The 114,032-nt window shown below is 56.6% G+C and carries 103 protein-coding genes, 1 pseudogene and 1 riboswitch (2 of these 105 only partly in view); of the genes and pseudogenes, 70 read left to right on the top strand and 34 right to left on the bottom strand.

Annotated elements, in window-relative coordinates; all coding sequences use genetic code 11:
* From rplE to rplQ, 15 genes are all read left to right on the top strand, one after another.
* Positions 1 to 427: the 3' portion of a 50S ribosomal protein L5 gene (gene rplE / locus ACTZWX_RS15335; RefSeq protein WP_058090001.1), read on the top strand. Its footprint begins 113 nt before the window's first position; the window shows 427 of its 540 coding nt (coding positions 114-540); its start codon lies off the left edge, out of view; its stop codon occupies positions 425 to 427.
* A 12-nt stretch (positions 428 to 439) separates the two neighbouring features.
* Complete coding sequence (gene rpsN, locus ACTZWX_RS15330) at positions 440 to 745, top strand: 30S ribosomal protein S14 (protein WP_058090002.1); 306 nt, start codon at positions 440 to 442, stop codon at positions 743 to 745.
* Positions 746 to 833: 88 nt separating this feature from the next.
* Positions 834 to 1,226: a 30S ribosomal protein S8 gene (gene rpsH, locus ACTZWX_RS15325; RefSeq protein ID WP_058090003.1), complete on the top strand. Its 393-nt coding sequence runs from the start codon at positions 834 to 836 to the stop codon at positions 1,224 to 1,226.
* A gap of 9 nt (positions 1,227 to 1,235) precedes the next feature.
* Positions 1,236 to 1,769, top strand: a complete 534-nt coding sequence (gene rplF, locus ACTZWX_RS15320) for a 50S ribosomal protein L6 (RefSeq protein WP_058090004.1) — start codon at positions 1,236 to 1,238, stop codon at positions 1,767 to 1,769.
* Positions 1,770 to 1,778: 9 nt separating this feature from the next.
* On the top strand, positions 1,779 to 2,126 hold the full coding sequence (gene rplR, locus ACTZWX_RS15315; protein ID WP_011784258.1) for a 50S ribosomal protein L18: 348 nt from the start codon (positions 1,779 to 1,781) through the stop codon (positions 2,124 to 2,126).
* 12 nt (positions 2,127 to 2,138) lie between these two features.
* A complete protein-coding gene (rpsE, locus tag ACTZWX_RS15310) occupies positions 2,139 to 2,639 on the top strand; it encodes a 30S ribosomal protein S5 (RefSeq protein WP_444714674.1) in 501 nt (166 codons plus the stop codon).
* A gap of 4 nt (positions 2,640 to 2,643) precedes the next feature.
* A complete protein-coding gene (gene rpmD / locus ACTZWX_RS15305) occupies positions 2,644 to 2,832 on the top strand; it encodes a 50S ribosomal protein L30 (RefSeq protein WP_007153997.1) in 189 nt (62 codons plus the stop codon).
* A gap of 1 nt (position 2,833) precedes the next feature.
* Positions 2,834 to 3,268 carry a 50S ribosomal protein L15 gene (rplO, locus tag ACTZWX_RS15300; protein ID WP_022989795.1) on the top strand — a complete coding sequence of 145 codons (435 nt, stop codon included), beginning with the start codon at positions 2,834 to 2,836 and terminating at the stop codon, positions 3,266 to 3,268.
* A gap of 17 nt (positions 3,269 to 3,285) precedes the next feature.
* Positions 3,286 to 4,608, top strand: coding sequence for a preprotein translocase subunit SecY (gene secY, locus ACTZWX_RS15295; RefSeq protein WP_058090006.1), 1,323 nt, complete (start codon positions 3,286 to 3,288; stop codon positions 4,606 to 4,608).
* Between the two features lie 33 nt (positions 4,609 to 4,641).
* Entirely contained in the window at positions 4,642 to 4,755 is a 114-nt protein-coding gene (gene rpmJ / locus ACTZWX_RS15290) for a 50S ribosomal protein L36 (RefSeq protein WP_004580765.1), read from the top strand.
* Positions 4,756 to 4,896: 141 nt separating this feature from the next.
* Positions 4,897 to 5,253: a 30S ribosomal protein S13 gene (rpsM, locus tag ACTZWX_RS15285; protein WP_029655315.1), complete on the top strand. Its 357-nt coding sequence runs from the start codon at positions 4,897 to 4,899 to the stop codon at positions 5,251 to 5,253.
* A 13-nt stretch (positions 5,254 to 5,266) separates the two neighbouring features.
* The gene (gene rpsK, locus ACTZWX_RS15280; RefSeq protein WP_007153992.1) at positions 5,267 to 5,656 is read left to right on the top strand and encodes a 30S ribosomal protein S11; all 390 of its coding nucleotides are present in this window, start codon (positions 5,267 to 5,269) and stop codon (positions 5,654 to 5,656) included.
* A gap of 18 nt (positions 5,657 to 5,674) precedes the next feature.
* Positions 5,675 to 6,295, top strand: coding sequence for a 30S ribosomal protein S4 (rpsD, locus tag ACTZWX_RS15275; RefSeq protein WP_058090007.1), 621 nt, complete (start codon positions 5,675 to 5,677; stop codon positions 6,293 to 6,295).
* Between the two features lie 35 nt (positions 6,296 to 6,330).
* Entirely contained in the window at positions 6,331 to 7,335 is a 1,005-nt protein-coding gene (locus ACTZWX_RS15270; protein WP_008174911.1) for a DNA-directed RNA polymerase subunit alpha, read from the top strand.
* A gap of 33 nt (positions 7,336 to 7,368) precedes the next feature.
* Entirely contained in the window at positions 7,369 to 7,767 is a 399-nt protein-coding gene (rplQ, locus tag ACTZWX_RS15265) for a 50S ribosomal protein L17 (RefSeq protein WP_058090008.1), read from the top strand.
* A 64-nt stretch (positions 7,768 to 7,831) separates the two neighbouring features.
* Here rplQ and uvrA read toward each other — a convergent pair whose 3' ends face one another.
* The gene (uvrA, locus tag ACTZWX_RS15260; protein ID WP_444714673.1) at positions 7,832 to 10,651 is read right to left on the bottom strand and encodes an excinuclease ABC subunit UvrA; all 2,820 of its coding nucleotides are present in this window, start codon (positions 10,649 to 10,651) and stop codon (positions 7,832 to 7,834) included.
* A gap of 180 nt (positions 10,652 to 10,831) precedes the next feature.
* Between uvrA and ACTZWX_RS15255 the strand changes: the two genes are divergently transcribed.
* The 20 genes and pseudogenes from ACTZWX_RS15255 (at position 10,832) to ACTZWX_RS15160 (ending at position 29,546) form a co-directional block, all read left to right on the top strand.
* A complete protein-coding gene (locus tag ACTZWX_RS15255) occupies positions 10,832 to 12,202 on the top strand; it encodes an MFS transporter (protein WP_444714672.1) in 1,371 nt (456 codons plus the stop codon).
* A gap of 56 nt (positions 12,203 to 12,258) precedes the next feature.
* Entirely contained in the window at positions 12,259 to 12,798 is a 540-nt protein-coding gene (gene ssb / locus ACTZWX_RS15250) for a single-stranded DNA-binding protein (RefSeq protein WP_374816049.1), read from the top strand.
* A 212-nt stretch (positions 12,799 to 13,010) separates the two neighbouring features.
* Complete coding sequence (locus tag ACTZWX_RS15245) at positions 13,011 to 13,934, top strand: biogenesis protein MshI (protein ID WP_444714671.1); 924 nt, start codon at positions 13,011 to 13,013, stop codon at positions 13,932 to 13,934.
* Entirely contained in the window at positions 13,931 to 14,551 is a 621-nt protein-coding gene (locus tag ACTZWX_RS15240; protein WP_444714670.1) for a PilN domain-containing protein, read from the top strand. The genes ACTZWX_RS15245 and ACTZWX_RS15240 overlap by 4 nt, the downstream gene beginning before the upstream one ends.
* On the top strand, positions 14,548 to 15,225 hold the full coding sequence (gspM, locus tag ACTZWX_RS15235; protein ID WP_444714669.1) for a type II secretion system protein GspM: 678 nt from the start codon (positions 14,548 to 14,550) through the stop codon (positions 15,223 to 15,225). The genes ACTZWX_RS15240 and gspM overlap by 4 nt, the downstream gene beginning before the upstream one ends.
* A gap of 1 nt (position 15,226) precedes the next feature.
* Entirely contained in the window at positions 15,227 to 15,556 is a 330-nt protein-coding gene (locus ACTZWX_RS15230; protein ID WP_444714668.1) for a hypothetical protein, read from the top strand.
* Positions 15,553 to 17,238, top strand: coding sequence for a pilus (MSHA type) biogenesis protein MshL (gene mshL, locus ACTZWX_RS15225; protein WP_444714667.1), 1,686 nt, complete (start codon positions 15,553 to 15,555; stop codon positions 17,236 to 17,238). The genes ACTZWX_RS15230 and mshL overlap by 4 nt, the downstream gene beginning before the upstream one ends.
* The gene (locus ACTZWX_RS15220) at positions 17,238 to 18,077 is read left to right on the top strand and encodes an ExeA family protein (protein WP_444714666.1); all 840 of its coding nucleotides are present in this window, start codon (positions 17,238 to 17,240) and stop codon (positions 18,075 to 18,077) included. Before mshL ends, ACTZWX_RS15220 begins: the two co-directional genes overlap by 1 nt.
* A complete protein-coding gene (locus tag ACTZWX_RS15215) occupies positions 18,074 to 19,180 on the top strand; it encodes a tetratricopeptide repeat protein (RefSeq protein ID WP_444714665.1) in 1,107 nt (368 codons plus the stop codon). The genes ACTZWX_RS15220 and ACTZWX_RS15215 overlap by 4 nt, the downstream gene beginning before the upstream one ends.
* Positions 19,177 to 20,943: a GspE/PulE family protein gene (locus ACTZWX_RS15210; protein ID WP_444714664.1), complete on the top strand. Its 1,767-nt coding sequence runs from the start codon at positions 19,177 to 19,179 to the stop codon at positions 20,941 to 20,943. Before ACTZWX_RS15215 ends, ACTZWX_RS15210 begins: the two co-directional genes overlap by 4 nt.
* Positions 20,943 to 22,172 (top strand): type II secretion system F family protein, encoded by a 1,230-nt coding sequence (locus ACTZWX_RS15205; protein ID WP_444714663.1) that lies wholly within the window; start codon positions 20,943 to 20,945, stop codon positions 22,170 to 22,172. Before ACTZWX_RS15210 ends, ACTZWX_RS15205 begins: the two co-directional genes overlap by 1 nt.
* The gene (locus tag ACTZWX_RS15200) at positions 22,172 to 22,753 is read left to right on the top strand and encodes a hypothetical protein (RefSeq protein ID WP_444714662.1); all 582 of its coding nucleotides are present in this window, start codon (positions 22,172 to 22,174) and stop codon (positions 22,751 to 22,753) included. The genes ACTZWX_RS15205 and ACTZWX_RS15200 overlap by 1 nt, the downstream gene beginning before the upstream one ends.
* Positions 22,754 to 22,790: 37 nt before the next feature.
* Entirely contained in the window at positions 22,791 to 23,312 is a 522-nt protein-coding gene (locus ACTZWX_RS15195) for a prepilin-type N-terminal cleavage/methylation domain-containing protein (protein WP_444714661.1), read from the top strand.
* 38 nt (positions 23,313 to 23,350) lie between these two features.
* Positions 23,351 to 23,839, top strand: a complete 489-nt coding sequence (locus ACTZWX_RS15190; RefSeq protein WP_444714660.1) for a type II secretion system protein — start codon at positions 23,351 to 23,353, stop codon at positions 23,837 to 23,839.
* 72 nt (positions 23,840 to 23,911) lie between these two features.
* Positions 23,912 to 24,340, top strand: coding sequence for a type II secretion system protein (locus tag ACTZWX_RS15185; RefSeq protein WP_444714659.1), 429 nt, complete (start codon positions 23,912 to 23,914; stop codon positions 24,338 to 24,340).
* Positions 24,337 to 24,855, top strand: coding sequence for a type IV pilus modification PilV family protein (locus ACTZWX_RS15180; RefSeq protein WP_444714658.1), 519 nt, complete (start codon positions 24,337 to 24,339; stop codon positions 24,853 to 24,855). Before ACTZWX_RS15185 ends, ACTZWX_RS15180 begins: the two co-directional genes overlap by 4 nt.
* Positions 24,855 to 25,640: a type II secretion system protein gene (locus tag ACTZWX_RS15175; protein ID WP_444714657.1), complete on the top strand. Its 786-nt coding sequence runs from the start codon at positions 24,855 to 24,857 to the stop codon at positions 25,638 to 25,640. Before ACTZWX_RS15180 ends, ACTZWX_RS15175 begins: the two co-directional genes overlap by 1 nt.
* Positions 25,630 to 26,025: a hypothetical protein gene (locus ACTZWX_RS15170; protein ID WP_444714656.1), complete on the top strand. Its 396-nt coding sequence runs from the start codon at positions 25,630 to 25,632 to the stop codon at positions 26,023 to 26,025. The genes ACTZWX_RS15175 and ACTZWX_RS15170 overlap by 11 nt, the downstream gene beginning before the upstream one ends.
* A gap of 32 nt (positions 26,026 to 26,057) precedes the next feature.
* Positions 26,058 to 26,696: pseudogene (locus ACTZWX_RS15165) on the top strand (glycine-rich domain-containing protein); the annotation flags it as partial.
* Between the two features lie 186 nt (positions 26,697 to 26,882).
* Positions 26,883 to 29,546 (top strand): DUF6701 domain-containing protein, encoded by a 2,664-nt coding sequence (locus tag ACTZWX_RS15160; protein ID WP_444714686.1) that lies wholly within the window; start codon positions 26,883 to 26,885, stop codon positions 29,544 to 29,546.
* 23 nt (positions 29,547 to 29,569) lie between these two features.
* Here ACTZWX_RS15160 and ntrC read toward each other — a convergent pair whose 3' ends face one another.
* The 4 genes from ntrC to glnA form a co-directional block, all read right to left on the bottom strand.
* Positions 29,570 to 31,003 (bottom strand): nitrogen regulation protein NR(I), encoded by a 1,434-nt coding sequence (gene ntrC / locus ACTZWX_RS15155; protein WP_444714655.1) that lies wholly within the window; start codon positions 31,001 to 31,003, stop codon positions 29,570 to 29,572.
* Positions 31,003 to 32,100 carry a nitrogen regulation protein NR(II) gene (gene glnL / locus ACTZWX_RS15150; protein WP_444714654.1) on the bottom strand — a complete coding sequence of 366 codons (1,098 nt, stop codon included), beginning with the start codon at positions 32,098 to 32,100 and terminating at the stop codon, positions 31,003 to 31,005. The genes ntrC and glnL overlap by 1 nt, the downstream gene beginning before the upstream one ends.
* Before the next feature lie 240 nt (positions 32,101 to 32,340).
* A complete protein-coding gene (locus ACTZWX_RS15145; protein WP_444714653.1) occupies positions 32,341 to 32,865 on the bottom strand; it encodes a DUF4124 domain-containing protein in 525 nt (174 codons plus the stop codon).
* 198 nt (positions 32,866 to 33,063) lie between these two features.
* Positions 33,064 to 34,467: a glutamate--ammonia ligase gene (glnA, locus tag ACTZWX_RS15140; RefSeq protein ID WP_444714652.1), complete on the bottom strand. Its 1,404-nt coding sequence runs from the start codon at positions 34,465 to 34,467 to the stop codon at positions 33,064 to 33,066.
* Between the two features lie 391 nt (positions 34,468 to 34,858).
* Between glnA and typA the strand changes: the two genes are divergently transcribed.
* From typA to ACTZWX_RS15115, 5 genes are all read left to right on the top strand, one after another.
* Positions 34,859 to 36,670, top strand: coding sequence for a translational GTPase TypA (typA, locus tag ACTZWX_RS15135; protein ID WP_072678372.1), 1,812 nt, complete (start codon positions 34,859 to 34,861; stop codon positions 36,668 to 36,670).
* 192 nt (positions 36,671 to 36,862) lie between these two features.
* Positions 36,863 to 37,825: a prolyl aminopeptidase gene (pip, locus tag ACTZWX_RS15130; RefSeq protein ID WP_444714651.1), complete on the top strand. Its 963-nt coding sequence runs from the start codon at positions 36,863 to 36,865 to the stop codon at positions 37,823 to 37,825.
* 106 nt (positions 37,826 to 37,931) lie between these two features.
* Positions 37,932 to 38,387: a D-aminoacyl-tRNA deacylase gene (gene dtd / locus ACTZWX_RS15125; RefSeq protein WP_444714650.1), complete on the top strand. Its 456-nt coding sequence runs from the start codon at positions 37,932 to 37,934 to the stop codon at positions 38,385 to 38,387.
* A 492-nt stretch (positions 38,388 to 38,879) separates the two neighbouring features.
* Positions 38,880 to 39,845 carry a porin gene (locus ACTZWX_RS15120; protein ID WP_444714649.1) on the top strand — a complete coding sequence of 322 codons (966 nt, stop codon included), beginning with the start codon at positions 38,880 to 38,882 and terminating at the stop codon, positions 39,843 to 39,845.
* 92 nt (positions 39,846 to 39,937) lie between these two features.
* Positions 39,938 to 40,801, top strand: coding sequence for a CYTH domain-containing protein (locus tag ACTZWX_RS15115; protein WP_444714648.1), 864 nt, complete (start codon positions 39,938 to 39,940; stop codon positions 40,799 to 40,801).
* On the opposite strand, the gene mgtE is transcribed toward ACTZWX_RS15115, so the two are convergent.
* Positions 40,794 to 42,149, bottom strand: a complete 1,356-nt coding sequence (mgtE, locus tag ACTZWX_RS15110) for a magnesium transporter (protein ID WP_444714647.1) — start codon at positions 42,147 to 42,149, stop codon at positions 40,794 to 40,796. The genes ACTZWX_RS15115 and mgtE overlap by 8 nt on opposite strands.
* A gap of 8 nt (positions 42,150 to 42,157) precedes the next feature.
* The gene (locus ACTZWX_RS15105) at positions 42,158 to 43,327 is read right to left on the bottom strand and encodes a potassium channel family protein (protein WP_444714646.1); all 1,170 of its coding nucleotides are present in this window, start codon (positions 43,325 to 43,327) and stop codon (positions 42,158 to 42,160) included.
* An 80-nt stretch (positions 43,328 to 43,407) separates the two neighbouring features.
* Here ACTZWX_RS15105 and glnE point away from each other — a divergent pair, with 80 nt between their 5' ends.
* From glnE to ACTZWX_RS15090, 3 genes are all read left to right on the top strand, one after another.
* On the top strand, positions 43,408 to 46,314 hold the full coding sequence (glnE, locus tag ACTZWX_RS15100) for a bifunctional [glutamate--ammonia ligase]-adenylyl-L-tyrosine phosphorylase/[glutamate--ammonia-ligase] adenylyltransferase (protein WP_444714645.1): 2,907 nt from the start codon (positions 43,408 to 43,410) through the stop codon (positions 46,312 to 46,314).
* Positions 46,315 to 46,391: 77 nt separating this feature from the next.
* Complete coding sequence (locus ACTZWX_RS15095) at positions 46,392 to 47,315, top strand: branched-chain amino acid transaminase (RefSeq protein ID WP_072678366.1); 924 nt, start codon at positions 46,392 to 46,394, stop codon at positions 47,313 to 47,315.
* Between the two features lie 121 nt (positions 47,316 to 47,436).
* Positions 47,437 to 48,138, top strand: a complete 702-nt coding sequence (locus tag ACTZWX_RS15090) for a 3-deoxy-D-manno-octulosonic acid kinase (protein WP_444714644.1) — start codon at positions 47,437 to 47,439, stop codon at positions 48,136 to 48,138.
* On the opposite strand, the gene ACTZWX_RS15085 is transcribed toward ACTZWX_RS15090, so the two are convergent.
* From ACTZWX_RS15085 to ACTZWX_RS15040, 10 genes are read right to left on the bottom strand one after another with little or no spacing between them, the layout of a single operon-like run.
* Positions 48,128 to 49,234 (bottom strand): glycosyltransferase family 4 protein, encoded by a 1,107-nt coding sequence (locus ACTZWX_RS15085; protein WP_444714643.1) that lies wholly within the window; start codon positions 49,232 to 49,234, stop codon positions 48,128 to 48,130. The genes ACTZWX_RS15090 and ACTZWX_RS15085 overlap by 11 nt on opposite strands.
* Positions 49,231 to 50,478: an O-antigen ligase family protein gene (locus tag ACTZWX_RS15080; protein WP_444714642.1), complete on the bottom strand. Its 1,248-nt coding sequence runs from the start codon at positions 50,476 to 50,478 to the stop codon at positions 49,231 to 49,233. The genes ACTZWX_RS15085 and ACTZWX_RS15080 overlap by 4 nt, the downstream gene beginning before the upstream one ends.
* The gene (locus ACTZWX_RS15075) at positions 50,475 to 51,482 is read right to left on the bottom strand and encodes a WavE lipopolysaccharide synthesis family protein (RefSeq protein ID WP_444714641.1); all 1,008 of its coding nucleotides are present in this window, start codon (positions 51,480 to 51,482) and stop codon (positions 50,475 to 50,477) included. Before ACTZWX_RS15075 ends, ACTZWX_RS15080 begins: the two co-directional genes overlap by 4 nt.
* Positions 51,479 to 52,219 carry a glycosyltransferase family 2 protein gene (locus tag ACTZWX_RS15070; RefSeq protein WP_444714640.1) on the bottom strand — a complete coding sequence of 247 codons (741 nt, stop codon included), beginning with the start codon at positions 52,217 to 52,219 and terminating at the stop codon, positions 51,479 to 51,481. Before ACTZWX_RS15070 ends, ACTZWX_RS15075 begins: the two co-directional genes overlap by 4 nt.
* Positions 52,216 to 53,823, bottom strand: coding sequence for a capsular biosynthesis protein (locus tag ACTZWX_RS15065; RefSeq protein WP_444714639.1), 1,608 nt, complete (start codon positions 53,821 to 53,823; stop codon positions 52,216 to 52,218). Before ACTZWX_RS15065 ends, ACTZWX_RS15070 begins: the two co-directional genes overlap by 4 nt.
* Entirely contained in the window at positions 53,823 to 54,197 is a 375-nt protein-coding gene (locus ACTZWX_RS15060) for a capsular biosynthesis protein (RefSeq protein WP_444714638.1), read from the bottom strand. The genes ACTZWX_RS15065 and ACTZWX_RS15060 overlap by 1 nt, the downstream gene beginning before the upstream one ends.
* Positions 54,198 to 54,218: 21 nt before the next feature.
* The gene (gmhB, locus tag ACTZWX_RS15055; protein ID WP_444714637.1) at positions 54,219 to 54,785 is read right to left on the bottom strand and encodes a D-glycero-beta-D-manno-heptose 1,7-bisphosphate 7-phosphatase; all 567 of its coding nucleotides are present in this window, start codon (positions 54,783 to 54,785) and stop codon (positions 54,219 to 54,221) included.
* Positions 54,782 to 55,825, bottom strand: a complete 1,044-nt coding sequence (locus tag ACTZWX_RS15050; protein WP_444714636.1) for a glycosyltransferase family 9 protein — start codon at positions 55,823 to 55,825, stop codon at positions 54,782 to 54,784. Before ACTZWX_RS15050 ends, gmhB begins: the two co-directional genes overlap by 4 nt.
* Position 55,826: 1 nt before the next feature.
* Positions 55,827 to 57,275 (bottom strand): bifunctional D-glycero-beta-D-manno-heptose-7-phosphate kinase/D-glycero-beta-D-manno-heptose 1-phosphate adenylyltransferase HldE, encoded by a 1,449-nt coding sequence (gene hldE / locus ACTZWX_RS15045; RefSeq protein WP_444714685.1) that lies wholly within the window; start codon positions 57,273 to 57,275, stop codon positions 55,827 to 55,829.
* Positions 57,272 to 57,856, bottom strand: coding sequence for a D-sedoheptulose-7-phosphate isomerase (locus tag ACTZWX_RS15040; protein WP_444714635.1), 585 nt, complete (start codon positions 57,854 to 57,856; stop codon positions 57,272 to 57,274). The genes hldE and ACTZWX_RS15040 overlap by 4 nt, the downstream gene beginning before the upstream one ends.
* 264 nt (positions 57,857 to 58,120) lie before the next feature.
* Here ACTZWX_RS15040 and rfaD point away from each other — a divergent pair, with 264 nt between their 5' ends.
* From rfaD to ACTZWX_RS15025, 3 genes are read left to right on the top strand one after another with little or no spacing between them, the layout of a single operon-like run.
* Positions 58,121 to 59,062 (top strand): ADP-glyceromanno-heptose 6-epimerase, encoded by a 942-nt coding sequence (rfaD, locus tag ACTZWX_RS15035; protein WP_444714634.1) that lies wholly within the window; start codon positions 58,121 to 58,123, stop codon positions 59,060 to 59,062.
* Positions 59,059 to 60,066 carry a lipopolysaccharide heptosyltransferase II gene (gene waaF / locus ACTZWX_RS15030; protein WP_444714633.1) on the top strand — a complete coding sequence of 336 codons (1,008 nt, stop codon included), beginning with the start codon at positions 59,059 to 59,061 and terminating at the stop codon, positions 60,064 to 60,066. The genes rfaD and waaF overlap by 4 nt, the downstream gene beginning before the upstream one ends.
* Positions 60,063 to 60,812, top strand: coding sequence for a glycosyltransferase family 2 protein (locus tag ACTZWX_RS15025; protein WP_444714632.1), 750 nt, complete (start codon positions 60,063 to 60,065; stop codon positions 60,810 to 60,812). Before waaF ends, ACTZWX_RS15025 begins: the two co-directional genes overlap by 4 nt.
* Here ACTZWX_RS15025 and ACTZWX_RS15020 read toward each other — a convergent pair.
* A complete protein-coding gene (locus ACTZWX_RS15020) occupies positions 60,796 to 61,827 on the bottom strand; it encodes a glycosyltransferase family 4 protein (protein WP_444714631.1) in 1,032 nt (343 codons plus the stop codon). The genes ACTZWX_RS15025 and ACTZWX_RS15020 overlap by 17 nt on opposite strands.
* Before the next feature lie 133 nt (positions 61,828 to 61,960).
* On the opposite strand from ACTZWX_RS15020, the gene ACTZWX_RS15015 reads away from it, so the two are divergent.
* On the top strand, positions 61,961 to 63,001 hold the full coding sequence (locus ACTZWX_RS15015) for a glycosyltransferase family 4 protein (RefSeq protein WP_444714630.1): 1,041 nt from the start codon (positions 61,961 to 61,963) through the stop codon (positions 62,999 to 63,001).
* A gap of 11 nt (positions 63,002 to 63,012) precedes the next feature.
* Here the strand turns inward: ACTZWX_RS15015 and ACTZWX_RS15010 are convergent, their stop codons facing one another.
* Both ACTZWX_RS15010 and ACTZWX_RS15005 read right to left on the bottom strand, forming a co-directional pair.
* A complete protein-coding gene (locus tag ACTZWX_RS15010; RefSeq protein ID WP_444714629.1) occupies positions 63,013 to 63,921 on the bottom strand; it encodes a lysophospholipid acyltransferase family protein in 909 nt (302 codons plus the stop codon).
* Entirely contained in the window at positions 63,918 to 65,336 is a 1,419-nt protein-coding gene (locus tag ACTZWX_RS15005; RefSeq protein WP_444714628.1) for a mannose-1-phosphate guanylyltransferase/mannose-6-phosphate isomerase, read from the bottom strand. Before ACTZWX_RS15005 ends, ACTZWX_RS15010 begins: the two co-directional genes overlap by 4 nt.
* 122 nt (positions 65,337 to 65,458) lie before the next feature.
* Here ACTZWX_RS15005 and ACTZWX_RS15000 point away from each other — a divergent pair, with 122 nt between their 5' ends.
* Positions 65,459 to 66,259 (top strand): glycosyltransferase family 2 protein, encoded by an 801-nt coding sequence (locus tag ACTZWX_RS15000; RefSeq protein WP_444714627.1) that lies wholly within the window; start codon positions 65,459 to 65,461, stop codon positions 66,257 to 66,259.
* Positions 66,260 to 66,266: 7 nt separating this feature from the next.
* Here the strand turns inward: ACTZWX_RS15000 and ACTZWX_RS14995 are convergent, their stop codons facing one another.
* Genes ACTZWX_RS14995 through lpxL form a run of 4 tightly spaced genes read right to left on the bottom strand, consistent with a single transcriptional unit; the run spans position 66,267 to position 70,302 of the window.
* Positions 66,267 to 67,283: a glycosyltransferase gene (locus tag ACTZWX_RS14995; RefSeq protein WP_444714626.1), complete on the bottom strand. Its 1,017-nt coding sequence runs from the start codon at positions 67,281 to 67,283 to the stop codon at positions 66,267 to 66,269.
* Positions 67,280 to 68,389, bottom strand: coding sequence for a glycosyltransferase family 4 protein (locus ACTZWX_RS14990; protein ID WP_444714625.1), 1,110 nt, complete (start codon positions 68,387 to 68,389; stop codon positions 67,280 to 67,282). The genes ACTZWX_RS14995 and ACTZWX_RS14990 overlap by 4 nt, the downstream gene beginning before the upstream one ends.
* Entirely contained in the window at positions 68,386 to 69,342 is a 957-nt protein-coding gene (locus tag ACTZWX_RS14985) for a mitochondrial fission ELM1 family protein (protein WP_444714624.1), read from the bottom strand. The genes ACTZWX_RS14990 and ACTZWX_RS14985 overlap by 4 nt, the downstream gene beginning before the upstream one ends.
* A gap of 3 nt (positions 69,343 to 69,345) precedes the next feature.
* Entirely contained in the window at positions 69,346 to 70,302 is a 957-nt protein-coding gene (gene lpxL / locus ACTZWX_RS14980; RefSeq protein WP_444714623.1) for an LpxL/LpxP family Kdo(2)-lipid IV(A) lauroyl/palmitoleoyl acyltransferase, read from the bottom strand.
* Positions 70,303 to 70,404: 102 nt separating this feature from the next.
* Between lpxL and waaA the strand changes: the two genes are divergently transcribed.
* Entirely contained in the window at positions 70,405 to 71,658 is a 1,254-nt protein-coding gene (gene waaA / locus ACTZWX_RS14975; protein WP_444714622.1) for a lipid IV(A) 3-deoxy-D-manno-octulosonic acid transferase, read from the top strand.
* Between the two features lie 43 nt (positions 71,659 to 71,701).
* Here the strand turns inward: waaA and ACTZWX_RS14970 are convergent, their stop codons facing one another.
* Positions 71,702 to 73,066, bottom strand: a complete 1,365-nt coding sequence (locus tag ACTZWX_RS14970; protein ID WP_444714621.1) for a TolC family outer membrane protein — start codon at positions 73,064 to 73,066, stop codon at positions 71,702 to 71,704.
* A 138-nt stretch (positions 73,067 to 73,204) separates the two neighbouring features.
* A riboswitch (TPP riboswitch) is annotated at positions 73,205 to 73,315 on the top strand.
* A gap of 83 nt (positions 73,316 to 73,398) precedes the next feature.
* Here ACTZWX_RS14970 and thiC point away from each other — a divergent pair.
* The 4 genes from thiC to cpdA all read left to right on the top strand — a co-directional run bounded on the left by thiC (position 73,399) and on the right by cpdA (position 77,666).
* On the top strand, positions 73,399 to 75,276 hold the full coding sequence (gene thiC, locus ACTZWX_RS14965; RefSeq protein ID WP_058090062.1) for a phosphomethylpyrimidine synthase ThiC: 1,878 nt from the start codon (positions 73,399 to 73,401) through the stop codon (positions 75,274 to 75,276).
* 266 nt (positions 75,277 to 75,542) lie between these two features.
* Positions 75,543 to 76,163, top strand: coding sequence for an NUDIX domain-containing protein (locus ACTZWX_RS14960; RefSeq protein WP_444714620.1), 621 nt, complete (start codon positions 75,543 to 75,545; stop codon positions 76,161 to 76,163).
* Entirely contained in the window at positions 76,160 to 76,645 is a 486-nt protein-coding gene (locus ACTZWX_RS14955) for a DUF1249 domain-containing protein (protein WP_444714619.1), read from the top strand. Before ACTZWX_RS14960 ends, ACTZWX_RS14955 begins: the two co-directional genes overlap by 4 nt.
* Before the next feature lie 214 nt (positions 76,646 to 76,859).
* Positions 76,860 to 77,666 (top strand): 3',5'-cyclic-AMP phosphodiesterase, encoded by an 807-nt coding sequence (gene cpdA / locus ACTZWX_RS14950; protein WP_444714618.1) that lies wholly within the window; start codon positions 76,860 to 76,862, stop codon positions 77,664 to 77,666.
* An 83-nt stretch (positions 77,667 to 77,749) separates the two neighbouring features.
* On the opposite strand, the gene metE is transcribed toward cpdA, so the two are convergent.
* Entirely contained in the window at positions 77,750 to 80,020 is a 2,271-nt protein-coding gene (metE, locus tag ACTZWX_RS14945) for a 5-methyltetrahydropteroyltriglutamate--homocysteine S-methyltransferase (protein WP_444714617.1), read from the bottom strand.
* A gap of 114 nt (positions 80,021 to 80,134) precedes the next feature.
* Here metE and ACTZWX_RS14940 point away from each other — a divergent pair, with 114 nt between their 5' ends.
* The 3 genes from ACTZWX_RS14940 to ACTZWX_RS14930 all read left to right on the top strand — a co-directional run bounded on the left by ACTZWX_RS14940 (position 80,135) and on the right by ACTZWX_RS14930 (position 82,849).
* Positions 80,135 to 81,025, top strand: a complete 891-nt coding sequence (locus ACTZWX_RS14940; protein WP_444714616.1) for a LysR family transcriptional regulator — start codon at positions 80,135 to 80,137, stop codon at positions 81,023 to 81,025.
* Positions 81,026 to 81,073: 48 nt separating this feature from the next.
* The gene (gcvH, locus tag ACTZWX_RS14935; RefSeq protein WP_444714615.1) at positions 81,074 to 81,466 is read left to right on the top strand and encodes a glycine cleavage system protein GcvH; all 393 of its coding nucleotides are present in this window, start codon (positions 81,074 to 81,076) and stop codon (positions 81,464 to 81,466) included.
* 186 nt (positions 81,467 to 81,652) lie between these two features.
* The gene (locus ACTZWX_RS14930) at positions 81,653 to 82,849 is read left to right on the top strand and encodes a class I SAM-dependent rRNA methyltransferase (RefSeq protein WP_444714614.1); all 1,197 of its coding nucleotides are present in this window, start codon (positions 81,653 to 81,655) and stop codon (positions 82,847 to 82,849) included.
* 220 nt (positions 82,850 to 83,069) lie between these two features.
* Here ACTZWX_RS14930 and ACTZWX_RS14925 read toward each other — a convergent pair whose 3' ends face one another.
* Positions 83,070 to 83,726 carry a histidinol-phosphatase gene (locus ACTZWX_RS14925; RefSeq protein ID WP_444714613.1) on the bottom strand — a complete coding sequence of 219 codons (657 nt, stop codon included), beginning with the start codon at positions 83,724 to 83,726 and terminating at the stop codon, positions 83,070 to 83,072.
* Positions 83,727 to 83,896: 170 nt separating this feature from the next.
* Here ACTZWX_RS14925 and ACTZWX_RS14920 point away from each other — a divergent pair, with 170 nt between their 5' ends.
* The 3 genes from ACTZWX_RS14920 (at position 83,897) to ACTZWX_RS14910 (ending at position 88,078) form a co-directional block, all read left to right on the top strand.
* Positions 83,897 to 84,427: an RNA pyrophosphohydrolase gene (locus tag ACTZWX_RS14920; RefSeq protein WP_061332397.1), complete on the top strand. Its 531-nt coding sequence runs from the start codon at positions 83,897 to 83,899 to the stop codon at positions 84,425 to 84,427.
* Between the two features lie 12 nt (positions 84,428 to 84,439).
* The gene (gene ptsP / locus ACTZWX_RS14915) at positions 84,440 to 86,746 is read left to right on the top strand and encodes a phosphoenolpyruvate--protein phosphotransferase (RefSeq protein ID WP_444714612.1); all 2,307 of its coding nucleotides are present in this window, start codon (positions 84,440 to 84,442) and stop codon (positions 86,744 to 86,746) included.
* A 90-nt stretch (positions 86,747 to 86,836) separates the two neighbouring features.
* Positions 86,837 to 88,078, top strand: a complete 1,242-nt coding sequence (locus tag ACTZWX_RS14910; RefSeq protein WP_444714611.1) for a patatin-like phospholipase family protein — start codon at positions 86,837 to 86,839, stop codon at positions 88,076 to 88,078.
* A gap of 73 nt (positions 88,079 to 88,151) precedes the next feature.
* Here ACTZWX_RS14910 and hslU read toward each other — a convergent pair whose 3' ends face one another.
* From hslU to ACTZWX_RS14880, 6 genes are all read right to left on the bottom strand, one after another.
* Positions 88,152 to 89,483, bottom strand: a complete 1,332-nt coding sequence (gene hslU / locus ACTZWX_RS14905) for an HslU--HslV peptidase ATPase subunit (RefSeq protein ID WP_072678338.1) — start codon at positions 89,481 to 89,483, stop codon at positions 88,152 to 88,154.
* 11 nt (positions 89,484 to 89,494) lie between these two features.
* A complete protein-coding gene (gene hslV, locus ACTZWX_RS14900; protein ID WP_058090075.1) occupies positions 89,495 to 90,025 on the bottom strand; it encodes an ATP-dependent protease subunit HslV in 531 nt (176 codons plus the stop codon).
* Between the two features lie 121 nt (positions 90,026 to 90,146).
* Complete coding sequence (locus ACTZWX_RS14895) at positions 90,147 to 90,794, bottom strand: SPOR domain-containing protein (RefSeq protein WP_444714610.1); 648 nt, start codon at positions 90,792 to 90,794, stop codon at positions 90,147 to 90,149.
* 7 nt (positions 90,795 to 90,801) lie between these two features.
* Positions 90,802 to 92,487 (bottom strand): arginine--tRNA ligase, encoded by a 1,686-nt coding sequence (gene argS / locus ACTZWX_RS14890; RefSeq protein WP_444714609.1) that lies wholly within the window; start codon positions 92,485 to 92,487, stop codon positions 90,802 to 90,804.
* A 131-nt stretch (positions 92,488 to 92,618) separates the two neighbouring features.
* A complete protein-coding gene (locus ACTZWX_RS14885) occupies positions 92,619 to 94,667 on the bottom strand; it encodes an Ig-like domain-containing protein (protein WP_444714608.1) in 2,049 nt (682 codons plus the stop codon).
* A 104-nt stretch (positions 94,668 to 94,771) separates the two neighbouring features.
* On the bottom strand, positions 94,772 to 96,937 hold the full coding sequence (locus tag ACTZWX_RS14880) for a primosomal protein N' (RefSeq protein ID WP_444714607.1): 2,166 nt from the start codon (positions 96,935 to 96,937) through the stop codon (positions 94,772 to 94,774).
* Between the two features lie 233 nt (positions 96,938 to 97,170).
* Between ACTZWX_RS14880 and rpmE the strand changes: the two genes are divergently transcribed.
* Together rpmE and ACTZWX_RS14870 are read left to right on the top strand one after the other, a co-directional pair.
* Positions 97,171 to 97,392, top strand: a complete 222-nt coding sequence (gene rpmE / locus ACTZWX_RS14875; RefSeq protein ID WP_444714606.1) for a 50S ribosomal protein L31 — start codon at positions 97,171 to 97,173, stop codon at positions 97,390 to 97,392.
* Between the two features lie 216 nt (positions 97,393 to 97,608).
* The gene (locus ACTZWX_RS14870; RefSeq protein ID WP_444714605.1) at positions 97,609 to 98,874 is read left to right on the top strand and encodes a malic enzyme-like NAD(P)-binding protein; all 1,266 of its coding nucleotides are present in this window, start codon (positions 97,609 to 97,611) and stop codon (positions 98,872 to 98,874) included.
* 93 nt (positions 98,875 to 98,967) lie between these two features.
* Here the strand turns inward: ACTZWX_RS14870 and ACTZWX_RS14865 are convergent, their stop codons facing one another.
* Positions 98,968 to 101,496 carry a penicillin-binding protein 1A gene (locus ACTZWX_RS14865; RefSeq protein ID WP_444714604.1) on the bottom strand — a complete coding sequence of 843 codons (2,529 nt, stop codon included), beginning with the start codon at positions 101,494 to 101,496 and terminating at the stop codon, positions 98,968 to 98,970.
* A 238-nt stretch (positions 101,497 to 101,734) separates the two neighbouring features.
* Here ACTZWX_RS14865 and ACTZWX_RS14860 point away from each other — a divergent pair, with 238 nt between their 5' ends.
* The 9 genes from ACTZWX_RS14860 to gltB all read left to right on the top strand — a co-directional run.
* The gene (locus ACTZWX_RS14860) at positions 101,735 to 102,799 is read left to right on the top strand and encodes a pilus assembly protein PilM (protein ID WP_444714603.1); all 1,065 of its coding nucleotides are present in this window, start codon (positions 101,735 to 101,737) and stop codon (positions 102,797 to 102,799) included.
* Complete coding sequence (locus ACTZWX_RS14855; RefSeq protein ID WP_072678329.1) at positions 102,799 to 103,362, top strand: PilN domain-containing protein; 564 nt, start codon at positions 102,799 to 102,801, stop codon at positions 103,360 to 103,362. The genes ACTZWX_RS14860 and ACTZWX_RS14855 overlap by 1 nt, the downstream gene beginning before the upstream one ends.
* Positions 103,362 to 103,973, top strand: a complete 612-nt coding sequence (locus ACTZWX_RS14850) for a type IV pilus inner membrane component PilO (protein WP_072678328.1) — start codon at positions 103,362 to 103,364, stop codon at positions 103,971 to 103,973. Before ACTZWX_RS14855 ends, ACTZWX_RS14850 begins: the two co-directional genes overlap by 1 nt.
* A gap of 2 nt (positions 103,974 to 103,975) precedes the next feature.
* Complete coding sequence (locus ACTZWX_RS14845; RefSeq protein WP_444714602.1) at positions 103,976 to 104,518, top strand: pilus assembly protein PilP; 543 nt, start codon at positions 103,976 to 103,978, stop codon at positions 104,516 to 104,518.
* 69 nt (positions 104,519 to 104,587) lie between these two features.
* The gene (gene pilQ, locus ACTZWX_RS14840) at positions 104,588 to 106,651 is read left to right on the top strand and encodes a type IV pilus secretin PilQ (RefSeq protein ID WP_444714601.1); all 2,064 of its coding nucleotides are present in this window, start codon (positions 104,588 to 104,590) and stop codon (positions 106,649 to 106,651) included.
* 123 nt (positions 106,652 to 106,774) lie between these two features.
* Positions 106,775 to 107,359, top strand: a complete 585-nt coding sequence (gene aroK / locus ACTZWX_RS14835; RefSeq protein WP_138438137.1) for a shikimate kinase AroK — start codon at positions 106,775 to 106,777, stop codon at positions 107,357 to 107,359.
* Complete coding sequence (aroB, locus tag ACTZWX_RS14830; RefSeq protein ID WP_152437319.1) at positions 107,334 to 108,422, top strand: 3-dehydroquinate synthase; 1,089 nt, start codon at positions 107,334 to 107,336, stop codon at positions 108,420 to 108,422. The genes aroK and aroB overlap by 26 nt, the downstream gene beginning before the upstream one ends.
* A gap of 43 nt (positions 108,423 to 108,465) precedes the next feature.
* Positions 108,466 to 109,869: an AAA family ATPase gene (locus ACTZWX_RS14825; RefSeq protein WP_444714600.1), complete on the top strand. Its 1,404-nt coding sequence runs from the start codon at positions 108,466 to 108,468 to the stop codon at positions 109,867 to 109,869.
* Positions 109,870 to 110,047: 178 nt separating this feature from the next.
* Positions 110,048 to 114,032 carry the 5' portion of a glutamate synthase large subunit gene (gene gltB / locus ACTZWX_RS14820; protein ID WP_444714599.1) on the top strand. It continues 464 nt past the right edge of the window, so only the first 3,985 of its 4,449 coding nucleotides appear in the window; its start codon is at positions 110,048 to 110,050; the stop codon falls past the right edge of the window.

Raw genomic sequence — 114,032 nt, 5'->3', positions numbered from 1 at the left:
GGGTGTTGGCGAAGCGGTTGGTGACAAAAAGCTGATTGAAAACGCTGTGGCGGATCTTGAACGCCTGGCGGGTCAAAAAGCGGTTGTTACCAAGGCACGCAAATCCGTAGCGGGTTTCAAAATCCGTGAAGGTTGGCCGATTGGCTGTAAGGTGACCCTGCGCGGTGAGCGTATGTGGGATTTCTTTGATCGCCTGGTGCACATTGCGGTTCCCCGCATTCGTGATTTCCGCGGTCTGAACCCGAAATCCTTCGACGGTCGCGGTAACTACAGCATGGGTGTTCGTGAGCAGATCATCTTCCCTGAGATCGAGTACGACAAAGTCGACAAGATCCGCGGACTGGATATCACCATCACCACCACTGCCGGTACCGACGACGAAGGTCGCGAACTGTTGAAAGCCTTTGGCTTTCCGTTCAAGAAATAAGGAACGAGTGACATGGCGAAGGTTTCAATGAAAAACCGTGAGCTCAAGCGCGAAAAGACTGTGGCTAAATTCGCAGCCAAGCGCGCCGAGCTCAAGGCGATTATCAAAAACCCGAATACCAGCGAAGAAGATCGTTGGAACGCGCAAATGAAGCTGCAGCAGCTGCCTCGTGATGCGAGTCCCTCACGTCTTCGGAATCGTTGCCAGGTGACTGGTCGTCCCCACGGCGTTCTGCGCAAGTTCGAACTGTCACGGATCAAACTCCGTGAGTACGGCATGCGCGGTGACGTTCCGGGCCTGACCAAGGCAAGCTGGTAAGATAGGCCGCCTGACTTCGGTCAGGTGCCTGTTGGTAAGCGGTGCGGCACGCCGCTGCACAACTAAAAAGATCAGGAGCCTCATACTAATGAGTATGCAAGACACGCTTGCGGATATGTTTACCCGTATCCGTAATGCCCAGATGGCATCGAAAGCTGATGTGACGATGCCGTCTTCAAAAATGAAGGTCTCCGTGGCCCAGGTCCTTAAGGATGAAGGCTACGTAGCAGATTTTTCTGTTTCAGCTGACGCGAAGCCCGAGCTGACCATCACTCTGAAATACTTCGGCGGCAAGCCGGTTATCGAAGAGATCAAGCGGGTCAGCCGTCCGAGTCTGCGCCAGTACAAAGGCGCTGGGGAACTGCCGAAGGTTTCCGGCGGTCTGGGAGTCGCGATTGTCTCAACGTCCAAGGGCGTTATGACAGACCGCGCCGCACGTGCTGCAGGCGTGGGTGGCGAAGTCATCTGCACCGTATTCTAGGAGATACACATGTCCAGGGTTGCCAATAATCCTGTCGTGCTGCCTTCCGGTGTTGAGGTTAAGCTGAACGGACAGGAAATTAATGTGAAGGGCTCCAAGGGAGCTCTCCAATTCACCATTCACCAAGCGGTTGAAGTGAAGCAGGAAGAGGGTTCTCTTCGCTTTGCGGCCCGCGATGGTGCGAAACAGTCCCGCGCTCTTGCTGGTACTACTCGTGCGCTGGTTAACAACATGGTTACCGGCGTATCCACAGGCTGGGAGCGTAAGCTGCAGCTGACGGGCGTAGGTTATCGTGCGCAGGCGCAAGGTAAGAAGCTCAATCTGACACTGGGTTTTTCTCACCCGGTTGAGTACGAGCTGCCCGAGGGTGTTACCGCTGAAACTCCGTCCAATACGGAAGTTGTGATTCGCGGTATCGACAAGCAACAGGTTGGCCAGGTCGCTGCTGAAATCCGCGCGTTCCGTCCGCCCGAGCCTTATAAGGGCAAGGGTGTTCGTTATGCGGATGAGCAGGTCAGACGCAAAGAAGCCAAGAAGAAATAAGGCGGGACTATGAGCGCGAATAACGAAAGATTGCGTCGCGCACGCAAAGTGCGCATGAAGATCCGTGAGCTGGGTACCGACCGTCTGTGCGTTCACCGCACGCCGCGTCATATGTACGCCCAGGTTACGACTGCAGATGGCAGCAAAGTGCTGGCCACTGCCTCCACGTTGGATAAGGAACTGCGCCAGGGTGCAACCGGTAACGTGGACGCTGCCAAGAAGGTCGGTCAGCTGATTGCTGAGCGTGCCAAGGCGGCAGGCATTGAGAAGGTCGCTTTTGACCGCTCAGGTTACCGTTATCACGGTCGTGTACAGGCTCTGGCCGACGCAGCCCGTGAAGCTGGCTTGCAATTCTAAGAGGTGGAGAAGATGAGCGTTAACGAACAGAAGGCGCCTGAGCTCCAGGAAAAGCTGGTTCAGGTCAATCGCGTCGCCAAGGTAGTTAAAGGCGGCCGTATTTTTGCCTTCACCGCACTGACTGTAGTGGGTGATGGCAAAGGACGCGTTGGTTTCGGTCGTGGTAAGGCTCGGGAAGTCCCGGTTGCCATCCAGAAGGCGATGGAAGCTGCTCGCAAGAACATGGTAGACGTGGCCCTTGACGGCACCACCCTGCAGTACGCAGTTCGTGCCCAGCACGGTGGCTCCAAGGTGTTCATGCAGCCTGCATCCGAAGGTACCGGTATTATCGCCGGTGGTGCGATGCGTGCGGTACTGGAAGTGGCCGGCGTACAGAACGTACTGTCCAAGTGCTACGGCTCTACCAACCCGGTGAACGTAGTACGTTCTACCATCAAGGGTCTGCAGGCCATGAAGGCGCCTGAAGATATTGCAGCCAAGCGCGGTAAATCCGTCGAAGATATTCTGGGTTGAAGTCATGGCGAACGCGAAAACGATCAAAGTAACTCTGACCCGCAGCCCGATCGGCTGTCAGCCCAAGCACAAGCTGTGTGTGAAAGGCCTGGGTCTTCGTAAAATCGGTCATACCGTTGAAGTGGAAGATACACCTTCTATTCGCGGCATGATCAACCGGGTTAACTACCTGGTGCAGGTTGAGGAGAACTAAGATGCGTCTGAACGAACTTGCTCCGGAACCTGGTTCACGTCCTTCCGCCAAGCGTGTTGGTCGTGGTATCGGTAGCGGTCTGGGTAAAACTGGTGGTCGCGGTCATAAAGGTCTGAAATCTCGTTCCGGTGGCTCTGTAGCGCCTGGTTTCGAGGGTGGTCAGCAGCCTTTGGCTCGTCGTCTGCCCAAGTTTGGTTTCACTTCCCGCCAGCAGCGCTATGTTGCCGAAATTCGCCTGAACGAACTGGCGAAGGTTGAAGGCGACGTGGTCGATCTGGCTGCACTGAAGAAGGCTGACATCATTCGCGAAGAAATTCGCGAAGCCAAGGTTATGCTGTCCGGTGAGCTGGATCGCGCGGTAACCGTTAAAGGGCTACGTGTCACCAAAGGCGCACGCGAGGCAATCATTGCCGCGGGTGGGAAAGTCGAAGACTAAGACGAGTCGAGGACTAAATGGCCAAGACAGCATCATTGCCTGCGGGCGCCGGAAAAGGATTTGCAGAGCTGCGTTCGCGGCTCTGGTTCGTGTTTCTGGCATTGTTGGTGTACCGGATCGGTGCCCACATCCCGGTACCAGGCATCAACCCGGACCGGTTGGCGGCACTGTTTGACCAGAATCAGGGAACTATCCTGAGTCTGTTCAACATGTTTTCCGGTGGTGCGCTTGAGCGCATGAGTATCTTCGCACTCGGTATCATGCCGTATATTTCGGCTTCTATTATCATGCAGCTCATGACTGCGGTTAGTCCGCAGCTTGAGCAGCTGAAGAAAGAAGGCGAGGCAGGTCGTCGTAAGATCAGCCAGTATACGCGGTATGGTACGGTTGTCCTGGCCCTGGTTCAGGGCTTTGGTATTTCTGTAGGGTTGGCCTCACAGGGCGTCACCTTCAACGACAGCTTCAGCTTCCATTTTGTGGCGGTGGTGTCTTTCGTTTGTGGTGCCGTGTTCATGATGTGGCTCGGTGAGCAAATCACTGAGCGTGGCGTTGGTAACGGTATATCACTGCTGATTTTTGCAGGGATTGTAGCCGGCTTGCCTGGCGCCATCGGGCAGACTCTGGAGCAGGCCCGTAACGGTGAAATGAGCCTGTTGGTAGTGCTCGGTATCGGCGTGCTGGCGATCGCAGTGGTTGGCTTCGTGGTGTTCATGGAGCGGGGCCAGCGGCGGTTGACCATCAATTACGCAAAACGGCAGCAGGGCCGCCGGGTATTCGCCCAGCAGTCCAGTCATTTGCCGCTGAAGGTCAATATGGCCGGTGTTATTCCGCCGATCTTTGCCTCTTCGATCCTGTTGTTCCCGGCCTCGTTGGGCCAGTGGTTCGGTCAGGGCGAGGGCATGGAATGGTTGAGTGACATCTCCCAGGCATTGGCTCCGAGCCAGCCGTTGTATATCATCCTGTTCGCAGCAGCAGTGGTTTTCTTCTGCTTCTTCTACACAGCGCTGATGTACAACCCGAAGGAAGTTGCGGATAACCTCAAGCGCTCCGGCGCGTTCATCCCGGGCATTCGCCCAGGAGAGCAGACTGCCAAGTACATCGATGGTGTACTGACTCGTCTGACGTTGTTCGGGGCTATGTATATTGCAGCAGTGTCCTTGTTCCCTCAGTTCCTGATGGTGGCAGGTAATGTACCTTTCTATCTTGGTGGTACCTCACTGCTGATTGTTGTAGTCGTGGTGATGGATTTCATGGCTCAGGTTCAGTCGCACCTGATGTCGCATCAGTATGAATCGCTGATGAAGAAGTCCAATCTCAAGGGCTATGGTCGGAACGGCTGATACAGCCGTTCCCCTTGAAAACTGGAGTCGACAATGAAAGTACGCGCTTCGGTAAAGAAAATTTGCCGTAACTGCAAAGTAATTCGTCGCAATGGCTCAGTTCGAGTCATCTGCACGGAGCCTCGTCACAAGCAGCGCCAGGGCTGATTTCCAAGAAATCGCTCTGACATTGTAAAAGGGGTTCGGAATAGTAGCGCTTGACTCGCGAGCGGGTCAGGCGCTATTATTTCGCGCCCTTTTTGTGGCGGAAAATTCACACAGCAAAGCTTTGAACGCGGAGTAATTTGGATGGCACGTATAGCCGGTGTCAATATACCCGATCACAAACATGCTGTTATCTCGCTCACCTACATCTTTGGTGTTGGCAAGACAACAGCCCAGAAGCTTTGCGATGCAACCGGCGTTAAGCCGGACGTCAAGGTCAAAGACCTGAGCGACGAGCAGCTTGAAGCACTTCGTACCGAAGTGGGCAAGTTCACCGTCGAAGGCGATCTGCGTCGTGAAGTACAGATGAACATCAAGCGTTTGAAGGATCTCGGTTGCTTCCGTGGTCTGCGTCATCGTCATGGCCTTCCGGTCCGTGGCCAGCGCACCAAGACCAACGCCCGCACCCGTAAAGGTCCTCGCAAACCTATTCGTAAGTAACAGGTAGGCAAACATGGCAAAGCCAGGTACACGTACCCGTAAAAAGGTGAAAAAGACGGTTGTTGATGGCGTCGCGCACATTCACGCGTCCTTCAATAACACCATCGTGACCATTTCGGACCGTCAGGGCAACGTCCTGTCCTGGGCCACCTCAGGTGGTTCCGGTTTCCGCGGCTCACGTAAGAGTACACCTTTTGCTGCGCAGGTAGCAGCTGAAAGAGCCGGTAATGCGGCTGCTGAATACGGCCTTAAAAACCTGGACGTAGAGGTTAAGGGTCCTGGGCCCGGACGTGAATCTGCAGTTCGCGCGCTTAATGCGTGTGGCTACAAGATCACCAACATCACTGATGTGACGCCGATTCCCCATAACGGCTGTCGTCCGCCCAAGAAGCGCCGCGTCTAACACAGGAGACAGTGAAATATGGCTCGTTATATAGGCCCGAAGTGCAAGCTGTCTCGTCGTGAAGGGACAGATCTTTTTCTGAAGAGCGGCGTACGCGCGCTCGATTCGAAGTGCAACATCGAGACTCCGCCGGGTATGCACGGCGCGCGTCGCGGTCGTCTGTCCGAGTACGGCGTACAGCTTCGTGAAAAACAGAAAGTTCGTCGTATCTACGGCGTACTTGAGAAGCAATTCCGCAACTACTACAAAGAGGCCGCTCGTCTGAAGGGAGCAACCGGTGAAAACCTGCTGCAACTTCTGGAAGGTCGTCTGGATAACGTTGTGTATCGCATGGGCTTTGGTTCTACCCGTGCAGAAGCCCGTCAGCTCGTCTCTCACAAGGCGATCCTGGTGAACGATAAGCCGGTCAACGTACCGTCCTATCAAGTCAAGCCGGGCGACGTTGTGAGTGTGCGTGAGAAAGCCAAAAACCAGCTGCGCGTTAAAGGTGCACTGGATCTGGCTGGTAGCCGCGCACCGGTAAGCTGGGTAGAGGTTGACGCCAACAAGATGTCCGGCGTTTACAAGTCAGTACCTGAGCGTACTGAACTGCCGGCCGACATCAACGAGAACCTCATCGTCGAGCTTTACTCCAAGTAAAGCCCAGTTAGCAACGATAGCAGATAGGGGCGTCTATGCAGCGTTCAGTACATGAGTTATTGACACCTCGTACCATTGACGTGAAAGAATCCAGCGCCACGCGCGCCAAGGTGACACTGGAGCCGCTTGAGCGCGGTTTCGGTCATACCTTGGGTAGCGCACTGCGTCGCATTCTCTTGTCTTCGATGCCGGGCTGCGCCGTGACTGAAGCACAGATCGACGGTGTCCTGCACGAGTACAGCGCCATTGAGGGTGTCCAGGAGGACGTCATCGAGATTCTTCTGAATCTCAAGGGCGTCGCCGTAAAGATGAACGGCCGTGACGATGCTGAGCTGACGCTCAGCAAGAAGGGCCCGGGTGTAGTGACCGCCGGCGATATCAAGCTGGACCACGATGTGGAAATCGCTAACCCCGAGCACGTGATCTGTCACCTGAGCGAGAACGGCGAAGTCAACATGCGCTTGCGTGTTGCCCGCGGTCGCGGCTATGAGCCGGCTGACCAGCGTGGTCTGGACGAGGATGAAACTCGTGCCATCGGACGTTTGCAGCTTGATGCTACGTTCAGCCCGGTTCGCCGAGTGGCGTATGCCGTCGAAAGCGCACGGGTTGAGCAGCGTACAGATCTCGACAAGCTTGTTATCGATCTGGAGACAAATGGCACCATCGATCCGGAAGAAGCGATTCGCCGGGCGGCCACGATTCTCCAGCAGCAGCTGGCTGTGTTTGTAGATTTCGATCATGAGAAAGAGCCAGAGCGTGTTGAAGAAGAGGAAGAAATCGATCCGATTCTGCTGCGCCCGGTTGATGATCTGGAATTGACTGTGCGTTCAGCTAACTGCTTGAAGGCAGAAAACATTTACTATATCGGCGATCTTATCCAGCGCACCGAAGTGGAGCTGCTGAAGACGCCTAACCTTGGCAAAAAGTCGCTGACCGAGATCAAGGACGTTCTTGCGTCCCGTGGTTTGTCTCTGGGCATGCGTCTTGATAACTGGCCGCCGGCAAGCCTTCGTGGTGATGACCGGGTTCTGGGCGGTTGATCGCCGATTAGTTTAAGGTAAGGAATCAGAGCAATGCGTCATCGTAAGAGTGGTCGTAAGTTCAGCAGGACCAGTGCGCATCGCAAGGCCATGTTCCGTAACATGACTGCGTCACTGGTTGAACATGAGCTGATCAAGACAACGCTGCCGAAAGCCAAAGAGCTTCGTCGTGTAGCCGAGCCGTTGATCACGCTCGCAAAGAATGATTCGGTTGCAAATCGTCGTCTGGCGTTCTCACGCCTGCGTAGCGATGCTGCGGTAGCCAAGCTGTTCAATGAGCTGGGTCCCCGTTACAGCGAGCGTCCGGGTGGTTACCTTCGTATTCTGAAGTGCGGTTTCCGTGCTGGCGACAATGCCCCTATGGCATTCGTTGAGCTGGTCGGCCGTCCTCTGGACATCGAAGCTGAAGAAGTGGACGAAGGCGAAGAGTAAAATCTTCGCTCTAGTTACAAAAAACCGGGTTCCGAAAGGTTCCCGGTTTTTTTGTGGCTAAAACCTACTTGAGCATAGGCTTCAGATAACGCCCCGTATGGGATGCCGGATTGTCCGCTACTTCCTCCGGCGTTCCCTGGGCAATAATCTGCCCTCCGCCAGAGCCACCCTCTGGTCCCAGGTCGACAATCCAGTCGGCCGTTTTGATCACGTCCAGGTTGTGCTCGATGACCACGATGGTGTTGCCGTGATCCCTCAGGCGTTCAAGGACGTTCAACAGTTGCTGGATGTCGTAGAAGTGCAAGCCGGTGGTGGGCTCGTCGAGAATGTACAGGGTTTTGCCGGTGTCGCGCTTGGACAGTTCCTTGGCCAGTTTTACCCGCTGGGCTTCGCCGCCCGACAGGGTGACCGCACTCTGTCCAAGACGGATGTAGGACAGGCCCACGTCCATGAGGGTTTGCAGTTTTCTGGCGATAAAGGGGACGGCGTCGAAGAACTCTCGCCCTTCCTCTACGGTCATCTCCAGCACTTCGTTGATGTTCTTGCCCTTGTAGCGGACTTCCAGGGTTTCCCGGTTGTAGCGTTTGCCTTTGCAGATGTCGCAGGGCACGTAGACGTCCGGCAGGAAGTGCATTTCCACTTTGATTACGCCGTCGCCCTGGCAGGCTTCACAGCGCCCGCCTTTGACGTTGAAGGAGAATCGGCCGGGCTTGTAGCCGCGGGACCGGGCTTCCTGGGTGCCGGCGAAGAGCTCACGGATGGGGGTGAACAGGCCGGTGTATGTCGCCGGATTCGACCGGGGGGTGCGCCCGATCGGACTTTGATCAATGTCGATGACCTTATCGAGGTGATCCAGGCCCTTCAGGTTTTTATAGGGGGCATGGTTCAGGCTGGTGGCCTTGTTCAGTTTGGCGGCAGACACCGGGTACAGGGTGCTGTTGATCAGGGTGGATTTGCCGGAGCCGGAGACCCCAGTTACGCACGTCATGACGCCCAGTGGCAGCGTAAGGGTGACGTCCTGAAGGTTGTTGCCCGTGGCGCCCGATAACACCAGGTGTTTGCCGTTACCCTTGTTGCGGGCGGGTGGTACGGCAATTTCTTTCTCGCCGCTGAGGTATTGGCCCGTCATCGACGCCGGGTTGGCGATAATCTCTTCAGGGGTGCCGCGGGCAACGATTTCACCACCGTGTACGCCGGCACCGGGCCCAATATCAATGACATAATCGGCAGCACGGATGGCGTCTTCGTCGTGCTCAACCACAATTACGGTATTGCCGAGGTCGCGCAGGTGGGTGAGGGTGGCCAGCAGGCGGTCGTTGTCCCGCTGGTGCAGGCCGATGGATGGTTCGTCCAGGATATACATGACGCCCACCAGCCCGGCGCCAATCTGGCTTGCCAGGCGAATCCGCTGTGCCTCACCACCAGAGAGAGTGTCTGCGCTGCGTTCCAGCGTCAGGTACTCAAGGCCGACATTGACCAGGAACTGTAAGCGTTCCCGCACTTCTTTCAGGATTTTTTCGGCGATTTCACCTTTTCGGCCTGGCAGTGTCAGTTCACTGAAGTAACGGTGAGCGTCGCCTACCGGCAGGTGAGTGATTTCCGGTAGTGTCCGTTCCTCGATAAAGACATTGCGCGCGCCGCGGCGAAGCCGGGTGCCACCGCAGTCTTTGCACGGCTGGGTGCTCAGGTTGCGGGCCAGTTCCTCGCGCATGCTTTGGGAGTCTGTCTCCCGGTAGCGGCGTTCCAGGTTCGGGATGATGCCCTCAAAGGGGTGGGCTCTCTCCATGATCTGGCCACGGGAGTTGACGTACCGGAAGCTAATGTATTCATTGCCAGAACCATACAGCAGTGCTCGCTGAAACGGTTCTGGCAAGTCTTCCCACGGCGTTTCCAGGTCGATGTCGTAATGTTCGGCCACGCTGGTCAGCATCTGGAAATAATAGACCGCGCGCCGGTCCCATCCCTTGATCGCGCCGGAGGCCAGTGTGGCTTCCGGATTCTGGATAACTTTTTCGGCATCAAAGAACTGGCGCACTCCCAGACCGTCACAGGTGGGGCATGCGCCGGCCGGGTTGTTGAAGGAGAAGAGCTTGGGTTCGAGTTCGCTCAGTGAATATCCGCATTGGGTACAGGCATAGCGTGCCGAGAAGGTCTGTTCTTCGCCGTCTCCGGTCATTGGGGCGACCAGCGCGATGCCATCGGCCAACTCAAGGGCGGTTTCGAAACTTTCCGCCAATCGCTGTTCCAGGCCCTCTTTGACCTTGAAGCGGTCTACCACGACATCAATCTGGTGTTTGCGTTTCTTGTCCAGTGCCGGAACATCACCGATGTCATAAACCGTGCCGTCGACCCTAAGGCGGATGAAGCCCTGGCTGCGCATGGTATCAATCACCTGGAGGTGCTCGCCTTTTCGGTCCCTGATCACCGGCGCCAGGATCATCAGTTTGCTGCCCTCAGGCATCGCCAGGACTTGATCGACCATCTGGCTGACGGTCTGGGCCTCCAGCGGCTGACCGTGGTCCGGGCAGCGGGGTTCGCCGGACCGGGCAAAAAGCAGTCGCAGGTAGTCGTAGATTTCAGTGATGGTGCCAACGGTTGAGCGGGGGTTATGGGATGTGGACTTCTGTTCAATGGAAATGGCGGGTGACAGGCCTTCGATGTGGTCAACATCGGGCTTTTCCATCATCGACAGGAATTGCCGCGCATAGGTGGACAAAGACTCTACATACCGGCGCTGCCCCTCGGCGTAGAGGGTGTCGAAGGCCAGTGAGGATTTTCCTGAACCTGACAGCCCGGTGATGACAATGAGTTTGTCTCTTGGCATATCCAGGTCGATGTTCTTCAGGTTGTGCGTGCGTGCGCCTTTGATCTGGATATGGTCCATAACACCTCGCTTGAGTAAAACCACCATTATATCGTTTTCGGTAGCCCCCGGCGAAACTGGTGTTGTGCCGCCTGGGGTATGCGGTCTTGGGTAGTCCCTCACCCGGGGCGCATCTGGTACAATGCGCCGCTCGCAGCGAGTAGCTGCCTTCCCAATTTGTTCAATCCGGCACAGGTAAGCATGAACGCGCTTGAAAAACGCTCTGTAACGGCTTTGGCCTCGGTGTACGCAATGCGTATGCTTGGCCTGTTCATGGTCATGCCGGTGTTCGTTTTGCTCGGTAGTGATCTGCAGGGCGCAACGCCTGCGCTCATTGGTTTGGCGATTGGGGCCTATGGTTTGAGTCAGGCCCTGTTGCAGATTCCGTTCGGCTTGCTCTCTGACCGGGTTGGCCGCAAGCGGATGATCTATATCGGGCTGGTGCTGTTCGCCGTTGGAAGCCTGCTGGCAGCGTCCACGGATTCCATATACGTTGTGATTGCCGGACGGATTCTTCAAGGGGCAGGCGCGATCGCCAGCGTGTTGATGGCCCTGTTAAGCGATTTGACCCGCGAGGAAGAGCGAACCAAGGCAATGGCTATGGTGGGCATTTCCATTGGTCTGTCGTTCTCGGTATCACTGGTGGTTGGGCCCCTGCTGGGCTCGCTCTGGGGATTGTCCGGCATTTTCTATGCAACGGCAGCCATGGCCATGGTGGCCTTGTTCATCGTAGCCAGAGTGGTGCCAACACCCCATGCCCACAGAGTCAGCGCGGATACCCATCCCGCGAGGGAGATGGTCGGGCGGGTGCTGCGGGACGGTCGCCTGCTGCGGCTGGACTTCGGTATCTTCATCCTCCATTTTGCCCTGACGGCGCTGTTTCTGGTGTTTCCCACCATGCTTCAGGACCAGTTGGGGCTGGCCAGTGCTTCCCATTGGTGGTTCTACCTGACGGTGATGGTGACATCCTTCTTCGCCATGGTGCCGTTTATCATCATTGGTGAGAAAAAGCGGGTGATGAAACCGGTGCTTTGCGGTGCCATCGCCCTGCTTTCGCTGGCAACGGCCGCATTGACCGGTGTGGAGCAGAGTCTCTGGCTGGCCTGGGGCGTACTGTTCTTCTTCTTTATGGCGTTTAACCTTCTGGAAGCGAGCCTGCCCTCATTGATCAGCAAAGAAGCTCCGGCCGCCAGCAAGGGGACCGCGATGGGAGTTTACTCGACGTCGCAGTTTTTTGGTGCGTTTCTCGGCGGTGCCCTGGGCGGTTACTTGCTACAATCGGCCGGCCTGGAAGGCGTTCTCTGGTTAATGGCCGGTGGTTTGGCTACCTGGTTTCTGGTAGCGCTGACGATGCCGGCACCGAATTACACCACGAGCTTTGTGGTTGAGTTGGAGCAGGTGCTGCCTGCCGGTTTTGATGAGATTGATGAGACATTGCGCCGCCTGCCCGGTGTGCAGGACGTGGTGATTGTGGAAGATGCGGCAACCGCTTACTTAAAAGTGGACCGTCAGCATTTTCATGAAGATCAGCTTGCGCACTTTGAATTTGTGCGGCAGGGTAAAGGTTCTTAAACAAAGGATGCGTGCATGGACCGCACGCGTTCCGGAAAATCGATCAGGAGCAGATGATGGCACGAGGCATTAACAAGGTAATTCTCATTGGTAATCTGGGCCAGGACCCGGATACCCGCTATACCCCGAATGGCAACGCGGTTGTGAATCTCAACCTGGCTACCGATGAAAGTTACAAGGATCGCCAGACTGGCCAGATGGTACCGAGAACCGAATGGCACCGGGTTGTGCTGTTCGGCAAGGTGGCGGAAGTGGCCGGCCAGTACCTGCGTAAAGGTTCCAAGGTGTATATCGAGGGTCGCCTGCAAACCCGCAAGTGGCAGAATAAAGAAGGACAGGACGTATACACCACCGAGATTGTGGTAGACATCAACGGCCAGATGCAGATGCTCGACAGCCGCGGTGGCGAAGGTGGCATGAACCAGGGCGCTCCCCAGGGCCGTCCGCAGCAGCAACCCCAATCTCAGTATAATGCTCCGCCCCAGCAGCAGGGTGGTCAGGCGCAGCAGCCGTCCGGAGGGTATAACCCACAAGGGCAGCAGGGCGGTGGCATGCCGGAACCGATTGATGATTTTGATGACGACATTCCCTTCTGAATGTGATCCAGCTCATCGACAATCAAAAAGCCCGTGCTTTGCGCGGGTTTTTTTGTTAACGAGTTGCAAAATCTCCGTGAAATCAGTCGGTGAAACGTAGAGTTACGTTCACTTTCTAAACTATCATGTAAGCTTGTGTTAAAAGTGCTGATAATTTAAACACCTTGTGCACGCCGGCCGGCAGCAGAGCTGTGGTCACGACCTGGGAATCCATGATCCTGAATCTTGTTACGACGCTACAAAAACTGATCCGCCGCAAGCCTTCGGGACAGCTTGTCTGTCTTGAGGTGCGCCCGGATGGCATTGCCTGGGCCAGAGCCGCTGCTACGCCCGGGCAGTCGCTGGGCTTTGTTGAGTGTGTTCCTTCACAACGGCAGGAAACACTCAGCAAGCTGGTGGACGACCAGGGCTGGGCTGGTGTTCCTGCGGTTCTGGTTCTGCCCATTGATCAATATCAGGTGTTTCAGGTTGAGCGTCCGGAGGGTGTTGAGGACAGTGAGCTGGCCGATGCGCTCAAATGGAAGCTCAAGGACTTTCTCGATTTCAGCCCGGCCGACGCCGTGTCGGATGTGTTTGCATTTCCGGAAGACGCGTCCCGTGGGCGTGGCCCGTTGGTGAACGTTGTTGCAGCCCGGAAATCACTGGTTCGCGAGCTGATTGGTCTGGTAGCGGATGCAGGCCTTGAGCTGGATCGAATCGATATTGCCGAGCTGGCCATGCGGAATCTGGCGGCCCGGCTGGATCAATCGAATAGAGGTGTGGCGCTGGTTCATCTTCGTGATCGCTATGGCCAGATGGTCATATGCCAGGGCGATACCCTGTATCTCTCCCGCCGTCTTGAGCTTTCTTATGATGATCTGCGGGACGCCTCCAGTCAGGAGAATGCTGTGCAATCCCTGGCGCTGGAGATGCAGCGTTCCATGGACTATTTCGAGAGCCAGCTCGGCCAGGTGCCACCGTCAACCATCCAACTGGTGGCCCAGGATTCGGTATTGCCGTTGAACTCCATGCTCTCATCGTACATGGCGGCCGGTATTGAGGTGCCTGAGTGGAGCCAGTTTGGCTTGTCTGACGCGCTTGATAGCCGATGCCTGCCCGCCTGGAGTGCGGCGCTTGGCCAAGGGGATCAGGCATGATCAGGCAACAGGTGAACCTGTATACCCAGGAACTTCGCCCAACAAGTCAGCGGCTGCATGCCGGTACGGCCGGAGCCTTGGTTGGGATCGTATTGGTGATACTCGTGGCCGTCATGGCTTTTGGCCGCTGGCACAATCAGACACTGGAGCAACAGATAGAGCGGCTGGAACAGCAGAACCGGAATCTGGAAACGGCGGTTGCCACCATGGCCAACCAGGTGCAGGCGAGGCAACCAGACCCTGAGCTCGAAGCCTCGCTGGCGCGGATTACTGAGACAATTGCTCGCAGGCAGCGTCTGCTCGAACGGGTGGAAGGCCTGGCAACCCACAACCACGGTGGTTTTTCCGGGCGGCTTTCGGCCCTGGCGCGCCAGGTTCCAGAGGACCTCTGGCTGACAGCCGTGCGCTTGCAATCGCTTCCCTCGGCCATGCGTCTCGAGGGCAGAACCCGGGCGGCAGAACTGGTGCCCAGCTACCTTGCGCGCCTGGGTGACGAGCCGGCGTTTGTTGGTGAAACCTTTGGCGATTTCCGGTTGCAGCGGCCAGACGACGAAGCCAATCATCAGTGGGTGGAATTTCGTGTTGCAACACAACCGGGGGAGGCGTCGGGGCGATGAGTAGATTGACAGACTCCCTGGCCACCACTGCGCAATGGTACAACGACCGCCCGGTCCGTGAGCGGGTCTTGATTGTCGTGACTGCCTGTGTGCTCACGCTTGTCCTGGCCTGGGAGTTGTTGATGACCCCAGTGGAAACCCGGCAGCAGCAACTCAACAACCGTGTGCAGGCACTAACGGCTACGCAGAACAGTTTGCTTAGCCAGCAGGAAACCCTCAACAGCCAGTTGGCCGGTGACCCTTCGGAGGCGTTGCGCCAGCGACTGGCTTCTCGACAAAGCCGCCTGGAGCGGCTGGATCAGGAAATTACCGAGACTACCGGGCAGCTGATCGCACCGAGGGACATGGTCACGCTGTTGCGGGACATGCTCTCAGCTCAACAGGGCTTGCAGTTGGAATCCATGACATTGCGCACGCCAACACCGGTTTATGACGGTGCCCAGCCGGAGGCGGGTAATCTACAAGCCGCGGAACCCCTGCTCTATGCCCACGATGTGGAGCTGACCGTCCGAGGTGGTTATCTGGATGTGCTGGCGTACCTGCAGCGGCTGGAAGCCATGGATGAGCGCCTGGGGTGGATGCAGTTGGACTATCAGACCGGTGCCTGGCCCAAAGGTGAGGCCACCATTCGGGTGCGCACCCTGAGCCTTGATGCCGCCTGGCTGGGAGTTTGAAATGACACATCCGTTGTTCCGATATCTGATGATCATGCTGGCGGCGCTGAGTTCGTCTCAGGCCTATGCCTTACAGGATCCGACCCGGCCTCCCGGCGCTGAATCACAACCGGCCGTGGTGTCGCCCGCCCGGAACATTCAGCTGGGTTCAATCCTGCTGGGCAAGGAACGGCGGATTGCGGTGATTGACGGTGTGGCCCTGCAAGAAGGCGACAGCCACGACAACATACGCGTGCGCCGTATCTTTAAAGACCGGGTGGAAGTGACCGATCGAGGCCTGCCCAGAACCCTGTATCCGGAACCGCTCCCGCAGGTGCGGAGAACGCCATGACAGACAGTCGGACCATGATGACAACACTCAGACCTCTCGCAGCCGCCATGCTCTCATTGGCATTGGTTGCCTGTGCCAACAACCCTTTGATGCGCACTTCTGCAGCAACCTCAACAGACGTTGCCGATAAGATTGACCAGGCGCTGGCTGAGGCAGAGCCGCAAACCCCTGGCTCGGGCGCCGCCTCCGGTGAATCTGATCAGGCCTCGGCTGCGGATATCAGCAGTCAGCTGTTGCCACCACTGTCCAGCGCCCGGGAGCAGGACGAACGCTTTGATGTGAATGCCCGGGGTATCCCGGCTGCCAGCTTCTTCGAAGCGCTGGTGGAGGGCACCCGATACAACGTAGTGGTCCATCCGGGTGTTACGACCCCAATTGATTTGCGCCTGAGCGATGTCACTGTGCCGGAGGTAATGGACATAGCCGCGGACTTGTACGGCCTGGATATCCAGCGTAATGGCCGCCTGTTCCGGGTGGCGGAAGACCGAATGCAGGCGAGGCTGTTTCCTATCGATTACCTGCACTTCAAGCGCCGTGGCGGTTCTGAAACCCGTGTGAGCTCCGGACAGGTCAGTAGCGCCCGTGCCAACGGCAATTCGGGTACCGGTACCGAAACCCGAAACCTGGTAGGTACCACTATCTCAACCGACACCGAATCCGATTTCTGGCAGGACATTCGCCAGACGGTGGCTATGATTGTTGGTAATGATGGCCAGGTGGTGGTCAACCCCGGTGCTGGCTTGGTGATGGTTCGGGCGGGTTCTGAAGATTTGCGAATGGTGGAGGATTACCTGCGCCGGACTGAACTGATCATGCAGCGCCAGGTTGTTCTGGAAGCGAAGATTCTGGAAGTCACCCTGAATGAGGGCTACCAGCAGGGTATCAACTGGGCAGATCTGCAAACCAACTCCGCGGGCGCTAACGTGCTGGCCCAAGAGCTGACAGGTCAAGCCATTCGGGCCGGTGATATTGGCGGGCTGTTCTCTGCCACCATTACCGAAGGAAACTTTGCGGCGGTGATTCAGTTATTGGGACAGCAGGGCAACGTGCAGATTCTGTCGAGCCCGCGCATCTCCACCATCAACAACCAGAAAGCCGTTATCAAGGTGGGTACTGACGAGTTCTTCGTAACCGATATTGATTTCGACGATAACAACTCGGCCGTGACGGCCACCGACAGAACCTCGACCTCGGTGGAGCTGACACCTTTCTTCTCCGGTATTTCCCTGGATGTTACCCCGCAGATTTCCGACAGCGGCGCGATAACACTGCACGTACACCCGTCAGTGAGTGAAGTGAACGATCAGGAAAAGGTCATCACCATTGGCGAGCGGGATGTCACCCTGCCGTTGGCTCGCAGCACGGTGCGTGAAACCGACAGCGTGATTCGGGCAGAGAGTGGTCAGATTGTGGTGATTGGTGGTTTGATTCAGGACACCAGTGAAGACACTACTTCTGCCGTACCCTTCTTCAGCGATATTCCGCTGGTGGGGGAATTGTTCAAGCAGCGCCGCTTCGAATCCCGCAAGAGCGAACTTGTCATCCTGATACGGCCCATGGTGGCCAATGCTGGCCAAATGCAGGCGGATGTGCAGGCCAGCCGGGAGCGGATGAACGTGCTCAGAGATCTGCTGAACTCGGCAGAGTCGGTTAAACCCCAGGCGGAGACGGCCCCCCGCTGATGTACGAAAGCCATTTTGGACTGCAGGAAGCACCGTTCGCATTGACGCCAAAAACCCGATATTTCCTCCGGGCGCCCAGTCATGCCGATGCGTTGGAGCTGTTATTGGTGGCGTTGCAGCAACGGGAAGGCTTTATCAAGGTGACTGGCGAGGTGGGCACCGGAAAGACCCTGCTCTGCCGCTTGCTGCTCAACGAACTGGATAAGACCGCCTGCACGGCTTACATACCCAATCCGAACCTGCCGCCGGAGACCCTCTATGAGGCGGTTGCCGAGGAACTGGGTGTCGACGTGGCCGGGTGTAGTAACGGCCACCAGATTCTCAAGGCGCTGAACCAGCGATTGATTGCCCTGGCCATGGAACAAAGCCCGGCGGTACTGGTGATTGATGAAGCCCAGGCCATGCCCGAAGAAACCATTGAGGCTCTGCGGTTGCTGACCAACCTGGAAACCGAAAGCACCCGGTTGTTGCAGATTGTGCTGTTTGGCCAGCCGGAACTGGACACCCTGCTGGCGCGGGACAGCCTGCGCCAGTTGCGCCAGAGAATCACCTTCCAGACCCGGTTGCAGCCACTGGGCCAGGATTCCGTAGCCCAGTATCTTCGGCACCGCCTGGCCCAGGCCGGCTACAACGGAGCAGACATTTTTGCCCCGGCTGCGCTGAAAGTCATCTGGGGCTCCTCCGGTGGTATTCCCCGGCTGGTCAATGTCCTGGCCCATAAGTCCATGCTGGCGGCCTGGGGCCGGGGAGAGCGGCAGGTGACCAGGAAGCACGCCTTACAAGCGGTGAAAGACACAGAGAGTGCTCGCCCCGTTTCCTGGATCCGGAGGTGGGTATGAGCTTGTTGAACGATGCCCTGCGAGCGGCTGAGGAGCGCCAGAATCATACTCGACTGGCTGGTGCCTACACTGGCCAGCCGATGGCTCAGGATACAGGGCGGTCCAGGGCGCCGGTCGTGCTTTTGTTAATTCTGGTATTGGCGCTGATCAGTGGCGCGGGCGCCTGGTGGTTGCTGTCTAGTGATTCTGAAGAGCAGGTGGTTGTCGCCGAAATCGCCAGCGTTGAACCGATGCCTGAAATACAAGAGATCACGGAGACACCCGCTCAGCCACAGGTCATTGTTGAACCGTTGCCTGCTGAGCCTGCAACCAGAACCGAACCATCAACGCCTGATGATGCTCCCACTGCTGAGGCGGCGATGGTAACCGAGACTGCGCCCGAGCAATTGAAACCTGCCGATATGGAGCCCGCGGCGGCCCAGAATGAGCCCGACGTTATCCAGCTGGCGCAAACGCAGCCACAACCCGCTGCGCCTGAGGCGAACACCGAGAGCCGGGCCCCGGAAACATCGGTAAAACAGCAACGGGAAACACCGGAAGCGGTGGACCTGCGTACTAGCCGTGAGCTGGAAAGATTGCTGGCGTCAGGCCGTAATGGTGAGGCTGAGCGTGTGCTGGCGGCACTGACCACCCGACAATCGGCTCCCCAAAGTCGGGAAGTCTTTGCCCGGGAGATGCTGGTTCTGGATAGGCCCGGGCGAGCCCTGGAGTGGCTGCCGGATTCCGTGACCAACGAGTATGCCGGCTTGAGATTGCTGAAAGCCCGCGCCCAGTTGGCGCAGGGCGATCTTAACCTGGCATTGGCTACGTTGCAGGCCCGGGTGCCCCCGGTGGCTGAACAGGTGGAATATCGCATTACCCTGGCAACCCTGTTACAGCAGGCCGGTGAGGCAGACGAATCCGCTGGCCACTGGTCTGAATTGATCGCCCACGATGACAGCCAGGGCGCCTGGTGGCTGGGCCTGGCCATTGCTTTGGAAACCGGTGGGCGCAACCGAAGTGCGCTGCAGGCCTACGCTCAGGCCGCGGTCATGCCCGGATTATCCGCCTCGCTGGCGGACTACGCACGGCAACGCATCTCAGTACTGCAGGCGGAATCATGACCACGGAACCGAAAAAGAAAATCCGCATAGGCGACCTGCTGGTTCAGAATGACGTCATCACTGAACAACAACTGATGACCGCCCTGCGTGAGCAGAAAAGCACCGGCCGCAAACTCGGGCGTACCCTGATTGACCTGGGGTACGTGGACGAGGACAACCTGCTCAACATCCTGTCCCGCCAGTTAGACGTGCCCTTTGTTCAGCTGCGCCACTACCAGTTCAACAACGAGCTCGTAAAGAGACTGCCGGAAGCCATGGCCCGCCGGTTCCGGGCCATTGTGCTGGCGGATCAGGGCGGTGAGTTGCTGGTGGGCATGGCGGACCCGCTGGATATCTTCGCCTACGACGAACTGGTGCGGGTGCTCAAGCAGCCCATCAAACAGGCGGTGGTGCGGGAAAGCGAGCTGCTGAATACACTCGACCTGGTCTATCGCCGCACCGATGAAATCGCCTCCCTGGCGGAAGAACTCGAAGACGAACTGGGCGACGATGCCTTCGATCTTGCCGATTTGTCAGCCGAGTCAGAAAGCGCCGACGCCCCGGTGGTCAAACTTCTGCAGACCCTGTTTGAGGATGCGGTGCAAGCCAGAAGCTCCGATATCCATATCGAGCCGGATGAAACCGTAGTGCGCATTCGCCAACGGGTGGATGGCGTACTGCAAGAACAGGTGATGAAAGAAAAGCGCGTAAACGCCGCCTTGGTGTTGCGCCTGAAGCTGATGGCGGGGCTCAACATCTCCGAGAAGCGCCTGCCCCAGGATGGCCGCTTCAATGTGCGGGTGAAAGGCCGCAGCATTGACGTGCGGGTATCCACCATGCCGGTTCAGTACGGCGAATCGGTGGTCATGCGTTTGCTGGATCAGAGCCAGGGCACCTTGGACCTGGAAAGCACTGGCATGCCGCCGCACCTGCTGGAACGTTTCCGCAAGCTGATCAAGAAGCCTCACGGCATGATTCTGGTGACCGGCCCCACCGGTAGTGGTAAAACCACAACCCTCTACGGTGCCCTGACCGAACTGAACAAGGCGGAAGTGAAGATCATTACCGCCGAAGACCCGGTGGAATACCGGCTGCCGCGCATCACCCAGGTGCAGGTAAACCCGAAAATCGGGCTGGAGTTTGCCACGGTGTTGCGCTCCGCCCTGCGGCAAGACCCGGATATCATCCTGGTGGGTGAGATGCGGGACCACGAAACCGTGGAAATCGGCCTGCGCGCCGCCATGACCGGGCACCTGGTACTGTCCACCCTGCACACCAACGATTCCATCAGCAGTGCCATGCGTCTGATCGACATGGGCGCTGAGCCGTTCCTGGTGGCCAGCTCCCTGCTGGGCGTGGTGGCCCAGCGCCTGGTGCGCCGGGTGTGCGATAACTGCAAGGAAACCTACCAGCCCACCGAGCAGGAACTGGTATGGCTGCAGTCCTTCGACCTGGACCCGCTGGATATCGAAGCCGGATTCGTTCACGGCCGTGGCTGCTACCAGTGCAGCAACACCGGTTACAAGGGGCGGGTCGGCGTGTACGAAATGCTGGAAATGAACGAAGACATGCTGGATGCCCTGCGTAGAAAGGACGTGTCTGATTTTACACGGGCTGCCCGCAGGAGCCCGTTGTTCCGACCGCTGGGCCAGTGCGCCATGGATTATGCCCTGCAGGGTGTGACCTCTTTACAAGAGGTTGCACGGGTGGCGGCAACCACTGAAGGAGCATTGCTGGAAGGTGACGACCTGGCAGCCGACGGCGCCATAGGGGTGGACGACTGATGCAGTTCAGCTACCGGGGTAAAGACAACCGAGGAGTTGTCCAGCAAGGTTCACTGACCGCCGCCAATGTGGACGCGGCCGCCAGTGAACTGATGCGCCGCGGTATTACCCCTCTGGCCATTCAGGAACAGGTGCAAACCCAATCCGGCATGGACCGGGTAAACAACCTGGCCATCTTCCGGAAAAAAGTGACGCTGGATGAACTGATTGTGTTCTGCCGGCAAATGCACGCACTCACCAAAGCGGGCATCCCGCTGATCCGTACCATGCGTGGGTTGGCGGAAACCTCCCGTTCACCGGCGCTGGCGGAGGTACTGGAAGACATCACCAATCGCCTGGAAGGTGGTAACACCATGGCCACGGCCATGCAGGCGCACCCGAAGGTGTTTTCCGATCTGTTCATTGCCATGATCCACGTGGGTGAGAACACAGGCATGCTGGACGACGCGTTCAAGCGCCTGTCGGAAATCCTGGAACTGGAACGGGACACCAAACGCCGGTTAAAACAGGCCCTTCGTTACCCCACTTTTGTGGTGGTGGCTCTGCTGGCGGCCCTGATGGTGGTGAACTTTCTCGTCATTCCCCGGTTTGCATCGGTGTTCAGCCGCATGGGGGCCGACTTGCCCTTCCTTACTCAGGTCCTGGTGGGCACCTCCAACTTCCTGCTGAATTACTGGTACATCATGTTGTTTGGTGCGACGGCCGGCGGGCTGGTTGTGCGCCAATGGAGGCAGACAGAGCAGGGTCGGGAACTGTGGGATCGCTACAAGCTGAAGCTTCCTATCATTGGCCCCCTGCTGGAACTGATTACCCTGAGCCGGTTCGCCCGCAACTTTGCCACCATGCTCAAGGCCGGCATGCCGGTAACCCATGCACTGACGGTAGTGTCTGACGCCACCGACAACGCCTGGATTGCCCACCACATCAAGGATATGCGCCTGGGCATCGAGCGCGGCGAAAGCCTGCTGCGCACCGCCCGCGCCAGCGAAATGTTCACCCCGCTGATTTTGCAGATGATCGCCGTGGGCGAGGAAACCGGCTCGGTGGATGACATGCTCAACAACGTGGCGGATTTCTACGACGAAGACGTGGACTACGGCCTTAAACGGCTGGCGGAATCCATAGAGCCGATCCTGATTGTGGCCATGGGCATCCTGGTACTGATATTGGCGCTGGGCGTGTTCCTGCCCATATGGGACCTGGGAGCCGCCGCCATGGGGCGCGGCTAGTGGGCCAACCGGCCTGGTCTTCCGCCAGTGGGCTGGCCAACGCCCGGCGCATGCGGCTGTTTGTTGCCCTGCTGGTGCTGTTCATTCTTTGGTGGGTGTTACTGGGCAAACTGGAAGGCGAACTGCAGCGGGCGGAACAACAGAGCGTGAACATGGTGTTGAGCCAATTACGGGCGGCACTGGTGGTGAAAGGGGCCGAAACCATGCTGAGCCGGCAGGGCAGTCTGGAAGAACTGGAAGGGCGTAACCCCTTCGACTGGCTGGATCACCAATGGCCCATGTACGCGGGCGAATGTAGCGATGGGGAGCCGAAGCAAGGTGACTGGTGCTTTCGTCCCGGGCAACAAAAAGAAACAGGCGAAGATGGCAAGGGTTGGTTAATTTATAACCCAAAGCAGCCGATAACCATTGAAGGGCAGCTCGCAGAACCCGGTCACCCCTTCGCCTGGGCACTGACAACCGAATTTGCAAACCGCAGCCGGAACAACCTACGGGTGCAAGCACAGCGGCCAACCGGCCTGAAACTGGTACCGGTGCCGTTTACAGAAACCACAGTGAGCGGGCAGGACGCCAGCCGCTGACGGGATAACACGACAGATCACAGGCAAGAGGCGACGAATGATGCACTACAACAGCAAGCAAAAACAAAAGGGTTTTACCCTGATCGAGCTGGTGGTGGTGATTGCCATCCTGGCGATACTGGCGGCGTTTGCGCTGCCGAGGTTTGCGCAGCTTTCGGAGCAGGCGCATCAGGCGAGTATAAAGGGTACCGCTGGTGCGTTGAGCGCGGGTGTGGCTTTGGCTAAGGCTCAGTGGGTGGCGAATGGCCAGACTGGAGCCGTGAGTGCTGTTGATGGTTTTGGCGACGGCGATGTGGCAGTTAATGAAGATGGTTGGGCCACCTCAACTGACGGAACAACCACCGCACCAAACCAGGCGCGCTGCGTGCAGATCTGGCGAGGCCTGATGCAGTCCAACGCTCCCACCATCGACCAGCAATCAGCGGCTAATGCCAACGCGGAGTACTGGGCCGCTGTGACCAACACAACCGCATGCGAATACGAGTACCAGCTTGATGGCCAGAACAGCACCATCACCTACGACACCACTGACGGCTCCATAGTGACCGTCATCAACTAATATCGAAAAACGATTTTAAGTAGACCCCAGAAGAGGTAATGACAATGATGAACGCAATTCAGACAAGAAAGCAGAAAGGTTTCACCCTGATCGAACTGGTTATGGTGATTGTGATTTTGGGTATTCTGGCGGCGTTTGCTTTGCCGCGGTTTGCGGATTTGGGCGGGGAAGCCGAGCTTGCAACCGTTCAAGGCGCGCTTGGTAGTGCAAAGTCAGCGTCAGCTATTGTTCGTTCTAAAGCGCTCGCAGCAGGAGAATCTGACACAACGGGTTCGGCAGTATTCTCACTCGAGGGTACTGATATCGATTTGCTGAATGGTTTCCTCGCCTCTACGTCACTTCAAGATGCAGCACAATTGTCGGATTTCACGGTTGAAGAAGATGGTACAGATGCCTATGTGACGGTTTCGAATCCTTCCGATAACAGTCCATGTTTCACATACACGGGCTCAACCGGAGCGAATGTTGCGCCGGCCTTTTCGCCCGTAACGGAGACTTGGAACGCCACAAATGACACATGTGACTAACGCTGTGAATTTCTGAAGGTTACAACAACGTTGATTGGAAGAAGTGCGGGCTTCACTTTGGTCGAACTCATTATGGTTATCGTCCTCATTGGGGCACTAACCGTTTTGGGAGTTGGCCTGTTTGCCAGAAACACCGCTTTCTCTCCGTTGTTGGCCACCCAACAACTAGCCTCCGCCACGCTGCTTGCCCAACAAGCAGCGCTGGCGGGCAATCCCTCCAATTCCGTGACCATCCGCCAAACCTCGAATGCTTTTGAGTTCGAGGCGGCGGATTCCCTGTTTTCCATCCGCCGTGAGGGCGCCAGTGTGGCGTATCAGGTAGCCGGTCAATCCGGGCTCACACCGATTCCTGGCGGCGGGTTTACCATCAACTTCGACCGAATGGGGCGCCTGGCGGCACCGTTCAGTGGTCAAAGTCTCCAATTCCAGATCTCAGGCGACAGTGACTTTATCCTGTGCCTGAGCTCCCTTGGCGCCGTGTATCAGGGGCCTTGTTCATGAGGTTTTTCCGGCGACCCGGTGTTCGCCAGCAGGGCGCGACCCTGGTGGAGCTGGTAATGACCATTGTCATTATCAGCATTGCCATCGCCGGCGTCGTTGGTGCCTTTGCCTTGATTACCGGCCGAAGCGCTGATCCCTTGAATCAGACCCGTGCGGTGGCATTGTCGCAACTCTACATGGACGAAATCCTCTCCAAATCCTTTGCCCATGATTCGCCAGTGGGCGGCGGAGCGGTGGATGCCGGCGACGCGGATTGCAACAACCTTGGGCCGGATGGCGAAACACGGCGCACGTTCAATGATGTGGACGATTATCACACCCTGAATAACGCGCCGCCCGAGAACAGCGAGGAAGAAACGCTTCCGGGCTACAACAATTTTCAGGTGTCTATTTCGGTGGCGTGTGCAGGCACCGAAGTGGGCCTGGGCAATCATGAAGCCAAACGCATCGATATTACCGTTACCGATTCTTCCGGGAACACCTATCTTTTCAGCGCCTACCGGGGGAATTTCTGATGCGCCGGCAACAGGGATTCACCCTGGTCGAGCTGGTGATGGTCATCGTGCTGTTGGGCATTGTGGCCACCATCTCGGTACAGTTTGTCTCCCTGTCCACACGTGGAGCCCTTGATGTCAGTGAACGGCAACAACGTGCGCTGAAAGGCGTGGTGATCAGTGAGCAAATCACCCGGGAGGTGCGCGAAGCGTTTCCCCTGTCCGTTCGCGAGAACGGCGAATGTCTGGAATGGCTGCCGGTGATTGCCGGCACCGGCTATGAATCCCTGACAACAGGCCCAGGCTTTGATGGAGTGAGCATAGTACCCTTCGGCCGAGCAGTCCCCGCCGGTGCCCGGCTGGTGGTATACGGCTATGGCTCGGCCCAGTCCGATCTGTACGGCACCTCCGATCCAGGGCCGGTTTCACCGGCCATTAATGCGGTCGCGGATAGTGATACAACCATTGAACTGTCCGCCAGTCATCGTTTTCGCGAGCGCTCACCGGAAAAACGCGTTTACGCCATCACTGGTCCGGTCAGTGTTTGTCAGGTTGGGCAATGGCTTTATCGATTCAGCGGGTACCCTCCAGGTTCCACTCAGCCTTCTGCTGCTGCCCTGAACGGAGCCGGTGGAACTCGGGAGGTTATGAGTGCCAACCTGGTCGGCGGTTCGTTCAATCTGAAAGTAACGCCACCCTCGTTGCGACGGGCGGCGGTGGTGAATTTTGAATTTGAGTTGGCAAACCTGAACGGTGACGAGACCACTCGAATAAGCCAGGAGGTGCAAATTCGCAATGTACCCTGAACTGTCTTTTAAACAACAAACCGGCGCTGGTTTGCCGGTAGCCATTTTCGTGATCACTGTGTTGGCCCTGCTGGTAACAGGCATGGCCCAGCTTCAGGAGAGCTCGGCCAACAGTGTTAGTCTTCAGATTCAATCACAGCGGGCTTTTCTGGCCGCGGAAAGTGGTGCGCAGCTTGGCGTTGGCAGGGCGCTCCAACCGATTAGTGGCCCCCAGTGTTTCTCTGGTACTTTCTCCTTCACAGTAGGCGGATTGAAAGAGTGCAGCGCGATAGTGAGTTGCTTTACGAACGCGCCTGGTCAGGGGGTTGTCATTCGCAGCGAAGGCCGGTGCGGTATTTCGACACCCAGTGAAGGGAAAAGAGCGGTTGAGGTCAGGCTACTTTGAGCTTCCGATCACGTAAGAAAGAGAGTTCAGTGATGCGCGGAATGATGCTGTTGTTGAGTCTTGCTCTTTTTGCAGCTCACGGGTTGGCTCAGGAAGTGGTAGAGATCAATCAGCCAGGCCCAGACCAGTTTACGGTTCCAGATAATGTCAGGAATATCACTGTTGAGGTCTGGGGTGGCGGCGGCGGGGGCGGTTCTGTGTCACGTGGTTTCTTGGGAGGTGCAGTTGAAGCGGGTGGCGGTGGCGGTGGGGCTTACGCCTCCCGGTCATTCCAGGTGACGGCTGGCCAGACTTTTAATCTCAGTATTGGTGCCGGCGGTGGGAGCAATAATGCTGGTGCCAGCACTTGGTTTGATAGTCCGTCAGTATTGATCGCTCAGGGTGGTGCCGGAGTGAGCCAAAATAACTCCACGGGGGGAGCTGGTGGAAGCGCAGCTAGCAGTGTTGGTGATGTGACATTCAGTGGTGGGCGTGGCGCGAATGCTTCCGCAAGTGGAGGTGGTGGCGGAGGTTCTGCAGGCTCTGGATCTCCGGGGAATAACGGCTCGGGAAGCAGCGGCGGAACTGCCGTTACCGGAGGCGGTGCTGGTGGAAATGGTGGTTCAAACTCTTCAGGCGCACAGGGAGCTTCGCCCGGCGGAGGGGGCGGTGGCGCTGACTGTGGTTTCGTTTCTTTTTGTTTCAATGCGAGTGGCGGCTCTGGCGCGCCAGGTAAGATTCGTATCAGTTATGTTGTGGAGGAGCCAGACCAGTGTTTTGCCGATGACTTCAACGGTTCGGCGCTAAATCTCGGCGACTGGGTAACGTCAGTATCCTCGGGAAATTTCACTCCGAGTGTCGTAGGCGGTCGGCTTCGCATGACGGAGGCTGTTGGCAATCAGTCAACGGCAGCCACGCTGCAGAGAGAAATTCCCGGAGCTGAAAATCTTGTGGTTCTGGAGTTTGATTATTATGCGTATGGGGGCAACGGCGCTGATGGCATTGCAGTGGTGCTCTCAGATGCCGCCATTACACCACAACCTGGCAGTTTTGGTGGGTCGCTCGGTTATGCCCAGCGAAATAATGGAGATGCCGGGTTTGCCGGTGGTTGGCTGGGGATTGGCATCGATGAATTTGGAAACTTTTCTGCTGAAGCTGACGGTCGGCAGGGAGGAGTTGGTCAGATCACCGATTCGGTCTCAATCCGAGGGTCTGGCTCGGGTGCAGATGGATATCGATATTTGGCAGGTACGGGAACACTCAGCCCGGGTATAGATTCGACCGGGCCGAATAATCCGCACCGGTATCGAATAACGGTGGATTCCAGGCTGCCTGGCCAGGCCATTGTGGCTGTTGAGCGAAATACCGGCAGTGGGTTTGAAGAATTAATTGCGCCGTTCGATGTTCTGAGTGCAGCCGGACAAGCGGCGGTGCCTGAAAACTTCCTGTTATCGCTTACGGGGTCCACGGGTGACTCGAGCAATATCCACGAGCTGGATGAGTTGCAGTTGTGCGCACTGAAGCTCAATCCTGTCGGGGTACAAGTTGATCACTTCGAAATTGATCATGACGGTGTGGCATTAACCTGCCAGCCTGAAGCGGTCACGATTCGTGCTTGTGCTGACGCTGACTGCAACCAGCTGTTCTCCGATCCGGTCACTGCAACGCTGGCCCCGGAGGATGGTTGGGTTGGTGGTAACGTCGTCAGCATTACTGGTGGTGCAGGAACGGTGGCACTGCAGAACACAGTCGCCGGTGCGATCACTCTGAACGTCATCGGTTCCCAGCCCTCCACTCGGCCGCAGTCACAAACGCTTTGTCGAATCGGGAACGGTCCGCTGGCGCCAGACAACTGTACCCTGAACTTTGTTGATTCAGGATTGGCCTTCGAAGTACCGGATCTTGTGTCCCATCGAGCCTCTGGTCCGGTTCAGCTGCGTGCGGTACGCCGGGATGATCAAACTCAGGCTTGTGTCCCGGCATTCGAAGACGTCAACAGAACAGTCCAGTTTTGGTCAACCTACATATCGCCTGACGACATGGATAGGCCTGTCAGCAGAATGGTAGAGATTAATGGGGTAGCCGTTGGGAACACCTCTTCGTCACCGACCAGCATGGAGCTGAGGTTTGGCGCGGGGGGCATAGCCGAAGTGGATATCATTTACCCGGATGCGGGTCAGATGCAGCTCAACGCCCTGTACCAAGGCAGCGAGGCAACCGAGGATGCCGGCCTGCTGATGCCAGGTGCGGACAGCTTTGTGAGCGTACCCGCCGGCTTTTGCGTTTCTGCGGCATCGTCTTGTTCCCAGGGTGATGAGACCTGCCCGTTGTTCCGTAGGGCAGGGGAATCCTTTGACCTGACCATTACCGCAGCAGGTTGGCAGAGTGACACAGATGTGGATTTCTGTGTTGGTAATCCGATCACGCCAAACTTCGAGCGGCCTGGCATTCCTTTACAAGTGGAGTTGGTGGCCCCTGCCGGTGGCGAGACCGGTGTGGTTTCTCCTGGCAGTTACGATCATGCTCGAGCCGTTGATGCGCAAACCACGGTATCTGTAGATCAGTCCGAAGTGGGTGTATTCCGCTTTCTCACAAGCCCCGCGCCAGGCGCTTACCTGGGGCGGGATCTGCCACAGGGTCGGAGTGCTCCGGTTGGGCGCTTCTATCCTGATCGCTTCCGGGTTACGGTGGACCCTGGCGCCTTTGCAGCGGAGTGCGGGGCAGGGCAGTTCACTTACACGGGACAACCGTTCGGTTGGCTGATGGCGCCCACCGCGCTGCTCGAGCCATTGTCTGTGCAGGGTGGGCGAACCCGAAACTACACATCCGACGGCTTCAGGCGACTATCGGTGGCCGGCGTCTCAACACTTGTTCCCATCAATGACCTTGCTGCAACCGATGCCAATGGCGACCCAATGACGTTTTCTGTCACTCAGGAGGCGGCCGTACTCAGCGTACAGGAACCCGGACTGATGTTGTTCTCGTTCAACCCGAACGATCAGTTCGAGTATCCGAAGAACCCGGCCACGCGTATAGAGCCATTCTTGCCGCAGTTAGAATTTACAGTCACATCGGTTCAGGATACCGACGGTGTTCAGGCGGAGGCCGCCCCCTATGACTTCGAGCCGGAGGCCTCTTTTGAGATCCGCTACGGCCGGTTGATCATGGAGAACGTTTATGGCCCGGAAACGGTGGAGGCCTTGTTTATGCCGTTCAGGGTGGAGTCTTTTGAGGGCGGGCGGTTTGTTACCCATGATGCGGACAGTTGCACCACATGGACAACGACCGATATTGATTCGGCCGAAACTCACCATGCGCTGCTGGCGGATTCCGGGGTTTTCGACCAGGGCACAGCCGGGCCATTGCGCTTGGAACCTCTTGGTACCCAGGGCACCGATCTGGTGACCTGGGATGTACCGGAGTGGCTGGAAGATGATTGGAACAACGATGGGGTATTGGCAGACCCCTCCGCCACCGCCACCTTCGGCGTCTACCGAGGCAACGACCGTATCATCTACTGGCGCGAAGTGACAGCTAACTGATAGCCAGCGGGCGGGGAGGGAGGTTAATCCTCCTCTCCCTCTGGATGGTCCAGTCCGAGCTCATTGATCTTCCGGGTCAGCGTATTCCTGCCCCAACCCAGCAGCACAGACGCATCCCGGCGTCTCCCGCCGGTGTGCTTCAGGGCCACTTCGATCATGATTTTTTCAAACTCTGGCACGGCGGTGTCCAGGATCGATTTCTTGCCGCGCTTCAGTTCCTGCTCTGCCCAGTTTTTCAGGCCTTCTTGCCAGGTCTGGCCGGTGGCGCTGTGCTCGCTTTCCGCCTGGTGCAGGAGTTCGGGGGGCAGGTCATCTACGTGAATCTCGCGCCCACTGGCCATCACGGTCAGCCAGCGGCAGGTGTTTTCCAGTTGGCGGACGTTACCGGGCCACGGCAGGGTAGTCAGGTACTCTTCGGCATCCGGGCGCAACAACTTGGGCTCTACCGCCAGTTCTTTGGCGGCCCGTTTCAGGAAGTGCTGCATCAGGCGGGGAATATCTTCCCGCCGTTCCGCCAGCTTGGGCAGGTGCACGCGGATAACGTTCAGGCGGTGGAATAAATCTTCCCGGAAGCTACCTGCCTGCACCAGTTTTTCCAGGTCTTGATGAGTGGCGGCGATGATACGCACATCCACTTTAATCGGGGTGGTGCCGCCTACCCGATAGAATTCGCCATCGGCCAATACTCGCAGCAAACGGGTCTGGGTGTCGGCTGGCATGTCGCCGATCTCGTCCAGGAACAGGGTGCCGCCATTGGCCTGTTCGAACCGCCCCTGGCGGGCTGCGCCGGCGCCGGTGAAGGCACCCTTCTCATGGCCGAACAGTTCAGATTCAATCAGATCCTTGGGGATAGCGGCCATGTTCAGGGCGATGAACGGGTTGCGGGCCCGGGGGCTGTGGTTGTGCAGAGCCTGGGCCACCAGTTCCTTGCCGGTACCGCTCTCACCGTTAATCAATACCGTGATGTTGGAGTGGGACAGGCGGCCGATGGCCCTGAACACTTCCTGCATGGCCGGGGCTTCACCGATGATCTCGGTGTTGCGCTGGGCACTGTCGGCCAGGGGTTCGCTAGCAGCCCGCTTTTCATGACTATGGGCCACAGCGCGTTTCACCAGGGCCACGGCATCGTCTACATCAAAGGGTTTGGGCAGGTATTCGAAGGCACCGGTCTGATAACTGGTGACCGCACTCTCCAGGTCCGAATGGGCGGTCATGATGATCACCGGTACATCCGGATGCTTGTCGACAATCTGTGAAAGCAGGGTGATACCGTCTACTCCGGGCATGCGGATATCGCTGACGATGGCATCGGGCTGTTCGTGCTCCAGCCTCATCATGATGCTTTCGCCGCTGTCGAAAACCCGCGGCTGCATACCGGCCTGGTTCAGGGCGCGTTCCAGCACCCAGCGAATGCTCTTGTCGTCGTCGATAATCCAGACGTTTGCCGGTTGGCTCATTAGTTGTCCTCCAGAGGCAGGAAGATGATAAAGTCGGTTCTTCCGGGCTCGCTCTCACACTCCACCAGCCCTCGGTGCTGGCCGATGATGCTTTGGGTAATAGAAAGGCCAAGGCCGGTTCCTGAAGCCCGGCCACTGATCATGGGATAAAAGATGTTCTGTAGAAGATCCGCCGGAATACCCGGGCCGTTATCAATGATGTCGGCTCGGCACACCAACCGGTGACGACGGTGGCCGATGGTGAACTGGCGAAGCGCACGGGTGCGGAAAGTGATGGTCGGCGGTACATCGGAAGGCGTGCCGCTTTCGTTCTCGAAGGCGGCTTCCATAGCATTGCGGGCGATGTTCAGGAATGCCTGGATCAGTTGTTCCTTGTCGCCCGGGAACTCGGGGATGCTGGGGTCGTAATCCCGTTTCAGGCGGACCCGGCCTTTGCTCTCTGCCTCAACCAGAGTACGAACCCGTTCCAGCACCTCGTGGATATTGGTGGGGGCAATCTTCAACGCCTTGTTGGGGCCGAGCATACGATCGACCAGGCTACGCAGGCGGTCTGCCTCGTCGATGATTACCCGGGTGTATTCGCGCTGGTCTTCGTCGTTCAGCTCCCGGTCAAGCAGTTGAGCCGCGCCTCGAATGCCGCCCAATGGGTTCTTGATTTCGTGGGCCATGCCGCGAACCAGGATCCGGGTGGTCTCCTGTTGGGAGATAATGTCTTCCTCGCGGCTGATGCGCATCAGCCGGTCCCGGGGCTGGATCTCGATCAACAGCTCCATGGGTTCAAGGCTGATGGGTGTCACCGAATAGTCCACCGTCAGCCTTGAGCCGCTCAGTAAAGCGAACTCCGCTTCTCGCCGGGTGTAGGATTGGCCATTGCCTGCTGCCGCATACAAGGTTTTCAGAGCGTCCTCAGAATCAAGCAGAACGTCTTTCAGGGGCAGGCCCTGGCTACGGGTCATGCTGGTTTCAAACAGACTTTCGGCGGCGGGGTTCAGGTAACGGATGGTCAGGTCGTTTCCCAACACCAGAACGGCCGTGGTCAGGCTGTCCAGAATGCTCTTATAACCGCTTCCCAGCGAGATGGATGGTTGGAACGACATGCTTGGTTTCCGTTTTAAACTCATAATGGTTACACCGATTTTGCAAAAAACGAACCAGTTTTGCCTGCTGAGATAAGACGATGGTCTAAGTCCGGGCACAGCAGGGCCCGGAGGGCATCCGGGTGCTGTAGGTTGGTGCAGATGGGGAGCTTGTCGCTACAGGCAGCCGGGGTTTTGCCCCTTCGCTGCCCAAAGTATGGCTTTATCGTGGTGCGGTTGCACTAAAGTAGTGCGTATATATCAGTTCAGGCGCGAAGGTCGGTGAATGGTAAAGGTGATTGGCTGGCCGCTTTTCACCTGTATGCCGTCGCGATCAACAATGTGAACGCCCGCTTGGTGCGTGCCTCGGTCAACGTTACGGACAGTAATGGAGCCTGAAGTGCTTTGGCCAACTGGTTGGCCGTCCAGGGTAACCTCATATCGATGACCGCGCCGCAGGCTGGGGGTGCTACGCACTTCAAAGGTGACGTCGCCGTTGCCACTGTGGAAGGCTTGGTCGTTCTCAGGGGAGACGAGGGAAAGGCTCTCATAGGCTGCACCTTCGCGCTCCACTTCCTCAAGCAGCTGTTCGGTCTCACGCACCGCGTCAGGCTTTGGCAGTGTGATGGTGGTTACCGGTTTAACCTCGATTTCTTCCCCACCCTGCATGGGCTCGTCCGAGAAGGTTACATTGCCCTGGGCATCCACATGGCGGTAAACCTCTGCATGGGCGGATGCGGTGGCCAGCAGTAACAAGCCGGTTGCGAGCGTGAGAGGTGCTTTCATGACAATAACCTGCGGTAGTGAACTGTCTCGATTATCGGCGGCGGATGCGGGCATTTCAACGCCGGAGGGCGATCCCTTGGTTACATATCGTTAAGGGCGCGGGGTGTTTGGTGGGATTTGAGAAAAACGGCACAAAAAAGCCCCGCACGGGGCGGGGCTTTCAAGCCTAGATGCAATGCACCTTATTGGTGCATTGCATTAGCAGGAGTAGTAAAGCTGGAACTCAACCGGATGAGTGGTCATGTTCAGCTTCTCAACTTCACCGCGTTTCAGGTCAATGTAGCCTGCGATCATGTCTTCGGTGAACACGCCGCCACGGGTCAGGAACTCGTGGTCTGCTTCCAGGCAGTCCAGGGCTTCAGACAGAGTCTCTGCAACTTTCGGAATGTTGAGGGCTTCTTCCTTCGGCAGATCATACAGATCCTTATCCATGGCATCGCCAGGGTGGATCTTGTTCTGGATACCGTCCAGACCGGCCATCATAAGAGCGGCGAATGCCAGGTACGGGTTGGCAGACGGGTCAGGGAAGCGAACCTCGATACGACGCGCTTTCGGGCTATTGACGTACGGAATACGGATAGAGGCAGAGCGGTTACGGGCAGAGTAAGCCAGCATAACCGGAGCTTCAAAGCCCGGAACCAGACGCTTGTAGGAGTTGGTAGAGCTGTTAGTGAAGGCGTTAATGGCCTTGGCGTGCTTGATCACACCGCCAATGTAGTAAAGAGCGGCCTCGCTCAGACCAGCATAGCTGTCGCCAGCGAACAGGTTTTTGCCGTCTTTGCTCAGGGACATGTGTACGTGCATGCCGGAACCATTGTCACCCACAACCGGCTTGGGCATGAATGTGGCGGTTTTGCCGTAGGCGTGGGCCACATTGTGCACGCAGTACTTCAGGATCTGAACTTCGTCAGCCTTGCGGGTCAGAGTGTTGGCGCCAACGCCAATTTCACACTGGCCGGCGGTACCCACTTCGTGGTGGTGCACTTCGATGTCCAGGCCCATGGATTCCATAGCTGCACACATGGCGCCACGCAGGTCGTGCAGACTGTCGACCGGTGGAACCGGGAAATAGCCGCCTTTCACGCCTGGGCGGTGGCCGATGTTGTTGCGATCGAAGTCTTCGCCAGAAACCCAGGCAGCTTCTTCAGAATGGATGTGGTAAGACGCGCCTTGCATGTCCACGTTCCATTTAACGGAATCGAACACGAAGAACTCGGGCTCCGGGCCAAAAAGTGCGCCATCGGCGATGCCGGTGGACTTCAGGTACTCTTCGGCACGACGGGCAACAGAGCGGGGGTCGCGCTCATAACCCTGCATGGTAGACGGCTCTACAATGTTGCAGGTGATGTTGACAGTGGTTTCTTCGGTGAACGGATCCAGTACGGCGGTCTCGTCGTCCGGCATCAGGATCATGTCGGATTCGTTGATGCCTTTCCAGCCAGCAATGGAGGAGCCATCAAACATTTTGCCATCTGCAAAGAAATCCTCATCCACCTCGGTGGCGGGCAGGGTAACGTGCTGCTCTTTACCGCGGCTGTCGGTGAAGCGCAGGTCAATCCATTTCACTTCGTGTTCTTTGATCAAATCAATCGTCTTGGACATTGTGCATGCTCCGTAGTGATGTCGTGTTCGTTGTGCCGGATCGTTCAGCGGGCTAAAGCCCGATCTTTTTCAGGTCAGGGCAGCTTAACAGAAGCTGTTGGCTCTTACCTTTCAATTACGGCTGCTCAACGATAAGCAAGGGGCTTGCCAGTTTTTCGTTTTTGCGCCAGAACAGCGCAGCGGCAAGGCTTTGGGGCGATTCTGGCGCACCGGAGTGCAGCTTACAGGCATTGGTTGCACTGAACGTGTGCACTTTATTGGTGCATTGATTATTATCCTGCCTGATAACGGTGCATTAGTCGATTGGTTACATATTAGGCACTATTCTTCATATTATCGACATGGACTTTTCTATATACTGCTCGCCGCTAAATTCTGCAGGATACCCGTTGTGATTGATAAGCTTAGAAACGTTGCCATTATTGCCCACGTTGACCACGGTAAAACCACCCTGGTTGACCAATTGTTGCGCCAGTCTGGAACTTTGGACCGTAAAGAGCTCGAAAACGAGCGCGTTATGGACTCCAACGACCAGGAAAAAGAGCGTGGCATCACCATTCTGGCGAAGAATACCGCGCTGAAATGGAAAGACTACGACATCAACATCGTGGACACCCCGGGGCACGCGGATTTTGGTGGCGAAGTTGAGCGAGTCATGAGCATGGTAGACAGCGTGCTGTTGGTGGTGGATTCCATTGACGGCCCCATGCCGCAAACCCGTTTTGTAACCCAGAAGGCGTTTGCCGCTGGCCTGCGCCCGATTGTGGTAGTGAACAAGATTGACCGCCCGGGTGCGCGCCCGGATTGGGTGGTGGACCAGGTGTTTGATCTGTTTGATAACCTGGGCGCCACTGACGAGCAGTTGGACTTCCCGATTGTTTACGCCAGCGCCCTGAACGGCATTGCCGGCATGGAGCACGAAAACCTGGACGACAACATGGACGCCGTATTCCAGGCGATTGTCGACCACGTGCCCGCGCCCTCCGTAGACCTGGACGGCCCATTCCAGATGCAGATCTCCCAGTTGGACTACAACAGCTTCCTGGGCGTGATCGGTATCGGCCGCATTATGCGTGGCAAGGTCAGAACCAACACTCCGGTGGTGGCTGTTGGTGCCGATGGCAAGAAGCGTAATGGCCGTATCCTGAAGATCATGGGCCACTCCGGCCTGCAGCGCGTGGAAGTGGAAGAGGCCCAGGCTGGCGACATTGTGTGCGTGAGTGGTCTGGATCAGCTGTACATCTCTGATACCTTATGCGATCCCGCCAATGTTGAGGCCCTGCCGGCGCTGACCGTTGACGAACCCACGGTATCCATGACCTTCCAGGTCAACGATTCACCGTTTGCCGGTAAAGAAGGCAAGTACGTGACCAGCCGTAACATCAAGGAACGTCTGGAAAAAGAACTGCTGCACAACGTGGCGCTGCGGGTAGAAGAAGGTGACTCTGCTGACAAGTTCAAGGTCTCCGGCCGGGGTGAGCTGCACTTGTCCGTATTGATCGAGAACATGCGCCGTGAGAACTTCGAGCTGGCCGTGGGCCGCCCGGAGGTCGTAATCAAGGAGATCGACGGCGTCAAGCAGGAGCCGTACGAAAACGTGATCATTGACATTGAAGAGCAGCACCAGGGTTCCATTATGGAACAGATGGGACTGCGCAAGGGCGACATGACCAACATGATCCCGGATGGCAAGGGTCGTATCCGCCTGGAATACACCATTCCCGCCCGTGGCCTGATTGGTTTCCGGAACACCTTCCTGACCATGACCTCTGGTACTGGCATACTGACGTCCACCTTCAGCCACTACGGCCCGATCAAACTGGGTGACGTAACCAGCCGCCAGAATGGTGTGATTGTCTCCATGGCCACGGGCACAGCGCTGACCTACTCGCTGGAAACCCTGCAGAGCCGTGGCAAGCTGTTCCTCGACCCGGGCCAAGAGATCTATGAAGGCCAGCTGTGTGGTATTCACAGCCGTGACAACGACCTGGTGGTTAACCCCACCAAGGGCAAGAAGCTGGACAACATGCGTGCCTCTGGTAAAGACGAAGTGATCGGCCTGGTACCGCCCATCAAGTTCACCCTGGAGCAGGCGCTGGAGTTCATTGATGACGACGAACTGGTAGAGGTAACGCCCAAGTCGATCCGTCTGCGCAAGAAACTGCTGACCGAGAACGAGCGTAAGCGCGCCGGTAAGAAGTAAAAGACTTTATGCCACGGACAACACGGACGCACACGGACACTTTAAGGAAAGAACTGCTCATTCGTCCGTGAACGTCCGCGTTGTCCGTGGCTGATATTCTTTGTTTTGGTTTTTCGTGTTTCCTCAAGCGTTACCGTGATTCCCTTCGCTAATCTCAGCTAGACTACCGTTATCCCTGAAACGGAGTTCGTCATGCTGAGCCTGTATCCCGAAATCCAGCCTTACGCCCGTCATCACCTGACGGTGGAAGAGCCCCACGAGCTTTACCTTGAAGAATCCGGCAACCCGGAGGGTATCCCTGTGTTGGTGGTTCATGGCGGTCCCGGTGGCGGATGTGAGGATAATCACCGGCGATATTTCGATGCCGAACGCTTCCGCATCATTCTGATGGACCAGCGTGGAGCGGGACGCTCCACCCCGTTGGCGGAGCTGGAAGGCAATAGCACCGACAAGTTGGTGGAGGACATGGAAACCGTTCGCCAGTTTCTGGGTGTTGATCGCTGGTTGCTGTTCGGTGGCAGTTGGGGCTCAACGTTAAGCCTGGTGTATGCTCAGACCTACCCGGAGCGGGTCTCCGGGCTGGTGCTCCGGGGGATTTTTCTGTGCCGGCCCCAAGACATCCACTGGTTTTATCAGGAAGGCGCCAGCCGGGTGTTTCCGGATTACTGGCAGGATTTCGTCTCGCCAATCCCTGAAACTGAGCGCGAGGATCTGGTGTCGGCTTATTACCGCAGGCTGACCAGTTCCAACGAGCTGGAGCAGATTCAGGCAGCAAAGGCCTGGTCAGTCTGGGAAGGACGTTGCGCTACCCTGCATCCCAACCCTCGGGTGGTTGAGCGTTTCGCGCACCCCCATGTAGCGATTGCTCTGGCGCGAATTGAATGCCACTACTTTGTGAATCAGGCGTTTTTGACGCCAGACCAGATCGTGCACAATGCCGCGAGGCTTTCAGGCATACCCGCTGTGATCGTCCACGGCCGCTACGATATGGTGTGCCCGCTGGATAACGCTCTGGCGCTGAGCCAGGCCTGGCCGGAAGCAGACCTTCGCATTATCCGCGATGCGGGGCACTCCGCGTCTGAGCCTGCCATTGTCGATGCACTGATTCGGGCTGTTGAGGATGTGGTGTCACAAACTGACTCGCCCGCCGGGTGACTGGATTGTCTTTTCTTGATTTGAGGGGTTGCGGCCGGTGTTGCGCGCCGATACACTCTCGACGTTTCTGATTTTTAACCCTCAAAGTTGCTGCTCAAGGGATTGAATGAAAGGACTTATCCAGCGAGTATCAGAAGCCAGCGTAACGGTTGACGGCCGGAAAATTGCCAGCATTGGCAATGGGCTTCTGTTGCTGCTGGGCGTTGAGAGGGATGACACACCCCATGAGGCAAAGGAACTGTGCCGAAAAATTCTCTCCTACCGGGTTTTTCCGGATGAACAAGGCCGTATGAATGTTAACGTTCAGGATGCGGGTGGCTCAATCCTTGTTGTTCCTCAGTTTACGCTTGCGGCTGACACCAGCTCAGGTACGCGTCCGGGTTTTTCCCTGGCCGCTGCACCAGAGCTGGCGGATTCATTGTATTGCGAGTTCCTTTTGAGTGCTCGTAAACAGATGGGGCGTGAGCGTGTGGAGGAGGGAGAGTTCGGTGCCGATATGAAAGTGTCCCTGACCAATGACGGGCCGGTCACTTTCTTGTTGGAGGTTGCCCGGAAACATTAATGCCCTGAAATGTTGCATCCAGCGTTTGAGTGCGCGCTTGTGGTGCTGGTTTGTGGGATATACGATTCGCCAAAGTTGCCATGATGCAGGTTGGTTGTATTTAACCGGTTGTTTCGGAAAAGAAAAAATAGTTCTGGCCTCGAATTTGAGTGATGTGCCCACCGAAAAGCGGAAGAACTTTTGGACATAAAGGGTTGCCTTGCAGGCACCAAAAAGGCTAAAAACCGGCTACTAAAAATTTGCAAAAATACATCCTTTGTATTAAAACAGGTTCATCACTAAGAGCTTTAAGAAAAGCTGTTAAGTGGTTGAGATGTAAAGGCTCAGTCTAGTCGATTGGGTCTCATAAAAAGAAAAAATGTCGTGCCCCGCAGGATACAAACGGGAGGCGATCAGGAGTCCGGCAAGTGCAGTGAAGACTGTTTTTGCCAGCAAAAATCGGGGTTTAGAACCCGTCGAAAACCTGAGTTAACTCAAAAAGGAAGACGCAACATGAAAAAAACTATCCTTGCTTCTGCTATCGCAGCTGCAACTTTCTCTGGCGCTGCTCTGGCCCAGGAAAGCAACCTGCCGACTGTTTACGGTAATATTCAGTACGCTATCTCCCATGAGAATGTCGATGGTGCCGGCTCAAAGATTGAGCACTTCGACAATGGCTCAACGCTGGGCGTAGTGCATGACCACGAAATCGCTCCAGGAATAACCGGTTTTTTCAAGCTTGAGCTTGATGGCTTTGATGCCGATGACAAAGACAAAGAGACGTCTGCGACGCTGGACGAGGCTTACATTGGTGTAAAAGGTGACAGCTTCGGTCAACTTTGGGTAGGTTCTGACGATTCTATCTACGAGAGTGCGGTTGACGAGATTGGGGAATTTTACGAGATCGGTTCTGACATTTCCAACAACTACAGCACTGGCGAAGGCGACCTGGTTCAGTATCTGTCCCCGAGCTTTGGTGGGCTGACACTGGGCGCTGCGGTTCAAGTCAACGGTGACAACGACACCAAGGGTACTGGCAAGAAATCATACCCGTACCAGCTGGCGGCGATGTACAACGTTGATGCACTGGAACTGGCCTTTGCAGTTGACTCAAATGACAACGGTGATGGCAACAACGAAAACTCCTACGGTCTGCGTGCCAGCTATAACCTCGACAACCTGCGCCTGACCGGTCAGTTCGAGACCCGTAAGGACATTGCAGACACCTTTGGTGTGATGGGCGTTTACACTCTGGGCGCGAACCAATTCGCACTGTCTTACCAGCTTAGAGATTTGGACTCTGGTGACAAGAACGACACCATTACGCTGCAAGCTTTGCATAACCTGTCCGATCACATGTACGTATACTTTGAAGGCTATCTGAGCAATGCCGACGAAGAAATCTACGATATTGCCGGTGAGCCGGGCGCTGGTGACGAGAAGTCCATCGCCGCTATCGGTGCTGTTTACTACTTCTGATCAGCTAACCAGCTAATCAAGTAGTCTCAAAAACCGGTGACTCAGGTCACCGGTTTTTGTATTTTTAGGAGCCCGTTTTCTTGGAGTCTGTCATGGCCGTCGAACTTGAAATCAAGCTGACCCTATCGAAACGGGCGCAGGCGCAAGCCCTGGAGTGGTTGCTTGCGCAGCCTGAGGCCAAGCCTGGTGGTCAAAAACTCCTGGCGAATCGCTACTACGACACGCCGGACGCAGCGCTCAACAGGGCCAGGGCGGCACTTCGTGTAAGGCAATCCGGAAATCGCTACATTCAGACTCTGAAAACCCAGGGCGAATTTGTAGATGGCGCCCATCGCCGGCAGGAGTGGGAGTGGTCGCTGCCGGGGCCTGAGCTGGATCTGTCGCTGCTCGAAAGTACGCCCTTGAAACAACTGCTGGATCTACAGAAACTCCAAGTGGCTTTCGAAACCAACTTCAACCGTCAGGTGGTCATGCTGGAAACCGCGGATGCGGTTGTTGAAGTGGCGGCAGACTCCGGCGAGATTATGGGCGGCGGGAAGTCTCGAGCGCTCCACGAAGTGGAGTTCGAGCTGAAATCCGGAAACCCAGCAGCACTGATGTCCTGGGCCCGGATGTTGGCAGATGAAGTGCCAGTGTTTCTGAACCTGGTGAGCAAAGCCGAGCAGGGATACTACCTGGCCGGAATCTATCGGCCGGAACTGGACCCGCACCCTGGCGAGTTGTCTGTCACGGAGTTTCTCCAACAACTCAGTCTCAGTTGGCTTCTGCAAAAACCGCTAAACTGTCCAGAGCCTGCTCTGCTGAGGGTAAAAAACGCGGCTATACAAGCGGGAGTGCAAGCGCTGTGGGATGAAATTCAGCCAATAATAGGCCAATACGCTTTGCCAGAGCTGATAGATAAAGCGCCCCGTCTTGGAGCGCTTCAGTTGGCATTGGCAGCGTCTGCCACTAACTGAGTCCGAGCAGGGCCGTGGCCACGCTGAAGTAAATCAGCACACCACTAACATCGGCAATGGTGGTAATCAGCGGGGTACTGGCCGTTGCCGGGTCAAACTTCAGCTTGTCCAGCAGGAAAGGCAGCAGCATGCCGATCAGGCTGCCCACCATCACCACGGCGATCATGGTGACCGCTACCACAAATGCAATTTCCGGCCCTGCCCGCAGAAAGCCAACCGCCATCACCGCAATGGCCATGGTAATGCCAAGAGCACTGGCTACCAGGGTTTCTTTGCCTAGCAGTTTGCCCCAGTCGGCTACCGTGACATCGCCGGTGGCCATACCCCGTACCATCAGCGTGGCGGACTGCGCCCCGGCGTTACCGGCACTGGCCACCAGCAGGGGCATGAAGAACAGCAGGGCAATGTGCTCGGAAATAATCTCCTCAAAGTAGGCTATGCCCGCGCCGGTGAATATATTGGCAAACACCAGAATTACCAGCCACTGAACCCGGGATCGATAAAGAGAGAACGGTGTTGCGTCTCTCAGACTGGTTTCGAGCTTGCCGACCGTGGCGCCTTTGTGAATGTCTTCGGTGGCTTCTTCTTCGGCAACATCCATGGCGTCATCGTAGGTGACAATGCCCACCAGCCGGTCGTCGTGATCCAGAATTGGCAGTGCCAGCAAGTCGTAGCGTGATATCAGTCGGGCCACTTCTTCCTGAGGGGTGTCGGTGCTGGCGGTCACGAGACCAGTGGCAATCAGGTCGTCTACGGGCGTGCCAGGCATGGCGGTAATCAGGTTCCGAAGGGAGACAGCCCCCACCAGTTTGTGCTGATTGTCGATCACGTAGGCCTGGTAAATGGTCTCTTTATCCGGCGCGGTGTTTCGGAGCAGGTTAATGGCCGCGCTGGCCGACATGCCGGTGCTGATCACCGCGTATTCCGAGCTCATCAGGGCGCCGGCGGTGCCTTCCTCAAAGCTTGCCAGGCGCCTAAGGTCTTCGCGTTCCTTGCTGGCGAGGGATTGGAACAGGGTGTGTTGACGGTTCTCATCCAGCAGGTTGAAGAAGTCGGCCCGTTCATCGGAGGGCATGGCGGTTACCAGCTCCGCCAGGTCTCGGGTGGGCAAGAGCTCCGCGATCAACGTTTGGGTGTTGGGGCCGATATACCCGAAGACTTTGGCGCTTTGCTCTGTTGTCAGGGCCCTAAGCAGGCGAACGCCTTCCTCGTTGTCCGGGTTTTCCTCAACAAACTCCGCGAGGTCGGCGGCATTGAACGTGGCCGCTGCCGCCTGAATCTGCGCCTGGTCGTCTGTGGCGATGGCCTCAAATAGGGGCTGATAGAATTCGGAGTCCAGGTAAGACATTGCTGACCTTACTCTTCCGGGTCGCTTGTTTCGGCTTTCTGCTCGTTGTCCTTGTGCAGTTCTCGCCACTGTTTGAGAAATTCCCGATACCGGTCCAACGCTTCCTCAACCACTGCCACCTCTGGCGTGTCGGTTGACCGGACCAATACAATCAACCCTTTGCCTTCGACTTCCTTGTTTGTTTCCGGGTGGCAGATCACTTCGTTGTCGTGGTCGATGTAGGCCAGGGCCGTACCAATACCATGCCGCACAAGAGCGCTGACAATGTCTGCCCAGATAAGGTCGTCCAGTTCCAGGTCATAACGGTGGGGGTGGTCGCGTTCGTAATTGAACATGTCCTCCAGCACCTTCTCGGAACCTGGTGCCACCACGGAGCGAACCATGATCTCAGGGTAGGTGCGGACCGGACGGATGGTAGTGCGCACCCCAAGGGCTTTGAACCGGTCACGGTTGTGATCGCTCACGCATTCCACCGTGGTTCGCCCGCCCAGGTTGGATTCTACCAACCTGTGGGCGATATCGAAGGTCAGGCTGTCCGAGAACGGATCGGATTCGTCTGCGGCGAGCACAATGATGTGTTTCGCGCTGCCGGCATGGACCGCTTTCAGGGCCTCCGGATCGTTTCCCGAACCGTGGAAGTGCACCATTCCGCAATCGGAGAGTTCTGCAGGTAACCCCCCCGGAAACTGCCGGGTCAGCAGCATGATGGGTACCGTATGGTATTCGGGTACCGAGCGGATCTGGGAGGCAAAGCGCATAAAGTATTGCTTGCCGCCACTGCGTGGGGTGTTGATGATTACGATGTGATCTTTCATGTTGTAAATCCAGCGTCCGGTCAGGATTCGTTCACGGCGGTAGAACCGGTATTCAATATAATCGCTGACAATCAGTGTCAGCAGGGTGATGGCACTGATAAACATCAGCAGGATGGTGCTCAGGCGGCCGATGGTGGTTTCCGGGGCGAAATCGCCGTAGCCCACGGTAACTAGAGTGGTCATGGTCATCCATGTGGCTTCAAACAGTGAAAGCGGCTCCGCCGCCCAGATAATCAGGATTTGGGCGACCAGCAGGCTACCCAGGACGAAAAACAGTCTACGCATGCGACTGAGGATAAGGCTACCCATGGGCAGGTGAGACTGGGCATGTTCCGGATTCAGCGGGCGGCGATTGCGCATCATAGAGTTGGCGTGCCTGTTCAGTCCTTGGCGAGTTCGTTATACAGTACCGGAAATATATCAGAGAGACAGGGGTTTGCGTTATGTCTGAGCCTTGGGGTTCATTGCCGGCGGATTTGGTCAACGATGTGTCGGGATGCTGGGCATCGATATTCCCGGATGAAACTCCGGGCTGGTTGGCCAATGAGGCGGGCCTCTCTGACGCGGATATTGCCGAAGCCTTTGCCCGGAGCCTGTTCCTGCGGCAAACCCTTGAGCGGCACCCGGAGCAGGTTCGCTCAGCGGTGCGGGCCAGGCCATTGCAGGAACCCACCACCGAAGCCTGGCTGGTGGAGCGTTGGGCTTGTTTTCGAGACTCTGTCGACTCTGAACCGGCTCTGCATGCAGCCCTCAGGCAATTCCGGCGTGAAGTTCAGTTCCGGATTATCTGGCGAGATTTGCTGAAGTGGGCCGATCTTCAGGAAACCATTTCGGCCACCAGCGCCTTTGCCGATACCTGTATTGATGGGGCGCTGGACTGGCTGTACGAGCAGGCCTGCGAGGAATCCGGCACGCCCTGGGGCCGAGACCCGGTAACCGGCGAGGAGGCTCCCCAGAGAATGGTGGTGCTGGGCATGGGCAAACTCGGTGGCCGCGAACTGAATGTCTCCTCCGACATTGACCTTATCTTTGCCTTCCCGGGCAAGGGCGAGACCCGGGGAGGCCGGCGGGCCCTGGATAACCAGCAGTTCTTTATCCGCCTTGGCCAGAAGCTGATACAGGCGCTGGACCAGATCACCGCCGACGGTTTCGTGTTCCGGGTGGATATGCGCTTGCGCCCCTATGGCCAGAGCGGCGCCCTGGCCCTGAGCTTTGCCGCGCTGGAGACCTATTATCAGGATCAGGGCAGAGACTGGGAACGCTATGCCATGGTCAAGGCCCGGGTAGTGGCGGGCGACCAGCGGGCCGGGGAAGTGCTGATGGCCAGCCTGCGGCCTTTTGTGTACCGAAAGTACATTGATTTCAGCGCCTTTGAGTCGCTGAGAAACATGAAGGCCATGATCAGCCGGGAAGTGCGCCGCAAGGGGCTTGAAAACAACATCAAGCTGGGCAGCGGTGGCATCCGTGAAATTGAATTCGTTGTGCAGGCGTTCCAGCTGATTCGGGGCGGCCGCGACCGGGAACTCCAGCAGCGGGAATTGCAGGTAATCCTGAAAGAGCTGGAGGAGCTGGAGTTGCTGCCCTCTGCCGTGGTCCGGGAGCTACGGGATGCCTATGTGTTCCTGAGGAATCTCGAGCATGCCCTGCAGGGCATGGAAGACAAGCAAACCCAGGAGCTGCCAGGCGATGCCCTGTCACAGGCCCGGGTCGCCCGGATTATGGGGTATGCAGACTGGTCGGACTGCCTGCAATCACTGAATGATCATCGCGAGCGGGTGGCCACGCATTTTTCCAACATCATTGCGTCGGATGAAGACGAGCAGGAAGGCGATGTTGGCATCGAGGATGGCTGGTTCGAGCTCTGGCTGGCAGAAATGGAGGCGCCCGCTGCTGCGGAATGGCTGGCGGAGCAGGGATTCGAACGCCCCGAAGACAGCTGCCAGAAACTGACCGACCTGCGTGACAGCCGCACAGTGCAAACCCTGCAAACCCAGGGGCGCCGGCGCCTGAATGAATTCATGCCATTGCTGCTGAGTGCCCTGACCGATGTAGAGAATCCTTCAGAAACACTGGAGCGAGTGCTACAGCTTGTTGAAGCCATTCTTCGCCGCACCGCGTATATGGTGTTGTTGCTGGAGAACCCCGGAGCCCTGACCCAACTGGTACGCCTGTGCAGCGACAGCCCCTGGATTGCGAGCCTGCTGGCGGAAACTCCGCTGTTGCTGGACGAACTGCTGAACACGGAAAGTCTGTATACCCCTCCGGCCAAGGAAGAATTGCAGGATGACCTGCGCCAGCAAATGCTGCGGATTCCCTATGAAGACCTGGAAGAGCAGATGGAATCGCTGCGGTATTTCAAAAAGGCCCATGTGCTGCGGGTGGCTGCCTCTGAGATCAAAGGCACCCTGCCGTTGATGAAAGTGAGTGATTACCTCACCTGGATAGCCGAAGTGGTGCTGGACCACGTGGTGGACGTGGCGTTCGCAAACCTGGTGAGCCGGCACGGCTATCCGCGCCGGGCTGATGGCTCCGCCTGTGATACCGACTTCGCCATCATTGGCTATGGCAAGCTCGGCGGCATCGAGTTGGGTTACACCTCAGATCTGGATCTGGTTTTTGTGCACCAGGCAGACCCTGAACTGGCCACTGACGGCGACAAGCCCATCGACAATGCTGTGTTCTATACCCGCCTCGGCCAGCGCATTGTCCACATCCTCAGCACCCAGACCCCGTCCGGCCAGTTGTACGAAGTGGATATGCGGCTGCGCCCTTCGGGCAATTCCGGGTTGCTGGTCAGCACCTTGCAGGCCTTTGAGAAATACCAGCGGAATGATGCCTGGACCTGGGAGCATCAGGCTCTGGCCCGGGCCCGTGGGGTGGCCGGCTGCCCGGATACCCTGAAAGCCTTTGAAGCCATTCGCCATAACATTCTTTGCCAGCCACGAGATAAGCGGGCACTGCGCAACGAAGTGGTGGATATGCGGGAAAAAATGCGTGGCAATCTTGGTACGCCCGAGGCCAGGCGGGCAGAGGTGTTCCACATCAAGCACGACAACGGCGGCATTGTTGACATCGAGTTCCTGGTGCAATACCTGATGCTGGCCTGGAGCGGAGAGCATCCTGAGCTGACCCAGTGGAGTGACAACATCCGGCAGATGGAAGAGCTGGGCCGTGCCGGTGTGATGGCGGTGGAGGATACTGAAAAGCTCAGGGAGGTGTTCATAACCCTGAGATCCACCATCCATCGGCGGGCGCTGCAGAACCTGAACAGCCAGGTGGAGGGAGACGCCTTTCCCGATGAGCGGGCTTACATACGATCCATGTGGGAAAAAGTGATGCTCGCCGGTTAAGCAACATTCAATTCCGGCGGAGAATCCTGCTAGAATGCCGATTCCCCGAAAACCGCTTTTTTTAGGAGCAGAACAGAATGTCGATGGCTGACCGCGATGGCGTTATCTGGCTGGACGGAGAAATGGTTCCCTGGCGTGATGCCAAGACCCACGTCCTCACCCACACCCTGCATTACGGCCTGGGCTGTTTTGAAGGCGTGCGTGCGTACAACACCGCGAACGGCCCGGCGATTTTTCGCCTGAAAGAGCACACCGACCGCCTGTTCCGTTCTGCTCATATCCTGAACATGAAGATGCCGTTCAGCAAGGATGAGATCAACGAAGCCCAGCGTGCAGCGGTGCGTGAAAACAACCTGGACGAAGCCTACCTGCGCCCCATGGCGTTTCTGGGCTCCGAAGGCATGGGCCTGCGCGCCGATAACCTGAAAGTGCACGTAATGGTTGCCGCCTGGAGCTGGCCGTCTTACATGTCGCCGGAAGCCAAAGAGCTGGGCATCAAGGTGCGCACCTCCTCTTACACCCGCCACCATGTGAATATCACCATGTGTAAGGCGAAGGCCAACGGTAACTACATCAACTCCATGCTGGCCCTGAACGAAGCCATATCCGGCGGCGCTGAAGAAGCTCTGCTGCTGGATAACGAAGGCTACGTGGCTGAAGGTTCCGGCGAGAACATCTTCATCGTGCGTGACGGTGTACTCCACACTCCGGAGCTGACCTCCTGCCTGGAAGGCATCACCCGAGCCACCATCATCGACTTCGCCAAAGATCTGGGCCTGCAGGTGAAAGAGCGCCGCATCACCCGTGACGAAGTTTACGTGGCCGAAGAAGCCTTCTTCACCGGCACCGCCGCCGAAGTACTGCCCATCCGCGAGCTGGATGGCCGCCAGATTGGTGAAGGCAAGCGCGGGCCGATTACCGAAAAGCTGCAGAGTATGTATTTTGATGCGGTTAAGGGGAAGTTGGCTGCGCATCAGGAGTGGCTGACGGCAGTTCGCTAACCAGTAAAGAGTTTTCGATCACTAAAGGAGCCGCCCTGAAGTTTCCCGTGGGGCGGCTTTTTTATTAGTGTTGTTGGTGAATGACCTTCTGAGAGGTTCAGTGGTGGGCTCAGATACGGAAGTGCACATAGAACGCGACGGCATCAACGCATTGGTGGTGCCTGAGTGGGCAAAACAGTTCGACCCTGATTGGTTTGACCCTGGTTACTGGGGTGAGGGCGCCGTGCCGGTATCATCGGGTGGGCGTGGGAGTGCCTGGTTTATTGAGCGCAGCCCTGAACATTGGGTTCTTCGTCATTATCGTCGGGGAGGACTGGTTGGAAAGCTGATACATGACCGGTACCTTTACGCAGGCGAGGCGCACGTTCGCTCGTTTGCTGAATTCCGGCTGTTAATCCAGCTTCGTGTTTTGGGACTGCCTGTACCTGAGCCTGTAGCTGTTATGTACCAGCGCAGGAGATTGTTTTATTCCTCGGCCATTATCATCGAACGCCTTCACGGTGTTCGCCCATTAGGGGATGTTGCTCTAGCCCTGGACAAACACCGTTGGCGCGAAATCGGGCAAGTGATTCGCCAATTCCATGATGCGGGTGTGTATCACGCGGATTTGAACTGTTTCAATATTCTGGTCGGAGAGGCCTCAATCCACCTGATCGATTTTGATAAAGGTGAGCTTCGAGCTCCTCTATCACTGTACCGCACCTCCTGGAAAGGCAATACTGTAGGTCGGTTGAAGCGTTCCCTGAGCAAGGCTTATGGTGACGGACTGGAGCGCCAATGGCAGTTTTTCCTTGAGGGGTACAACGTCTCCACTAACGTGTAATGAGAGAACTCAAGAGATCCTCCATAGCGTGTTTTTGATTCACCATTGAATACGTTTGGGCAAGACTTGCCGCCGCCTGACTGGCCCGCTTGCTGGCGACGGGGTCTGTCAGAATGTTTTGCGCGGTTTTCCCCCAGTCCTCCAGGTTGTATCCGCTTATTACTTCTGGCACTGAGTGGTCCCGCATCAACTCAGCTACGCCGACGTTGTCACTTGCGATCGTCGGTACTCCACAAGCCAATCCCTCCAGGACTACACGGCCATACTCTTCCAGTAAGGCGGGGAAGATGTGTAAATCCAAGGCATGAAACAATTCGTGAACGTTTGGTACCGGGTCAATAAATCGAATCCGGAACTGCAAGTCGTGTGCAGATATTTGTTCGGCAAAACGAGTACTGTCTGATTTTCCCACGACAAGGAATTCAATCGGCAAAGATGTGTTTGCTGTGAGAAATCCGGCGATCTCCAGAAAGAAGTGAACGTTTCGCTTGGTAAAGTCTCCGGACGTGATCAGCCCAACAACCGTGGAGGTTTCCGGGATCTGCAACTCTCGGCGAGCTATCCTCCGTAGTTCATCTTTGCCCGATGTATTGAACAGACTGGTATCAACGCCCTGGTAGAAAACACGTAGCTTCTCTTCGGGTACTGAATATCGGCGATGGAAATCATCGGCCATAAGTTTGGAGTTGGTGATGAGTACCCGGTAATCTCCAGCGGAGATAACGGAGTCGTGGAAGGCTGCTACATCAAGCTCCGGAGTGCCGCATTTTTCTTCATGCAACCTGACACAGTTGTGCATCACCAGGATGTCGTTGCTGTGGCTGTCACCATGACTGAAAAAGAGGTCGAAAGGGTTTGCTCTTAACCAGCGTTGTACTCGCTTATCAAACCAGGTTCTGCGATAGACTCCTTTGATTGGCCATCGCATGATGCGAACGAAATCTGCTCCACATTCATCCAGGATTTTTCGGTTATAGCGTTCTGCGATGACCGTAATGTCATAGCCCAACGCCTTGAGGTACTGGCAGTGTTCAATAACATTCCGAACAGCACCCGTGTACCGCTGAATTTGTCTGATAGCGATGACGGCTTTCAATTTAGACTCTTCCTGTGAGTGTTACAGATGAACCACGCAGCAACGGCATAATACAAACCATAGTTCTGAATAACTCTCCTCTGATCAAACAGGGTGATTGTAAGCCCAAAGAAGATGAAGGATAGAAAAATCACAGCCAGTGTCACACGCAGAATATGGTGGTTCCGATGGCTGCCAGGGCGAGGTGTGGTCAAGTAGAACAAGGGAAGAGTCAGCATTAATAGCAAAAGAAACAGACCTATTAGGCCGTGAGATGCAAGCTGATACAGGTATTGATTGTGAGGCTCGGAAGAAAAATCGGACATGAGTGGTTTTAGATGCCCTTCTGAAATCCGGGTAAGGATTTCGGTTCGGTATCCAGAGAAACCCGAACCAATAACAGGTGCCTCGGTAATCACATTCAATGCTGCATCCCACATGAGCAAGCGCATTCCCATGGAGGTGTACAACTGACCTTCTGAAAATTTATCCAGCTCACTCAGGGTTAGCTCATATCGTTCGGAGATAGGGTCAACATACTTGACTGAGACGATGGCAGCAGACGCGACGAGCGCGAGCGTAATGACGAAGTAGCGAATTTGGTTTCGAGTAACGCTGAACCAGAACCCAACAGCGAGGAGCGCCAGAAACAAAGCAACCAGGCCGCCCCGGGATCCGGACTCCATAAAGGCTATCAGTGCACCAACACTTCCCATCGCGGCTATCACATACCAGTGACGCTTGCTCTGGGTGAGTAATCCCCCAACGCAGAGTATCAAGGTAACAAGGGCGATATTGCCAAAATGGATGGCATGAACCAGTCCATCTAACCTGCCCGCGCCGTCGTGCACGATCCAATACGCCAGAAACACCAGACCGCTCAGGGAAAAACTCAGTAACAGATCTTTTGCCCGGAACCGCGCATGAAACAGGAGTGCGATGACAGGAATGCTGATCAATAGCAGGGCGTGTCGCTCCACACGGGATTTCGCGAAATCGCTGGGATCAACGAGCCAGTAAATAATGATTGACCACACAAAGAAGAGAAACGGTGTGGCAACGAATAGCAGGGCCTTTGGTTCAAAGCAAAGTCTCCTGCGAACGTTGGCGCTGATCGCAAATGAGGCGATTCCGGCGAGCCCCAAAAAGTACCAAAGGGCACTGCCGTACCCATCAACGATGACGCTGAGTGCAGGGAAGGTGCCAATGACGATAAGCAGTAAATATTTGAGGGCGGATGCCAGGCCAGGTTGAGCTGGGGTCATTTGATGCCGCCTGACTTACTGCTGTGTCTGTTTTTGTAGAGCTTGACGAGGGTCTCCAGCTTGACAGGATGCACATGGACCAAGCGTTTCAGAAACAGGTTTGCCTTCACTGAAGCTGGTGCTTTAGGGAAATCCGGGGCACAGTAACAGCGATAAATCTCTTGCCATTCCCAGTGTTGCCACTGGGCGCATTGCCCTTTGGTACGTGAGATTCGGGCGGTTCCTAGAAACTTCTGGCAAAGCCCCAAACCGAGCTCGGCAGGGGAGGCTATTACCAAGTTGTTGGCGAAACACTGCTCGGATATTTCAAGGTTTTCTGGGCTGTTGTCCAGGAGACCATTGATGTAGATCGAGGAGTCAAACTTCTGAAGGGCTCGAACCCAGAACGCTTGAGTACAATCAGTTGCGAATCCGTCGAATAGCACGTTCTCTCTGTCAGTTTCGTAGTCCGTGGCATCAGGAAATAACTCCAAATCCCAAAGCGCTAACAGGTCTTTCTTCAGGCCAAAGTAGAAAAAGTCGGATAGATGAAATGGTACGCGGAAGCCTTTCGCATATTGCCGTGTGAATACGTTAGCGACAACAACCCGTTCATCCAGCAAACAATGAGATTTACTCCGCTTGGGATACTTTTGCTGAAGTTCTATGAAGGAGTTTCCGGTGAGGAAATTGTCGCTTCGAAGCTTTATCGCATAGCGAGTGGTTACCTTTTTTAATCCTTCACGAGTCGATACAATTTGGCGATTGTTATTGAAATACTGAGGATTGCCGTCCGACTTTAGAAATCTTACGTTGGGTCCTGGGTCTTCTGAAATCACCAGCTCGTCATAGTCCAATCCACTCAAGTCTTGGGATGGCCAAGTAGAGAGGATAATGCGGCTTCCTGGGAGCTGCGAGCGAACCGATTCGAGACATTTTTTTGTGATCCCTGGCTCCTGGGCTCTGTCCTGGAACGTTTGGACAGGTCCTTGCACGACAACGGTAATATCTTTGTGGTTAATCATGATTGTGTATTTGGTCTGGAGGTCGCAAATTCCTGATACTCTGACGGCGTGCCGCAGAAGATGACATCGTCTCCGTTGATCAAATGGTAATAAACATTCTTTCCCTGTTTGATGGTCAGATTATACAGCGGCGCAATATAAAGCTCTCCCTTGGCCCACTGACTTTTGGGCATTTGGCTGTATAACTCGAAAGCGTCGATAAAATCCTGGCGGTTTGAATAGTGATACAGTCCGGTGCTGCAAAGGTCAGAAATGCGGACTTTTTCTGTTGTTCTGCGCACCCGTCCATTCTCTGATAAATTCGGTTCAACAAAGGACCAATGGTCTCCTGGTCCTTGGAATACCTCTAAATACCCGCTCCCTTTTTTACTTTCAGCTGGAAAAGTAAAGTTGGGTCGAAATGTATCAATATTGAAGATCGTCAGGGACTGATTGGTATTCTTGGACTGTTTTAGCGCGAGATAAACCGTTTCAGCCTGTCCTCGAGTTTCTTCATCAAGAGTAACAATTTGGTAGCTCTTGATACCCAAGGCTTTAACCCTATCAGTGACGAAATTCAGAGTGTCGTGAACGTCGCGGATTACGAAAAGAAATGTCTCAGAGTCAAAATATTTTTTGAAGCTCAGGACGGAGTGATCGAAAAGGGTTTGTCCGTGGGCTTCGAGCATGTATTTAGGCTTGTCGTAACCCGCTTTGAAAAATCGAGAGCTGAGGCCTGCCATTGGAATTACAATCATTGCGAGTGTCGCTCCATCAAGTCGTAAAGCCTGAAGGCATTGGCAAACAGGGCATTCTGTCGATTAGGGTCATCTGCATGCAGCGGCAGCATAGACAAAAACAGCTGTACCTGCATGGCGTAGAGTTCGGAGTGTGTTATGGAAAACCGTGAGTCTAGCATTCCCAGGAAAAGCTGTTGAACGTCGTGGTGCTTCGCTGATTCCGGTAGTGTGATCGATATGTCATTTCCGCTCAAACAGGTGTTGTGATAGCCCGCGATTATCCAGTCATACATTCCCAGAATGGAGTGGCTGAGTTTGGCCAGGTCATAGCGAATGTCTCCATAAGCGCTGATTGTTCCATCAGGGGTCATTCCTCTGGGGTCAATGACTTTGATTCGATTGGTTCTGAACTCGTAAAGGATATTGCTGAAGCAAAAGTCGCCGTGGATGAGCGTGGTGTGTACGTCATGCTTTGGGAGATTCGCCTGGCTGCCTCGAACAAGGTCATTAATAGATAACTTCCGTTTGCGACCACTCGATCCCTGGGGGCGGTATGTAAACAGATTATCGGCAGATAATCCTCGGTCTTCACAAAAGGTCCGCAATCTGGTTTCCGTTTTGACGGTAAAAAGTGTGTTCAAGTCGGATGTGGGGGTATCCTTTTCAGGCTTTGGATGTGAAACGCAGGTGGTAAGGAAGTTCAGGCATTCTTTAAAGATTTTCTTCCACAAAAGCGCAGGGACATCTGCAAAGACAAAAAGCTCGTTGAGTGCGGTATGGTGCAGGTATTCGAGCCGGTAGGCTCCGCTCTCTGTGTTTTCCGGTCGGCCAAGATACTGGGGCGTGAAACGGCGAACCATTTGGGGGAGGCTCTCAAACCAGTTTGCCTCTGCTTCAATCTTGTCACCGTGGTTACCAGATTTTTCGATCCAGTCAGGTGTTATCTTGAGGTGGTTAAAGACCCTCTGGGTCGTGTGTGCCGATTTAGATCGGTAATAAGTGTTTGCATGCCCGAAATCCAGCCAGTTAGGAACTTTGCTAGTGCTGAGGCCAACTGCTTTTCGATATCGGCCTAACCCCTCGAGAAACTGCCAGTTGGACTGGGTGATACATCTGATCAATTGTCGCGGGCTACTAAACTTGAAGTATCCGGTGACAACCTCATGTTCCTGTTGTACAGGGGTGTTTTGGCAGCTGGTGAGCCAGTTGTCGTCATTTTCCGTTACGATTGCCCAGTCGTAGTTGTCTTCAACATTGGCCACTGCAACCAGATCATCCCCGTGAGGCAGTGGATCAACCAGCGTGTCACCGAAGAGCACATGCAGAGGTGTCTCAAGCCCTTGTTCAATCAGGTTCAGCGCTGCAACCAAAGAAGCCCCAAGGCTGAGGCCGTCTGGGAGCGGGATAATAGTGATTTTATTTTGGTCAAGCCATGCCTGGTCAAAGTACGAAATCTTGAACGACTCAGGAACGGTAAGAAACACGGGAGTGTTCTCTGGTGCGAGGCGCACCTGATGTTGGAAAAGCCGCCGGTTGCCCAGAGGCAGGAAGCTGGGAGGCAGTGCTCCGAATTCTGATCGAAGCTCTTGGGTTATATAGGCCGCAGACATTATCAGGAACATCAGTGCTTTTCCTGTTCGATGAGCGCCTTGATTTCTTCCGGAGTCAGGCGGGTGAACTCTGACGGACGTATTGCGCGGTCGTCAATATAGAACCCTTCAAAACCGCACCAGGGCTTGCCTACATGAATTTCGTCATAAGGCACATCGTGACGATCCAACCATTCCGTCACGATCGGTAGCGTATGTATGTTGATCTTCCCCACGTTACCTTCGAACGTTCTCATATTTCGAGCTGTCTGAATAATCACCTCGTAACCGAGTTCTTTATAAAAGCGAAGCCTATCGATTACGTCCAGGTTCGGTGATACGTTCCGGTAATCGGATGTGTCACCCTTCGTGATGGTCCCGTCGAGATCGACAATCAATTTTTTCATTACAATAGCCTCGAAACCGGTTCAATATTCTTCAGAGCAATTAAAGGCGCCTTCAGGAAGTGTAAGTAGTTGCTTCAGGTTGTTTATGTGGCAGTAATGGTTGCCCTCGCTCAAATTTTCCACTTGGTTGTTGAGGAGAATGCCAGCGCCTAAGCCTGCTGATTTTGCAGCGGTCATGTCAGAGACTTTGTCACCAACCATCAGGCAAAACTTTGGCACAAGCCTAAACTCCTCAATCCCCCTCAAGATCATCCCCGGCTTAGGCTTCCTGCAATCGCAATCCCGCTCATCAGCAGGCCCAAAGTCCGGATGGTGGGGGCAATAATAAACCTTGGTGATGGTCACATCCTGTTCCTTGAAGCGTTCTACCATCCAGTCTGTTAGCTCCTGGAATTGAGCTTCTGAGTACATGCCTCGGGCAATGCCGGACTGGTTGGTGACGACAATCAGCAGATAACCCTGTTCCTGGAAGTGCCGGCAGGCCTCGAATATACCGTCTACGAATTCAAAATCCTCTTTGCGGTACACATAGCCATGATCCACGTTGATCACGCCATCCCGGTCCAGAAATACGGCTTTGTTGGTCATAGGTTCTGTTCCTGAATACAGCAGCTCAACATCTCGATAACCTGTTCCGTCGAGATGTTTTCCATCAACTCCTCACCCTTGAGCCTCTGGCCCCAGCGGCTTTGCTCCGGCGTTTCCCCTCGCATCTGTTTCAGAGCGGGGGTGTAGGCGTCCACCACATAGTTCTGCCACAGGTAGGGGCCAGTGCGTTTCGGGTTGCTGTGAGCGTAGAGGCCAATAACGGGTGTGCCTGCAGCGACGGCCATGTGGGCCGGGCCGGTGTCTGGTGCTAGCACAAGGCTGGCTTCGCCAATCAGGGCGAACAGTTGCTTAAGGTTCGATTGCCCAACGAGGTTATGCAGGGAGTGTCTGGCGTGTGCCTGAATGCTGGCGGCCAATTCCTTTTCATGATCGGCCGGGCCGCCACACAGATACACGGAAAAACCCTTACTGGCGGCGTAGTCAGCTACCGCGGCGTAGCGGTCTGGTAGCCAGTTCCGTTCGGCGTTGGAGGCGGCGGGTGTGATAATAAGGTGTTTGCGGGTGCCCGGGTCGAGCTGGGCTATGGCCCAGTCCCGGTCTTCCGCATTAACCGGAATGTTCCAGGCGGGCGCCTCGAGAGGCACTCCCAGCGATTCCTGGAATTGTCGGAAATTGTCCAGCACGTGGACCTTGTCCGTTGGCTCGATCCGCTCATTGATAAACAGGCTGTGCAGCTCTTTGCTTTTGGCTTTGTCGTAGCCGATTCGTCGCTTGGCGGAAATACACAAGCTGGCAAGATTCGCTCTCAGGGCGACTTGCATCAAGAGCAGGGCATCATATCGTTTGCCCTGGAGCTGGTGCCGGAGGTTGCGGTAGGCGGCCAGGCCCTGTTTCTTGTCAAACACGACAAAGTTGACGTCGTCCATGCCCGCCATCAGTGCGGCTTCAGCCTTGCCGATCACCCAGGTGATCTCAGTGTCCGGGTAATATTGCCGAATTGCATGCACTACCGCAGCGGCGTTGCAGGTGTCGCCAATGGCCGACAGGCGCAGCAGGCATATGGAGCGTGGCGCAGACAATTCAGCCTCGTACTTTCTTGATCAGCCCGGTAGTGGAGCGGCCTTCAACCGTGGGCAGGATGGCAACCTCACCGCCGTTGTCCTGAACAAAGTCCGCGCCGACGATGGTGTCGATTGAGTAGTCGCCGCCTTTGGCGAGCACCTGCGGATTCACCCGTTTGATGAGTTGCTCCGGGGTGTCGTTTTCCTCAGTGTTGTCACCGAAGGGAATGACCCAGTCCACGCAGGCCAGGGCGGATAGCACCTCCATACGGTCTTCCAGTGAGTTTACCGGGCGTTCTTCGCCCTTCAGGCGACGCACGGAGGCATCGGAGTTCAGCCCGACAACCAGTCGGTCACCGAGCGCTCGGGCCTGGGCCAGGTAGCGCACATGGCCGGCATGCAGGATGTCGAAGCAACCGTTGGTAAAGACAATCCGTTCGCCCTGTTGGCGGGCGTAATCAATGTGCAGCAGGCTCTGCTCGACACTGGGGTGGTAGCCGCTGGTCTTGGCCGACCACTGGTGGCTGGCGCGGGCAGCCAGCTCTTCCGGGGAGACGGTGGCGGCACCCAGTTTGGCCACCACAATGCCAGCCGCAAGGTTGGATAGCCAGGCGGCGTCTTTCAATGCGAACCCGGCGCTCAGCAAGGTGCCCAGGGTGGCAATCACTGTATCGCCGGCGCCAGTGACGTCACTCACTTCCAGAACCTCCGCCGGGAAGTGATGGTGCTCCGTCGGGGTGATCAGGCTCATGCCTTGCTCGCTGCGGGTCAGCAGCATGGTATCGATGCCCGCGTCGGCCAGCATGGCCCGTGCCGAACTCAGCATGGCGTCATCTGAGGAGGCATCGCCGCCGGCGGCCTTGAATTCGCTCAGGTTCGGGGTAATCACCGTGGCGCCCCGATAGAGGGAGAAATCCTTGCTTTTCGGGTCCACCAGCACCTGCTTGCCGGCCTTTCGCGCGGCCTGAATCAGGTCGCCAACACAGGCGAGTGTGCCTTTGGCGTAGTCACTGATGATGACAGTATTGTATTGCTCAACCAGTTCTCCGTAACGCTGCTTGACGCTTTCGGCCTGGGCGACGGGGAAGGTGTCTTCCATGTCTAGCCGAACCATCTGTTGATGGCGGGAGATAATGCGAGTTTTGGATATCGTGCGTGCGTCGTCCAGTTCCAGGAGCTCGGAATGGACCTTTTCCTTGACCAGAAGGTCTTTCAGCAAACGACCGTCAGTGTCGTTGCCGATGATGCCAAGAATGGCAGCCTGGCCATCAAGGTGGGCAATATTTCTGGCAACGTTGGCGGCACCGCCTGCCCGGTCTTCTGTGTGGGCAACCCGGACCACCGGCACCGGTGCTTCCGGTGAAATGCGGTTGGTGTCGCCAATGAAATAGCGGTCGAGCATGACATCGCCAATCACCAGCACAGAGGCGGTCTGAAGCTGGTTCAGCTGGGCCAGGTCAAGCATCAGTCAAGGCCTCCGGACAGCACCACCTCATCCATCGCTTCACACAGCCAGTGGCCAAAGAACATATGGGCCTCCTGGATGCGGGCGGTTTCGTCACTGTTGATGATGATGGATAACTTGGCGATGTCTTTGACTTTGCCGCCGTCCCGACCGGTCAACGCCACGGTAGCGGCGCCCAGATCATTGGCGGCCTTCAAGGCGCGGTTGATGTTTTCGCTCTGGCCGGAGGTGGTCAGGCCGATTACCAGGTCCTCGGGCTTACCCAAACCCAGAACTTGCCGCTCGAACACCGTCTCAAACTCGTAGTCGTTCGGATGTGCAGTCAGAATCGAGGTGTCAGTAGTCAGCGCGATGGACGCCAGCGGGCCGCGTTCTTTCTTGTAGCGCACCATGAATTCTGCTGCCAGGTGCTGGGAGTCGGCGGCGCTGCCGCCGTTGCCCAGAAAGATGACCTTGCCGCCGTTTTTCAGGCACTGCCGGGTAAGCTCGAGCAGTTGTTCCGCCGCTTCCTGATGCTTTTCCAGAATGGCGAAGGTCTTGCGGTGCCGTTCCAGAGTGGCGAGGTAACTGCTTGGCTGGGACATGGGAGCCTCCGGTGTGAGCTGTCATCTGGTCGCGCCGGCGTTTCTTGGTACCGGCTGAAAGCGCAAAGTGTACCATGGAGGCCTGAGGCGTCCCATATGCTTTTTTTCGTACTAACCAGCTGTTAATGCAGCGTTCACGGTGGTTTTCGACGGTGGTGTGAACGGATATGGCGGTTTTAGCGATGGGCAAAAGGGGTTAAGATGACAGCCATATTCCGGGCCGCTACCCAGGCCCGCCCGCGCGGAATTTTCAGGAGTCTTATCATGATTGTCGTCACTGGCGGAGCCGGTTTCATCGGAGCGAACATTGTCCACGCACTTAATCTGAGGGGTGAGACAGACATTCTGGTTGTCGACGATCTGACCGATGGCACCTATTTCCGTAATTTGGCGGAGCTCGATATCACCGATTACATGGATAAGGGCGAGTTCCTTGAGCGGGTCAAAGCGAATGACCTGCCGGTAGGTATCCGCGCCATCTTCCACGAGGGGGCTTGCTCAGATACGACGGAGTGGGACGGCAAGTTCATGATGGAGAACAACTACACCTACTCCAAAGTGCTGCTGCACTGGTGTCTGGATCACAAAGTACCTTTCCTCTACGCCTCCAGTGCGGCGGTCTACGGTGCCAGTGATGAGTTCCGGGAAGAGCGCGAGTGCGAACGGCCGCTGAACGTGTATGGCTATTCCAAGTGGCAGTTTGACCAGTACGTACGCAAGATCCTGCCGTCTGCCCGTAGCCAGATCGTGGGCTTCCGTTACTTTAACGTGTATGGCCCCAGGGAGCAGCACAAGGGCAAGATGGCGTCCGTGGCCTATCACCTGCATGAACAGATCAAGGCCGGCCAGAATCCCAAACTGTTCGAGGGCTGGGATGGCTACTCCGACGGTGGGCAACAGCGTGATTTCGTGTATGTTGACGACGTGTGCAAGGTGAACCTGTGGTTCTTTGATAATCCGGATCAGTCCGGCATTTTCAATCTGGGCACCGGCCGTGCCCAGTCGTTCCTGGAGGTGGCCGAGGCGGTCATCCAGTACCACGGCAAGGGCAAAGTGGAGTTCATTCCCTTCCCGGATGAGCTGAAAGGGCGCTATCAGAGCTTTACCCAGGCGGATGTCAGTTCATTGCGTGATGCGGGCTATACCGATCCGTTCACTGACGTTGCTGCTGGTGTCGCTGCATACCTGGCCTGGCTGGATCGATGAAATACCTTGTGGTTGGCCCGTCCTGGGTGGGCGATATGGTGATGGCCCAGGCGCTGTTCATGTCCCTAAAACAGCAGGACCCGCAAGCTGAAGTCGATGTGCTGGCGCCCGGGTGGTCGCTCCCGATCATCGCCCGTATGCCTGAGGTCAACACAGGCATTGCGGCACCCTGGAAAAGTGGCGAGCTGGCCCTGAAGGCTCAGTGGCGACTGGCCAGAACACTGAAAGGGTATGATAAAGCCATTGTCCTGCCGCGTTCGTTCAAGTCCGCTTTGATCCCTTTCTTTGCTGGCATTCCCGAGCGGGTTGGTTTCAGTGGGGAAGGACGCTCGATTCTGCTGACCGATGCCCGGCGCAGACACCCGACCCGAGACGGCTCTACCATCACAGACAAAACCGTGTGGCGTTACATGGGGCTTGGGGCGAGCAAGGCGGATTACGAAACCTATCAGTTTGATGTGCCACAACCGTCACTGACGATTGACAAAGCGAACCTGCACGACGTGATGGGCAAACTGCGCCTGGACCCGGAACGCCCCGCCATTGCCATCTGCCCTGGTGCGGAGTTCGGCCCGGCAAAGCAGTGGCCTCTTGAAAGCCACCGGGCGCTGGCCGAAAAACTGGTGCAGCAGGGTTTTCAAGTCTGGGTTATGGGCGGCCCGAAAGATGTGGAGCCGGGTGATCAGATTGCCAATGGTCAGGAAGGCGTTTTCAATCTTTGTGGCAAAACCCGCCTGGAAGATACCGTGGATCTGTTCAGTCATTGCCGCAAAGTGGTCAGTCACGATTCCGGCTTGATGCACGTGGCCGCCGCTTCTGGTGCTGATGTGGTTGCCATCTACGGTTCCACCAGCCCGGGTTTCACGCCGCCGCTGACGGATAAGGCGACGATTGTCCGGCACCCGGTGGAGTGTAGTCCCTGCTTTGAGCGAACCTGCCGTTTTGGCCATTACAACTGCTTGATGGGTATTTCCGTGCAGCGGGTTCTGGAGGCGTGCCAGTGAAACTCAGCGCGGTACTGATCACTAAAAATGCAGGGCCTGAGTTTGCCAAATGCCTGGAGAGTCTAGCGTTTGCCGATGAGATTGTAGTGCTGGACTCCGGCTCTAAAGACGATACGCTGGCCGTCGCCGAGCAATTCGGGGCGCGCATTTTCCAATCGGACGACTGGCCAGGCTTTGGTCCGCAGCGTCAGAGAGCTCAAAGCCATGCCCGTGGGGAATGGCTGCTCTGGATCGATACCGACGAAGTGGTCACCCCGGAACTGGCCTCGTCCATTAAGCACGCCATCGAGAAAGCGCCGGCGAAGCAGGTGTTTCAGGTAAAGCGGTTGTCGTGGTTTTTTGGCCGTTTCATCCGGCACTCTGGCTGGTATCCCGACAAAGTGGTCCGGTTGTACCGCCATGAAGAATACGGGTATAACGATGCGCTGGTGCATGAAAAGGTGCACTGCCCAGAAGCCAGCGTGGAGACATTGGCTGGGGATTTGCTGCACTACACCGCGACCAATTTCCCGGACTACATGGCGAAATCCGTCCGCTATGCGGAGGACTGGGCCGAGGGGCGGGCTCGCCGTGGCAAGAAAGCATCACTGTTCTCCGCCTGCACCCACAGTTTGGGCGCATTTGTCCGGAAGTATCTGCTTCAAAGAGGTTTTCTGGACGGCCGGCATGGGTTTTTGCTGGCCGTCACCACCGCCATTTATGCCTTCAACAAATACGCAGCACTCTGGATTAAAACTCGCCGTTGACGGTTTCACTCAGCACCTTCAAAAGAGCTTCAGACGACTGCTGTACGTGAAAGTGCGAGGCGATTCTATTTCGAGCGCTTTGGCCCATATTTGCGCATAGTTCTGGGGATTCATGCAGCCGCTGAATGCCTGCAGCAATTTCTTCAGCGCTACCGGGCGTTACGCGTATGCCGGAAACGCCATCTTCAATGAGCTCCGCACTTCCTCCGGTATCGCTGACGATTGGTGCAACGCCATAGGCCATAGCTTCAATCACCGTTTTTGGAAGCCCCTCACGTTTGGTCGAAGCCAGCACGGATACCTGGCAGGACGCAATGATGGCTGGCGCGTCTTTTCTGAATCCAGTCAGGTGAATTCTGTCGGCCATCGGGCTGGCCTGGATTAGAGCCTGAACCTCTGGATTGTCCATTCCCCGGCCCACGAGCAATAGGTGGATGTTGCTGTCCGCGGGTAAAAGGTGTGTGGCTTTCAGCAGAATTGGCAGTCCTTTTCTGGGGCGGATATTTGCCACCGACCCAACCACAAAGGCGCCATCCGGTACGCCGAATTGTGTGAGGTCTACCGGAGTATCCTGGTACCAGTCGAGATCGTGGCCTTTATAGACCGTACAAACTTTGTCTTTGTTGCCCCATACGTGCTTTTGTAGGTCATCGCGGGTTGCTTTGGAAACACAGATAATTCGATCCACCCGTGGGCTTAGGTGGGTAAGGTAGCCACTTGGGTCCCAGCGGCTGATATTGCCGGTTTGGCCTCGATAGGTCATAACTTTGACTGGCAGGCCGATTGCCGCAAGGTTGGTGTTAGCGATGGCTTTGTTGTTAAAGCAGTACACGGCGTCAAACTTGCCTTCGATCAGGAGGTGACGAATTCGACGAATGGCTTCAGGCTCTATTTTCTTTCGGGGGTGGAAACCGTGTACCTTGATGCCGTTTTCTTCAAAACGGGAGCGGTACTCCGCATCCGGTTGTGTCATCAGCTCAACTTCGACACCCAATTTTGCCAGCCCGATCAGCATTTCGGCTTCTGGCCGAACAGAGTTCCAGGTATCTACATAGGAGCTGATTACAAGTAGCTTCACAGTGTTATGTCCTTTTCATGGTCGATCTCTTACACTGCCGCCATTAAAACATCGACGGGGCCGAGTTGGTATGCACATTTGCCACGTAAACCTGGCCGGAGGTTTTTCCGGTGGCGAACGACAGACTGTAAACCTGATTCGGGAGCTGGCGAAGCGCGGTATTCAGCAAACGCTGGTGGCCAGGCCTGGGAGTCGCCTATGGGCAGAGCTGGAAGACACCCAGTCGCTCGGAAGGCGCGAGTGTGCACATTTTCTGTTGGGCCACGGCAAGGGAAGCTGGGACCTCGTTCATTGCCACGACGGCAAAGCAGTCTACTGGGCCTGGATCGAATCCCGCTTGCGCGGAACGCCTTACGTCATCACCAGGCGAGTCGATAATCCCATCGGAACAGGGCGATTGACGGCTGCGGCCTATGGTGGAGCCGCGACCATCGCCTGCCTGAGCTCTGCCATTGAATCTGTTGTGCAGCACCGGCTGGGCGATGTCGACACTGTCATCATCCCGTCAAGTTTTTCAGGCTTCCCGGCCGCACCAGAGGCCGTAGCAGCCATCAGACAGCAGTATCCCGCCAAACGTCTGGTCGGTCAGGTGGGCCGCCTCCTGAAGCACAAGGGTTATCACATCACGATTGAGGCAGCGCGTTTAATGGCCAATCTCAGGCCAGACGTGCAGTTCGTATTTCTGGGAGAAGGGCCAGATGAACAATGGCTCAAATCCCAGGCACAGGATTTGCCCAACGTCAGTTTTCTGGGGCACCAGGATAGCGTTGGGGATTGGTTGGCAGCTCTGGATGTCTTCGTGTTCCCCTCACTCTCCGAGGGGCTTGGCTCAACGATTCTTGAGGCCATGCAACACCATGTGCCGGTGGTTGGGGCCAAAGCCGGAGGCATTTCTGACCTGATCTCAGATAAAACGAATGGCCTTCTGGTATCCCCGGGTGACCCGGAGGCTTTGGCTTCGGCGATTCAGTATATCCTCGATAACCCAGAGCAGGCCGCCGCTTTCGCAGACGCTGCCCTGGCAGGCTTAACGGCGTTCAGCCCTGAATCGGTGGCGGAGCGTTACCTGGGCCTCTACTCCGCAACCTTGCAATCCCAAGGGGGTTCCTGACAGCCGGGCGGTTAGTCGCAAATCTGCCCGGGCTTATAAGGATTCGGATTCCCCGGTGGCCGGTGCCGCATGCGTTTGTACTCCCACTGGTACTGCTCAGGGGCCATTCGCACCACCTTTTCCACGGATTGATTCAAGGCGGTGGCGCCGGCCACTGTGTCATCGGCACCGATGCCGGGCTCCGCCGGAGTGACCAGAATCTTGAAGCCTTCGCCATTCGGCAGCCGCTCAGCGTAAGTGACGAGCACATTGGCGCCGGTTTTCTGCACCAATTTGCCCACCAGTGTCATGGTCATCACGTCCATGCCAAAAAAGGGCGCGTAGGCGTTGGTTTTGCCCCGGGGAGACTGGTCGGGAAGAATACCGGCTACGCCGCCTTCCTTCAAAATGCCCATCAGGCGCATCAGGCCTTTGCGGTCGCCGCGTACCAGTTCGGAGCCCAGGCGCCCCCTCACCCGAATCATGTAATCTTCGAATTCCTTGATGTGCGGAGGGCTGTATAGCGCGGCCATTTTATAGCGGGAGGAGAAAAACAGACCGGCCAGTTCCCAGTTGCCAAGGTGGGGCGCGAGCAAGATCAATCCTTTGCCGGTCGCCAGGGCCTCATCAACCAGCTCCAGGCCTTCGGTTTGCTTGATCAATCCGAGGCACTTATCTACGGGCCACTCCCACATCAGCGGAATTTCCAGGGCCGTCATGCCGGTGTGGGCCAGGGAATCTCTGGAGAGGTCCCTGCGCTGCTCTTCGGTGAGTTCCGGCAGGCAGATGTCCAGATTGATGTCGGTGATCTTCTTTGGCCTGCCGCCCAGTTTCCAGGCGAGAAGGCCCAGCCACTTGCCGATGAACTGTGCGGCTCCGAGGGGTAAAAAGCTAACTATCCGCAACAGGCCGGCAATCAGGTAATACTTGAGTTTGCTCATGATCTGCCGTACCGGTCCTCGAATCGTACGATATCGTCTTCACCCAGGTATGAACCGGACTGCACTTCAATCAGCTCCAGGTCAATAACGCCGGGATTTTCGAGGCAATGGACCTGTCCGACCGGGATGTAAGTGGACTGGTTTTCAGTGACCAGGTATGAGTCCTCGCCATTGGTTACCTTGGCGGTGCCGCTGACAACAATCCAGTGCTCTGCCCGGTGGTGGTGCATCTGCACAGACAGCTTGGCGCCGGGCTTCACGGTGATGCGTTTCACCTGATAGCGGTGCCCGTTATCGATGGAATCATAAACGCCCCAGGGCCGGTAGACTTCCCGGTGGTTCATATGTTCGTGCCGGCCGTCGTTCTTGATGCGTTCAACCACTTTCTTGACGTCCTGCACCTGGTCCTTGTGGGCGACAAGCAGGGCATCTTTCGTTTCGATGATCACCAGATCTTTCACGCCAACGGTGGCCACCAGTCGGCTGTCTGCCCGCACCAGTGTGCTTTCTGTGTGGTGGGCGATGACATCACCGCTGAATGCATTGCCGTTGCCGTCTTTCTCGGAAACTTCCCAGAGCGCGGACCAGGAACCGATATCGCTCCAGCCGGCATCGAGCGCCACCACGGCGGCGTTGTCCGTCTTTTCCATCACAGCGTAATCGATGGAATCTTCCGGGCAGTCGGCAAACACGCTTTCGTTCACACGGGTGAAATGCAGGTCTTCGCTGGCGTCGTCCAGGGCTGCCTGGCAGATGGCGAGAATGTCCGGGCGATGCTTCTGCAGCTCCTGAAGATAGGTGCGGGCACCGAACAGGAACATGCCGCTGTTCCAGAGGTAATCACCGGATGCAAGGTATTCTTCCGCAGTGGTCTGGTCGGGTTTCTCCACAAACCGGCTGACGCTGAAGCTGTCCTCGGCCAGTGCCGGGCCTTGCTGGATATAACCGTAACCGGTTTCCGCATGGCCGGGCACTATGCCGAAAGTCACCAGTTTGTCTTGCTGCGCCAGGGGGATGGCGTTCTGGATACCGTTCTGGAACGCGCCGACGTCTTTGATCAGGTGGTCTGCCGCCAGAACCAGCATCAGCGGGTTCTGGTTTTCGTCAATGTTCTTGACCAATTGCAGGGCTGCCAGAGCGATGGCCGGTGCCGTGTTGCGCCCGCAGGGTTCCAGAATGATTCGGGCATCGTTGTAGCCTGCCTGGCGCATTTGTTCCGCCGCCAGAAACCGGTGGTCTTCGTTGCAGATCAGCAGTGGATCGGCGGATTCCATACCATCCAGCCGGGCCACGGTCAGTTGCAGCATGGATAGATGTTGGTCCGTCAGTTTCAGGAACTGCTTGGGGTTCAGTTGCCTGGATAACGGCCAAAGGCGAGAGCCGGTGCCTCCGGCCATAACGACGGGGTGAATCATGTGTTTGCTCCACGCGTAGCTTTCGGTCAGCATTGTCCTTTTCTGATGGCTGAATATTATCACAGGTGCGCTAACTCGGCAGTGTTTGGGGCCGAGCAGGGTCCAGTTTGCAGGTGTTTATGATGAAACTGCCGTTATCGGTTTACTACATCACGTTGAATGAAGAGGAGAGGCTGCCGGAATCTCTTGAGAAGGTGAAGGACTGGGCTGATGAAATCATCGTTGTTGATTCGGGTAGCACAGACCGAACCTGTGAACTAGCAGTGGCCGCCGGCGCCCGAGTGGTTTATCGGGAATGGGAAGGCTTTGCGAGCCAGAAGGCTTATGCCGCCAGCTTGTGTGCGAACGACTGGGTACTTGATCTGGATGCTGATGAAGTGCTTTCCGATACCTTGGTACGAAACATCAAGCAGCTGTTCTCCAAGCCGATCTCTCCGGATATTGCGGGCTATCGTATGCGTTGGGTTTTGTCACCTCCCAACCCGCAGCATCCTTTCAGGCATGACAAGTCCAAGAAAATTCTGCGGCTCTATAACCGAAAGCGGGCTTCGATTAATGCAGAAAAATACAGCAACGACGATCGGCCTCGAGTGCATGAGGGTATTGTGGGAGAGCTCAAAGGTAATGTTCTGCACAGGACCCTGATCTCTCTGGAACAAATGGAGAGAAAGTACTTGCAGCTGTCCAACGAGCAGGCCAGGTTTCTGTATGAGAAAGGCCGGCGAATTTCGACCCCGCGCTTGATGGTCGAATTTCCTTTAAAGTTTTTGAAGTATTACCTGATTCACCGCCAGGTATTGAATGGCTGGTTTGGGTTCAGTGTTTCCATCGTGGCCGCAAACCGTAATTTCATGCGATTGGCGAAGGCGAGGGAAATGCAGATGTTAGAACGGGTCAGTCATACCGATGATCGGGAGCGGTAAGGCACCCTTACGGTTTCTGTTCGGCTTGATACACCCTGACCGTTGCTTCAGCCATGCTCCTGAGGGTGAGGTGTGATTTGGTATAGTCAAATGCCGATTGCTCAGATTCTCGAAGCCCATCCAGGTTATTAAGTGCGCTGGAGATGACAGCGGCGATAGCCTGTGCAGAAATGTCATCGGCGAGCGCGTTGTCTGGAAGTAGGTCGACACTGCCGGAAACCGGGGTTGAGACCACCGGCAGTCCGGCCATCAAGGCTTCGATCAAAACGTAAGGAAACCCCTCCCTCCTTGAGCTGAGAACCATCAAGTCTGCATTGGACAATGCCGATGCCAGTGTTGTTTGGTGTCCTGCCATCGTCACCGAGTGTCTCAGGCTTTCATCGCCAATCAGCCGATTCAGGTTTCTGGCTTCGGAGCCGTCACCAAAGATGGTGAGGTGTGCCGTCGGAAAACGGTCATGGATCATGCTCCATGCCTGAATTAGCATGTCGAACCCCTTGACTGGCTCCAGTCTCCCGGCAGCAATGACGTTCGTTGTTTCGGGGAGTGGATAGTTGCCGTGGGGCGATTTCGGGGTTTCCTTCCGGATTCCATTGTAAATCAGATGACGGGACGGATGACTAAGGCCCTCGTAGATCGACCCGCTGACGGCAATGACTTTATCCAGCAGAAGAAAAGGGCGAAGGTTTGATTTGCTTCCGTGAATCGTCCCTACGGTTTGCCAGGTCTGATGAGGCAACCTGCCCAGTATGAGGGCGGCTTTATTGCCGTGGGCGTGGGCGATATCGGGAGAAACCCGCTTCAATATTCGGGAAACGCACCAGCGAAGCCAAGGGTTGTTTCGGCTCAGCTTCATTGGGCACGGGTGAAACTCGGCGAATGGGAAGTGCGTGCGGTAGTCGGGATGGGCGATTATGTGCACCTCATGTCCGAGGCTCGTGAGGGCTTCTGTCAGGTCCGCCACATGTTTTTCCATGCCGCCCCAGGAACTACCAGGCGTTGCGAGTATCAGGGCGACCTTCAATCGGGCCTCCCGTTCAGGGCCTGCTGATATACCCGAAGCGTCGCCTCCGTCTGCGCCCGCAACAAAAACCGCTCCGGCAGCTCAATCTCCGGCCTTGGTTTGTCCAGTAATCCCAGCACTGCACTGGCAAATGCCCCGGTATCATCCGGGGTCACCAGCCCATCCCGAAAGCAGGCTTGCAGAGTTTCCGCCGCACCGCCCCGGTTGTAGGCCACCACTGGCGTACCGGACGCCAACGCTTCGGTCACTGTGCGGCCAAACGGCTCCGGTTTGGTAGACATATGGCATACCGCATCGGCGAACAGATACAGGTTGGTCATGTCGTTGCGCTGGCCGAGGAATGTGACTTTATCGGTCAGGCCCAGCCGGCACCGCTCTCTTTCAAGCTCCTGCAGGAATCGTTCTTTTCCCGGTTCGGCCCCGCCTACGATGATGCCGTGACAATCCGGCCGCTGGCGGACAATGCGGGCCATGGCTTCAAGGTAGTCCAGCTGGCCTTTCCAGCGGGAGATGCGGCCGGGCATCATAATGATTTTCTTGCCGGCCAGTTGGGGGAAGCGGGACAGGAGAATGTCCAGCCACTGATCATTTATGGCGCGGTTGCGGAAGGCGTCGATATCCACGCCCCGCTGGATCACGGTCAGCTTGTGCTCGGGTACGTCGAAATGCGCCAGCACGTAATCCCGCACGCAGTTGGAAACGGCGATAACCTGGTCGGCCGTGCTCATGATGGCACTGTAGGGGTTCACCGAATACATGCCATGGAACGTTGAAACAACCGCCGGATGCTGGTCGGCAGGGAGGGTTTTCAGGGCCAGGTTGACAATCCAGGCGGGCATGCGGGAGCGCACATGCACAATATCTGGTTGCAGCTCCTGCAACAATTTGCGCATGGGCAGAATCTGCCCGAACGACGCCGGTGTCTTGCGGTGAATGGGCAGGTGGATATGGTTAGAACCCTGGCCGCGTACTTGCTCTGCCATCGGGCCGCCGTTGGACACCACAAACGATTCATGGCCGCGTTTCACCAGCTCTGCGGCGAACTCCACGGTGCCCCGCTCCACGCCTCCGCTGTAAAGTGCTGGCAATGCCTGAAGAATTCTCATGGCCGGGGCTCCTTGGGCGGCTTCTGGAAAGAGGCCAGAAATCTACCGGCCACCCATCGGGCTGCACGGTCGGCTTCCCATAGCTGTTCATGCCTTTCGGCCTGCTCTGCCATCACGCTGGCATGGTCGGCCCAGTGCGCCACCAGGCCTCGGTCCGCCAGGCGTTTAATCCCATTGGCAACGCGGCTGTTGGCACGTGGGTTCAAATTCAGCAAGCCGGTGGGTACGCCAGAGGTAGCGGCTTCACACACCATGGAAATGCTGTCAGGGGTTACCCAAACGGCGCGGGATGCGGAAAGCTGATGGCTCAGCCAGTCGTCGTGGGTGCGAGAGTGATGTACCACGGAGATTTTCGGGCTTTCCAGTTCTGCCAGCCGTTCGGTAGTACTCTCCGGTGTCCGGCGTGAGTCCGTGATGGTCCAGCGCCATTGTGGGTAGCGGGCAATCAGGTCGGTTATCTGGTTGAGTATGGCATCGCCATCCCAGTCAAAATGTTCGGATTGGCCACCCACCAGAATCAGGGCTTCCGGTTTGCTGGTCAGCCTGGCGAGGGGTGTAATGGTGTTGATCACGCCCTCGGTCTGCAGAATGTTGTTAGCGGCTTTTACCTCATCATGGGCCGGGATAATCGCGCCATCTACCCAGCCCAGCGGGAAGGCCGGTTTCATCAGTGCCAGGGTCTTGCCCCGGCGCCGCAGCGACAGTAACAGGCGGTGGGTGCCAGTGCCTGCGGCCACAATAAGGTCTGGTTTTGGGAATGCGGCATCCATGGCCGGTGCCACGCCCAGAAAGGCCCGCCATAGTGGCACCGGGTAATCTGCAGCGTTAATCCAGTACAGGCTGGCCCCGGTCAGCACCCGCAGGCGATTGCCCAGCCCCTTGAGTTGGTTTTTGTGGCCGGGCTTGTTGTCAGTTAACAGCCAGACAACCGGTGCTTGCGAGTGATTGCTCACGGGTTATTCCTTGCGCTTGCGCCCATAAAAGCCGGGGTCTTCGCGGTCCGGGCGGGTTTTGAAGCGGCGGTGCATCCACAGGTACTGGTCTGGCGCTTTGCGAATCTCCTGCTCGATGACGGCATTGATCCGGGTTGCATCGTCCAGGTCGTCACCGCTCGGGAAGTTCTCAAGGGCCGGGTGGAAATAGATGTCATAGCCGGGTTTGTCATCGCGGCGAAAATGGCTGAAGGGCACCACTTTGCATCCGCTGCGTTCGGCAATGCGCGAGGTGGCGGTGATGGTGCCAGCGGGAATGCCGAAGAAAGGGGCAAACACGATGTCTTTGCGGCCATAGTCCTGGTCGGTGGCGTACCAAACGGTTCGGTTCTTTTTAAGGCAGCGAAACAAACCGCGAAGGTCGCGTGCGCCTAACACAGTACCGTATCGACGGCCTCGGGCGCGGGTCATTACCGCATTCATTAGGGGGTTGTTGTGATCCCGTTGCATCACATCAGCCTCAATAAACTCAGTCGTCAGGCCTCCGCCCAAATCCAGAGTGCTGTAATGCCCACCAAGCAATAGCACTCCGTGGCCAGCTTCCAATGCCTTGTGATAGTGCTCAATGCCATGCACTCGAGTAATACTTCTCAATTTTGCTGGGTCCCGGAACCAGGCGATACCAATCTCCAAAAGACCGATGCCATTGGCAATGAAGGAGTTGCGCACCAGGGCGGTCTGTTGCTGTTCGTTCAGCTCCGGGAAGCACAGCCGGATGTTGACCTCGGTAATGTGTCGCCGGCTTTTCGCCAGTTTCCAGGCGAGCAATCCCACCATCTTGCCCAGCCACCATTGAAACCGGATGGGCAGTTGGGCAACCAGCCACATCACGCCAATACCCAGCCAGGTTGGCCACCAGCGAGGATGACGGTAAGCTGAATAGTCGGTGTTCCTTGGAAGTTTGCGGTACTTCTTTTTCAAAATCGTGAATCCTGCATCGACAAACGTTTAACCCGGGGGCAAGATGCAACCCCTCGACATTCTTCGCCCTATGATAACGCACTGTTTTGCCGGGAGTCCTGCGTGTTCCAGTTTATCTATTCGCTGCTGATTCGCCTGGCGCTGCCGTTTATTCTCATCCGGCTTTGGTGGCAGGGCCGCAAGGCGCCGGCGCTCAGGCAGGACTGGCAGCATCGCCTGGGCCGTGTGCCTTCCATACCCGGGCCCGTCATCTGGGTGCATGCGGTCTCTGTGGGTGAAACCATCGCCGCCGGCCCCATGGTGCGTCGACTGCTGGCGCGAAATCTGGGGGCCACCATTCTGATGACCGCCATGACCGACACCGGCCTTGCCCAGGCACGGAAAATGTTCGGTAACAGGGTAACCTATGCCTACGCACCATACGACACACCGGGCGCCATCCGTCGATTTCTGCGGCGGGTCAATCCCCGCATTCTGGTCATCATGGAAACCGAGATCTGGCCCAATATGATCAGCCAGTGCCGCCGCAAAAACGTGCCGGTGTTTCTGATCAACGCCCGGCTGTCGGAGCGCTCGGCCCGGGGCTACGAGCGGGTCAGGGGGCTGGCGGCGCCGATCATGAAAAGTATCACCTGGGTGGCTGCCCAGGCAGAACCTGATGCAGAACGCTTTCGTCGAATTGGGGTTGCTGCAAGCCACGTTGAGGTGACGGGCAGTGTGAAGTTCGATGTCGACATCCCGGAGGATGTCCGGCTTGCCTCTGAAAGTTTTCGTACCACGCTTGGCTCATGTCCGGTCTGGATCGCCGGCAGCACACACTGTGGCGAGGATGAACAGCTGCTTCAGGCTCACCGATTGGTGCTTGCGGGACACCCTGACGCCCTGTTGATTATTGTGCCGCGCCACCCGGAACGCTTTGACGCCGTGGCGGTCATGGCACAGGAGTTGGGCTTTCAGGTTGCACGGCGATCTCAGGGGCAGAGTGCCTGGGGCGCGCAGGTTTATCTGGCCGATACCATGGGGGAGCTGATGATGCTCTACGGAGCCAGCGACCTTGCCTTTGTGGGTGGTTCACTGATCGAACGGGGCGGTCACAATCCGCTAGAGCCGGCAGCCTGGGGTATCCCGGTGTTTTCCGGGCCTCATGTGTTCAATTTCGAGACCATCTACGAACGGTTGTTGGCAGACCAGGGGGTGCAGTTGGTTCAGGGGGCAGACGATCTGGCTCGGGCGATCAATCTATTGTTTGCCAACCCGATGGAACGCAAAGCCTATGGAGAGCGGGCGCTGGCGGTGGTTAACAAAAACCGGGGCGCATTAGACCGCGTGGTTGAGGGGATTATAGAAAGGCTGTGATTCCGGGGCAGTCGCCACCGGAATCACACGGACGACGGCGCCATTACTGCGTGGGGTCGTCCAGGGTCAGATCTTCTTCTGCCAGAGCTTCGATGCCCCTGGCGTTGGCGCTGAGCCAGTTGTTCAGTTCAATCAGGTCTTGCGGGCTCAGAGTGCCTGCCGCCTGTTTCAGCTGTAACGTGTTGATCACGTAATCGTAACGGGCATTGGCATAATCCCGAAGGGCCACGTAATACGCCCGCTCGGCATCCAGCACTTCCACAATGTTCCGGGTTCCCACATCGTAACCGGCACGTGTCGCGTCCAGCGCACTGCGGCGGGAGATGATGGTCTGCTCCAGAGCCGAGGCGGTTTCAACGTTATTGTTTACGGTCAGGTACAGGCTTCGGGTGTTAACTCGAACATCCCGGCGCGTGGTATTCAAGTCTTCCTGGGCTGCGGTGACCAAAGAACGTTGTTGGCGCACACCGGCCTGGGTTCCGCCACCCATATACAAGGGAACGTTCAGCTCCAAGCCAATCACCCCTTGTGTACCCTCCTGCTGTTGGGGCGAGTTTACACCGTCCAATTCAGATTTGCCGTAAGAAGCAAAAAGATCGAGGGTGGGCAGGTGACCAGATTTTGCCACCTTCAGGTTGGCCTCATTGGCATTCAGCTGGTATCGCGCAGACTGAATAACCCAGTTCTGTTCGAGCGCGGTGTTTTCCCAGGCGGAAGGGTCCATCGGCTCCGGTCGGCCAAGCGGGAAGTTCTCGCGCAGGTTTTCCAGATCCTCTGCATATTCGCCAGTCAAACGCGCCAGTTGTTCACGGGCAACGTTGAGCTGGTTTTCAGCGGCGATGCGCTGACTTTTGCTGTCATCGTAGCTGGCCCGTGCTTCATAGACCTCTGTGATGGCAATCAGGCCAACATCAAACCGCTCCTGAGCCTGTTCATATTGCCGCTGAATGGCCGTCTCGGTGGCACGTGCCGTGGTTACCGTGTCCTGGGCGCGCAACACGTTGAAGTAGGCGGTGGCTACATCCAGAATCAGCTGTTGCTGGGCCAGATTGTACTGGGCCTGAGCAGCTTCGGTCTGGAACTGGCTGGCGTCGTAGCGGAACCAGCTGTCGGCACGAAACACCGGTTGGGTAAGTCGAACGCCATAATTCAGGGACTTATAGCTGTCTCCCGGACCATTCTTGGCGTCGAAATCGGTATGATTGGCCTCAGCAAACGCGCCAACCTGTGGCAGTAGCGAGCTCCTGCTAACGTCACTGGCAGCCTGCTGGGCCTGGAACTGGGCCAATGCAGAGGCAATGCCTGAATCGTAAGATAGCGCCTTCTCGTACGTTTCCATCAAATCCAGAGAAAAAGCGGGCTGGGCTGCGAGCAGGGTGATCAATCCTGGAAGTAGACGTTTCTTCATTGTTTCTCCTGAAAAACTAACTCCGGGAATCTGCCCGGCAATGACCCAAAGGTATCGGTTGCTCATTATGGACAATAATCAGCCCGGCCTCTACACTTGCAAAGCTCACTCAATTTGTGAGCAAAACAGATTACTTATCGCGTCTTGACGGGGTGCTAAACCACCAAACGGTGGTCGGCTGAGATTGCAACGCAGAACCCGCGACCTGATCCGGATAATACCGGCGTAGGGATTAAGACCGTACGAACCGTGCCAAGCCGCCCTTAATGGGTGAATCTGGCATAGCTCCGTCATACGCGACCCGATATCACCAGATCAAACGGGAGCAGATCATGACGGACTTGCCAGCTTACCTCAGCGACTCCGCGAAAGTAGACTCCGCAGCAATCAAACCATTACCAAGCTCACGAAAAATATACGTGCAGGGTAGCCGACCTGATCTGCGTGTGCCTATGCGGGAAATTACTGTGGGAGACACCCCCACGGAAATGGGCGGCGAAAAGAACCCACCGGTCGTTGTGTACGACACTTCCGGGCCTTACACCGACCCTGAGGCCTCCATTGACCTGAGAAAAGGCCTGCCGCCGGTTCGCGCCAACTGGATCGCCGAGAGGGGCGATGTGGAGCAGCTGGACGGTTACACCTCCGAATTCACCCGTCGCCGGATGAAAGACCCGCAGCTCGACCCGTTGCGTTTTATGGATGAGCGTAAACCCCTGCGAGCGAAGCCGGGTAAAAACGTGTCCCAGATGCACTACGCCCGCCAGGGCATCATCACCCCGGAGATGGAATACATCGCCATCCGGGAGAACATGAAATTGCAGGAAGCCCGCGAAAATGGTCTGCTGGCGGACCAGCACCCAGGCCAGTCTTTCGGTGCCAATCTGCCACCAGAGATCACCCCCGAGTTTGTTCGCGACGAAGTGGCCCGGGGCCGGGCGATTATTCCCGCCAACATCAACCACCCGGAAACAGAGCCGATGATCATCGGCCGTAACTTCTTGGTGAAGATCAACGGTAATATTGGCAACTCGGCGGTCACCTCGTCCATCGAAGACGAAGTCGAGAAACTGACCTGGGGTATCCGCTGGGGTTCCGACACGGTGATGGACCTGTCCACCGGCAAGAATATCCACGAAACCCGCGAGTGGATCATCCGCAACTCTCCGGTGCCCATTGGCACCGTGCCGATCTACCAGGCCCTGGAGAAAGTGGGCGGCGTGGCCGAAGACCTGACCTGGGAAATCTTCCGCGACACGTTAATTGAGCAGGCAGAGCAGGGGGTGGATTACTTTACCATTCACGCCGGCGTGCGGCTCCATCACGTGCCGCTGACTGCGAAACGCACCACCGGTATCGTATCTCGCGGTGGCTCCATCATGGCCAAGTGGTGCCTGGCGCACCACAAGGAAAGCTTCCTGTACGAGCACTTTGAAGACATCTGCGAAATCATGAAAGCCTACGACGTGTCCTTCAGCCTCGGCGACGGACTGCGCCCCGGTTCCATAGCGGATGCCAACGACGCCGCCCAGTTCGGCGAACTGGAAACCCTGGGTGAACTCACCAAAATTGCCTGGAAACACGATGTACAGTGCATGATCGAAGGCCCGGGCCATGTGCCCATGCATCTGATCAAAGAGAACATGGATAAGCAGCTGGAATGCTGTGACGAGGCTCCGTTCTACACCCTTGGGCCGCTGATCACCGACATTGCTCCGGGCTATGATCACATTACCTCTGGCATTGGCGCGGCCATGATCGGCTGGTTCGGCTGTGCCATGCTCTGCTACGTCACCCCGAAGGAGCACCTGGGGCTGCCGAACAAGGATGATGTAAAAACCGGCATCATCACCTACAAAATCGCCGCCCACGCTGCCGATCTGGCCAAGGGCCATCCGGGGGCCCAGATCCGCGATAACGCCTTGTCCAAGGCCCGTTTCGAGTTCCGTTGGGAAGACCAGTTCAACCTCGGCCTGGACCCGGACACCGCACGCGCTTTTCACGATGAGACCCTGCCCAAGGAATCGGCGAAAGTGGCTCACTTCTGCTCCATGTGTGGGCCGAAGTTCTGTTCCATGAAGATCTCGCAGGAAGTGCGGGATTACGCGGCAGAGCAGGGCATCGATGAGGTATCGGCAATTGATGCTGGCATGCAGGCCAAATCGCGGGAGTTCGTGGAGTCTGGCTCCAAGCTTTACGACAAGGTTTGAGCTGGGTGTTCGTGATCGCCTGGCCTTCTGGCTGGGTGCTTAGAGCCGGGGTGGTGGCCTTGTTCAGAAAGCGACTCGAGACGTCCCTGTGCGTCTCGGGCTACGCCATCCCTGGCTCCGCACGTTTCTGAACAAGGCCACCACCCCACCTCCCAAGCCTGGCAGACTAGCGGCAGAACCGTAACTCAAAGCCAACCGTAAGACACTTGCACCCAAGCAACGTCAGGGGCTATCGTTCCAAGCCGAACACCAAACCGGAAACACGAATGCCGAAACCGTTCCAGTTCAACGCCAGCGACGTCACCGTCGAAAAACGCGAAACCGTCTTCCAGGGCTTCTTCCGCATGGACAAGCTCTGGCTGACCCACCCGCGCTTTGACGGCCGCGACATGCCCACCTTCACTCGTGAGTTGTTCGTCCGAGGCGACGCCACCTGCGTGTTGCCCTACGACCCGGAACGGGACGAAGTGGTGCTGCTTGAACAGTTCCGCCTCGGCGCGCTCGGCCGTAACCAGTCCCCCTGGTTGCTGGAACTCGTGGCCGGCATGAACGAAGACGGCGAAAGCCCGGAAGACGTGGCCCAGCGCGAGGGGCAGGAAGAAGCCGGGTTGAGCTTCAGTCGGCTCGATAAAATTTGCGATTACCTGGTCTCGCCTGGCGGCACCACCGAAATGATTCACCTCTACTGTGGCCAGGTCAGTACGGCCGAGGCGGGTGGAGTTTTCGGCGTGGAGCATGAACATGAAGACATTCTCAGCCACGTGGTCAGCGCCGAAGAGTGCTTTACCATGGTCGCCGACGGCCGTATTAACAACGCCGCCGCCATCATTGCGATACAGTGGCTGCAACTGAACCGTGACAGGCTGCGCCGGGGGTGGCGGGCATGACCGAGTGGGTAAAAAGGCCTAAGCCGTATGTGCCGGATCTGCGCCAGCTGGGCGCGCTGTGTGATGGAAACTACCAGCGCCTGCGCAAACTGCGCCAGTTGGAGGCGGATGGTAAGCCCGTTTGCGAGTTTGAGCTGCACCGGGAAAACCAGTATTTGGGCCGGGTGCGCATCGAAGTCCTGCAAAACGCAAAGTTCACCGAAACCCTGCTGCTCGAGCAAGTGCACAACAGTGGCCGGTGGCTGAACAACCCGCAAATGACGGTGCGGGTCTACCACGACGCCCTCATTGCCGAGGTGATCAGTTGCTACCGTCAGCGCCAGATTGCGCCGGTAAACGATTACCCGAACCGGTTTATGCATCATCCTGATGAAAAAGTGCAGGTCAACGGGTTCCTGGCTGATTGGCTGGATTACTGCCTGCGGTTTGGGCACCTGCCTATGGAGCACGCTGCCTGGTCTGCGGGCGAAGGCTGCGACTGAATTCGTTGTCTCTGTCATGAGCTGCGTCGTAGTGTGTTGAAAGTCTGACTTGCTCCCGGCTTTGCCTGTGCCATAGTTGTTAAAAACTGCAAAATCTTTGTGGTGGCGGGCCAGAATGTGACCTACCTACCATTTAAAACTGATAAAACGGAACGCAGCCGTCGTACACTTGTCAGAAATATCAAACGGTTGCACTCAAGACAACAGGCCCTGAATGACCACTGCGCATACTGCTCGCCCCCTGAAGGTATTGCAGCTGACTGACCCGCACCTGATGGCGTCGGCAGATGGCGCGTTGCTTGGGGTCAATACCCGGGACAGCCTGGCGGCTGTGATTGATGAAGTATTGCGTAACCATGGCCAGCCGGATCTGATCCTCGCGACCGGTGATCTCACTCAGGATGCGTCATCTGAGGCCTATCGGTATTTTGGCGAGCAGTTGAAAGCGTTTAACTGTCCTTCGCTCTGGATTGCTGGCAATCATGACGATTCCGATTTGTTGGCCGCCATCGCAGCGGAGTTTCAGGCCGAGCAAAAACAGGTCGTGCAGGGCGGCTGGCATTTTGTGATGTTGGACTCTTCCGTGCACGGCAAGGTGTTCGGTGAGCTTTCGCCGCCGGAGCTTGCTTTCCTGGACGAGTCGCTGTCGCAGCACCCGGAGTTACCTGCCATGGTGTGCCTGCACCATCACCCGGTGGACATTGGCTCCGACTGGATGGAAAAAATCGGCCTGAAGAACCGCGATGCTTTCTGGCAGGTGATCGACAGGCACACTCAAGTGAAAGTCGTGCTCTGGGGGCATATTCACCAGGATCTCCAACAGCAGCGCAATAGCGTGCAGCTGCTTGCCACGCCTTCCACTTGCATCCAGTTCGCCACTGGCTCCAGTAAATTTGCCGTAGAGCCGCTGGCGCCTGGATACCGTTGGTTTGAGCTTGAACCTTCCGGGCAGTACTCCACGGAAGTATGCCGGGCGAATGAGTTCGAGTTTGATCTGGACGAGAAGAGCGCCGGTTACTAGCCGATCAATATGTCCCTTCATATTCCCAATGGCCGGCCTGTTCGCCGGCCTGTGATTATATAGGGACAGCACCTGTCCGAGTGTCAGGCCCGCAACGCCTGGGCCGCTGCCACCATTGTCTCCAGCGCCGGCGTCACTTCCTCCCATTTACGGGTTTTCAAACCGCAGTCCGGGTTAATCCACAATCGTTCTGCCGGGATCCGTTCTGCCGCCAGGGTCATCAGATTGATGATGTGTTGCTTGTCCGGAATGTTGGGGGAGTGAATATCGTACACGCCTGGGCCAATGTCATTCGGGTATTCAAAGTTCCGGAAAGCATCCAGCAACTCCATGCCAGACCGCGAGGTCTCGATGGTGATCACGTCGGCATCCATGTGGGCGATGGCCTCGATGATGTCGTTGAACTCCGAATAACACATGTGGGTGTGAATCTGGGTGCTGTCGTCCACGCCATTGGCGGCGATGCGGAAGCTGTTAATCGCCCAGTCCAGGTACGTTGTCCAGTCTGATTGGCGCAGGGGCAAGCCTTCCCGCAACGCGGCTTCGTCTATCTGGATGATGTTCACGCCGGCCTTTTCCAGGTCCTGTACCTCTTCACGAATGGCCAGGGCCAGTTGCAGGCAGGAGTCTTTCCTTGGCTGATCGTCCCGCACGAAGGACCAGTTCAGAATCGTCACCGGGCCGGTCAGCATGCCTTTTACCGGCTTGTCGGTGAGGGACTGGGCAAAACGTATCCAGTCCACCGTCATCGCCGCTGGCCGGCGGATATCCCCAAACAGGATGGGCGGTTTTACACAACGGGAGCCGTAGGATTGCACCCAGCCGAAGCGGGTAAAGGCATAGCCTTCCAGCTGCTCACCGAAGTATTCCACCATGTCGTTACGCTCTGGCTCACCATGAACCAGCACATCCAGTCCCAACTTTTCCTGCTCTTCGATGCAGCGAGCAATTTCTGCCTGCATCTGCTCGGTGTACTGTGTGTTGCTTAACTCACCCTTGCGGAACTGCAACCGCGCTTGGCGGATTTCCGGGGTTTGCGGGAAGGAGCCAATGGTGGTGGTCGGGAAGGCCGGTAAGTTCAGAATCTGCCGTTGCCTGGCGATGCGCTGGGGGTAGGGGCTTTGACGGTTGCCCAGTTCCTTCGTAACTGCGGCGATGGCACGGCGAGCCTCCGAGTTGATAACACGGTCGGAGTTCTGGCGGCTGTCAATGGCCCGCTGGTTTGCGGCCAGCTCGGCGCGAACACTGGCGCGGCCTTCGTTCAGGGCCCGCGCCAGCGTGCTCAGCTCATCGAGCTTCTGCACGGCAAAGGCCAGCCAGCTGCGGATTCCAGTATCCAGCTCCTGCTCACGATCCAGGTCTACCGGTACATGCAGCAGCGAGCAGGACGGCGCCAGCCACAGGCGGTCGGCCAGTTTCTCACTCAGCGGCTCCAGCCATTCCAGGATGCTATTCAGATCAGATTTCCAGATATTACGCCCGTTGATGACACCAAGGGAAAGCACCTTGTGGTTGGGCAGCCAATCTGCCACGCGGCTGACTTCAGCAGGGGCGCTCACAGCATCGATGTGCAGCCCGGCCACCGGCAATTCGCAAGCCAGCTGCAGGTTATCCCGGAGCTCTCCGAAATAGGTAGCCAGCAGCAGCTTCGGGCGATTGGCCTTCAACTGGTGATAGGCCAGGTTGAACGCATAGCGCCAGTTGGCATCCAAATCGGTCACCAGGGCCGGTTCATCAATCTGCACCCATTCGGCACCGGCATCGACCAGGGCTTCCAGTAGCTGTGAGTAGACTGGCAGCAGGCGCTCCAGCAAATCCAGGCGATTACTGCCATCGGAGGTTTTGCCTAACCACAGGTAAGTAACGGGCCCGATGATCACTGGCTTGGCATTAACGCCCTGTTCCCGTGCTTCAGCCAATTGGGCCAGAAGGCGTTCGGGATTCAGCTCGAACTGGGTGTTGGCATGCAGCTCCGGCACGATGTAGTGGTAGTTGGTATCGAACCACTTGGTCATTTCGCCAGCGGCAGTGGCGCAGCAGGGGCTATCGTTGGCGCCCCGGCCACGGGCGGCACGGAAGTAGGCGTCCAGTTCCGAGCCTTCTTTGTCTTTGGCCCGTGCTGGCAGGTTGCCGAGGGTGACGGACATATCCAATACCTGGTCGTAAAGGGAAAATTCGCCTATCGGCGCATAGTCCAGCCCGGCTTGCTGCTGCCAGTGGCGCCGGCGCAGGTCGGCGGCTGTGATGGCTAATTCTTGCTCGGTCTGCCGGCCAGCCCAGTAGGCTTCCAGTGCGAATTTCAGCTCCCGCTGGCCGCCAATGCGGGAGAAGCCCAGGTTGTGGGTGATTGCCATGATTGAGTCCTTGAATTCCGTGGTTTGTTAAAGGCCTTCAAGGTTAGGTGGATGATGGCATGAATAAAAATGGTATTATTTCACCTATTCATGAGAATAATTCACGGGTTGGCCATGATTGAACGACATCACCTGGAGATATTGCGAGCGGTGGAGCGCCATGGCTCGTTGACGGCGGCAGCGGAACAGTTGCACCTGACTCAATCCGCACTGTCCCATGCGGTTCGCAAGTTGGAGCAGCAACTCGGCACGCCGGTCTGGCTGAGGGAGGGCCGGCAACTGAGGTTTACCCGGGCGGGCAGTCAGCTACTGGGGTTGGCAAACCGCCTGTTGCCCCAGTTTGAACATGCGGAAATGCAGGTTCGACAGATTGCCAGGGGGCAACGCGGGAGTCTGCGGGTGGGAATGGAGTGCCATCCCTGCTATCAGTGGCTTTTGAAGGTAGTGGGTCCTTACTTAAAGCATTGGCCGGATGTGGATGTGGATGTAAAGCAGGAGTTCCAGTTCGGCGGTATGGGGGCGCTGTTCGGCCATGATATCGATCTTCTGGTAACGCCAGATCCGCTGCACAAGCCGGGAGTATGTTTTGAGCCGGTGTTCGACTACGAGCAGGTGTTGGTGGTGCCGGAAGGTCACGCGCTGGCGGGCAAAGCGTGGGTAGAGCCCCACCAATTGGAGAAAGAGACCCTGATTACTTACCCGGTGGCGGTGGAGCGGCTGGATATTTTTACCCGGTTTTTCCTGCCGGCCCACTGCGCGCCCGCCCGGCACAAGACCATCGAAACCACTGATATCATGTTGCAGATGGTGGCTGCGGGCCGGGGAGTGAGTGCGTTGCCGCGCTGGCTGGTGGACGAGTACGCCAGAAACCTGCCAATCACTGCGCTGAAACTAGGTAAAGAGGGTATGCCCAAGCAGATTTTTCTGGGCTTCCGGGAGCGGGATGAGTCGGTGGATTACCTTTCCGAGTTTGTGAAGTTGGCGCGTGAGGTTCGCTGGCGCTAGGATCTTCGGTTAAACTGCGCGAAAAATTTCAACAGGACACACAAAATCATGAGCGATATTCCTGCAGATCTGAAATACATCGAAACTCATCAGTGGGTTCGGGTGGATGCCGATGGCACGGCCACCGTGGGAATTACCGATTTTGCCCAGGAGCAGTTGGGCGATGTGGTTTACATCGGCGTGCCTGAGTTGGGTGCGACTGTGAATGGCGGTGAAGAGGCTGGCGTGGCTGAATCTGTTAAGTCGGCGTCTGATGTGTTTAGTCCGGTTACTGGTGAGGTTATCGAGATTAATGAGAAGCTCGAGGACGAGCCGGAGATTGTGAACGAAGATCCTTATGGCGATGGCTGGATGTTTAAGGTGAAGCTGGCGGACGAAGGCGAGCTTGATGGCCTGATGGATGCGGCAGCCTATGGTGAGCATGTGGCAGCGGAAGAGTAAAATCCGCTCCTGGTGTAAGCGTGTTTCCGGGGACAGGCCTCCCGAAACACGCTCCTTCGGCACATCCATGTGGCGCTTGGGCTCCGCCATCCATGGCTCCGCACAGTTTCGTGAGGCCTGTCCCCGGAAGCACGCCCAAGCAATGGCGCGGTCTCCTATTTAATCGAACTCTCAGGTAACTATTCGATGGATTTTCCCGTTCTCTACCTGCGCAAGGGCGCAGAACGCCGTCTCCGTGCCGGCCACTTGTGGGTTTACAGCAATGAGGTGGACACCCAGCGTTGCCCGCTGCCAGGGTTTGAGCCCGGTGCGCAGGTTCAGGTGCGTGCCTCGAACGATAAGCCGATGGGCGTGGCGTTTGTGAACCCTCACGCATTGATTTGCGGCCGGCTGATCAGTCGGGATGCGGACCACGGCATGACGCCGAAGCGGTTGACGGACCGGATGGAGGCGGCGCTGAGTCTTCGGGAGCGTTTGTTTGCCAAGCCGTTCTATCGCTGGGTGTTTGGTGACAGTGACGGGTTGTCTGGCCTGGTGGTGGATCGGTTTGATGATGTGGTTGTGGTGCAGATTTCCACTGCGGGCATGGAGCAGATGAAGGATGCCATCGTGCGTGCCGTTCAGCGGTTGGCTCATGCCCGGGTTATTGTGTTGAAGAATGATGGCAAGATGCGCAAGGTTGAGGGGCTGGATAGTTACGTGGAATTTGCCCATGGGCCGGAAGCGGACACGGTGCTGGTGGAAGAGAACGGTGCCCGTTTTGAGGTGCCGCTTGCCGGTGGCCAGAAGACTGGCTGGTTCTATGACCACCGCATGAATCGCCAGCGCCTGCAGGCCTATGCGCCCGGCAAGAAGGTGTTGGATGTGTTCAGTTACGTGGGTGGTTGGGGTATTCAGGCCGCGTGTGCCGGTGCATCCCAGGTGACGTGTGTGGACGCGTCCTCATCGGCGGTGGATGCGGTGCACCACAACGCCAAACTGAACGGGCTGGAGAACGTCGACACCATTGAAGGCGATGCCTTTGATGCGCTGAAAGCCCTGGCAGATGAGAAGGAGAAGTTCGATATCGTGGTGCTGGACCCGCCCGCACTGATTCCCCGCCGCCGTGACCAGAAGGCCGGGGAGCAGGCCTATGCCCGGCTGAACCAGTTGGGTTTGCGTTTGCTGGAGCGGGATGGGGTGCTGGTATCGGCGTCTTGCTCCATGCATTTGTCCCAGGAAAAACTGATCGACATTATCCGTGGCAGTGGCCGCAAGATTGACCGGTTTGTGCAACTTCTGGAGCAGGGACACCAGGCGCCGGATCATCCGATTGTGCCGGGGATTCCGGAGACCGACTACATCAAATCCTGCTTTGTGCGGTCTCTGACAGGGTTTTTATAGGGTCTGAAGGGGTCTGTCCCCGAATGGGGACTGACCCCTCTTGGAATCCAGTGCCATAGTCTAAGGGTCTGTCCCCGAACGGGGACTGACCCATCTTGGACTCCAGCACCTTTGTTTAAGGGTCTGTCCCCGAACGGGGACTGACCCATCTTGGAATCCACGCACGTGGTTCGTGTTAGGTGCAACAGACGGGCAAAAGTGGGTCAGACCCCGTTCGGGGTCAGACCCTTAAAGACATAACCCGCCAGCCATTCTCCAAAGCCGTCTTCTCCAGGGTCGGGTCCGGATCCACGGCTACCGGGTTCTCCACCTTCCGCAACAGCGGCAAGTCATTGTGCGAATCGCTGTAGAACCAGGCGCCCTCCAGGCTTTCGCCATGGGCAGCCAGCCAGTCGTTCAGCCGTTCCACTTTGCCTTCCTGAAAACTCGGAGTGCCAGCCACTTCACCGGTGAACTTGCCGTTAACCAGCTCCGGCTCGGTGGCGATCAGGTGCTCAATGCCCATTATTTCAGCAATTGGTTCGGTAATGAAGCGGTTGGTGGCGGTGATGATCATCAGGGTATGGCCTTGCTCGCGGTGATCATCCAGCAGTTTCTTGGCTTTTTCCTGCATCATGGGCTGCACTTTCTTGGCCATGAAGGCTTCGCGCCAGCGTTTCAGTTCGTCCAGGTTGTGCCGGGTCAGTGGCGCCAGGACAAAGCGCTGATAGTGGAGTACGTCGAGCTCTCCGTTCAGGTACTCTTCGTAAAAGCGGTCATTTGCGCGCTTGTACTCTTCGGCATCCACCATGCCCTCTTCCACCAGAAATTCACCCCAGGCGTGGTCGCTGTCACCGTTCAGCAAGGTGTTGTCCAGATCAAATATTGCGAGCGTCAAGCCGTTTCCTCCCATTGTGACAGGCTCTGAAGCAGGAGCCACAGTCTACCATGACCTGCCGCTAACGGCTCCGTTTGCCGAAGCCTTGGGATTCTGTAAGAATGAGAGCAACTTGGACAATTTTCGCCGGTTAGAAAATAACCGGTGCCGACTTTTATGAGGACTGTGCCGTGATCGACTCAGACGGTTTCAGACCCAACGTCGGAATCATTCTGGCCAACCACAGGGGAGAGGTTCTCTGGGCAAGGCGAATAGGGCAGGACTCCTGGCAATTTCCACAGGGTGGTATCAAGCACGACGAATCACCGGAGGATGCGCTTTATCGGGAGCTTGGAGAGGAAATCGGCCTGAGTGCCAGCGATGTGGAAATCATCAGCTGCACCCGGGGCTGGCTGCGTTACCGGCTTCCGAGGAGGATGGTACGCCATAACTCGCACCCCGTTTGTGTGGGGCAAAAACAGAAATGGTTCCTTCTGAGGATGATGTCGCCAGACGCGCATGTGCGCGTGGATGGTACCGATTCACCGGAATTCGACGGGTGGCAGTGGGTAAGCTACTGGTATCCGTTAGGACAAGTAGTTTCATTCAAGAGAGAAGTGTATAGGCGCGCGCTGAGAGAACTGGCTCCCAGGCTGTTCCACAACATGGAACAGTGGCAACGGAGTGAGCAGAACCGGCGTTTGAAGGAACACCAGAAATGACGGACTGACTCCATGCTGAGCATCTTGCGAAGTCTAGTACAAGAGGTAAACAGCGCCCGCGATTTGCAGGAGGCGCTGGATATCATTGTCTCGCGGGTGCAGAAAGCCATGAATACCGAGGTCTGCTCCGTCTATCTGTTAGATCCGGCGTCCAACCGCTACATCCTGATGGCTACCGAGGGTCTTTACAAAGACTCTATTGGCAAGGTCAGTCTTGCTTATTCTGAGGGCCTGGTGGGCCTGGTGGGCTCCCGTGAGGAACCTATCAATCTTGAAGATGCCCCTGCTCATCCCCGCTATCGTTACTTCCCGGAGACCGGTGAGGAACGCTTCCGTTCATTTCTGGGTGTGCCCATCATTCACCACCGCCGGGTGCTGGGCGTGCTGGTGGTTCAGCAGCGGGAGAGCTCCCGCTGTTTTGACGAGGGCGAAGAAGCCTTTCTAGTCACGGTCTCGGCCCAGCTGGCGGGTGTCATTGCCCACAGTGAGGCCACCGGGGCCATCAGTGGCTTGTCGTTGACCGGGGAAGAAACCCAGGATGTCAGTTTCAATGGTGTGCCGGGCTCGCCTGGTGTCGCTATTGGTACTGGTGTGGTGGTGTATCCGTCCGCCGATCTGGACGTGGTGCCGGAGAAACCGACCGAGAACATTGAGCAGGAACTGGCGCTGTTCCAGTCTGCCGTGCAGGCCGTTCGGGAAGACATCGAGCGGGTAGCGAACCGCCTGGCGTCGCAACTGCGCCCCGAAGAACAGGCCCTGTTTGACGTTTACCTGCGGATGCTGGATGACGGTGCCCTGCCAGGCGAAGTGGCCATCAAAATTCGCGAAGGCATCTGGGCTCAGGGTGCATTGAAGCAGGTGGTCCAGCAATACATCCGCCACTTTGAGATGATGGATGATCTCTACCTGCAAGAGCGGGTGGTGGATATCCGGGATCTCGGCCGGCGGCTGCTGTCCCACATGCAGGAAGGCGAGCAAAAGCTTCAGGAATACCCGGAACACACGGTACTGGTCAGTGAAGAACTGACGCCGGCCATGCTGGGCGAAGTGCCAAAAGGGCAGCTGGTGGGCCTGGTGTCCGTCAAAGGGTCCAGTAACTCCCATGTGGCCATACTGGCCCGCGCCATGGGTGTGCCCACGGTGATGGGGCTGGTGGATATTCCGGTCAACCAGCTGGATGGCCGCGAACTGGTGGTGGACGGCTTTGAAGGGCAGATTTTCGCCTCGCCGTCATCGGATCTTCGCGCTTTCTACCAGGCCATCTGTGAGGAAGAAGACGAACTGATCCGTGGGCTTGAGGTGCTGCGGGACAAGCCCTGCGAAACCACCGATGGCCATCGGGTATCACTGCTGGTAAATACCGGCCTGATGACCGATGTGGTGCGCTCGCTGTCTCACGGGGCCGAAGGCATTGGGCTGTATCGCACCGAAGTGCCGTTCATGATCAAGGACCGCTTTCCGTCTGAGCAGGAGCAGCGGGAGTATTACCGGGAACAACTGGAAGCCTTTGCGCCTAATCCGGTGACCATGCGAACGCTGGACGTTGGTGGTGACAAGGCCCTGACCTATTTCCCGATTGAGGAGGAAAACCCCTTCCTCGGTTGGCGGGGCATCCGGGTTACCCTGGATCACCCCGAAATCTTTCTTGTTCAGGTACGGGCCATGCTGAAGGCCAGCGAAGGCCTGAACAATCTGCAGATCATGCTGCCGATGATCAGCAACATTTCCGAGGTGGAGGAATCCCTGCACCTGATTTACCGGGTTTATCACGAAGTGCGCGAAGAGGGCTACGACATCCACATGCCCAAAGTGGGCGTGATGGTGGAAGTGCCGGCTGCCGTTTACCAGATTCGTGAACTGGCTGAGCGCGTGGACTTTCTCTCGGTGGGTTCCAACGACCTGACGCAATACCTGTTGGCGGTAGATCGCAACAACCCGCGTGTTGCCCAGCTTTACCATTCCTATCATCCAGCCGTGTTGCAGGCGTTGGTGCGCATTGCCCAGGATGCCCACTCCGTGGGTAAGCCGGTGGGCATCTGTGGCGAGCTGGCCGGCGACCCGGGTGGCGCGTTGCTGTTAATGGCGATGGGCTATGATTCCCTGTCGATGAACGCGGCCAGTCTGCCGAAGGTGAAATCCGTTATCCGCAGCATTGATAGGGAGTGGGCTATCCAGTTGCTGGAAGATGTTCTGCTGCTGGATTCCCCCCACGTGATCAAGAGCTGTGTAGACCTGGCCCTGCGTAATGCAGGGTTTGGCCGGTATTTGCGACCGGTGAAGTCCTCCAGCGCTGCGATGGCAGAGCAGGCGGTTTCCTGACCGACTGTGACAGTAATAGGGTGCGTACTCTAAAATCCGTTGATAGGTTAGTAACGTAATTCTTATGGCAGTACCTACGAAGGACAGGCTATGACCAAAGCGACCGAGCTCAAGCCAGCATCGCGCATTGGCCTCGCCCTTGGGGGCGGTGGGCCACTGGGTGGCATTTATGAGATCGGCGCGCTAAGGGCGCTTGACGAAGCCCTGGATGGCCTGGATTTCAATAACATCGATGTTTATGTTGGGGTTAACTCCGGTTCTTTTGTGGCCGCCAACCTGGCCAATCAGATGACCACGGCCCAGTTGTGTCGTATCTTCGTGCGCAATGAAGCCGAGGTTCACCCATTCCACCCGGAAGTCTTTTATCGCCCTGCGTTTCGGGAGATTGGTAGTCGCTTGCTGGCGGTTCCGGGTTTGCTGTCTTCCGCTGTCAGCCGTTTCATCAACAACCCTTACGACCAGAGCTTACTGGAAGCCTTGACCATTCTGGCCCAGGCTGCGCCAGCCGGGTTGTTTGATAATGAGGGGCTGCACGAATACCTGCGGCGGGCGTTTACCATGCTTGGCCGCACCAACGATTTTCGTCAGCTAAAGCGTAGCCTGTACGTAGTGGCTGCGGATGTGGAGAGTACGGAAGCGGTGTGCTTTGGTGCCCCTGGGTACGACCATGTGCCTATTTCCAAGGCGGTCCAGGCCAGCACGGCCTCACCGGGGCTGTACGTGCCGGTAGACATCGATGGGCGTTACTATGTAGACGGCACCTTGCGTAAGGGGCTGCATGCCTCGGTTGCCTTCGAAGACGGCGCCGATCTGGTGCTGGCGGTGAACCCTCAGGTGCCTATCGATGCCAGTGCAGCGGTGCGTGCAGGCACCATGAAGCCGGGCGAACTCACACGTTCCGGCATGCCCAACCTGTTGTCCCAGACGTTCCGCACCATGGTTTACTCACGGATGCAGTCCGGCATTGCCCAGTACGGCCGTGACTACCCGGACAAAGACATCCTGCTGTTCGAGCCCACCCGGGACGACGCCAAACTGTTCTTCTCCAATGTGTTCAGCTTCCAGAGCCGGCGGATGGTGTGTGAGCACGCCTATCAGATGACCCGCCGAGACCTGCTGAACCGGGCCGATGAGCTGGAGCCAAAGCTGCTCAAGTATGGCATTAAACTGCGCCGGGATCGCCTGGAAGACGAACAGCGCACCATCAGTACCAGCCTGTATGGCGAAATGCTGCCTCTTTATGTGGCCAAGGGGCGCAAGAAGCAGGCGGAGAAGGGCAAGTTAGCCGCAAGTATCGGCAACGTGACTCATTTGTTCTCGAAAGCCCAGTAAGTAAACGCCAGGGTACAAAAAAAGGCCGGATGCGTTAAACACATCCGGCCTTTTCAGTTTCGGGCGAAGCCGGTTACAGAATATACCGGCTCAGGTCCTCGTCTTCAGACAATTCGCCCAGCTTCTCATCTACGTACTCCGCAGTAATCTCGAAGCCATCCGTTACTTTGTCACCGGCATCGAACGACAGGCTTTCAAGCAAGCGTTCCAGCACCGTATGCAGGCGACGGGCACCGATATTCTCGGTGGTTTCGTTCACCTTGAACGCCACCTCCGCGATCCGCGCGATAGCATCTTCGCTGAAGTTGAGCTTCACACCTTCGGTGCCCATCAGGGCTTCGTATTGCTGTACCAGAGAGGCATCTGGTTCGGTCAGAATGCGTTTGAAGTCGTCCGGTGTCAGCGCCTGGAGTTCAACCCGGATTGGCAAGCGGCCCTGCAGTTCCGGGATCAGATCTGACGGCTTGGACAGGTGGAAGGCCCCGGAGGCGATAAACAGAATGTGATCGGTGCGCACCGCGCCATACTTGGTGCTGACGGTGCTGCCTTCAATCAACGGCAGCAAATCCCGCTGCACGCCCTCGCGGGAGACATCCGATGAGGTGTTCTCCGAGCGCTTGGCCACTTTGTCGATCTCATCAATGAACACGATACCATTCTGCTCAACCGCATCAATGGCCTTGTGTTTGATCTCTTCCTCGTTCACCAGTTTGGCAGCTTCCTCGTCCTTAACCTGCTTCATGGCGTCCGCCACTTTCATCTTACGGGTCTTACGCTTGTCAGATGACAGGTTGGAGAACATGCTCTGAAGCTGGTTGGTCATCTCCTCCATGCCAGGAGGAGCCATGATTTCAACGCCGGCGCCGCCACTGCGAACGTCAATCTCGATTTCCTTGTCATCCAGCTCGCCTTCCCGCAGCTTTTTGCGGAACATTTGGCGAGTGGCGGAATCGTTACTGGCGCGCTGGCTGTCTTCGTTAAAGTCCCGGGCCGGCGGTAGCAGGGCATCGAGAATGCGATCCTCGGCGGCGTCCAGGGCGCGGTTCTCGTGGCGTTTCATCTCCTTCTCGCGGAGCAGTTTCACCGCCATATCCGCCAGGTCCCGGATAATGGATTCCACATCCCGGCCCACGTAGCCCACTTCGGTGAACTTGGTAGCTTCCACCTTCAGGAAGGGCGCATCCGCCAGCTTGGCCAGGCGTCGGGCAATCTCAGTTTTACCCACGCCGGTGGGGCCAATCATCAAAATGTTCTTGGGGGTGATTTCGTCACGCAGGCTGCTGTCCAGCTGCATACGGCGCCAGCGGTTGCGCAGGGCAATGGCTACGGCACGCTTGGCTTCATCCTGACCCACGATGTGTTTATTGAGCTCGTGGACAATCTCACGGGGAGTCATTGCAGACATGGTCGCTCCGGTCAGTCTTTGAAGGACAGCACTTCCAGAGTGCGGTTCTGATTGGTGTAAATGCAGATATCGCCGGCAATCTCGAGCGCCTTTTCGGCGATTTCGTGTGCACTCAGGTCGGTATTTTCAAGCAGCGCACGCGCCGAGGCCTGGGCAAACGGGCCACCGGAGCCAATGGCAATCAGTCCTTGTTCAGGCTCGATGACATCGCCATTGCCGGTAATAATGAGCGAGGCGGTTTTATCGGCCACGGCCAGCAGGGCCTCCAGCTTTCGCAGGGCGCGATCGGTACGCCAGTCTTTGGCAAGCTCAACGGCAGCGCGGGTCAGATTACCCTGGTGCTTCTCCAGCTGCGCTTCAAAGCGTTCAAACAGGGTAAACGCATCGGCGGTACCGCCGGCAAACCCGGCAATCACCTGACCGTTATAGAGCCTGCGAACTTTACGGGCATTGCCTTTCATGACGGTGTTGCCCAGAGAAACCTGGCCATCGCCGCCCATGGCGACTTCATCGTCCCGGCGGACGGAAACTATGGTAGTCATTTTGGCTCCAGTTGCCTGATGTAAAAGTATCTTGGAGCTTTATGGAGGCTTCTGGCGGGAATTCAAGAGGGCTGGCTTGAGGTGGAGGCCAGCTTTCCTGAGCCCCGACAACTCCAACAGTCTAGCCTTCTTTCGGGATTTTCCGAACCAGCGGCTGAATATTGATGGTAACCAGCTTATCCACCGCCGCATTCATCTGGCTGCGAGACTCAAACGGCCCCACATTTACCCGATACCACACGCTGCCACTTTCCAGATCAATGCGCTGAACCTGCGCCCGCAAACCCTGGAATGCGATCTGAGCCCGCTGCCGTTCGGCATCCGCCTGGCTGCGGAAAGACCCGGACTGAACAATGTAGTTGAAGTCCTGCTGAGCAGGGTTAGGGGAGTACTCCTGAACGGTGGGGGGCACCACTTCCGATTCCGGCAACATATCGTAGAATCGGAAATTCTGCTCCCGTGGCCGGCTATGCTCCTGCTTGGCGGTGCTGGGCGCGGGTGTTTTGGTCTCGGCAGACTGCTGTGCGGGTTGGCTCGGCCTGGCGGATTCCTGGCCTGTAGGCAGCGTGTTGAGATACACGATAAAGCCGACAAAACCACCAACCGCAGCCAGAGACAGAATCCACTTGAACGACAGCGCCCCATGCTGGGAGTGCGATGGCGCACTCCGCTTGGCGGGAGAAGCTTTACGGGGCTTCGGCGCGGGCTTTCTGGACGAGGCCGCTCCTTTTCCCGCGGGCCGGTCCTTCTTGGCGTAGTCTCTGGCCATGGTCTGTTTACATCTCCTCTGGCGCGCTAACGCCCAGCAAATCCAGGCCGTTGGCAATTACCTGGCGCACGGCCAGATAAAGGCTGACACGGGCATCCCGCAGGGCGGTGTCTTCAATCAACACCTTGTGGGCGTTGTAATAGGTGTGGAACTGGCCGGCCAGCTCACGCAGGTAATGGGTGAGGTGGTGCGGCTCCCGCTGGGCGGCGGAGTTGGCGATCAGTTCCGGATACTTGGCCAGCTGATTGGCCAGTTCTTTCTCTTCGTCCAGTGTTAACAGGCTGAGATCGCCAACACATTCGTTTATGCCCCGCTGTACGCCTTCCGCTGCCAGCTTACGCAATACGCTGCAAATACGGGCATGGGCATACTGAATGTAATACACCGGGTTTTCATTGGTCTGGGAGCGGGCCAGGTCGATATCGAAGGTCAACTGGGAATCGACACGGCGCGCAGCCAGGAAGAAACGTGTGGCATCGCGACCGACTTCGTCGATCAGGTCCCGTACGGTTACGTAGCTGCCGGCCCGCTTGGAGATTTTCACTTCCTGGCCGGAGCGGGTCACCATCACCATCTGGTGCAGAACGTAGTCCGGCCAGCCCTGGGGAATGTCGGCTTTCAGTGCCTGCAGGCCGGCACGCACGCGGGTGACGGTGGAGTGGTGGTCTGCACCCTGTTCGTTGATCACGGTGGTAAAGCCACGTTGCCACTTGTCCAGGTGGTAGGCCACATCCGGCAGGAAGTAGGTATACCCGCCATCTTTTTTACGCATAACGCGGTCTTTATCATCGCCAAACTCGGTGGTTTTCAGCCACATGGCGCCGCCCTGCTCGTAGGTGAAGCCGTTCGCCTTCAGGCGCTCAACGGTGGCCTCCACCTTGCCGTCTTCATAGAGGGACGATTCCAGGAAATACACATCAAACTGAACGCCGAAGGCTTTCAGGTCCAGATCCTGCTCCCGGCGCAGGTAGGCCACGGCAAAGTCGCGGATGGCGTCCTGGTCGTCCGGGTCGGCCTTGGCGGTCACTTCCCGGTCGTCGGCAATCACGGTTTCGCCGGCCAGGTAGGCGTTGGCCACATCGACAATGTAATCGCCCCGGTAGCCGTCTTCCGGCCAGCTTTCGTGCTCCGGCGTCAGGCCTTTCAACCGGGACTGAACCGACAGCGCCAGATTGTTGATCTGGGCGCCGGCATCGTTGTAGTAAAACTCCCGGGTAACATCGTAACCGTTGGCTTCCAGCAGCCGGCACAGGCAGTCGCCAATAGCGGCACCGCGGCCGTGGCCGACATGCAGGGGGCCGGTGGGGTTGGCCGACACAAACTCCACCTGAACCTTCTCGCCTTTACCCGATTTGTTGCGGCCAAACTGTTCCGCTTCACCCAGGATGGTATCCACAATCCCGAATGCGCTGGCGGTGCTCATGAAAAAGTTAATAAAGCCCGGCCCGGCAATCTCCACCTTCTCCACCGCTGAACTCTCCGGCAACGCCGCCACCAGGGCTTCGGCCAGCTTTCGCGGCGGGCAGCCAGCCGCCTTGGCGGCCATCAGAGCAATGTTGCAGGCGTAATCGCCATGGGATTTGTCCTTGGTGTTGCCAACCTGCGGGGTAAAGGCCTGGTCGGCCGGCAGGGTGCCTTCAGACTGCAGGGCAGCCAGTGCGGACTGGAGAAGCTCGGATACGGTCTCTTTCATGCGTCAGATGACTCGGTTTTCAGGAGAATGGGTACAGGGCAGGGCGCCCATGAAATCAGAAGAGGCGTATTATCGCGGAAAGTTGGGGTGTAAGCAAAAAGCCCGGCGCTGGGGCCGGGCTTTTGGTCGAATTACTCGTCTGTGCTGCAGTCGGCAGTTTTGCCATATTTGCTGCCGCCGTTAAAGGATGGCGGTGTAACTTCCAGATTGAGTAAGTCCTCTGAAGAGCAAGATAAGGTTACAGTTGCTGATTCTTTGTATTCAGTGCCGCTGACTCGTGTGCGCGCTTCGATTAGCACTTCCGTCCAGGCGCAACTGCTCTGTGGATATTTAATGTCGAAATGAACTGCGCCGTCCTGATCTGTTTGGTTGTCTGCGGTTGTAACAACGGCTTCATTGGTTGGGTCAAGTTTGCCGTTACCATTTACGTCAACCTCCGTAGCGTCAAGTATTCCGTTTCGGTTAATGTCCTCCGACGGGCAGGTAATCAACCGGTCAGGACTCCACGTGTCGAGCTCACCGTCCCCATCTGTGTCAACTTGAATAAACTCGCCTTTGCCAAAACTGACGGGGATTACCGCGAGTTCAACCTCGGCATTCTCTACTGGTTGGCCATTAACATCGCTAACAAATACAGACCAAGGCTTGCTGTAATGATCCGAGTCTGGTTCCGTGATCTCGTTGCCCGTTCCTATGGTCAATCGCGATGCGCCACCGGAAACAGTGAGTTCAAAAGTCTCATTCAGGGCCCCAACTTCTGCTCCGATCTCAACTTGATCTCTACCAGATGGGCTAGCTCCAGCCGTAAATGTTGTTGATGCGCGGCCAAGTGAGTTAGTGGTTACCGCAGGTGGAAAGAGATTACCCGAGCTCACATCGCTTAAAATTTTGAAAGACACTGTTTGATTCTTGACAAGGTTACCCGCATTGTCCCGGACAACAGCCGTCAGTCTAGAGGATTCGTTAGCTTGGAGTTGTGTTCGGTCGGCTTGGATGTTGAGCGCTGAAGGAGTCGTTGCTACGAACTCAAATCGCTTATCGGTTGAAATTTCTAGGCTAGTGGACGGGTCTGTCGCTTTGGCCTGGATAATTGCAGGGCCGGCTGTTTGGGACTCCACAGTTACTGATGCATTGCCAGCTCCGTCAGTGGAGACTTGGCTTGCCCCAATAATTGAACCTCTGGAGCTGAAAAACTGTACCGGTTGTCCAGAAATGGGGGTTCCATTCTCTTCCCAAGTCAAGGTAACTGTGGTGAGAGTATCGATATCGATTTCATCGCCAGCAGGCCCAGTAAAGCTGAAGGTGTTGTCTGCTACTGTTACTTCTTTGGTAGAAGTGATTGTGTTCTCGCCGGAAAACGCTGAAACCGTTATGGTGTCGGTTCCTGCCTGATTGGCGATATAGTTGAACGTTACTGTTCCGTTATCTGAGGTGGTATTCGTTTCCCACGTCAGTTGATTCTGTGGGTTGCTGTTGGATATTGCAATTTGCTCAAGGGCGACTCCTGTATTCTGAGAGTTTTCAAGTGTCGCTGTGAATTGCGGCGTGTCACCGGCAGAAACGCTAGCTGGGCCTTCCAGTGAAAGATTTGTGCCGTTAATGGTTATCGCAATTGTCGCTTCTTGGTCGCCTATTTTTGCAGTTACTGTTGCGACGCGGTTCTGGGCATTTGATGGTGAAGTCAGAGTATTAACTGCACGTCCATTTTCATCAGTTTCAACCACTTTCGCAGCCAAAGCTGCATCGTTATCTACGCTGAATGCCACAGGCACGCCGGTGAGAAGAATATTGTCTGCATCCTTGGCAAATGCAATGATTGTCGACTCGGCAGTATCTCCAGTGCCGAGCTGCACCGGAGATGCACTCAGGCGCAGCGAACCGACAGTAATCCCGTCGTCTGTTCCACCTGACGACGGGTCTCCATTGCCACTGCCCGGGGTTCCCGAGCCGTTGCCTGTCTGATCAGAAACGCCACTTAAAGACGATGAGCTGTCATCACCTCCACAAGCGGCCAAAACAAAAGCCAGCGACAACGCTGACGCACGCGCAAGGAATTTCCCTGACATTTTTATATCTCCAGTTTTCGTTACAGCAAAAGCCTTTTCGCTGCGCATTCCCTGCATGAGAATCGCAACCTCAGGTGTTATTACAGCTTTGTTAGGTAGTTTGCTGAAAATCATAGCACAGTCGGCGCGAACGCAATGCTTACGGGTGCGGATTTCTGCAAAAGATTGTAACGATTTGCAGGTTATCGACTGCGTCACATTTTTGTTGGCTGAAACGGTTAGCCGGTTTCCTGCGGATCTACATCAACCACCCATCGGGTACTGGAGGGCAGCCTGGCTTGGTCCAGGTGTTGGCAGAGCTGTGTCAGCACGCGGTTCAGGTGGCCACGGCTATCGCTGCACAGAATCAGTTGGGCCCGGTGGCGGTCGGCTTTGCGGGCGATAACGGCGGGTAACGGGCCCCAGATTTCGATGCCTGGGCTTTGTGCCATGGGTTTCAGGGTGTCCAGAAGTTGCAGACTGTTCTGCATGGTGTCGGCTTCGGCCCGTACGATCGCCATAGTGCGGTAGGGTGGCAGGGCGCCTGTTTCACGCTCAGCCAGGAGTTGGTCTGCGATTGCAGCGTAGTTGCCCCGGCACAAGTTGGTGAGAAACGGGTGGTCGCTGTGGCAGGTCTGGATCAGCACTTTTCCCGGTTTGTCGCCCCGGCCGGCGCGGCCACTGACCTGCAGCAGGGTCTGTATCATCTGTTCCGGCGCCCGGAAATCAACACTGAACAGGCCACCGTCGGCGTTTACCACGCACACCAGGGTGACGTTAGGGAAGTCGTGGCCTTTGGCCAGCATCTGGGTGCCGACAAGAATGCACGGCTCACCAGTGTTCACTCTTTTAAGGATGGCTTGAATACTGCCTTTACGCTGGGTGCTGTCGCGGTCTACCCGCACGATTGGCGTGTCCGGAAAATGCTCGGCAAGGGTATCTTCGGTGCGCTCGGTGCCCTGGCCAACCGGTTTGTAGTTTTCACTCTGGCATTTGGGGCAGGTGTGGCTTGCTGCCATCTGGTAGTCACAGTGATGGCAGCGCATGGCGTGGTCGCGCCGATGGTAGGTCAGGCGGGTGTCGCAGCGTGGGCATTCTTCAAGATGGCCGCAATCAAAGCACATCATTACAGGGGCAAACCCCCGTCTGTTGACGAAGACCAGCGCCTGCTCGCCCCTCGCAAGCGTTTCTTTGATCGAATTCAGGGTTGGACGGGACAATCCCGCTTCAAGTGGCCGACTACGGATGTCCAGCAATTCAAGCTGGGGTGGTTTTGCTTTGCCGGCCCGTTCTTCCAGTCGAATCAGTTGGTATTTGCCCTGTTGCGCGTTATGCCAGGATTCCAGGGACGGTGTGGCCGAGCCGAGAATCACTGGGCACCGGTTCAGGTGAGCTCGGTAGACGGCAACATCCCGCCCGGAATACCGAAAACCTTCGCCCTGTTTGTAGGAGCTGTCGTGCTCCTCATCGACGATGATGGTGCGAAGGTGGCTAAAAGGAAGCAGCACTGCCGAGCGGGTGCCGATCAGGATGACTGGTTCGCCATTGCGGATTTTCAGCCAGGTGTTGAGGCGCTCGCCATCATTGAGGGCGGAATGCCATACCTGAATGCGGTCGCCAAAGTAGCGGCGGAAGCGAGCCAGGGTTTGAGGTGTCAGGTTGATTTCGGGCACCAGCACCAGCGCCTGTTCGTTCGCTTTAAGGTGCGTTTTTAAATAATGCAGGTAGAGCTCGGTTTTGCCGCTACCGGTGATGCCGTAGAGCAGGGTGGCAGAGAATTCGTGTGTATGCTCCGGCATTTGAGCTGACGCTGCCTGTTGGGCGACGGACAGGGTCGGGGCCGGCAGATCTTTGGTGGCCGGCGCAGTAACGGCTTTGGCGCCCTCGGCGATCAGCTTTTTCTGTTGCAGGTTACGAATCTGAGCCCGGCTGAAGCCGGATTTCACCAGCGCGCTGGAGCTAATGCCAGGTGATTCCTTAATGGCATTGAATAGGGCGACCTGCCGATGTGCGTTGGCTGGTAAGGCTGCCTCTGTTGTCGCCGGGTGCCAGCTTTCATCCGCTTTCTCCTGAGCGGGTCGGCCCCGTCGCAAGGCTGGGGGGAGGGCGGTAAACAGGCATTCCCCCAGCGGATGCTGGTAATAGTCGCTGGCCCAGGTGAGCAGTTTAAAAGTTTTGTCTGGCAGGGCTGGCCAGCTTTCCAATGTGCCTTTAATGGCCTTCAGGTTGACACCGGGCGGGGGCTCAACGCCAATCTCTACTACCAGGCCAGTCAAAGTCTGGCGGCCGAAAGGCACGGTAACCCGCTGGCCGGGGGCGAGCTCAAGGCCGTCGGGAATCAGGTAGTCAAACAGGCGCCTCAGGGGGCGGTTCAGGGCGATGCGGGCGATAGCTGGCCGTGTCACGGTATCTGCGTATCCTGATGGCGGGCCGTTTGGCGCCGGGCGTTGTGTTCTGGAGTCTTGTGAGGAGTCAAGATACTTGCCTGTGGCCGGGTTTGTCAGTAAGATTCGCGGTCTGTTTCTGGCCGGGCATGATTGTGCACGGTCTTTCCAATTGATTCAAACATGCGGTGCCTGGCATGTAGGCCGTTTCTCGGCGGGTGATCAGGTAGCGGCATGACCGACAGAGGTTCGCCATGAAAGAAGGTATTCACCCGAAGTACGAAGACATTACCGCCACCTGTTCTTGCGGTAACGTGATCAAGACCCGTTCCACCGTGGGTAAAGATCTGCAGCTGGACGTATGCTCCCAGTGCCACCCGTTCTACACCGGTAAGCAGAAGGTTATGGACACCGGCGGTCGTATCGATCGGTTCCAGAAGCGTTTCGGTAGCCGTATCGGTGGCAAGAAAGCCTGATCTGCACCGAAATGTTGCAAAAAAGCGCCTGAGGGCGCTTTTTTTGTGTCCGGACGTCGGTTTTTTCGATGTCTTATACGCAAAATGCACTATTGACTGATCATAAAATATTCGGTTTTGGCTTGTCGTTTCGGGGCGGTCGCGCCATAATGTCGCGCTCCGTTGGGCGAGCCCCGGCGGTTATTACCTTTAAACGTGACAAACGGAACAGTGGCAATGTCTCAAGATCTGAAAGAAGCAGCCCTTGAATATCACGCCAAACCGCGGCCGGGTAAGCTGAGTGTTGAAATCACCAAGCCAACCCAAACTTCCCGCGACCTTTCCCTGGCGTACAGCCCCGGGGTTGCCGAACCGGTCCGCGAGATCGCGAAGGACCCCGAGAACGCATACAAGTACACGGCCAAGGGCAACCTGGTAGCTGTGATTTCTGATGGTACTGCGATCCTGGGTCTGGGTAATCTCGGCCCCCTGGCAAGCAAGCCGGTAATGGAAGGCAAGGGCGTACTGTTCAAGCGCTTTGCTGGTATTGACGTGTTCGATATCGAAGTCAATTCCGAAAGCCCGCAAGCGTTTATTGAAACTGTAGAGCGTATCGCGGATACCTTTGGTGGTATCAACCTCGAAGACATCAAGGCACCGGAGTGCTTCGAGATTGAGCGCGCGCTGATCGAAAAGTGCAATGTGCCCATCTTCCATGATGACCAGCACGGCACGGCGATTGTAACTGCGGCCGGCATGATCAATGCCCTTGAGCTGCAGGGCAAGAAAATTGAAGAGGCAAAGGTGGTTTGTCTGGGCGCCGGTGCGGCTGCCATTGCCTGCATGAAGCTGTTGATCAGCTGCGGCATTCGCTCTGAGAACATCTACATGCTCGACCGTAAGGGTGTGATCCACTCTGGTCGTGACGATCTGAACCAGTACAAGGCGATGTTCGCCAACGAAACGGGCAAGCGTACACTGGATGACGCCATTGATGGCGCTGACGTGTTCCTGGGGCTGTCTGGTCCGGACCTGCTGACTGCTGAGCAGCTGGCGAAGATGGCTCCAAACCCGATCGTATTTGCCTGCTCCAACCCGGATCCGGAAATCAGCCCGGAAGTTGCTCTGGCAACCCGTGATGATCTGATCATGGCAACCGGCCGTTCCGACTATCCGAACCAGGTAAACAACGTTCTGGGCTTCCCGTTCATTTTCCGTGGCGCGCTGGACGTTCGTGCAACCGCCATCAACGAGGAAATGAAGGTAGCTGCTGTTCACGCCATCCGTGAGCTGGCCAAGGAGCCTGTACCCCAGGAAATCTGCTCCGCTTATGGTGTAGGCAGCCTGGAATTCGGCAAGGAATACATTATTCCGAAGCCGATGGACGTTCGTCTTCTGGAAGTGGTACCTGCTGCGGTTGCTCGTGCTGCAGTAGATTCTGGTGTGGCGCGCAATCCTTACCCGGCGCACTACCCGCTGAAGTCCATGGACGACATCATCTGATCTGGGTGTAGTTGTTCGGCTTCAACAAAAAAACCGGCGGAGATCCCGCCGGTTTTTTTACGCCTGCTCTTTGTAGACGCCGCCTGCGCTCGGTCAGAAGATCTGTCCTGGCAGGCTGTCAGAACCGCCGTCCCCTGATCCGTTGCCGTTGGCATCTTGTGAGAGTGGCGCCGGGGCCTCTTCCTCTTTGAAGATTTCAAACGTGCCGTCCTCTCCGGGGCGTGCCCGCTCGCCGGTTCTGGGGTTGATACGAATGCTCACGATGCCGTTGGGTCTGGGCATGGTAGATTCGGGTGCACCTTGCATGGCCGTTTTCATGTAATCAACCCAGATTGGCAGGGCTGTGCTTGCACCAAATTCCCTTCGACCAAGGGGAGCGGGCTGGTCAAAGCCTACCCAGACGGTTGTCGCCGTGTCGTGATTGAAGCCGGCAAACCAGGTGTCTTTCTGTTCGTTTGTAGTGCCGGTCTTGCCTGCCAGGTCATTGCGGTTCAACGCCAATGCACGGCGGCCGGTGCCTCTGCGGACAGCATCCTGAAGAATCGTATGCATGATGTAAACCGAGCGTTCGTCAGCCAGACGCTCCATCACGCGCTTCTCCGCTATCTGCTGGGCGCTTGCCGGCAACAGTATGCCGTCAGTCTCTGGTGTTTCGCTGGTGTTCTCTGTGAGCGGGCCTTCACTGGTGCTTTCTGTTAGTTGCTGTTCGCAGTCGTCGTCACAGAGCACGGTTTCGGGTGCCTCGTAGACGATGGTGCCATCCGGTTCCTGAATCGTTTTGATCAGATACGGCTCCACGTCGTAGCCGCCGTTGGCAATAACGGCAAAGCCGCGGGCCAGTTCCATTGGCGTCAGCTGACCAGCCCCGAGGGAAAGTGACAGGTTGGCTGGCATGTTGGCGGTTGGGATCTTCAGTTGATCCAGGTAGTTCAGTGTTTGGCGAATGCCAAGATCTCTCAGCAGTCGAATTGAAACCAGGTTGCGGGAGCGATAGAGGCCTTCCCTGAGTGTGGTGGGGCCATAAAACTGGCCCGATGAATTCTGGGGGCGCCAGACGCCTTCGAGCTCCGAGTCCTCGAATACAATGGGGGCATCATTATAAATAGTGGCGGGCGTCCTGCCGCTCTCCAGTGCTGAAAGATAAAGGAATGGCTTGAAGGTGGACCCCGGCTGGCGGTTGGCCTGGGTTGCTCGGTTGTATTTGCTCTGGCTGAAGCTGTAGCCGCCGGCAAGGGCTTCAATAGCGCCGGTTTTCGCGGACAGGGAAATCACTGCGCCTTCCACTCTTGGGGCCTGAGAGAGCGCAACCTGTAGTTCAAGCCGGGGCTCGTTGCTGTCTGCTTCGCCGTCCTGTTCCTGAATCTGTGGCAGTTGTGCCACCTTGACGTAGACCACATCGCCAGCGCTGACCACGTCCGAAGGTTTTTCGGGGGTTGGGCCTGTCAGGTTCTCGGTGCGGTATCGCTTGGCCCAGGTCATGGTGTCGAAGTCCATCTTGCCGGGGCCGAGATGGCGGGTGTGCACCCGCGCCGCGCCTTCGTCATCATTCACTGCGGTGATTACTGCCGGAATCAGGCTTTCTACCCTTGGGTAATTAAGTAACTGGTTGGATAAATCCGACGCAGACATGCCGGCAATGTCAAGCTGGCCGATGGGGCCACGGAAACCGTGCCGGCGGTCGTAGTTCTCGAGACCGGTGCGCAGGGCTTCGGTCGCCGCCTGTTGTTTGGTTCCATCGACGGTGAGTGTCACGCTGTAGCCGTCGTTGTAGGCGGCTTCACCAAAGCGACGCACCATCTCGGTTCGAGCCATTTCGGCGACGTAATCCGCATCTACCTCTGCCTCACGCATATTATAAGTGGCGGTGAGGGGGGCATTGGTTGCTTCGGACCAGTCTTCCTGTGTGATGTAGCCGAGATCCCGCATTCTTCCAAGAATCCAGTTACGACGTATCATTGCTCGCTCAGGGTTGGCCAGAGGGTTGTAGGCAGAGGGCGCCTTCGGCAGTCCAGCCAGCATGGCCATCTGGGCAAGGGTAAGCTCGTTGACGGGTTTGTCGTAATAGACCTGGGCGGCGGCGGCGATGCCGTATGCGCGGTTGCCCAGGTAGATCTTATTCAGGTATAGCTCCAGGATCTTGTCTTTATCAAGTTCACGTTCGATCTGAAGAGCCAGAAGTATCTCGTTGAACTTACGAATAAAGGTGCGGTCGCGTGACAAAAAGTAATTTTTTGCAACCTGCATGGTGATCGTACTACCGCCGGACTGGATACTGCCGGTGGACACCAGTTCGATGGCAGCCCGCGTCAACCCTTTGATGTCGACGCCAAAGTGATCATGGAATCGGGCGTCTTCCGCAGCCAGAAAGGCTTGTAACTGAATTGTAGGGATCTGTTCGATTGTGATCGGTGCCCTTCTCTTTTCGCCGAATTCTGCTATTAATCTGTTGTCTGCACTGTATACCCGAAGCGGCGTCTGAAGTTTGACGTCCAGCAGCTGTTGAACAGGAGGCAGGCCGGGCCGAAGGTATAAATAGAAGGCCGAGGCGATAATAATGGCGACACTCAGGCCGGTGAGCAAGAACCAGGCGAAAACACGAGATGTGCGCAGCAAATGAGACATTTTTTTCTGACAACAGTTGGATATAGGTCTATTATTTGAGAAATTGCTTTAGGAAGGTTGAGTTGCTTCCCTGAATGCAAGATCTCTTGAATAACGAAGAGCCTGCATTGTAGACGGAAAACTTGAAGAATTCTCTTACATAAAAAACACATAAAGCGTCTCTGTCATGATTGCCGTATCAGGGATTGGTTCAGAGGCGCCTTAGCCGGGTGCATTAAACCAGGTATAGGGTGAGCGCGTGTTCGGATTGCTAGGAAAAAAATCCAGTGCGGTGCTGGGCGTGGATGTCAGCTCCAGCTCGGTCAAACTTCTGGAACTGTCAAAGCATGGCGACCGTTACAAGGTTGAAAGCTATGCGGTTGAGCCGTTACCGGCCAACGCAGTTGTCGAGAAAAACATCACTGATGTAGAAGCGGTGGGTGAGGTGCTCAAGCGAGTGGCCTCTAAATCCCGTACCGGCGTCAAGCAGGTTGCCGTGGCTGTGTCAGGTTCTGCGGTTATCACCAAGCTCATCCAGATGGATGGCGGCCTCAACGAGTTCGAGATGGAAGACCAGATCACCCTCGAGGCCGATCAGTACATCCCGTATCCGCTGGATGAAGTAGCTATCGATTTTGAGGTGCAGGGTCCGTCTGAGACGAATCCGGACCAGGTCGACGTGCTGCTGGCTGCGTGCAGAAAAGAGAACGTGGATATCCGTGAGGACGCTCTCGAGATTGCCGGCCTGACTACCAAGATCGTCGATGTCGAAGCTTATGCACTGGAAAGGGCGTACAAACTGATTGAACCCCAGTTGGAGTCCCAGGGGGAAGAGCTGGTGGTTGCCATCGTCGATATCGGCGCAACCATGACCACGCTGAGTGTGCTGGCTGAGGGCAAGACAGTTTATACCCGTGAGCAGATTTTCGGGGGCAAGCAGCTTACTGAGGAAATTCAGCGCCGCTACGGCTTATCACTTGAAGAAGCCGGCCTGGCCAAGAAACAGGGCGGGCTCCCGGACGACTACGAGCCGGAGGTGCTTACCCCCTTCCGTGAGGCGGTTGTGCAGCAAGTTGCACGCGCTCTCCAGTTCTTCTTTGGCGCCAGCCAGTACAACGCCGTTGATTACGTCGTTCTTGCGGGCGGTACGGCATCCATTCAGGGCCTGACCGAGATGGTGGAGGAGAAGATCGGTACGCCAACCCTGGTTGCGAATCCATTCGCCGACATGGCCGTGGGTTCCAGAGTGAATGCATCAGCCCTGAGCAATGATGCTCCATCGTTGATGATTGCCTGCGGCCTGGCAATGAGGAGTTTCGACTGATGGCAAAGATTAACCTCAGACCATGGCGTGAGGAACTGCGAGCCGAGAAGCAGAAGCAGTTCGTGGTCATGATACTTGGCACAGCCATTGTCGCTGCCGGCCTGGCGTTCCTCTGGAAATCCGATCTTGACAGCCGGATTGCCTATCAGCAGTCCAGGAATGCCTATATCGAAACTGCTACAAAACAGCTTGATCAGCAGATTAAGGAAATCGAGAACCTTAAACGTCAGCGCGATGAACTGCTGGCGAGAATGCAGGTAATCCAGGATCTGCAGGGTACTCGTCCGGTCATCGTTCGGGTATTTGATGAGCTGGTACGTACCTTGCCGGACGGCCTCTTCTACACCGATCTTAAGCGGACTGGCGAACGCATAGAGATCGTGGGTATGGCAGAGTCGAATAGCCGCATTTCCAATCTGATGCGCCAGTTTGATGACTCTGACTGGTTCACAAATCCCAATCTCACTAACGTGGCTGCAGCCGACGCTCGTCGTGCAGGTTACAGTCAGTTCAACCTGTCTGTGCAGCAGCAGACACCGGAGCCCGAAGGGGAGGATAATTAATGAGCCTCGCGGACTCACTCAAGAGCTTGAACGAATTTGATATCAACGACCTCGATATCAATAACGCCGGTATCTGGCCTGCACCGATAAAAGCGATTGTTGCTCTGATTATTTTTGGCCTGATTCTTGGCGGCGGATACTGGTTCTTTATTAAGGATCAGTATGCCCAGCTAGACAGGGTCGAGCGCACCGAGCAGGAGCTCAAGCAACAATATGAGCGTAAAGCCTATCAGGTGGCCAACCTTGACGTGTTCAAGGCTCAAATGGCCGAGATGGAAGAGACGTTTGGCGCCCTGGTTCGCCAGTTGCCCAGCGAGACTGAGGTGCCAGGCCTGCTGGAGGACATTACCAATACCGCATTGGGTAGTGGTCTGTCTCTGCAGCAAGTAGCGCTGCAGCCTGAACAGCGGCGGGATTTCTACTCTGAGCTGCCGATCAATATCCGGGTGTCTGGTGCTTATCACGAGCTGGCGACGTTTGTCAGCAGTGTGGCAAGTTTGCCGCGGATTGTGACATTGCACGATTTAACCATTCAACCAATTGGCGGAGATGGTGAGCGGCTTGATATGCAAGTTGTTGCACGTACCTACCGCTACCGGGCTGGAGAGTGAGCATGACAGGAAAGCATGCGGGAAAAGCCTGGCTGGGTGTGTGTCTGGCGTCTTTGCTGACGGCTTGTTCCCAGGGCAACGGTTTCTCGGATCTGGACAAGTTCATGGCCGATACCCGGGCCAAGCCCCGGGGGCACGTAGAGCCCCTGCCAGAATTCAAGGCCTACGAGGCGTTCAGTTATTCCGCGGCAGATCGCCGGGCACCCTTTGAGCCGCCGGTCGACGTTCAGTTGACCATGGTGGACGAGCAGCCGATCAGTGATGTTGAGCCAGACCTCGACCGGCCGAGGGAGGTTCTGGAGAACTTCGATCTTAAATCTCTGACCATGGTTGGTACGCTTCAGGGGGGCAGCGGCGGATTGTTTGCATTGATTCGTGATGGCATTGGCGGCATCCATCGGGTACGAAATGGTAATTACATGGGGCAGAACTACGGCCGGATTGTCGGCATCAGTGAAACCCGCATTGAATTGATTGAAATCGTTCCAAATGGCCGGGGTGGTTGGGTCGAGCGCCCGCGTTCCCTGTCTTTGGATGAAGGATAAGGCCGGGAGCGATAAAGGATGAACGAAAAAAACATGCACGAACAAAATGGTTTAAGGTCGAGGCTAGCGATGTTCAAAAAACTCAGTGTCTGCGTGGGCGTGATCGCCATCGGGTTATGGAGCAGCCTGGCCAGCGCGGTCACGCTGGAAGACGTGTCGTTTTCGTCGCTGCCGGGAGAGCGTCTGGAAGTGACCATGAAATTCGACGGGCCACCGCCGGAGCCAACGGGTTACACGATTGAGCGTCCGGCGCGCATCGCCGTGGACCTCAAGGACACCACCAGTGGGCTTAATCAGCGGAGCATTCCGCTTGGTTCTGGAAACGCCCAAAGCGTTACGGTGGTGGAAACCAAAGACCGCACCCGCCTGATTTTCAATCTCATTGAGTTGGCACCCCACGAAACCGTTCGCCAGGATAATTCGCTGGTCATGACCATCGGTGGCTCCGGCGCCGCCACAACTGCCGCGGCAGGGACTCAACAGGGCCAGGCCGGCACGACTCATGCCGCTTCGTCTAACGCACTGGCTGGCGTTGACTTCCGCCGCAGTAAAGAGGGCGAGGGGCGTGTGATTGTTGATTTGGGTAGAGCGTCGACGGCCGTGAACCTGACGGAACAAGCTGGTCGCATTCGTCTCACCATGCCCGGCCTTGAGGTTCCCGTGGACCTTCGCCGCCGTCTGGACGTGACAGATTTTGCAACGCCGGTCACCCGCATCGATACCTTTATTGAGGATGGCAATGCGGTTGTTGAGATTCGCCCTGAGGGCAACTATGACTACATCGCGTATCAGTCTGGCCGTGAGTTCACCGTCAGCGTAGAGCCGATCACGGAGGAAGAAGCAGAAACTCGTCGGGAAGAGAAGTTCCCATACACCGGTGACAAGCTGTCCTTGAACTTCCAGGACATCGAGGTACGTTCGGTTCTCCAGTTGATTGCTGACTTTACCGGCCTGAATCTTGTGGCTAGTGACACCGTTGGTGGCAGCATCACTCTGCGTTTGCAGAATGTACCCTGGGATCAAGCGCTTGATCTGATTTTGAAGACCAAAGGTCTGGACAAGCGTCAGATCGGCAACGTTCTGCTGGTGGCTCCGGCAGAGGAAATCGCCGCCCGCGAAAAGCTTGAGCTTGAGACCAGTAAGCAGATTGCAGAACTGGCCCCGGTGCGCCTGGATATCATTCAGGTGAACTACGCGAAGGCGGCCGATGTTGTGGCGCTGATTCGCGCGGATGAAGAGCTGATTTCACCCCGTGGCTTCGTATCTTCCGATGTTCGCACCAATACCATCAGTGTTCGTGAGACCCAGCAGAAGCTGGAAGAGATTCGTCGCCTTGTCGGCACCTGGGATGTGCCTGTACGGCAGGTGTCCATCGAAGCCCGAATTGTTCGCGCGCAGACCAATGTGGCTGAGAATCTCGGGGTTCGCTGGGGCGGCGCCGCTTACGATGTCAGTGGTAATGATGTCATCAGTATCGGCGGATCGTTGGGTACCCTCCAGGAGGCCCGTGATGCCGCAGCCGGTGGTGGCGGTGGGATTTCGTTCCCCGGCGCCCTGGGAGTCGATCTGGGGGTTTCTGGCGACGGTGCCTCATCCTTTGCCATTGGCTGGGGTAGTGACGACTTCCTGATCGACCTTGAGCTTTCTGCTCTGGAAACAGACGGTCGCGCCGAGGTTGTCTCTCAGCCACGCGTGGTGACAGCAGATCGCCAGAGTGCGTCCATTAAGTCAGGTGAGGAGATTCCCTATCAGGAAGCGACCTCCAGTGGCGCGACTAACGTTGAGTTCAAGGAAGCGGTTCTTTCACTGGAGGTAACCCCGCAGATCACTCCGGATGACAAGATCATCATGGACTTGGTGGTAAACCAGGATTCCCGGGGCGAGGTAACGGCTGGTATACCCTCTATCAACACCAACTCCGTGACCACGCAGGTCTTGGTGGCCAACGGCGAAACTGTTGTATTGGGCGGTATCTTCCAGTCGGAAGTGGCTACACAAACCACCAAGACGCCGTTCCTGGGGGATATTCCCTACCTCGGTCGCCTGTTCAAGCGCACGGAACACATCGATGAGCGCAGCGAATTGCTGATTTTCATCACACCCAAGATCATCAAGAACGACTTGATTCAGTAATCGCTCTGCACGCAAAAAGCCGCCGCTAACCCCGGCGGCTTTTTTCTTTGTGTCGGCCTCTGGCTTATGGAATGTCTTACCCTGTGCTATTCTCACGCGCTTGAACCCTGTTGAGCGGAAATTATGTCTTTGCCCGAACGTGTTGTCCTGGTCGGCCCTATGGGAGCCGGAAAAAGTACGATTGGCCGTATGCTCGCCAAAGAGCTGGGTTATCGTTTTCTTGATTCAGACCGGATAATCGAAGAGCGGTGCGGAGCCAATATTCCCTGGATATTCGATGTCGAGGGAGAAGACGGATTCCGGCAGCGCGAAACCGCCATGCTGGATGAGCTTTCAGAAACGCGGTCAACGGTATTGGCGACCGGAGGTGGTGCGGTGATGCGCCCGGAAAACCATGCATTGTTGCGGAAAAATGCAGTGGTGATCTATCTCAAAACGTCGATTGAGCAGCAGGTAGAGCGCACCCGAAAAGATCGAAATCGTCCTCTGCTTCAGAACGATGACCCTGAGGGTGTGTTGAGAAGGCTGTTCGCAGTCCGGGACCCGCTATACACCAAGCTCGCTGATATCGTGATGTTCACCGATCGCAAGAGTCCAAGATTGGTGGTGCGCCAGCTGGTGAATCGAATCAATCCGAAAACCCCACGACATAAACGGCAGAGACGAAAAGAAGGTCGTCAACATGTACCAGGTACTCAAAGAGCTTAACGTAGAGCTGGGTGACCGCAGCTATCCCATCGTTATTGGTCAGGGGTTGCTGGGGGCTTATGATCTGACACCCTGGGTCTCCGGCAGTCAGGTGATGATTGTCACCAACGAGACGGTTGCACCTTTGTATCTTGAGCGCGCGAAGGCTTGCTTCCCAGGAAAATCGGTTGATGTGGTCACGCTTCCGGATGGCGAGAAGTTCAAGGATTGGCAGACCCTTAACCTGATTTTCGACCGGTTGCTGGAGCGCCGGCACTCCAGAAAAACAACACTTGCTGCCCTGGGCGGCGGCGTCATCGGGGATATGGCGGGGTTTGCAGCGGCCTGCTATCAGCGGGGCGTACCATTCATCCAGATGCCCACTACCCTGCTTTCCCAGGTGGATTCATCCGTTGGCGGTAAAACCGGGATCAATCACCCCCTTGGCAAAAATATGGTTGGTGCTTTTCATCAGCCCAACATCGTCCTGATTGATACCGATTCCCTGACCACACTTCCTCCCAGGGAGGTGTCGGCCGGGCTTGCGGAGGTTATCAAGTACGGCCTGATTCGTGATGTGCCTTTTCTGGAGTGGCTGGAAGCGAACATGGATGCGTTGGTCCGGCTGGAGCCCGAAGCAATAGGAGAGGCCATTTTCCGTTCCTGCCAGTGCAAGGCAGACGTTGTGGCGGTTGATGAGAGGGAAGGGGGCTTGCGGGCCATCCTGAATCTTGGCCATACCTTTGGCCATGCGATTGAAACCTACGCAGGTTACGGCAACTGGCTCCATGGCGAGGCTGTTGGAACAGGGATGATGATGGCATCTGACCTATCGTTGAGGGAAGGTATGATCAGTGCCAGCGATCATCAGAGAGCGGTGGCGTTGATTTGCCGCGCGGGATTGCCCGGGCGGGCCCCGAAAGGCATGACGCCTGATGATTTCATGTCGCTGATGGCCGTTGATAAGAAGAATGTGGATGGCAACCTCCGGTTGGTGTTGATGAGGGCCTTGGGGGATGCCTTCGTAACGGCTGATGCCCAGCCCGATAACCTTAGAAAGACCTTGTTGGAATTTATCGATTAATCGTCGTATCACGCGGTGATTGAGCAACAGGCAGGGATGAGTTGTGACCCAGGATAACCTCAATGCGATAGACAGTGGCGGATTGTTTCCGCGCCTCCAGCAACGCTACGGCTTGCGTGACAACCCGCTGGAGATGGAGACACCGTTCTTCCCGGACGCCATGCGCCATCATGCATTGGAGTCATTGCGTCATTTGTGTGGGTTTGGCGACATGGCGCTGCTGCTCACGGGTGCACCCGGTGCTGGAAAAACGCGAATACTCACAGAGTTGGTTCGAAGCGAATCCTCCCGGCTCGATTTCCATCGCATTCCGACAGCGGCTTTGACGAGTACTCAAGCTTTGGCTCGGGATCTCCATAAAATCGCTGGCTCGGGCTTGCCGGGAGATTTAGAGCCCCGCGAACTGGTTTACCAGTTTTTCAGGTGGTCTCAAGCGCGTGCCCAGCGTGGCCGGCGCCTGGTGTTGCTTCTGGATGACTCTGACGGAGTCGCGCCAGAGTTGCTGAATCTGTTGCTATCTGGATTTTTGGCGGCTGATCGGTCATTGGCCGCAGCCTTGGTATTTTCGGGTGCCGAGGGGCTCGAGGAGCAGTTTCGGGCCGAGGATCTCTCCGTTCACATCCATCATATCAATCTCCCCGCATTAACCCGTGATGACGTTTTCGCTTATCTTCAGCCTCGGGTTCATAGGGCTGGTGGCAGGCAGGATGAATTGCTTTCTTCATCGCGCCTTAAGCAGCTTCATGCTTTGAGTCAGGGCAGTTTCGGCCGACTGAAGCGCGTTGCACCAGGTGTCTGGCTCGACATGGTTACGCCACAAAGCCGAGCCGCAGCCCGTAGCTGGCCTCCCCTTGCATCACTGCGTTGGCCTGCCTTGGCATTGGTGATATTGCTGGTGTCGTGGTGGTTCGTGGCACGGCAATATGACGAATCGGTCGCTGGCGCAGGTGGGTTGGAGGCTCCGAAAGAGACAGTTCGAAGGAGCATTACTATAGGGCCCGAAGCAGCGCGAGAGGCGGCTGAAGAGCCTGCCGCTGATGCGCGGCCGTCGCCAGAGTTACCGCGCCAGCAGGAACCGGAAAACCTGGCGTTGACAGGCGTCAGTGCCGCAGTCGAAACTGAGCCAGAGCCAGAGCCAGAGCCAGAGCCAGCGTTCACTCCGGCAAGACCGAAGAACTTTGTGCCTTTGGCGCAGTTGCAACAACGTGAAGGCTGGACTCTCCAGCTTGTCGCCGGTCATCAGGAGCGTACGATTTTAAATGTTCTTGATCGCCAGCCAGACAACCCCCAATTGAGCTATACCCTCGGAGAGCGCCTGGGTCAGCCCTGGTTTATGTTGGTGTATGGCGAGTATCCAAGCCGTGAATCCGCCCGGGAAGCCTCCGGACGGTTGCCCTCTGCTTTGGGAATTACTGAGCCCTGGGTGCGGTCCTTCGAAAGCTACTAGGCGCACTATTTTGGTGCATTTCCGGCCTGTTCTGGCGGTAAAACAGCGAAAAAAATTGTATACGTAGTTTCACGTGTGTAAAATCGCTTCCCCCTTTTTTTCGGTGTCAGTACGTTTTGTGCACTAAGTTGGTGCGCTTCGGGCTGGCGAGAAAGCATTTACACGCGAGAGAACGCTTATGACAACAGGCTTGTATCATCCCGATGAGTTCAGGGACAACTGTGGTTTTGGCCTGATTGCCCACATGAAGGGCGAGGCGAGCCATAAGCTGTTGCAAACGGCCATCGAGTCATTGACTTGCATGACCCACCGTGGAGGCATCGCTGCCGATGGCAAAACCGGTGATGGTTGTGGGCTTCTTATTCAAAGTCCCAAGGCCTTCCTCTACAAAGCTGCTCAGGCGGCGTTCGGGAAAAAACCTGGAGACTTATTTGCAGTCGGCCAGGTTTTTTTAGCCCGGGACGAAAGCCAGGCGGCCGCCGGTCGTGCTGCGGTTGAGAAAAACCTCGTCGATCAGGGGTTGGAAATTATGGGCTGGCGAGAAGTGCCCGTGGACGACAGTTGCCTGGGGCCAATGGCGCTGGATTGTCTGCCCAGGATTGAACAGGTTTTTGTTGAGCCGGGCGGAAAAACCGAGCAGGAATTTGCCGTTGCGCTGTTTGTTGGTCGCCGCCATGCTGAGCGGGAGATGGCGGACGACTCTGAGTTTTATATCTGCAGCTTGTCGCATCGCACCCTTGCATACAAAGGCCTGATGATGCCGGCGGATCTCGCCAACTTTTATAAGGATCTGGGTGATCCGGATCTGCAAACCGCCATCTGTGTGTTCCACCAGCGGTTTTCCACCAACACCATGCCCAAGTGGCCGCTGGCCCAGCCGTTCCGGTTCCTGGCCCATAACGGTGAGATCAACACCATCGACGGCAACCGTAACTGGGCGATCGCACGCGCGGCCAAATTCAGTTCACCGGACCTGCCAGATCTGCAAACCCTGCAGCCGCTGGTTAACCTGACCGGCTCGGATTCATCCAGCATGGATAACATGCTGGAGATATTGCTGGCCGGTGGAGTTGACCTTTTCCGTGCCGTTCGGATGATGATCCCACCGGCCTGGCAGAATGTAGACACCATGGATTCCCAGTTGCGGGCGTTCTATGAATACAACTCCATGCATATGGAGCCCTGGGATGGCCCTGCCGGCCTGGTTATGTCTGATGGTCGTTACGCCCTGTGTATGCTTGACCGTAACGGCTTGCGCCCGGCTCGCTGGGTCATCACCAAGGACGACTTCATCACCCTGGCATCAGAAGTGGGCACCTACGGCTACTCGCCCGACGATGTGGTTGCCAAGGGCCGTGTGGGGCCCGGTCAGATGCTGGCCATCGATACCGAGTCAGGGGAAGTGTTGCACACAGCGGATATCGATCAGCGCCTGAAAACCGCGCAGCCTTATAAGCGCTGGTTGAAAGACAACGCCCTGCGGGTGGAAACCACGCTGAACCAGGCCACCCCTGAATTCAAACTGATGGAGCCGGACGAACTTCTGGTTCATCAGAAGATGTTCAATATCTCCTTTGAAGAGCGCGACCAGGTGTTGCGCCCGCTGGCTGAAAGCGCGCAAGAAGCTGTGGGCTCCATGGGTGACGATACGCCGATGGCCGTGCTGTCCAGCAAGGTGCGGCATGTGGCGGATTATTTCCGCCAGAAGTTTGCCCAGGTCACCAACCCACCTATCGACCCGCTGCGCGAAACTATCGTGATGTCGCTGGAAACCTGCTTGGGTGCGGAGCAAAACGTCTTTGAGGAGACCCCTGAACACGCCAACCGGATTATTCTGACAACCCCGGTGTTGTCGCCGGCCAAGTTCCTCAAGCTCAGCAATAACGATCGCCCGGGCTTTGAAGTGGCCAGAATTGCCATGAGCTACCGACCGGAGGAAGGCCTTCGGGAGGCGGTTCGCCGGATGTGCGATGAGGCTGAAAAGTCGGTCCGCGACGGTAGGGTACTGCTGATTCTGAGCGACAAGGACCTGGTGGAAGGCGAGTTGCCTGTCAACGCCATGATGGTGACCGGTGCTGTGCACCACCACCTGGTTGAGCGTGGCCTGCGCTGCGATTCCAACATCATTGTGGAAACTGGCTGGGCCCGGGACCCCCATCACTTCGCCGTACTGTTCGGCTTTGGTGCCACCGCGGTTTATCCGTACCTGGCCTATCAGGTCCTCAACGATCTGATTCGCACCGGTGAGCTGCTGATGGACCCGATCGAGGCCAAGAACAACTATCGTAAAGGCATCAACAAGGGCTTGTTGAAGATCCTGTCGAAAATGGGAATCTCCACCATCACCTCCTATCGCGGAGCCCAACTGTTTGAAGCCATCGGTCTGGCCGATAACGTTGTGGATCTGTGCTTCAAAGGTGTGCCCAGCCGTATTCAGGGGGCGGACTTCTTTGACTTCCAGCAGGATCAGGAACAACTCGCGGCCGTTGCCTGGAAACCCCGCAAGCCTCTGTCTCAGGGTGGTTTGCTCAAATACGTTCACGGTCAGGAGTACCACGCTTTCAACCCGGATGTGGTTGCCAAGCTTCAGGATGCCGTGATCAGTGGCGACTACGGCCACTATCAGGAATACGCCGGCCTGGTGAACGAGCGCCCGGTGGCAACCCTGCGTGACTTGTTGGTATTCAAGAAGGATATCAAGCCCGTTGATCTCTCCGAGGTTGAGCCGGTTGAGAATATCTTCCCCCGGTTTGATTCTGCGGCCATGTCCCTGGGTGCTTTGTCTCCAGAGGCCCACGAGGCGCTCGCGGTGGCTATGAACACCCTGGGTGGGCGGTCTAACTCCGGTGAGGGTGGTGAAGACCCGGCCCGCCATGGCACTAACCGCCGCTCGAAGATCAAGCAGGTTGCCTCTGGCCGGTTCGGTGTAACCGCAGAATACCTGCGAAGCGCCGATGTCATGCAAATCAAAGTCGCCCAAGGTGCCAAGCCCGGTGAGGGTGGTCAGTTGCCTGGTGGCAAGGTGAATGATCTGATCGCTCGCCTGCGTTATTCCGTGCCGGGTGTGACCCTGATTTCGCCACCGCCCCACCACGATATCTATTCCATCGAGGATCTGGCGCAGCTGATTTTCGATCTGAAGCAGGTGAACCCGGAAGCCCTGGTGTCGGTGAAGCTGGTGTCCGAACCTGGAGTAGGTACTATCGCCGCCGGTGTGGCAAAGGCCTATGCCGACCTGATTACTGTATCTGGTTACGATGGTGGTACTGCGGCCAGCCCGTTGACCTCGATTCGCTATGCCGGCTCGCCCTGGGAGCTGGGCCTGACCGAAACCCAGCAGGCCCTGAGGGCAAATGACCTGCGGGGCAAGATTCGCCTGCAGACAGACGGTGGCATCAAGACTGGGTTGGATGTTGTTAAAGCAGCGATTCTGGGCGCTGAAAGCTTCGGCTTCGGCACTACGCCAATGGTGGCCCTGGGTTGTAAATACCTGCGGATCTGTCACCTGAACAACTGTGCCACCGGTGTTGCTACCCAGAACGATTATCTGCGGGAAGAGCACTTCAAGGGCACCGTTGAGATGGCCATGAACTTCTTCCGTTTTGTCGCGGAAGAAACTCGCGAGTGGATGGCCAAGCTGGGTGTTCGCAGTCTTGAGGAACTGGTTGGCCGTGTCGATCTGCTTGAGCGCCTGCCGGGCAATACCGAGCGCCAGAAGAAGCTGGATCTGACCCGTCTGCTGCAGAATGATCACATCCCGGCGGACAAGCCCCAGACATGTCAGGTTGAGCGCAACCATCCGTTCGACGAAGGCCGCCTGGCGGAGCAGATGGTGAAAGATACCGCTGCAGCTATCGCAGAGAAGTCCGGCGGCGCCTGGAGCTACAAGGTTACCAACTGCGATCGCTCCATTGGTGCGCGGCTGTCTGGCGAAATTGCAGCGCAGTACGGTAACCAGGGAATGGTGGATGCACCGATCACCCTGGATCTTACCGGGACCGCAGGCCAGAGCTTTGGTGTGTGGAACGTGGGTGGTCTGAACCTGATTCTTGAAGGCGATGCCAACGACTACGTGGGCAAGGGCATGACTGGAGGCAAGCTGGTTGTTAAACCGCCCCGCGGCAGCGACTTCAAAACCCAGGAAACATCCATCGTGGGTAATA

This window comes from Marinobacter sp. NSM (assembly GCF_052380025.1).
Taxonomy (GTDB): Bacteria; Pseudomonadota; Gammaproteobacteria; order Pseudomonadales; family Oleiphilaceae; genus Marinobacter.
Note: the sequence above shows the minus strand (reverse complement) of the source record. Positions and strands in the feature narration are given on the sequence as shown.

Excerpts from the sequence above, each read along its gene's own strand:
- ACTZWX_RS14960 (WP_444714620.1), top strand. The coding sequence starts at position 75,543 with ATGCCGAAACCGTTCCAGTTCAACGCCAGCGACGTCACCGTCGAAAAA.
- ACTZWX_RS15115 (WP_444714648.1), top strand. The coding sequence starts at position 39,938 with ATGGCCGTCGAACTTGAAATCAAGCTGACCCTATCGAAACGGGCGCAG.
- ACTZWX_RS14910 (WP_444714611.1), top strand. The coding sequence starts at position 86,837 with ATGACCAAAGCGACCGAGCTCAAGCCAGCATCGCGCATTGGCCTCGCC.
- ACTZWX_RS15195 (WP_444714661.1), top strand. The coding sequence starts at position 22,791 with ATGATGCACTACAACAGCAAGCAAAAACAAAAGGGTTTTACCCTGATC.
- gspM (WP_444714669.1), top strand. The coding sequence starts at position 14,548 with ATGAGTAGATTGACAGACTCCCTGGCCACCACTGCGCAATGGTACAAC.
- ACTZWX_RS15020 (WP_444714631.1), bottom strand. The coding sequence starts at position 61,827 with ATGCTGATCGGGCTGGCAAAATTGGGTGTCGAAGTTGAGCTGATGACA.
- pilQ (WP_444714601.1), top strand. The coding sequence starts at position 104,588 with ATGTTCAAAAAACTCAGTGTCTGCGTGGGCGTGATCGCCATCGGGTTA.
- ACTZWX_RS15180 (WP_444714658.1), top strand. The coding sequence starts at position 24,337 with ATGAGGTTTTTCCGGCGACCCGGTGTTCGCCAGCAGGGCGCGACCCTG.
- ACTZWX_RS15175 (WP_444714657.1), top strand. The coding sequence starts at position 24,855 with ATGCGCCGGCAACAGGGATTCACCCTGGTCGAGCTGGTGATGGTCATC.
- ACTZWX_RS14990 (WP_444714625.1), bottom strand. The coding sequence starts at position 68,389 with ATGAGAATTCTTCAGGCATTGCCAGCACTTTACAGCGGAGGCGTGGAG.
- hslU (WP_072678338.1), bottom strand. The coding sequence starts at position 89,483 with ATGTCTGCAATGACTCCCCGTGAGATTGTCCACGAGCTCAATAAACAC.
- ACTZWX_RS15075 (WP_444714641.1), bottom strand. The coding sequence starts at position 51,482 with ATGATTAACCACAAAGATATTACCGTTGTCGTGCAAGGACCTGTCCAA.
- rplF (WP_058090004.1), top strand. The coding sequence starts at position 1,236 with ATGTCCAGGGTTGCCAATAATCCTGTCGTGCTGCCTTCCGGTGTTGAG.
- aroB (WP_152437319.1), top strand. The coding sequence starts at position 107,334 with ATGTACCAGGTACTCAAAGAGCTTAACGTAGAGCTGGGTGACCGCAGC.
- mgtE (WP_444714647.1), bottom strand. The coding sequence starts at position 42,149 with ATGTCTTACCTGGACTCCGAATTCTATCAGCCCCTATTTGAGGCCATC.
- ACTZWX_RS14895 (WP_444714610.1), bottom strand. The coding sequence starts at position 90,794 with ATGGCCAGAGACTACGCCAAGAAGGACCGGCCCGCGGGAAAAGGAGCG.
- rpsE (WP_444714674.1), top strand. The coding sequence starts at position 2,139 with ATGAGCGTTAACGAACAGAAGGCGCCTGAGCTCCAGGAAAAGCTGGTT.
- ACTZWX_RS14955 (WP_444714619.1), top strand. The coding sequence starts at position 76,160 with ATGACCGAGTGGGTAAAAAGGCCTAAGCCGTATGTGCCGGATCTGCGC.
- ACTZWX_RS15215 (WP_444714665.1), top strand. The coding sequence starts at position 18,074 with ATGAGCTTGTTGAACGATGCCCTGCGAGCGGCTGAGGAGCGCCAGAAT.
- ptsP (WP_444714612.1), top strand. The coding sequence starts at position 84,440 with ATGCTGAGCATCTTGCGAAGTCTAGTACAAGAGGTAAACAGCGCCCGC.
- ACTZWX_RS15005 (WP_444714628.1), bottom strand. The coding sequence starts at position 65,336 with ATGATTCACCCCGTCGTTATGGCCGGAGGCACCGGCTCTCGCCTTTGG.
- cpdA (WP_444714618.1), top strand. The coding sequence starts at position 76,860 with ATGACCACTGCGCATACTGCTCGCCCCCTGAAGGTATTGCAGCTGACT.
- rpsN (WP_058090002.1), top strand. The coding sequence starts at position 440 with ATGGCGAAGGTTTCAATGAAAAACCGTGAGCTCAAGCGCGAAAAGACT.
- rpmD (WP_007153997.1), top strand. The coding sequence starts at position 2,644 with ATGGCGAACGCGAAAACGATCAAAGTAACTCTGACCCGCAGCCCGATC.
- rplR (WP_011784258.1), top strand. The coding sequence starts at position 1,779 with ATGAGCGCGAATAACGAAAGATTGCGTCGCGCACGCAAAGTGCGCATG.
- ssb (WP_374816049.1), top strand. The coding sequence starts at position 12,259 with ATGGCACGAGGCATTAACAAGGTAATTCTCATTGGTAATCTGGGCCAG.
- ACTZWX_RS15160 (WP_444714686.1), top strand. The coding sequence starts at position 26,883 with ATGACGGAGGCTGTTGGCAATCAGTCAACGGCAGCCACGCTGCAGAGA.
- ACTZWX_RS14850 (WP_072678328.1), top strand. The coding sequence starts at position 103,362 with ATGAGCCTCGCGGACTCACTCAAGAGCTTGAACGAATTTGATATCAAC.
- ACTZWX_RS14870 (WP_444714605.1), top strand. The coding sequence starts at position 97,609 with ATGTCTCAAGATCTGAAAGAAGCAGCCCTTGAATATCACGCCAAACCG.
- ACTZWX_RS15245 (WP_444714671.1), top strand. The coding sequence starts at position 13,011 with ATGATCCTGAATCTTGTTACGACGCTACAAAAACTGATCCGCCGCAAG.
- mshL (WP_444714667.1), top strand. The coding sequence starts at position 15,553 with ATGACAGACAGTCGGACCATGATGACAACACTCAGACCTCTCGCAGCC.
- argS (WP_444714609.1), bottom strand. The coding sequence starts at position 92,487 with ATGAAAGAGACCGTATCCGAGCTTCTCCAGTCCGCACTGGCTGCCCTG.
- ACTZWX_RS15240 (WP_444714670.1), top strand. The coding sequence starts at position 13,931 with ATGATCAGGCAACAGGTGAACCTGTATACCCAGGAACTTCGCCCAACA.
- ACTZWX_RS14930 (WP_444714614.1), top strand. The coding sequence starts at position 81,653 with ATGGATTTTCCCGTTCTCTACCTGCGCAAGGGCGCAGAACGCCGTCTC.
- ACTZWX_RS15095 (WP_072678366.1), top strand. The coding sequence starts at position 46,392 with ATGTCGATGGCTGACCGCGATGGCGTTATCTGGCTGGACGGAGAAATG.
- rpsD (WP_058090007.1), top strand. The coding sequence starts at position 5,675 with ATGGCTCGTTATATAGGCCCGAAGTGCAAGCTGTCTCGTCGTGAAGGG.
- ACTZWX_RS14970 (WP_444714621.1), bottom strand. The coding sequence starts at position 73,066 with ATGAAGAAACGTCTACTTCCAGGATTGATCACCCTGCTCGCAGCCCAG.
- rpsH (WP_058090003.1), top strand. The coding sequence starts at position 834 with ATGAGTATGCAAGACACGCTTGCGGATATGTTTACCCGTATCCGTAAT.
- ACTZWX_RS15040 (WP_444714635.1), bottom strand. The coding sequence starts at position 57,856 with ATGTCCCAGCCAAGCAGTTACCTCGCCACTCTGGAACGGCACCGCAAG.
- gcvH (WP_444714615.1), top strand. The coding sequence starts at position 81,074 with ATGAGCGATATTCCTGCAGATCTGAAATACATCGAAACTCATCAGTGG.
- rplQ (WP_058090008.1), top strand. The coding sequence starts at position 7,369 with ATGCGTCATCGTAAGAGTGGTCGTAAGTTCAGCAGGACCAGTGCGCAT.
- ACTZWX_RS15210 (WP_444714664.1), top strand. The coding sequence starts at position 19,177 with ATGACCACGGAACCGAAAAAGAAAATCCGCATAGGCGACCTGCTGGTT.
- rpsK (WP_007153992.1), top strand. The coding sequence starts at position 5,267 with ATGGCAAAGCCAGGTACACGTACCCGTAAAAAGGTGAAAAAGACGGTT.
- pip (WP_444714651.1), top strand. The coding sequence starts at position 36,863 with ATGCTGAGCCTGTATCCCGAAATCCAGCCTTACGCCCGTCATCACCTG.
- ACTZWX_RS14845 (WP_444714602.1), top strand. The coding sequence starts at position 103,976 with ATGACAGGAAAGCATGCGGGAAAAGCCTGGCTGGGTGTGTGTCTGGCG.
- ACTZWX_RS14865 (WP_444714604.1), bottom strand. The coding sequence starts at position 101,496 with ATGTCTCATTTGCTGCGCACATCTCGTGTTTTCGCCTGGTTCTTGCTC.
- ACTZWX_RS15255 (WP_444714672.1), top strand. The coding sequence starts at position 10,832 with ATGAACGCGCTTGAAAAACGCTCTGTAACGGCTTTGGCCTCGGTGTAC.
- ACTZWX_RS15190 (WP_444714660.1), top strand. The coding sequence starts at position 23,351 with ATGACAATGATGAACGCAATTCAGACAAGAAAGCAGAAAGGTTTCACC.
- ACTZWX_RS15205 (WP_444714663.1), top strand. The coding sequence starts at position 20,943 with ATGCAGTTCAGCTACCGGGGTAAAGACAACCGAGGAGTTGTCCAGCAA.
- rfaD (WP_444714634.1), top strand. The coding sequence starts at position 58,121 with ATGATTGTCGTCACTGGCGGAGCCGGTTTCATCGGAGCGAACATTGTC.
- ACTZWX_RS15120 (WP_444714649.1), top strand. The coding sequence starts at position 38,880 with ATGAAAAAAACTATCCTTGCTTCTGCTATCGCAGCTGCAACTTTCTCT.
- ACTZWX_RS15105 (WP_444714646.1), bottom strand. The coding sequence starts at position 43,327 with ATGATGCGCAATCGCCGCCCGCTGAATCCGGAACATGCCCAGTCTCAC.
- glnA (WP_444714652.1), bottom strand. The coding sequence starts at position 34,467 with ATGTCCAAGACGATTGATTTGATCAAAGAACACGAAGTGAAATGGATT.
- aroK (WP_138438137.1), top strand. The coding sequence starts at position 106,775 with ATGTCTTTGCCCGAACGTGTTGTCCTGGTCGGCCCTATGGGAGCCGGA.
- secY (WP_058090006.1), top strand. The coding sequence starts at position 3,286 with ATGGCCAAGACAGCATCATTGCCTGCGGGCGCCGGAAAAGGATTTGCA.
- ACTZWX_RS15185 (WP_444714659.1), top strand. The coding sequence starts at position 23,912 with ATGGTTATCGTCCTCATTGGGGCACTAACCGTTTTGGGAGTTGGCCTG.
- ACTZWX_RS15060 (WP_444714638.1), bottom strand. The coding sequence starts at position 54,197 with ATGAAAAAATTGATTGTCGATCTCGACGGGACCATCACGAAGGGTGAC.
- ACTZWX_RS15015 (WP_444714630.1), top strand. The coding sequence starts at position 61,961 with ATGCACATTTGCCACGTAAACCTGGCCGGAGGTTTTTCCGGTGGCGAA.
- ntrC (WP_444714655.1), bottom strand. The coding sequence starts at position 31,003 with ATGAGCCAACCGGCAAACGTCTGGATTATCGACGACGACAAGAGCATT.
- rpsM (WP_029655315.1), top strand. The coding sequence starts at position 4,897 with ATGGCACGTATAGCCGGTGTCAATATACCCGATCACAAACATGCTGTT.
- metE (WP_444714617.1), bottom strand. The coding sequence starts at position 80,020 with ATGGCAATCACCCACAACCTGGGCTTCTCCCGCATTGGCGGCCAGCGG.
- ACTZWX_RS15010 (WP_444714629.1), bottom strand. The coding sequence starts at position 63,921 with ATGAGCAAACTCAAGTATTACCTGATTGCCGGCCTGTTGCGGATAGTT.
- rplO (WP_022989795.1), top strand. The coding sequence starts at position 2,834 with ATGCGTCTGAACGAACTTGCTCCGGAACCTGGTTCACGTCCTTCCGCC.
- ACTZWX_RS15170 (WP_444714656.1), top strand. The coding sequence starts at position 25,630 with ATGTACCCTGAACTGTCTTTTAAACAACAAACCGGCGCTGGTTTGCCG.
- rpmJ (WP_004580765.1), top strand. The coding sequence starts at position 4,642 with ATGAAAGTACGCGCTTCGGTAAAGAAAATTTGCCGTAACTGCAAAGTA.
- glnE (WP_444714645.1), top strand. The coding sequence starts at position 43,408 with ATGTCTGAGCCTTGGGGTTCATTGCCGGCGGATTTGGTCAACGATGTG.
- ACTZWX_RS15230 (WP_444714668.1), top strand. The coding sequence starts at position 15,227 with ATGACACATCCGTTGTTCCGATATCTGATGATCATGCTGGCGGCGCTG.
- ACTZWX_RS15065 (WP_444714639.1), bottom strand. The coding sequence starts at position 53,823 with ATGTTCCTGATAATGTCTGCGGCCTATATAACCCAAGAGCTTCGATCA.
- thiC (WP_058090062.1), top strand. The coding sequence starts at position 73,399 with ATGACGGACTTGCCAGCTTACCTCAGCGACTCCGCGAAAGTAGACTCC.
- ACTZWX_RS15270 (WP_008174911.1), top strand. The coding sequence starts at position 6,331 with ATGCAGCGTTCAGTACATGAGTTATTGACACCTCGTACCATTGACGTG.
- ACTZWX_RS14885 (WP_444714608.1), bottom strand. The coding sequence starts at position 94,667 with ATGATTTTCAGCAAACTACCTAACAAAGCTGTAATAACACCTGAGGTT.
- waaF (WP_444714633.1), top strand. The coding sequence starts at position 59,059 with ATGAAATACCTTGTGGTTGGCCCGTCCTGGGTGGGCGATATGGTGATG.
- glnL (WP_444714654.1), bottom strand. The coding sequence starts at position 32,100 with ATGTCGTTCCAACCATCCATCTCGCTGGGAAGCGGTTATAAGAGCATT.
- dtd (WP_444714650.1), top strand. The coding sequence starts at position 37,932 with ATGAAAGGACTTATCCAGCGAGTATCAGAAGCCAGCGTAACGGTTGAC.
- ACTZWX_RS15000 (WP_444714627.1), top strand. The coding sequence starts at position 65,459 with ATGAAACTGCCGTTATCGGTTTACTACATCACGTTGAATGAAGAGGAG.
- ACTZWX_RS15070 (WP_444714640.1), bottom strand. The coding sequence starts at position 52,219 with ATGATTGTAATTCCAATGGCAGGCCTCAGCTCTCGATTTTTCAAAGCG.
- ACTZWX_RS14940 (WP_444714616.1), top strand. The coding sequence starts at position 80,135 with ATGATTGAACGACATCACCTGGAGATATTGCGAGCGGTGGAGCGCCAT.
- ACTZWX_RS15080 (WP_444714642.1), bottom strand. The coding sequence starts at position 50,478 with ATGACCCCAGCTCAACCTGGCCTGGCATCCGCCCTCAAATATTTACTG.
- uvrA (WP_444714673.1), bottom strand. The coding sequence starts at position 10,651 with ATGGACCATATCCAGATCAAAGGCGCACGCACGCACAACCTGAAGAAC.
- rpmE (WP_444714606.1), top strand. The coding sequence starts at position 97,171 with ATGAAAGAAGGTATTCACCCGAAGTACGAAGACATTACCGCCACCTGT.
- ACTZWX_RS15145 (WP_444714653.1), bottom strand. The coding sequence starts at position 32,865 with ATGAAAGCACCTCTCACGCTCGCAACCGGCTTGTTACTGCTGGCCACC.
- gmhB (WP_444714637.1), bottom strand. The coding sequence starts at position 54,785 with ATGACCAACAAAGCCGTATTTCTGGACCGGGATGGCGTGATCAACGTG.
- ACTZWX_RS14855 (WP_072678329.1), top strand. The coding sequence starts at position 102,799 with ATGGCAAAGATTAACCTCAGACCATGGCGTGAGGAACTGCGAGCCGAG.
- ACTZWX_RS15220 (WP_444714666.1), top strand. The coding sequence starts at position 17,238 with ATGTACGAAAGCCATTTTGGACTGCAGGAAGCACCGTTCGCATTGACG.
- hslV (WP_058090075.1), bottom strand. The coding sequence starts at position 90,025 with ATGACTACCATAGTTTCCGTCCGCCGGGACGATGAAGTCGCCATGGGC.